The organism is Providencia sp. PROV269 (assembly GCF_028477785.1).
GTDB lineage: Bacteria > Pseudomonadota > Gammaproteobacteria > Enterobacterales > Enterobacteriaceae > Providencia > Providencia rettgeri.
In genome coordinates, this window is record NZ_JAMPLV010000003.1 from 57,672 (window position 1) to 173,014 (window position 115,343).

Below are 115,343 nucleotides of genomic sequence, written 5' to 3' on the forward strand. Positions count from 1 at the left end.
TTTTGATCTGAAGTGTTGTACAGTAAAGCAAATTTCAATGGGTTTTCTTTGTTATAACCGGCCTGTGAAAGCAAATCTTTTGCTCGTTGGTAACGTTGCTCCGCCGATAAATTTGCCCAATTAGGTAATGTAAAATTGCCATTATTAATAAAGGTTGGCGTAAAGCCATAAGCGACTTTTTGCCCTTGCGCAATAATTTTGTTAGTGATTGTTTCTCTATCTAACCCTAGTTTTATAGCTTCACGCACCCTCGGGTCATTAAACGGCGCTTTTTGATTATTAATTTCGTAATAGAACGTACACAAATAAGGCCGAACATATAACTCATTAGGCCTTTCTTGCTGCATTTTTTTATATAAAACAGGTGGGATTGCAGAATTAGATATGTCAATTTCACCACTACGATAACGATTAATATCGCTCACTTCGGAACTAATCGCTAAAAAGGTCGCTTGCTCAATACGGCTATTCTGGTTATCCCAGTAAAATGGATTTCGTTTGACAACAATACGTTCATTTACCACCCAGTTATCCAATACGTATGCCCCGTTCCCAATAAAATTTTGAGGCTGGGTCCATTTATCGCCATGTCGTTGAATTGCAGATTTATTCACGGGTTTCATAGATGTATGGGAAAGCATATCTACAAAATAAGGCACAGGGTGGCTAAGCGTTACTTGTAAATGTTGCGGGTCAAGCGCCTTCACTCCCAGCGCTGTTGCTGGCATTTTCCCTGCTAAAATTGCATCTGCATTTAAAATATATGCATTTTGTAAGTAACTAGAGTAAGGCGAGCCGGTATTTGGGTCAGACAAGCGTTGCCAGCTATACACAAAATCTTCAGCGGTTACTGGCGAACCATCACTCCACTTTGCATCATCTCGTAAAGTAAAAATCCACGTGGTGAAATTTTCATTACTCCAACTTTTAGCAACACCAGGAACCGATTTACCGTCTACATCGGTATACACTAGACCTTCTAATAAGTTTAATATCACATTGCTTTCTGGCACCCCTTCCACTTTGTGGGGGTCAAGTGAAGTCACTTCTGAGCCATTGTTAATTGTAATAACCTGTTTTACTTTTTCCGTGGCACTTGCCTGTAACGTAACAAATAATAAAGAGAGTACACCAAAACCAAGTGTTGATTTGAACATCCTATCCCTCATGATTCATTGATGGTGCTATAACCTCACTAGCAACCTTCTTTATGCTAATATTTAAGCCCTAGTACCGCTATTTCCTTATGGGCAATCCACTTAATGAACTCAAACAATTAAAACAATTAATTAACATTAGTTAGTTAAAAATTTTAAGTAAGTTTTAAAAAAATAGGTGGCATAATTATAATTCATTTATATTACAATGAGTTAATAAAATATTGGTTATATACTATAAGATAGCTCCCAAGCACATTTCCAAACATATCATTAACAAACGCCAATTAGAATAGTGAATAAATTTACATAGCTCACAATTCCTTACTTTTTATCCCTGTTTTAGCAATAAATGCCACATATAATTACAGGCATCATTTTTTTAGACGTGATTATTGATAGCTAAAATTTTAGCCAGCCAATTAAAGAAAAGGGAAATATGCTATCTGAATAGCAAAACTGATATGTGTAATACGAGGTAAATTAGCAGTGGGTATGGCTGCAATAGGGCCGATTTGCAGCCATAAAAAGAAATGAGATTACAATAGGCCTGGGAATATGGCCTTAACACCCGTCACAATAAACTCTATTCCCAGCGACATCAGTAATAACCCCATGATACGAGTCACTACGTTGATCCCTGTTTGACCTAAGTAACGAACCAATAAAGACGCTGAACGAAATAATAACCAACAACAAAAGGCAAAAGCGATACTCGTCAACGCTAAGCCTAAAAAGTTTTGCCAACCATGCCAACGAGATGACCATACAATACAAGAACTTATTGCACCAGGCCCCGCCATTAGAGGTAAAGCTAAAGGTACAACACCAATGCTATCCCTAACCGCAGTTTCCGTTTTTTCTTGCTTGTTCTGTTTGTCTTCACCAATTTTACCGCTAATCATTGACATCGCGATTGTGACGATCAAAATCCCCCCAGCAATACGGAAGGAATCAATTGAAATACCAAATAATTGCAGTATTGAGTCACCAATTAATAATGATGTACATAAAATGATCGCAACTGAGGTATTTGCAATGGTGTTAGTCTTATTTCGCCCAGCATTACTTTGATAGTTTGTCATACTAATAAACACAGGTAATATGCCAACTGGGTTTACAAGTGCAAATAAACCAATAAAAAATTTAATATAACCCGATAAATCAAGTAATGCGCTACTCACCCATTCATTTCCTTAAGCAATTCTCTTTAGAGATTCATTGATACCTTTCATAATTTTACCACCGATGTTATTAATTTCCTTGAGTAAAACAATATTTTCTTTAACTTGCTAAATTTATTTAATATTTAGTTAGATAGACATAGATTATCCGCACGAATTGTTTTGATAATATTAAATTAAGTAATAGATGAACAACATTTATTCAACTTGTGCATAAATACAGGTGCTGAAAGGAGTCAGCTTAGCATTTTCGTGATTTAGATCACTTTATTTAATTACCGTTTTGTTAATCTACTCTTAACTGATAGACAGAGCTAATTAGGATATTAACTCAATATTGAATAAGGTTTTTAAGCCAATAAGCGATGATGAGCAGCGTTATTATAGATTACATCTATACTTTCATCTTTAAGCATTTCTTCGTTCTATAGATGCATTGCTCATTGGCTTAAAAAGTTTAACATTTATCAGGAGTAATCTATATGTCCGTAACTAACGTTACCGAACTCAATGAACTCGTTGCTCGTGTCAAAAAAGCTCAACGTGAATTCGCAACTTTCTCCCAAGAAAAAGTTGATGAAATCTTTAGAGCCGCTGCCCTCGCTGCTGCTGACGCACGTATCCCCCTAGCAAAACTTGCTGTCGAAGAATCTGGAATGGGCATTGTTGAAGATAAAGTGATCAAAAACCACTTTGCTTCAGAGTATATCTACAATGCTTATAAAGACGAAAAAACCTGTGGTACGCTATCTGAAGACCCAACATTTGGGACAATTACGATAGCTGAGCCGATTGGTATTATCTGTGGTATTGTGCCAACAACTAACCCGACTTCAACCGCAATTTTTAAATCACTCATTAGCTTAAAAACACGTAACGCTATTATTTTTTCTCCGCACCCTCGCGCCAAAATTGCTACTAACCGTGCAGCACAAATCGTGCTGGATGCTGCTATTGCAGCGGGTGCACCAAAAGACATTATTGGCTGGATTGACTCCCCTTCTGTTGAGTTATCCAATGCCTTAATGCACCATCCTGATATTAACCTGATTTTAGCGACAGGTGGACCAGGCATGGTGAAAGCCGCTTATAGCTCAGGTAAACCCGCTATCGGAGTTGGTGCGGGTAACACCCCTGTGGTGATTGATGAAACGGCAGATATTAAACGTGCTGTCGCGTCTATTCTGATGTCAAAAACATTCGACAACGGGGTTATTTGTGCATCTGAACAATCCGTTGTAGTCGTGGATGAAATCTACAACCAAGTTCGCGAGCGTTTTTCCAGCCATGGTGGCTACCTGCTGCAAGGAAAAGAACTCAAAGCAGTTCAAGATATCATCTTAAAAAATGGCAACCTAAACGCCGCCATTGTTGGTCAACCTGCTTATAAAATTGCCGAAATGGCCGGTATTAGCGTGCCAAAAACAACTAAAATCTTAATTGGTGAAGTAAAAACTATTGATGAGTCAGAACCGTTCGCCCATGAAAAACTGTCTCCATTATTAGCCATGTATCGTGGTAAGAATTTTGAAGATGCCGTTGCAAAAGCAGAACAATTAGTTGAAATGGGGGGAATTGGCCATACCTCTTGCCTATATACTGACCAAGATAACCAACATGAGCGAGTTAACTATTTTGGCCAAAAAATGAAAACTGCGCGTATTTTAATCAATACGCCAGCGTCACAAGGCGGTATTGGTGACCTGTACAACTTTAAATTAGCGCCTTCTCTTACACTAGGTTGCGGTTCTTGGGGGGGTAACTCCATCTCTGAAAACGTCGGTCCAAAACACCTTATCAATACCAAAACTGTGGCGAAGAGAGCTGAAAATATGTTGTGGCATAAACTTCCGAACTCAATCTACTTCCGCCGTGGTTGTCTACCTATCGCCCTTGAAGAGATTGCAACTGACGGTGCAAAACGCGCCTTTATCGTAACCGATGGCTATCTATTCAATAATGGTTATGTTGATGAAGTCGTTAGCGTTCTCAAAAAACATCAGATTGAAACTGATGTTTTCTTTGAAGTTGAGGCAGACCCGACATTAACGGTTGTTCGTAAAGGTGCAGCACAAATGCAAGCATTCCAACCTGATGTCATTATTGCATTAGGTGGTGGTTCACCAATGGATGCGGCTAAAATTATGTGGGTTATGTATGAACACCCCGAAACTCATTTTGAGGAATTAGCATTACGTTTCATGGATATACGTAAACGTATCCACCGTTTCCCTAAAATGGGCGTTAAGGCTAAATTAGTTGCTATCACAACGACCTCCGGTACGGGTTCAGAAGTGACTCCATTTGCGGTAGTGACTGATGATAAAACAGGCCAAAAATATCCATTAGCGGATTATGCATTAACACCAAATATGGCAATTGTTGACGCGAACTTAGTCATGAATATGCCTAAATCGTTAACGGCTTTTGGTGGTTTAGATGCTGTCACCCATGCATTGGAAGCTTATGTTTCTGTTTTAGCTAATGAATTTACTGACGGACAAGCACTTAAAGCCCTGAGTTTGTTAAAAGATTATTTACCAGCCAGTTACCACGAAGGTGCTAAAAACCCTGTTGCAAGAGAACGTGTACATAACGGAGCAACACTTGCGGGTATTGCATTTGCAAACGCATTCTTAGGTGTCTGTCACTCAATGGCTCACAAACTTGGTTCAGAGTTCCATATTCCTCATGGCCTTGCGAACGCATTATTAATTTGTAATGTTATCCGTTTTAATGCTAATGATAACCCAACAAAACAAACTGCGTTTAGCCAATACGATCGACCTCATGCACGCCGCCAATATGCAGAAATTGCAGATCATTTAGGGCTCACTAAAGTTGGAGATCGGACTGCTGAGAAAATTGAAAAATTACTCGCATGGTTGGAGGAAATGAAAGCTGATTTAGGCATTCCTAAATCTATTCGTGAGACTGGTGTAACTGAAGCCGACTTCTTAGCCCGTGTAGATAAACTTTCTGAAGATGCATTTGATGACCAATGTACAGGAGCAAACCCCCGCTATCCTTTAATCTCTGAAATTAAACAGTTATTACTGGATTCTTATTATGGTCGTGAGTTTGTTGAGCATCAAGATACGCCTGTGATTGATAAAGAGGAAAAAAAAGCGCCTCAGAAAAAAACAGCCGTAAAAAAAGAAGTAGAAAAGAAAAACGCTAAGAAATAATGTGTTAAACATTATTTAAAATAAAGGCACTACAATTATTGTAGTGCCTTTTGTTTCACTATTTGAAATGGATGACAGCAAGAATACATAAAATCAATATCATATAAAATAATTTAACCCACTGAGTTGATTTCATTAACTGCCGTAATAATCCGATAACCGAAGCCTATTTTAGTCCCTACACCAAAATATTTCTGCTCATCGAAAATGAAGTGGCTGCTTAGGTATAACGCCCTCATTCATCAACTGAGCTTGTTTTATTGCTTCTGAATAGTGCTTACGACAAACAGAGATATACTTTTCATTACCACCTATATCAACTTGTAAGCCTTCATATACAGGCACCCCATCACTTCCTATACGTAATACCTTGCTCGCCTTACGCCCGCAATAGCAAACCGTTTTTAGCTCAACTAATTTATCAGCCCAAGCAAGCAAATATTGACTACCCTCAAATAATTGTCCTGCAAAGTCGGTACGCAATCCATAACATAAAACCGGAATATCCTCGTTATCGACTATGTCACATAATTCTTCAACTTGTTTTTTTGTTAGAAACTGACATTCATCAATAAGAACACAATGTACTTTTTGTACACTATTTTCTTTTTTGATTAACTCGGCCATATTTGTTGTTGTTGAGTATAGTAACGCTTCCGCAGATAAACCTATTCGCGATGAGACTTTTCCTTGTTCAAAACGGTTATCTATCTCTGCCGTAAAAATAACCGTACGCATTCCTCTTTCATTATAGTTATACGATGATTGCAATAATGACGTTGATTTTCCCGCGTTCATTGCTGAATAATAAAAGTAAAGCTGAGCCATTTGGCTGTTCCCTCAAAATTAATATACATAATAATTTTACCATAAAACATACTTGATGATTAACAATATTGGTGTAGATGCCCTTTACTTATTGAAAATTTAACTTTTTTTTGGGGCTCAACTTGTACCTTATTGCAAATATTACTTAGCACGTATGCAATAAAAATCAATTTGATATTAACTATAAACAGTTTCAACTAAAGCACATTCCGCTAAAAAGCATCATCAAAAAAAGAAAATTTAAGCCTGACCTTCCCTTCAATTCATTCCGAGTAAAAGTAAAATGAGACACGCCTCTTCTTTTTTGAATTATTTAATCACTAAGATTTTGGCTTATTCCTATTTTTCGTTTAGTTCAGTTATTGATAATAGCTATATATATATCTACGAAAAGTTTATTTTTCTTTTGTAAAAAAATTGCATTCGTTAAAGATTACTTTTAAACTAAGGAAGTAATTTAGCTATTGCAGAATTTAAAATAGCATTCTATTATTACTGTACACATGCCAACAAATAATTTGAGACCAGGAAAATGAGCGAATCATTAAAAGCGTTAAATAACATCCGTACTCTTCGTGCTCAAGCTCGCGAAGTAACTTTAGAATCTTTAGAAGAAATGCTGGAAAAATTAACCGTCGTTGTTGAAGAACGTCGTGATGAAGAGAGCCAAGCTCGCGCGGAATTAGAAGAACGTAACCGTAAATTGGAAAAAGTTCGTGAAATGATTCTTGAGCAAGGCGTCGATTTAAATGACCTTCTGCAAACAATGGACTCAGGTAAAAGCACTAGCACCCGTGCTAAACGTGCTGCACGTCCAGCTAAATATAAATATGTTGATGAAAATGGCGAAACTAAAACTTGGACAGGCCAAGGCCGTACTCCAGCAGTAATCAAAGTTGCCATTGAAGAACAAGGCAAATCTTTAGATGATTTCTTAATCTAATAGCCTATACATGTATTCTAAACACCCTTTTATAAGGGTGTTTTTGTTTCAACCTTTATATATTATTTTATATTAACCTCTACTAAGAAAAAGCGCTTAGCTATTATAGCTCCCTTTTTTAGCACTAAAGCCGCATAACTACTGCCCACTTCAATTAACTGTTCTGTTTAAGCCTTTGCGCTGTATTATACTACCAATCAAATAATCATGATAAATAAAACAGAGTAGTAAAGATATGTAAGCTTAATTAGATAAACTTAAATATTGTTCAGTGATTTTATTTATGTAATGGGGTTATATGTTAATTTTTGTACACCTCTCACTTATAATGAGTAGCAACTAAACAGTCTAAATCAGAGCGATACGCCTTAATACCTGACGTTTATTGTTAATAATTTATTTTTTCACGCATAAAAAAGGCTAACAAATTAAGTTAGCCTTTAATAAAAATTTATTGTGAAATTTTATTTTGCTGCATTCAATGACGCTGATAATTTCTTCAACCACTGAGTAAACTCTTCACCCAACGCATCATGCTGCATTCCATATTCAACAAATGCTTTCATATAACCTAATTTATTTCCACAGTCATGACTTTTACCACATAAGTGGTAGGCCTCTACAGGCTCATTATTTTCCATCATTAATGCAATAGCATCAGTTAATTGTATTTCATCACCAGCACCGGGAGCTGTTTTAGCTAATGCATCCCAAATCTTTTCAGATAAAACATAACGACCAACAATAGATAAATTAGATGGAGCTTCTTCACGTTTTGGTTTTTCAACCATACGAACAATTCTTTTGCTATCCCCAGGTGCTAGCGTTTCTCCACTGCAATCCACAATACCATAGCTAGATACATCTTCTTCAGGGACTGGCTCAACTAAAATTTGACTTGCACCTGTTGATTCATATTGTTCGAGCATTTCACGCAAGTTAAATTTAGTTAAATCTGTACTGTAACGGTCTAAAATGACATCAGGTAAAATAACCGCAAAAGGTTCTTCACCGACTAACGGTTTAGCACACAAAATTGCATGCCCTAATCCTTTTGCTATTCCTTGTCGCGTTTGCATAATCGTTACATGACTTGGACAAATAGATTGAACCTCATCCAATAACTGGCGCTTAACACGCGCTTCTAAAATAGCTTCTAACTCAAAGCTTGTGTCAAAGTGGTTCTCAATGGAATTTTTTGATGAATGTGTTACTAAAACAATTTCATTGATCCCCGCAGCAATACACTCATTAACAACATATTGAATAAGTGGCTTATCGACTATTGGCAACATTTCTTTTGGAATAGCTTTTGTTGCAGGAAGCATACGTGTACCTAAGCCTGCAACGGGGATTACCGCTTTACGCACCTTGCGCTGTGTCATTTTTATCACTCCAGATATCATCCTTGCCTCTCAAATTTCACTAAAGTATCAAGAGGCATTTTAAGTGCGCAAAAGTATATCAGGAAATATTTATGAATAAATAGCGACGAGTCTGAATAGAGTTATTTAGATGACACATGCATGCATTTTAGACATTAATTATGTCTCCGGGTTAAACATAAGTTTTATTTTCTGACTATTATTACGTATTAAACACTGCCAAGCATTTCCTTTTACCTCTAAATGGTTAGATTGATAAAATTTAAGCGTACCTAAAGGAAGACTTCTTGGTAACTTAACATGCGTATTTTCTGTCGTTATTTCCGCTTCTAAGCCCGCACTCGCCATTATAATTGCTTTATTCTGTGTATTAAAATACCCCAATAAGAGAGGAAATTGCCCACTAAACCCCGAATCCTCTAGTAAATAATTTATTTGATTAATAATCCTATCAATATTCGGTAATTTTTTTTCTGGGTAGCTTACCGCACTTTTTAATAGGTCATTGAACACCACACGAATCAAAAAAGCAGCCATAATACCTTCTTGGGGAGAGCGCTCAGTGTCAATGCAGTAAAATCCTATTTGGCTGTCTGAAATAGCAGCTAAGTCTAATAATAAACCAAAGCGGTTAGCTTCATTAAGTTGGCGATAGTTAATTCGGTAATTATTTATAATTTGGTTTACTGGCGGTTGTAACTGCTTCAACACCGTCAACATATCTTGAGTATGATCTTGCATTAATGTAGAAATCTGATGAATTTCCTCTCCCATTAGCTCTGTTAGGCTATTTTTCTCAGGATACAGTGCAGAAAGTAGGGTCACTTTAACTTCATCTAAATTTTTTATTGGCTTAAGCAAAGCATCTTTAGCCCCTAAACGAAACATTCTATCTAACTGAGTAAAATCAGTTGTTGCCGTAATCACAATGACTGGAATATCAATATTACGAGCAATAAGCTCTCGCATAAACGCTTCACCATTCATTATCGGCATATTAAGGTCACAGAGAATGATATCAGGGGTGATACCGTTTATTGTTAACATCTCTATTGCTAATTGACCATTATCTGCGGTATAGATCTCAATACCCAGCGTTTCGAGGTAATTTTTTAAAATTGTACAGAAGGTGATTTCGTCTTCTATTATGAGTACTTTTCTATTTTTCATAAGATACCTACTGCAAAAGCCTGGTTTAATTAACAATACAATTATTCATACGATAAAATCATTTATTCGCCATCATTTAAGTATAGTGACTTTTCAATCTTATACTTATTTTTATAGAGAGTGTTATGAAATCACAAGTAGAAGATAGGTGTTGCTGTGGCAACGAAGCACAATTTGAACAATGCTGCGCCCCTTTTTTACAAGGAAAATCTATTCCACAGACGCCTGTACAGCTTATGCGCTCCAGATATAGCGCTTATGTTCACCAAAATGCCGATTATCTGATTAAAACATGCCACCCGGATTGCCATGCTCAAGAATGGCACCACGAAATTGTAAATAGTTTTTCGAAGACACGCTGGTGTGGTCTTCGTGTTATTAGTTCTTCTTATGCTAAAAATCCCGATGAAGCTTATGTCGAATTTTCGGCTTGCTTTATTGATGAAAAAGCTGATCATAAGCAGCTTATTCATGAACGTTCGCGTTTTATTAAGATGGATTCGTGTTGGTATTATATAGACGGCATTACCCCAAAAATCGGTCGTAATGATTTATGTCCTTGTGGCTCTGGTCAAAAATATAAAAAGTGTGGGCACCCAGACTAATTACCCTTTATTTAATGCCTGTCTAATGAGACACATTTAATACACAATCTGTCGTTTTTTATATCGCTTTGTTAGTTAAGGATTAGGCTGTTTCATGCAACACAAAATTGTACAAAAGAAAATTCTCAGGACAATTTGCCCTGACGCGAAAGGATTAATCGCGAAAATCACCAATATTTGCTATAAACACCAACTCAATATCGTACAAAATAATGAATTTGTTGATCATCACACTGGCCGTTTCTTCATGAGAACTGAGTTAGAAGGCATTTTCAACGATGAAACATTATTAGCGGATCTCGACGATGCATTGCCTGTTGGGTCTCAACGTGAATTAAACACTGCAGGCCGGCGTCGTATTGTCGTCATGGTAACCAAAGAAGCACATTGTCTGGGCGACCTACTCATGAAAAGTGCTTATGATGGCTTGGATGTTGAAATTGCTGCTGTTATTGGAAACCACGATACGCTAAGAAACTTAGTCGAACAATTTGGCATCCCATTCCACCATATTAGTCATGAAGGCTTAACTCGCGAACAACATGACGAAAAAATGACAGCACAGATTGACCAGTATCAGCCTGACTACGTTGTGTTGGCTAAATATATGCGCGTATTAACGCCCGCATTTGTTCAGCATTATCCAAACCAGATTATCAATATTCACCATTCGTTTTTACCTGCCTTTATTGGTGCCCGTCCTTATCACCAAGCTTATGAGCGTGGCGTAAAAATTATTGGTGCTACAGCGCATTTTGTTAATGACAGCCTTGATGAAGGGCCAATCATTACACAGAACGTGATTAATGTAGACCATACATTCACAGCGGATGATATGATGCGTGCTGGACGTGACGTTGAAAAAAATGTACTAAGCCATGCCCTTTACTGGGTCTTAGCTCAACGTGTATTTGTATATGGTAATCGCACCATTATTTTATAAGCCAACACAGTGGCTTATTTAACAACACTTTGTAGATTTAACACGCATTAAGAATAAAAAAACAGCAAACGACCATTTTATTGAAAATTAATGCTTTACAGCGGCGCGTCATTTGATATGATGCCGCCCGCTGTCAATGATTACAGCAACTCAAAATCTGGTGGGATACCCAAGCGGCCAAAGGGAGCAGACTGTAAATCTGCCGTCACAGACTTCGAAGGTTCGAATCCTTCTCCCACCACCATTTAATTAACATCCCCCCCTAATTTATCAACAACACCCATAAAACGATTTAGTACACTAGAGTGTGATTTTGATTTATAAATGTAACAAACACTTTTCCCCAAAATCTTGTTTAATGGTATATAAATTAATGATTTATCAATTAATTCTTCTTCTGGATAGTGGTCTATAATACCTATAAAGTCACCATCTTGAATAAAACTTTGGCAACAGCCAATATTATCCATTTGTCTCACGCTCGTTTTATTATCAACCGTTTCAATTTTTGCTAATAAATCGCTCATTAAAGAACTTTTATAAAATGCGGGGTCACATAACCAGGTACTTTTTTGTAATAATGTAACAAGATCATAATGAAATTTTTCATACAGTTCTTTCCGACAATAAATACCTAATGGTGAATTTTCTATTATTTTTTGTAATGAAAACCGTTCGCTGACAACCTGCTCTGAACTAAGAATAAGTGTATTTCCATCATAATCGACAATTTCATCTACTTCATCATAATTAAACCTTAATATATTTACTTGTACATTATTTTGATGTGCTGATTGATATAAATTAATTAAATGATTTTCCTTTCCCCAGTCATAATAAATATTAGCCTCATTGATTATATAACCTGAAAAATGTTTTTTCGTTATTTCTTTCTCCTGTAAATAAAGATCTCTTAGATCGTTATAAAGCTCTTGGCCATCCTTAGTTAATGTCATTCCAAATTTTTCTCGTTTAAAAAGCCGTTTACCTAGGCTTGTCTCAAAGTCTTTGATTGACTTCGCGATGGGAGGTGTCGTACGGTTCATCACTCTTGCCGCTTTGCTTAACGAGCCATTCTCAACAACCGCCATAAACGCCTCTAATTTTCTTGAAAAGAACATATCTATGACCCCATTCCATTTATTAAAATGTTAATCAACATACTTAACTTTCTCATTAATAATTATATTGATTAGCCCATAAATTAATCCAAAAAATAAAAAGTCAAAGTTGATTTTTTATTGAATGATTAACAATATTTCATAAAAGTATTTTTATAATTTCCATCATTACAAAGCAATATATTATACTGTTTCGATTAATTATTTTTTATGCCTCCACTATTAAATCACATTAAAATATAAATAACCAATTGACTTTAAATGAAATTAAAACTAGTTAATATTGAAATTATTAATTTAATTTTAATCAGAAATTAAATTCTAGCACCCATAATAAATTTAATTAATTATAATATTTTTTGTTTAACTAAATTTATTATAACTTTTATATTAAACGCTAAATTTTGATATTGTACCAAGAATGAGTTATGTAATGACCATTTTTATCATAATCGTTATTGGCTATAAAACAACCTAATCGTTGAAACATGCTACTCGGGGTTACAGTATTGCTACCATCTGGTAGAATACGCATAATAATCATAAAACTAGGTGATAAAAAACCATGAAATTCATATCGTTCAATATCAATGGCCTCCGAGCTCGTCCTCACCAACTCGCTGCAATCATCGAAAAACATCAACCTGAGGTTATTGGCTTACAAGAAACAAAAGTCCATGATGATATGTTCCCTTATGAAGAGGTTAGTCAGCTCGGCTATCATGTTTTTTATCACGGCCAAAAAGCCCATTATGGTGTGGCTCTTTTAACAAAAAATGAACCTATTGCTGTCCGCAAAGGCTTTCCAACTGACGATGATGACGCACAGCGCCGTATTATCATGGCTGACATTCAAACAGAGCGTGGCCCATTGACTGTTGTTAATGGTTATTTTCCTCAAGGGGAAAGCCGCGACCACCCAACTAAATTTCCAGCAAAAGAAAAATTCTATCAAGATTTACAAAATTACATTACATCAACACAAACGGCTGAGTCTCAATTACTCATTATGGGTGATATGAATATTAGCCCAACCGATCTGGATATCGGTATTGGTGATGCAAACCGCAAACGTTGGTTAAAAACCGGAAAATGTTCTTTTTTACCTGAAGAACGTGAATGGTTAGCTAAATTGATAGGCTGGGGCTTGGTCGATACATACCGAGCTAAAAATCCTGATGTTGCTGATTGCTACTCTTGGTTTGACTACCGTTCTAAGGGCTTTGATGATAACCGCGGTTTACGTATTGATTTATTACTAGCCTCAAATAACCTTGCTGAACGTTGTATCGCAACGGGTATTGATTATGATATTCGCGGAATGGAAAAACCATCAGACCACGCACCGGTGTGGTCTGAGTTTGACCTAACAAAATAAATTTCCTCACTAGTTATCATGCAAAAAGGCGCTTAAAGCGCCTTTTATTGGTTTGCCAGACTCAACTAATCCTCTTTCTTTTTCGTTTTCTTCTTGCCTGTTTTTGCAGTTTTTTTCCCTGCTTTTACTGATGGGGCTGGTAACTCTCGAAATGCCCTCAAATTTGTAAATTGGCGTGCATGGTGAATTAATTGCATCAATGTTTGACCTAGCGGGTGCATAAAATCATCATAACGTGATTGTTTTTCACTAATTTGAGTCAGTACGGACTCCCAATGAGCAGTCATATCCGGTAATGTTGCCATATCGGGTAGAACATGAATTAGAGCCCTTCCTGCCGGAGAGGAATGAATGTAACGCCCTTTTTTGAAGAGAAATTGGCGCTTAAATAGTAAGTCAATGATGCCCGCCCTAGTCGCTTCCGTACCAAGCCCATCCGTTTCTCGCAATACTTTTTTTAATGCTTTATCTTGCACAAACCGAGCAATCCCAGTCATTGCTGATAATAGCGTTGCATCCGTAAAAGGGCGCGGAGGCTGCGTTTGCCGTTCGACAACTTCCCCTTTCTCACATAATAACTCATCACTTTTACTCACAACTGGTAAAGGCATACCATCATTTTCAGCATCGCGCTCTTTATTGCCTAATACAACTCGCCAGCCCGCTTCAGCAAGAAACCGAGCTTTTGCAATAAATTTACCCTTTTCAATTTCAAGATCAATAGTACACTTACGGTAAACCGCATCCGCCATGAACTGAATAATATATTGACGTGCAATCAGTTGGTAAATTTTACTTTCATTTTCCGTTAATTTTACTGCTGCCGTTTTTGCAGTTGGAATAATTGCATGGTGGGCGTCCACTTTTTTATCGTCCCAACAACGATTCTTTTTATCTAACTCTGGCAGTTCAAATTCAGTGAGATCAGGCTGATGCACAGCAATGGCATTCAATACACTGTGTCGCCCTGCAAAATGCTCATCCGGTAAATAGCGGCTATCCGAACGAGGATAAGTAATTAACTTATGTGTTTCATACAAGCGTTGGCATATATCCAATACTTCTTGTGCACTCAACGCATACTTTTTAGCGGCTTCAATCTGTAAAGACGACAAAGAGAAAGGCAATGGTGCAATTTCAGACTCGCGCTTGTCCTGATATTGCGTCACTATGGCAGGCTTCCCCTCAATACGCGATACCACATGGTCTGCAAGCGGCCGATGGAACAAACGCCCTTCTTCGTCTTGGTAATCAATACAGGAGTCACTTGGCTGCCATATTGCTACAAAACGCTCATCTTTTGGCGTAACAATATGGGCTTTCACCTCGAAATAATCTTTAGGGATAAAATTTTCTATTTCTTCATCGCGCCTAACAACTAGGCCCAAAACTGGCGTTTGTACCCGCCCAACAGAAAGAACACCTTGATATCCACCTCGTTGCCCTAATAGTGTATAAGCACGAGTCATATTGATGCCATATAGCCAATCTGCCCGTGCTCTCGCTAAGGCGGAGACACAAAGAGGGATAAACTCACGATTTTCTCTTAAGCGGTCAATTGCCCGCTCAACGGCTTGTGGGTTAAGGTCGTTGATCAAACAACGTTTTACGGCTTTGCGTTTCGCAGGATCGAGCTTTAAAAAATCAAGCACTTCGTCCACCAGCAGTTGACCTTCTCTATCGGGGTCTCCTGCATGGACGACTATTGAAGCTTGCTTCAGTAATGTTTCAATGGTTTTTAATTGTTTAGTTACTGCGGGACGGGGCTTCAATTGCCACTTATCCGGGATAATTGGCAAATCCTGAAGATTCCAACGTGCGTACCGAGGTTCATAAGCATCGGGTTCCGCCTGCTCTAAAAGGTGGCCAATGCACCATGTTACGGTTTGGCCATCACCACATTGAATAAAACCATCACCGCGTTTATGGGGTTTGGGTAATACATCTGCAATGGCCCTTGCAAGGCTCGGTTTTTCCGCAATAAACAAACGCATAAATTAATCTATCACTTCAACTAAAGGAACATTATCCTGATGGGGTAATAATTTACCGATAGACTGTAACAAAACACCTTGCTGCTGTGCAATCTCTTTAATTTTAGAGACTTCGGAAGGTTTTACTGCAATGAGTAAGCCACCAGAGGTTTGTGGGTCGCACAATAGCTGACGTTGCATATCACTCATTGGGCCAATAAGGTGACCATAGCTGTCGAAGTTACGGGTTGTTCCACCAGGAACGCAACCTGCTTCAATATATTTTTCGACGTTGGCTAATTTAGGGACTTTACTAAAGGAAATTTCAGCGCGAACTTTAGACCCTTCGCAAATCTCACTTAAATGACCCAATAAACCGAAACCAGTTACATCCGTCATAGCCGTCACTCCCTCTAAAGGCGCAACCACCGCTCCTAACTTATTCATTTGGCACATGGTTTCTGCCGCTAAGTGTTGATGTTCCGGCGCAAGTACCCCTTTTTTCTCTGCCGTTGTCAAAACGCCAATCCCAAGCGGTTTAGTCAAGAACAGTTCGCAATCTGCTGTTGCAGCACTATTTTTCTTCACATATTCCGTATTCACAACACCTGTAACTGCCAAACCAAAAATAGGCTCAGGTGCATCAATAGAGTGCCCTCCAGCCAATGATATGCCAGCATCCGCACAAGCAGCACGGCCCCCCTCAATCACTTCACGAGCCACTTCAGGCGGTAACTTAGCAATTGGCCAGCCTAAAATAGCGATTGCCATAATCGGTTTTCCACCCATAGCAAAAATATCGCTAATCGCGTTAGTTGCAGCAATACGGCCAAACTCAAACGGAGAGTCAACGATCGGCATAAAAAAATCTGTCGTGCTGATGATACCAATCCCGTTACCGAGATCATAAACCGCCGCATCATCTTTCGTTTCATTTCCAACTAACAAATGTGGGTCATGAAATTTTGCTTGTTCCGTGTGTAAAATTTGCTCTAATACTTTCGGTGCAATTTTACAGCCGCAGCCTGCACCATGACTATATTGCGTTAATCTAATTTTTTCAGTCATTATTATTCTCTTTATTAGAAATAAGATACAAAGCCTGTCATATCAGGTGTTTGCACTTTTGCTGGTGCTTTAAGCTCTGGCGTACCTAAATAAAGAAATCCAACAATACGGTCGTTATCTCCACAACCTAATCCCGCACGAACCACGGCATCTTCTGTCCATGCTCCTGAGCGCCATATACCGCCAAAGCCTTGAGCAACCGCAGCCATCTGCATTGCTTGTACAGTGCAACTCGCAGCAACTAATTGTTCCCATTGTGGTATTTTCGGATGGTCTTTTAATTTCGCAATTACAGTAATAATGAGTGGAGCGCGAAAAGGTGCGTTACGTGCTTTTTCTTCTACTTCAGCACCTAATTGCCCTTCAATTGCCGCTTTTTCTAATAGCTCACTGAAGCGGTTAATACCTTCATTTTGCATAACAACAAAATGCCATGGTTTCAAAGCTCCGTGATCAGGTGCTCTCATCCCCGCAGCAAGTATATTGTTAAGTTCTTCACCTTGGGGTGCTGGTGATGTGAGTCTTGAAGCTGAACGGCGGTTCAACAAAAGGGTTAAAGCATCCATATTTGTCTCCGTTTAAGAGTAAACTGATATGATAATCATTCAATTAGATAATGATACCCACGCTATCTATTGTTTCAGCTTAAAGGAAAATCGCTTACACTAATACAATAATAACGGTTATTCGCTAGGTAAAATTACGTTATAAATTCATTGAATTGTATCATTTGTCACACATGAAAAATATCATTGAAGCATTGTACCTTGCTGATCATAATTTTGTTATGCATAAAAATAGCCCGCAGTTGCAACTAATTGTATTGATACAACTAAGACATCAACAATTCGATGTGATGATCGGGTAACGGATTTGCTTTTGAGTATACTGTCGTAAATTCATGCTACAGGCGGAAATAGCCCAACTGTAGAAAGACATATTTATGTAATATCCAAAAATAGTTTGTGCCATAAGTCAACGGCAAACCAGTGAAGCTAACACCCGTGTGGTGCAAAATATACAGGATAGGAGAAAACATGCGTCAACTTTGGGACATCATCGCTACCATCTTTAGAATTAGCTGGCGAGCACTAAACTTTATTAGGGAATTCGTTTTTAACGCCATTTTCTTAGTATTATTCTTTGTCGTTATTGGGTCAATTGCGCTTTACCAAACAGAAACTCAACCCGAAAAAAATTATTTTGGTGCTTTGTATGTTGATTTGCAGGGCGTTATCGTAGACCAAGTTTCTGCTCCAGACCCATTTGGTCGTATGAGCCGTGAACTACTTGGTACTTCAAATAGCCGCATGCAAGAAAATTCATTATTCGACATCGTTGATACTATTCGTACCGCCGCAAATGATGACCGTATTACAGGAATGGTATTACGCCTAGATGATTTAGTTGGCGCCGACCAACCTTCTCTGGCTTATATCGGTAAAGCAATCAATGAATTTAAAAGTTCAGGGAAACAGGTTTACGCCATCGGTAGCAGTTATAGCCAATCACAATACTATCTCGCCAGTTACGCTGATGATATCTACCTCACACCACAAGGTGCTGTTGGGGTATATGGTTTCGCAACTAATGGCCTTTATTACAAGTCACTGTTAGAAAAACTTAAAGTCAGTAGCCATATTTTCCGTGTTGGTACCTATAAATCAGCAGTTGAGCCATTAATGCGTGATGAAATGTCCCCTGAAGCACGTTTGGCCAATAAACAATGGTTGGATGCCCTGTGGAACAATTACCTCGCAGATATCGCCAAAAACCGCAATACAACTAGCACGCAAATTTTCCCTGGAGCTGATGCTATTTTAGAACAATTACGTTCTGTCAAAGGCGATAGCGCGCAATATGCTTTAAAACAAAAATTGGTTGATAAACTTTATACAAACGAAGAAGTTGAAGATTTACTCAGTAAACACTTTGGCTGGAATAAAGAAGATAAACAATTCAATAATATTAGTATCTATGATTACTCCGCTAAAATAACAGATACCAATGCGAATCAAAGTGGCAATATCGCCGTGATTGTTGTTCAAGGTGCTATCATGGATGGCCCGCAAACGGCTGGGATTGCAGGAGGCGATACCATCGCAGCACAAATTCGTGATGCTCGCCTTGATGATAATATTAAAGCAATTGTGTTACGCGTTAATAGCCCGGGTGGAAGTGTAAGCGCTTCTGATTTGATCCGTAGTGAACTGGCTTCGGCCCATGCTGCCGGTAAACCCGTGGTGGTTTCTATGGGGGGAATGGCAGCATCTGGCGGGTATTGGGTATCGACTCCAGCTGACTATATTATTGCCAGTCCAAACACACTGACAGGTTCAATTGGTATATTTGGTGTGATCAATACCTTTGAAAAATCTTTAGATTCTATTGGGGTGTATACTGATGGAGTATCAACATCACCATTAGCCGATATTTCTCTGACTAAAGGGATTAGCCCACAATTTGCTGACATGATGCAAATTACTATTGAAAATGGTTATGAGACATTTATTGGCTTAGTCGCGAAAGCTCGCCATAAAACACCTGCAGAGATAGATAAAATCGCTCAAGGCCGTGTGTGGATCGGGCAAGACGCGCTTAAAAATGGCCTTGTAGACCAGCTAGGTGATTTTGATACTGCGATAGATAAAGCCGCAGAACTCGCTAAACTCACTGATGTTAAGCTAGATTGGATGAAGCCTGAGATGACTTTCATGGATCAATTGTTGCTTGAATTAACCACTAGCGTTCAAGCCGCGATGCCGGATGTACTACAGGTGTTTTTGCCCCCAGCAGTCGCAACGGATATCCGCCAGCAAGCTCAGTTTTTCTTAAAAATGAATGACCCTCAAAACCGCTACGCATTTTGCTTAAATTGCGCGGAAATTAACTGATCGCTAAATCCCCTTCAGCGCTAATGAAGGGGATTTCTCTCACAAACTCATCAATAACCCCATATCAATCTAATTATTCGCAAGTTAACGATAGTAATACGCTAACAAATGCGTCAAAATCCTGATAATCATTCTCCTTCGATAAGTTGGATAAATTAGGTAATAAGATGCAGAAGAAATCAATTTATGTAGTCTACACAGGCGGAACAATTGGCATGCGCCATTCACCACAGGGATATGTTCCTGTTTCTGGTCATTTGCAAACTCAGTTAGCTCAAATGCCCGAGTTTCACCGCCCTGAAATGCCTGAGTTTACCATCCGTGAGCATCAACCGTTGATTGATTCATCTGATATCACTCCTGAAGATTGGCAGCTCATCGCTGATGATATTCGGGAAAATTATCCACTTTATGATGGGTTTGTTATATTACATGGCACTGATACCATGGCTTTCACCGCCTCAGCCTTATCTTTCATGTTTGAAAACTTGAAAAAGCCGGTGATCGTGACAGGGTCACAAATACCATTAGAAGCATTACGTTCTGATGGGCAAACAAATCTATTAAATGCCTTATATTTAGCGGCCAATTACCCTGTTAATGAGGTCGGGCTGTTTTTTAATAACAAATTATATCGCGGTAACCGCACCGTTAAGGCTCATGCTGACGGCTTTGATGCTTTCAGCTCACCTAACTGCTCCCCCTTAATGGAGGCGGGTATCAATATTCGTACATTCAATACGTGCCCTGCACCTATTGGCATAGGTGAATTTAAAAGCCACCGAATTACACCTCAACCTATCGGTGTTGTTACACTTTATCCGGGACTCTCGGTTGAGATTGTTCGCAATATTCTCCAACAACCTGTCAAAGCGCTTATATTGCGCTCTTACGGTGTCGGTAATGCCCCTCAACAGCCTGAATTACTACGTATACTTCGCGAGGCAACGAACCGAGGCATTATTGTGGTGAACCTGACACAATGTATTTCTGGCCGTGTTAATATGGAAGGCTATGCCACAGGACACGCTCTTGCAGAAGCTGGTGTGATAAGTGGATACGACATGACTTTTGAAGCCGCCTTAAGTAAATTGCACTACTTACTAAGCCAAAATTATACCCCCGCTTTAATCCGAGAGTTAATGCAGAATAATTTACGCGGCGAGTTGAGCTATGCTGATGAATAACAGATAACATACTGAGGACACAATGAAAGCAGCATTACTGTTAGTCGATTTACAAAACGATTTTTGCACCGGTGGCACATTAGCAGTAAATGAAAGTGAACATGTTATTGATGTTGCTAATAAGACGATGGCTATTTGCCAACAAAAACAGATAGACATCATTGCAAGCCAAGATTGGCATCCCGCGACACATCTTAGTTTTGCGGCTAATTCAAATACTCAAATTGGCGAAGTCGGTGAGCTAAATGGCATTACACAAGTTTGGTGGCCTATTCATTGCGTACAAGGTGAGCACGGCGCTAAATTACACTCAGATTTAAACCAATCACTGATTAGTGCAACTTTCACCAAAGGGGAAAACCCACAGGTTGATAGCTATAGTGCCTTTTTCGATAACGATAAAATTAGCCAAACCCGCCTGCATGCATGGTTACAAGAACAACACATTTCACATTTAATTATTATGGGAATTGCGACGGATTACTGTGTCAAATTTACCGTGTTAGATGCCCTAAAATTAGGCTATAGCGTAGATGTTCTAGTGGATGGATGTAGAGGTGTTAATCTTGCAGCCAATGACAGCCAAGAAGCTTTAGACGAAATGAAAAAGCAAGGCGCGAGGTTAATCACGTTAACTGACCTGCATTAACCCAGACTTTGTAGACAAGTTTTCTCATATCAATTGAGAAAACTTGTTTTAGTGACGCTGTCACTGTACAACACCCTATTGAATAACCAAACTATTCTACAGATCTACAGAGTAACTGTTACTCATCATTATTTTGCGGTTTTAATGTTGCCAACATTTCACCTTGAAACAGCGTTTTTAGCTCTTGTTTGCTCTTCATCGTAATTTCGCCATTAGTCCCTACCGTCATATGCTCTGGGTCATGGTTATGCCGCGACTGCCACAATAATACCATTTGCAAGCTATGCTCTTTTTGTTCTGGCGTTAACATCACCCCATCCGGCCATTTACCTAGCTCAACTGCGGTTACTAGGCGCTGATAGATTTCAGGTGTCATCACTGCTAATAATTGTTCAAGTTGCTCTGGATTAACTTCAACGCTCACGGTAAGGCTCCTTCAAGTACGCAATTAACACGTTATTTTATTATTCTTAATTTTAGCTGATAGCTGAATCGTTTTTGTCATTCTAATATTAAAATTTCAGCACCCTTCAGCTCTTTATCCACGGGTCTTTTCACCATTATCATCATCGATAAAGCTTAATGATGCTGAATTAATACAGTAACGCTGCCCCGTGGGCTGCGGACCATCGGGAAATACATGCCCTAAATGCGCATTACAGTGTTGACAGCGAACCTCAATGCGATGCATCCCATGCGAGAAATCCTCAATGTATTTGATAGCCTCTTCATTGACGGGTTGATAAAAGCTTGGCCAACCACAACCTGCATCAAATTTGCTCTCAGACATAAATAAAGGTGAACCACAGCATAAACATTCGTACACACCATCTTTACGGTTATGCAATAATTGGCCACTGAATGGCGGCTCGGTACCTGCTTGCTGTGTAACGTAACGCTGCATTTCATTTAATTCTGAAATATCAATAGGTTGGTTATCTTTTTTTGACATGTCACACCTAAATATTTAAATAACTAAAATGTTCAATGGTTATCATACATCAATTTCAATCAACAAAAAATTAACAACATTTTCTGTAAAACTATTCTAAACTAAGAAGCATCTTACTTTCCGTTTTGATTTGTGAACCGTATCACATATATCACTGATAGATGGTTTCATTATGCTGCACAATCCCGATAATACGTGCGGCTGTATTTGCCGCTGAAGTGGCTGACAAATAAGCAATTGGTGGTATCAGAATTGATTTTTTTCAATAATTGACACGATTCCGCTTGACGGCTGGCAAGGTTTTGGTAACTTTAACTACAACTTAATTCACGAATAAATAGCTGGTGGAAATACTATGACTATCAAAGTAGGTATTAATGGTTTTGGTCGTATTGGCCGTATCGTTTTCCGTGCTGCACAAGAGCGTTCTGACATCGAAATCGTTGCTATCAACGACCTGCTCGATGCAGAATACATGGCGTACATGCTGAAATACGACTCAACTCATGGTCGTTTCAACGGTACTGTTGAAGTTAAAGATGGTCACCTAGTTGTAAACGGCAAAAAAATCCGTGTAACAGCAGAAAAAGATCCTGCAAACCTGAAATGGAACGAAGTCGGTGTTGACGTCGTTGCTGAAGCTACAGGTATCTTCTTAACTGATGAAACTGCACGTAAACACATCCAAGCAGGTGCTAAGAAAGTTGTTCTGACTGGCCCTTCTAAAGATGATACTCCTATGTTCGTTATGGGCGTTAACCACAAAGCTTACGCAGGTCAAGAAATCGTTTCTAACGCATCTTGTACAACTAACTGCTTAGCTCCACTGGCTAAAGTTATCAACGACAAATTCGGTATCGTTGAAGGCCTGATGACAACTGTTCACGCAACAACTGCAACACAAAAAACTGTTGATGGCCCTTCACATAAAGACTGGCGTGGTGGTCGTGGTGCTGCGCAAAACATCATCCCATCATCAACCGGTGCGGCTAAAGCAGTAGGTAAAGTTATTCCAGAACTGAATGGCAAACTGACTGGTATGTCTTTCCGTGTACCTACTCCTAACGTTTCTGTAGTTGACTTAACTGTTCGTTTAGAAAAACCAGCAACTTACACTCAAATCTGTGATGCAATCAAAGAAGCAGCAGCAGGCGAGCTGAAAGGTGTTCTGGGTTACACTGAAGATGACGTTGTATCAACTGACTTCAACGGTGAGAAACTGACTTCAGTATTTGATGCTAAAGCTGGTATCGCACTGAACGACAACTTTGTTAAATTAGTTTCTTGGTATGACAACGAAACTGGTTACTCTAACAAAGTATTAGACTTGATCGCTCACATCTCTAAATAAGAGCTATAACGAAATTTGTCTAACTGAGCCGCCGATTGGCGGCTCTTTTGTATCGTATCCAATAACAAATTAACACTTCATATTTTCTGCTATATCGCTTATGGTTGATCTCTTATTGGATACGCTATAAACATGACTTATTTTAGAATGAATACTATTCACCGCGTCACCGCGCCTTTAAATATACCGAATAGATACTCTAAATAATTCAAGTGAATGAACACAGTCAGCAATGCTGCAGTTTGAAAGATGACGAGTATTCACACTGTTCCATTAACACAGGCCTAATACCATGCACGACAAACTTTTTGCACTACCAGTCATTAAACAAGTCTCTGCTTACATCACTCAACGCCAACTCGGCGAGCTTCCACTCATTGTCATCTCGCACCCTAAGGTGCGTGGGGCCGTCAGTTTACAAGGTGCTCAACTTATTGATTGGCAACCTGCAGGGCAAAAACCTTGCTTATGGCTAAGTTCAGAAAGTGCTTTTAAAGAAGGTGTAGCTATCCGCGGTGGCATCCCTATTTGTTGGCCTTGGTTCGGCCCTGTTGCTAGCCCTAGCCATGGTTTTGCGCGAATTTTACCTTGGCAATTCACCGCACATAATGAGCATGAAGATGGCGTTATTTTAACCTTCACGTTAACGGATACCGACTATACCCGTAAATTATGGCCACATGAGTTCACTCTGATCCTCCGTATGAAACTCGGTGAAACATGTGAACTTGAACTAGAAAGTTATGGGGATTTCGAAACTACTGCCGCACTGCATAGTTATTTCAATATCAGTGATATTCAAAAAGCCACCGTCTATGGGTTAGGCGGTCACTATTTCGACAAAGTCGCAGATAAAGAAGTTTATGCCAATGAACCTCTCAAATTTAATAAACATACTGACCGTATTTATTCAGAACCGGATGAATATAGCTTATTACGTGATGATGGATGGGCTCGTACAATAGAAATTCATCATTACCATAATAGTGATGTTGTCTGTTGGAACCCTTGGGCAGAGTTATCATGCAGTATGGACGATATGCCAAATAATGGGTACAAACAAATGGCTTGTGTAGAAACGGCAAGGATTAATGTCCCAATGAAAAGTGAGGCACAGCACCCTGCTCGCCTTTCATTAGTGATGGTCAGTCGCGATAATAAACCGCAAGATTAATCATCCAGTCTAAGTGTATAAGATTTCTAAATAGATAAAATTGAGCCCCTGATAAACATAATGATATCAGGGGCTCAATAATTTAACTTTCGATAACAAACTTAGAATGTGTAAGTGACACCTGTCCACATAATGGCGGAAACATCTTTATTCACCATTGGGCTATCTTTCACTTCACTTGGTAGGCGGTCAACACGGCCCATTGCAAATACCGTCCAATTTTCATCAAAGCGATAATTTCCTGTCACTTCAACGTATGGTGTCCAACTTGAACCTGGGTTATAACGTTTTAAACCGCTATTACGTGATTCTTTTGAAGAAATACCATATTCATAACGGTTTTGGTTCTTGCTATCCCATTTAATACCAAGACCTGGGGTGATTGACCACTTATCACCTTCAAAACCATACAGATAGGCGAATTCACCACGAATACCATTACTGATACCTAGGATATCACCAGAAATATTCGTTCTCAGTGTACCCCAATCAGCGTTATGACGATAAGTCAGCCCCGTCATCACCGTATCACGGCGACGGTCTAATTCACGCATTGCTTTATCATCATTGTCTTTAGGTTTAAAAAATTGCGGGTAATAAAAAGCATCTAATGATAGTTGGTCTTGCGTATCATTCCATAGGTAATAACCAGCTGCTAATGTATGAAAATAGAAGTTCTCACTGTCATAATTAACAATAGGCACTGGCGTGACATAATCACGGCTCTTAATTCCTTTATAAGGTGTTGATTGCGCTAATACTGAACCCCCAACAGACCAAGTTCCAGCAAACGCGGCCCCAGATAACACACTCAAAGCCACAGCAAGTGTCGTTAATTTAATTGCTTTAGACATATATTTAACCTAAAAATAATGAGAAATAGATCACCGCTATATGTTATATCAATATAGCTATAATCCCAATATTCGTAATCAAAATCACATTTAAAGCTAAATTCTAACTGTTTTTAGCGTGATTGATTAATAATTATTCTACTTTATTTTTATAAGAAACAGGAACTCTTTTTGCAAGCGCACAGAGTAGCTCATAACCTATTGTCCCCGCGGCTTGCGCCACCTCATCAACCGGTAAATTTTGCCCCCACATCTCTACTCGCTCACCAAGCTTAACATCGTCACAATCACTGATGTCAATTGTCAGCATATCCATCGAAACCGCGCCCAATAGCGCACAACGTTTACCTTTACACCATACAGGCGTTCCATTTGCAGCATGCCGAGGGTAACCATCGGCATAACCACACGCCACTGTCGCAATACGCATCGGTTTAGTTGATGTAAACCGGCTACCATAACCAATTGATTGACCTGCTGGAATTTCATGGATAGCAATCACTTCTGATTGTAAAGTCATCGCTGCCTTCAAGCCCAACCCAGATATATCAGTAGCTTTTCCACTTGGAGACGCACCATACAGTAAAATACCCGTGCGGACCCAATCATATTGGGTGTGTTTATGCCACAGTGTTGCCCCTGAGTTTGCGATACAGGTTTCTAAAGATAAGTGTTCAAATTGCTGGATTTGTTGAAAAGGCTCAGCAACGCCGGTTTTGGTATCTGAATTAGCAAAGTGACTCATTAACGTTAAACTACGTACATTCGGCATTTTAGATAACCGTCGTACGACATTTTCGTAATCGTTCGGTGGAAAACCTAACCGATTCATTCCACTGTTTAGCTTAATATAGACTGAAATTGGTGATGAAAATTGGGCATTTTCAATGGCGAATAATTGCCACTCACTATGAACACTAGTTGTTAAATTATACTGGTCAATTAATTGTAAATCTTGAGGCTGGAAAAAACCCTCTAACAATAGAATTGGCCCTTTCCACCCTTCTTTTCGCAATAAAATGGCCTCATCAAAATCTAATACCCCAAAGCCATCCGTTTCTTTTAGCGCAGGCCAAATTTGCTTGATGCCGTGACCATAACCGTCTGCTTTCATAACTGACCAAATTTTTGATTTTCCAACATGTTGCCGTACGACAGACAAATTATGTTGTAAATTCTGTAGATGAATGACAGCACTTATTGGGCGCGGCATTTTAATTCCTTAGTACGTTTAATTAATTCTAAAATTACAATAGTATAAAATATCAAACACTTAACGTGCTGGTGTTAAATCACCATGAGTAGTCAGCTTGGTATTAAAACCATCAAGATACCTAAATACCGATAAATCATCAGACGCTATCTCCGGTGTATTCCCTGAAATTAAATCTGCCAGCAGTTTCCCTGCACCACAAGCCATTGTCCAACCCAGTGTCCCATGCCCAGTATTTAAATATAAATTACCGTATGCTGTCGGCCCAACTATTGGAGTACCATCTGGTGTCATTGGACGCAGGCCCGTCCAAAATTGTGCTTGTGCAATATCACCACCGCCTTGATACAAATCTTGTACCACCATTTTCAATGTTTCGCAGCGTTTTTTCAGGATATTCAAATTAAAACCAACAACTTCAGCCATTCCACCAACTCGAATGCGCTGATCAAACCGCGTTACTGCAATTTTGTATGTTTCATCCAAGATGGTGGACATTGGGGAACGCTGTTCATCGATAATTGGCATAGTCAATGAATAGCCTTTGAGTGGATAGACCGGAATTTGAACTAGGGTTTGTAGCATTGAAGTAGAATAAGAGCCCATTGCAACGACATATCTGTCCGCTTGCAAAATTTCACCATCAATTTTAATGCCACTAACTTTATTTCCTTCTGTTAAAATCTGTTCTACATGGCCACCAAATTTGAATTGAACTCCAGCATTTTGTGCCATCTTTGCCAATTTTTTGGTAAATTGCTGGCAATCCCCTGTTTCATCATTGGGTAATCGCAGCCCACCGGTGAGCTTGTGTTTGACAAATTCTAACGCAGGTTCCGCTTTAACTAATTCATTTGATGCTAATAGTTCGTACGGAACACCTTCTTGCTGTAAGACTGCAATGTCATTCGCTGCATTATCGAACTGCTCAGTAGTACGAAAAAGCTGTAAGGTACCACCCTGACGAGCTTCATATTCGATACCTGTATCTGCTCTTAATTGGCGAATACAATCGCGACTGTATTCGGCGATACGTACCATACGACTTTTATTCATTGCATAATGTTGAATATCGCAATTTTTTAACATCTGCCACATCCAGCGCAACTGAAATAACGTTCCATCTGGGCGTATCGCCAGAGGTGCATGTTTTTCAAACATCCATTTCACGGCTTTAAGGGGGATCCCGGGAGCTCCCCATGGGGTTGCATACCCAGGGGATACTTGCCCTGCATTTGCTGCACTTGTTTCTTCTGCGACATCATGTTGTCTATCCACCACCAGCACTTCGTGCCCTTCTTGTGCTAAATACCATGCTGTTGTTACACCGATCACTCCTGCACCTAACACTAGAATTTTCATAGCTTCCCCACAAAATAAAAGTATGCATCATTTATTTTAGGATAATATTCTAGGAATTATTTGCCAATATGGTGAATTAACACTTTTAACAATACAGATAATAAATCCATTTTGATTCACATCTCATTTACATTACAGATAAATATTCTCACTGAAGATTTTAAGGTTATTTAATATCCTATTGATTTTCAATGTGTTAACCCAATAAAATCAATTATTGATGATTTCTTTAACTAATAAATTCAGTATTTAATACTTTAATATTGAAACATTATGTCGCTAACCATTTTTAACAACATTTAACAAAACTAATGATGCTATTTTTTTATCTCTTTAAATTATGATTGTATAGATAATTTGACTGCTCCATCGAATTAGTCATCTTAATAATGAAATAAACTAACCAAATCATCTTATTAATCAATTAGAATTTAGGGTATCCCCATGATTAGAAAAAGAAAATTATTTACCTTATTTATTATTTTATTTTTATCTGCAGGGATGAGTCTTGCCGATGAACTTTGTAAATCATCTCTCGTCTTAAGAACACAAGTTTATGATAAAGGAGATATTATCTGTTTAAGCACTAAACCTATTTCTGTATGCCTCAGCCCTGCCATCGTCATAGACAGTTATCCAGCAAGGGTTGATTACCATTGTTTATTTAAAACTGACCATCCGCTTCCCGATGGTCAGGATTGGACTGATAGAGTGGATTTGGACCTATCACACAAGAAAGTGGATTATTCAGACACGACACTTGCTGCTAAGTCCTGTGCGTGCCCCAATAATTGACAACTAGCCTCAAGCCGTTTTAAAGCTTAAAAAACAAAAAAACCAGCTGCAAAAATTATCAGCTGGTTTAATTGGTGATAGAGTCATTCGAGTTTAGCGGATGTGTGCTAAGTCGCTAGGCATATTACCTTGCATACTATGCCAAATAGTGCCACTTTCCTTACCATAATTTCTGACACATTCCATAATACGGTCATAGGCTTGTTCACGACACAAATTAGCCAGTTGCTGATAAAAGTTCAGCGCTAAACGCCTCGCATCTGGGTTAGAAAAATAATAACGGCCTACCCTTGTGTAGAGCCCCTTGAGGCCATTAATGATCAATCCATAGATGGGATTACCTGATGCAAAAGCCAGCCCACGGAACACGTTATAATCCAAATCACTAAAGGCATCTGAATTATCTTCAACTTTTTCCCTACCCGCTAAAACCTCCAATGACTGCTCAGGGTTGTTACGAAATGCAGTACGAATAAAAATTGCAGCGATATTGGTACGTACAGCCAAGAGATTATCAATTAGCTGTGGCACTCTATCGTGATCTAACCGAGCCAATGTCTCCAAAATATTTAGGCCAGACGTTTCCCAATAGTTATTCACTTTAGTTGGCTTACCATGCTGAATGGTTAGCCAGCCGTCACGAGCCAAACGTTGTAACACTTCACGTAAGGTTGTTCGTGTCACACCGATTAATTCCGAGAGCTCGCGCTCCGCGGGTAAAATTGAACCTGGTGGAAAGCGGTTGTTCCATATGCTCTCAATAATATACTCTTCCGCGAAACCAGCCGGACTTTGAGCTTTAATAACCATATTTTTATTATTCCAAACATTTAGACGGATATTGGGCAAATCATACCAGATTGTCATCACCTGATATAGTTAGACTAAAAATAAAGAGTGAAGCAAATCATAGAATTTCCATATAATTCATACATTATCAATTAGCAAATAAGCTTAAAATCCGTAAAAGATAAGAGTAGTATGTATAGCACAATACACGACATCCGCATAAAAGAGGATAACGAACCATAATGGATTTTAGTTTAAAAACGGCTTTTTTGAAAAATTTTCTGGGAAACTCGCCTGATTGGTACAAATTAGCAATTATTATATTTTTAATAATTAACCCTATTATCTTCTATTTTATCAGTCCCTTCGTCGCAGGCTGGTTATTAGTTGTTGAATTTATATTCACATTAGCAATGGCTCTCAAATGTTACCCATTGCAACCCGGTGGCCTTCTCGCTATAGAAGCCGTAATTATCGGCATGACCACCCCTGCACAAATTTCACATGAAATTAGCAATAACCTTGAAGTTATCTTGTTACTGATTTTTATGGTAGCTGGTATCTATTTCATGAAACAATTGCTGCTGTTTGTATTCACCAAACTGTTGATAAACGTGCGTTCTAAACGCATTCTTTCCCTTGCTTTTTGTATGGCGAGTGCATTTTTATCTGCATTTTTAGATGCACTGACCGTTATTGCTGTCGTCATTAGTGTTTCAATTGGTTTTTATTCTATCTATCACCAATATGCCTCTAATCAACCTAGCAACACAGACTTGCAAAATGATGGTTTCATTAAAAGTGCAGAACAAAAACAAACCCTCGAACAATTTAGGGCTTTTTTACGTAGTTTAATGATGCATGCTGGTATTGGTACTGCGCTAGGTGGTGTCATGACTATGGTTGGTGAGCCACAAAATCTCATCATTGCTAAACATGTTGACTGGGATTTCATTACCTTTTATATCCGCATGGCGCCTGTCACTATACCTGTTTTTATTTGTGGCTTAGTCGTCTGTTTTGTTGTGGAAAAATTCAAGTTATTTGGCTACGGTGCTGAACTTCCAGACTCTGTGCGTCAGATTTTAACTGAGCACGATAAAAAACTGACGGCGAAACGCACCAAAAAAGATCTTGCGCAGTTGGTCATTCAGGGCTTAATTGGTATTTGGCTAATTGTCGCCCTTGCTTTCCATTTAGCGGAAGTTGGTCTTATTGGCCTATCCGTCATCGTACTGACAACCGCATTTTGTGGTATCACAGAGGAGCACGCGCTGGGTAAAGCCTTTGAGGAAGCGTTACCATTTACCGCATTACTAACCGTATTCTTTAGCATTGTTGCTGTAATCATTGACCAGCAATTATTCACTCCATTTATTCAGTTTGTGTTGCAATCCTCTGAATCGTCACAATTATCATTGTTCTATCTGTTTAATGGCCTACTTTCTGCCGTGTCAGATAACGTATTTGTAGGGACGGTTTATATTACTGAAGCCTTAAAAGCGGCAAATGAAGGTTTAGTATCAACGGAACAATACCAATTATTAGCTGTCGCAATAAATACAGGGACTAACCTCCCTTCTGTTGCAACACCTAATGGGCAAGCTGCCTTCTTGTTTTTATTAACGTCTGCGTTATCACCTCTGATCCGTTTATCTTACGGCCGCATGGTGTGGATGGCACTGCCATATACCTTCGTAATGACCATTGTTGGGCTATTAGGGGTTGAATTCTGGCTAGTTCCCATCACACATTGGATGGAAAGCATCGGGTTGATTACGTTCGCACAATAACTATACTTTAAACAATTAGCCGTGCACCAATACGGCTAATTGTAATGTTAGGTAAAACCCTCTCTAAAATTGCATTATTTCACTTTAATTGCTTTTTTTATCGGGCCGATAGGGGCAAAATGTGCGCATTACTCAATTAGGATACTAAGTATGTTCAGATTTTTTAACTACTGTTCGCAAGGAAGAGGCGCTTGGCTACTCATGGCATTTATTGCCTTTATGCTCGAGTGCGCGGCTTTATATTTTCAGCATGTTATGAAACTACAACCCTGTGTTATGTGTATCTATGAACGTGTTGCATTACTTGGCATTATGGTTGCTGGCTTAATTGGAGCGATAGCACCACGGAACATGGTCATACGCTGGGTTGCTATTTTTATTTGGGTTTATTCTGCTTGGCGCGGTTTAGACCTTGCATGGGAACATACCATGCTACAACTTTATCCTTCACCATTTGCATCATGTGATTTCTTCGTTAATTTCCCTGATTGGTTACCATTACAAGAGTGGGTACCAGCAGTATTCGAAGCTACGGGTGACTGTGCCGTTAGGCAGTGGGCATTCTTAGGGCTTGATATGCCACAATGGTTAATTGGTATCTTCGTGGCTTATCTCTTAGTTGCAATCATTGTTATCATCAGCCAGTTCTTCCCAGCCAAAAAATAGCCTTTAAACCCCAAATGTTATATTCAACATTTGGGGTTCCTAAGTAATAAAATTAACCTATTGAATGACTCGTTCTAATTTCACAGGGATATTTTTATACGCAGGAATACCACATTGCGGGTCGAAATTATCCAACGAAATTAAATTATTAGCTTCAGGGAAATAAGTGGCAACACTACGGTCTGCCATATCATAAATCACCACAGTGAGGTTATCTAAACGCCGTTTTGTTGGTTTCTGCTCGCGGTCTAATGCGATGAGATTCACTTTATCTCCCGCTTGTAACTTCTGTTTTTGGGCTTCTGCACCACTGATGAAAACAACATCTCGTTGCCCAAACACACCGCGATATCGGTCATTTAATCCATAAATTGTAGTATTATATTGGTCATGGCTACGTAATGTTGCCAAAATGAGTTCACTGTTAACTGCTGAGTTCGGGTCTTCAATAACACCTTCTGTCGGTACAAAGTTAGCTTTGCCTGATTGCGTTAACCAACGACGCTCAGAAGCCGCATTAGTCAGATGGAATCCTCCGGGTATTTTAATGCGTGCATTATAATCATCAAAACCAGGTAATACCGCTTCCATTGCGTCACGAATTAAATCGTAATTGCCGATAAAGTCATCCCATTCAACTTTACTCTGCGGTATTGTCGCTTTAGCTATCCCTGCAATAATCGCACACTCAGATTTAAGATAAGGGCTACACGGTTTAAGTAAACCTTTTGAAGCGTGAACCATCGACATTGAGTCTTCTACGGTCACACATTGCACACCACTGCTTTGCCTGTCTATTTCACTGCGACCTAATACAGGTAATAAAAATGTCTGCTTAGCGGTTAATAAATGGGAGCGATTTAGTTTAGTTGCTGTGTGCACCGCTAAATCAAGCTTTTTCATACCTGCAAAACAAGCGTCTTTATCTGGCATGGCAACTGCTAAGTTTCCGCCCATGCAGATTAAAGCCTTCGCTTTTCCTTCAGAAATGGCTTGCATGCTCGCGACGGCTGCATGACCAAATTCGCTTGGTGGTTTAAAACCAAATCGTTGTTCAATTTTGTCTAAAAAGCTTTTTGACGGTTTTTCCGTAATACCAACGGTTCTATCACCCTGAACATTCGAATGACCACGCAGAGGGCAAATTCCCGCACCTTCCCGACCAATATTACCTTTCAGTAGTAATAAATTAACGAGTTGCTGAACGTTTTGCGTACCATGCTCGTGCTGAGTGATCCCCATGCCATAACAAATAATGGTACTTTTTGCCTCAATATAAAGATCCGCAATCTCTTCGATAGACTCACGCGGTAAGCCAGAAACCCTTAAAATATCTTTCCAACTCGTTGTCAGTAAGTCATTTTTTAAAGCTTCATAACCCTGTGTATGAGTTGATATAAATTCAGTATCAAGAATAGGCTCTTTTCCTGCATCGACTGCAGCTTGGTGTTTTTCAATCAATAACTTCATCACACCTTTAAGTAACGCAGTGTCTCCACCAACACGAACTTTATAATAGTGTCCAGCTAAAGGAGTAGACTCTAACGTGAGCATTTCTACCACGTCTTGCGGGTAGGTAAAACGTTCAAGACCACGCTCTCTTAAAGGATTTATGGCAATGATTTTAGCACCACGTTTAGAAACTTCACGCAATGAGCTCAACATCCTCGGGTGGTTAGTCCCAGGGTTATGACCTATACATATAACTAAATCCGCTTTATCAAAATCGTCCAACAATACTGTCGCCTTGCCGACACCAATAGAGTCAGCAAGACCAACACTCGTTGGTTCATGGCACATATTTGAACAATCAGGGAAATTGTTTGTGCCATATTCACGAGCAAGTAGCTGATATAAGAATGCGGCTTCATTTGAAGTTCGACCTGATGTATAAAATTCAACAGTATTTGGGTCTGAATAACTTTGTAAACGCGTACCTATTTGTTGAAATGCATCTTCCCATTCGATAGGTTCATATTTATCTGTTTGTGAATTGTATTTCATGGGGTGAGTTAAACGCCCTTCATCCTCTAAATGAAAATCATCCCACTCAAGTAATTCTGTTACGGTATATTTAGAAAAAAATTCCGGCGTTGTTTTTTTAGATGTTGCTTCCCAAGCAATTGCTTTTGCACCATTCTCACAAATATCAAATGACGCCGTATGTACTGGGTCAGGCCACGCACAGCCAGGGCAATCAAAGCCGTCTACCTTATTCATTTCAAACATCGCAATTATGTCATGACCTACTTTCATTTGGCCACGTAATGCTTCTGCAACTGCTTTTACAGCCCCCCAACCGGCAGCGGGGCCATCATACTCTTCAATTTTCTTTTTCATTTGGCATTACTCTTTAATAAATGTAAATGTCTTTATATGTGCTTTTATAATTATCTAAAATATTCTTTGTTATTTAATATTAGTAATATCATCGTTAAATATCAATAATTAAAATAAGCACTTAAATAGATGCTCGTAATTAGACGACTTAAGAATAAGAAATGAAAATACAACTCAATAAATGAAAAGATAAATATTAAAACAAAACTAATTTAAATGAATACATATAGTTAATTAACCTCATATTAATGATTAATAAAAGGTTAATTAACTTCATAAAAAGAAGAGTTATATACAAGCACCCGATTGTATAATGTCAACAGCACAACGTTTACCATTCGCAAATTGGCATACAGCTGTTTGTGACCCATTTAATTCTAATGTGAGCGCTGGTAACCCACCCGCTGAAACACAGGCCTCTTGTGCCCCAGGGCCTAAATTGACCACTTGTTGGGCATATTGACTCGCAGAATGTTCCACAGAGTTATCTATGTTTGAGCTACCACACGCAGATAGCATGACAGATATAGCCCCAGTGAGTAACATTGTTAGTACTGGTTTAAAAAATTGATTAACCCTATGCCTCATTTTCCTGCTTCTCCAAAGATGCTGCCTGAACATTCTGCAATAACCGCTTAGTGCCCGCCGCTTTTTGAATATAGATTGATGACTAAGACACCAATAATAATTAATAGCATACCAATAATTGCAGGTAAATCGAGTTTTTGGTTGTAAATAAAAATTGCAGCGACAGAAACCAATACAATCCCTAAACCTGACCAAATTGCATAAGCAATACCCAATGGCATGATTTTTACTACCTGCGAAAGCCCCCAAAAAGAGACTGCATAACCGATAATAACAATCAACGATGGCCAAAAACGACTAAAACCATCAGACGCCTTCAGTGTTGTCGTTGCAATGACTTCGGCAATAATAGACATTAATAAAAAACCCAGCCCCTTCATTATATTTCCTTGTTATTAGAATTAGTTATGATAAAACTTATCACTTTTTTGATTATTTACTCAGATAACGATAAAAAGCTCTGTTTATCATTAAAATAACACAGAGCTTTCATCTCGACTTCATGATGAGAATGCGAGTTAGTGATTTGCGGCAACGTCTACTCTATCGTTAAGAGACTCACTATAGCGCTTGAATAAATAGACACACAAAATGAATGCTATGACACCAATCGCACCGCCAATATAACCAATCTGGGTCATTCCCATATGAACAATAACTTGATTGCCTAACAGTGCGCCAGCACCAATGCCAATGTTAAAAATTCCAGAGAAAATTGACATAGCCAAGTCGGTGGCATCTGGAGATAAATCAATGACCTTAACTTGCATTCCTAAACCAATACACATCATGGCCATTCCCCAGAACACTGATAACATAATCAACGACCAAACATCTCTACCTAATGGCATCAATAATAATAAGCAAATCGTCATAAATGCGATTGCTGCAGGTAAAAATGATAATGAAAATTTGCTGCTGTAGCGACTAAATATTACACTTCCAACAATACCCGCTCCACCAAAAATCAGTAGTAGTAAAGTGGCAAAGTTTTGGCTTTGTAAGGCAACTTCGCGAACAAAAGGTTCAATATAACTGTAAGCCGTAAAATGCGCAGTAACTGCCAAAACGGTTAACGCAAACATTCCAACGAGTGCTGGCCGGTGGAATAGCATCGGCACACTTTTTAACGAGCCTGAATGTTCACTTGGTAAGCGTGGTAAAAAGCGAATCAACACAACCATAGTGAACAATGCTATAACACCAATACCTAAAAATGTCGCTCGCCAACCTAAGAATTGCCCAACTACACGGCCAAGAGGAAGACCTAATACTGTTGCCAATGCCGTTCCCGTCGCTAATAACCCAAGTGCTTGAGCTTTTTTACCCGCAGGAGCAACCCGAATAGCTAAAGATGCCGTAATTGACCAAAAGACTGCGTGAGATAAAGCGACACCAATACGCCCTGCTATTAAAATATCAAAACTCCACGCAAACCCTGAAATGATGTGACTAACAATAAAGATAACAAATAAGAAAGCTAATAATTTGCGACGCTCTATTTTACTGGTTAATAGCATCAAAGGTAACGACATCAAAGCCACAACCCACGCGTAGATTGTTATCATTAATCCAGTATGTGCGACCGTCATGTCAAAGCTTTTTGCAATATCACTGAGTAATGCAACAGGCACAAACTCTGTTGTGTTAAAAACAAATGCAGCAACTGCTAATGCTATTACACGGATCCAAGCTGTTTTTCTAGAAACTTGCGTCATATTTCTCTTAGCCTTCACTTTCCCACAAATAATAGATGCCAACGGCTTAACCGTATGTAAAAAATGCTGCGAAAGGATATTGGTATTTAGTACAGGATTGAGTCGTTACTGAGCAATCTATATTGCTAACAACACTTTTTTGTGAATTGTATCACAATTTTTCATTACTCATAAAGGTTCCCTTGATCTATTGGCAAGAAAAATATCATGCCTACTTATTTTTATTTCCCCAACTATACCATTTAACTATTTGTTTAAATTTAAGCCACTTACCTGAATATTTATTACATTCAGTTATCTGAAAACACATCGCATTACTTTCTATGCTACAATCTCACTATTATTTTTTATGCTCAAAGGACCGCTTTAATGAAAAACCATTTTCCAACTGAACCTAACGTTAATACTTTAGCGGATGAAGTGACTTGTCTTAAAAATTTACTGACACATATGCTAAAAGCTATCGGCCAAGCGGATGCAGGTAAAATCTTAATTAAGATGCAGCGCGAAATTGCACAAATGGAAGACGAAAAGCAAGCAGAAACCTACAAAAATACGTTAGAACAGATAAAAACAGGGTATCGCCAATAGATTATTTAGCGATAAATGCTATTTTAAGGATATACCTACTGTTAAGTGGTTTAAACTGCACAAATAACTAAGTTTTAATCGTGAAAATCATCTATCTTTATTCATGAATTAAACCATTCTTTATTCATTTAGCTCCCCCTTCAGAACCCTATGAAGGGGGCTTTTTTTTCTACAGCTTATGTATTATTGCGTTTATAAATATCTTGGCAATGCTGAATGTATTCATCAACTGTTGTATCGTCGGTTTGCTTATCCCAACTTTTTTGCTCTTCAAAAGCCCACACTTGAAACGTTTGTCCAAAGTTAGCCCCTGACATACCAACTTGCTTATACACCCGATGGTAAAAACCTTGCTCAGAACGATAGATCTCAAATTTAAACGGAACTAACCTAGCGGGGTTTGTCGTTGTCAAAAAATCATTACCAAATAATAACGTTTTCTCAAGAATATCCATTCTATCCCCTTGTTTAATTTATAAAATACGTATGGTTTACACGATCTATTATAAGCATAGCGCATTTAAGGCAATTCCGTGATTTTACCTATAAAAATATATGATTTACATACTATCCATAGAGAAGATTGATGAATAACGGGAGATATTGACGAAATAATAAGCTTCACTATTAAAATGAAGCTTATTATCGCTGGTTTATGATTTGTTGTCGTAGAACTGTTTTGCCATATCAATGCTGTCTGCATTCACATCTTTTATATGGTCACGTGTTAACCGATAAACAACGGGGCTTAACAGCAACAAGGCAATCAAATTAGGGATCGCCATCATGGCATTTAATGTATCTGCCAATAACCAAACAAAATCAAGTGATTGTGTTGCACCGATAGGTAAAGCAATCAACCATAACACTCTATATGGCTTTATCGCACGCAACCCAAATAAATATTGCACACATTTTTCGCCATAAAAACTCCAACCCAGAATAGTGGTAAATGCAAATATGGCTAATGCGATAGCAACAATATAATTTCCACCTGGTATTGCCGTTTGGAATGATGATGCGGTTAATGTCGCTCCTGTTTCACTAGTCAACCACCCACCAGTTATAATGATAGTTAACCCCGTGACAGAACACACAATGATAGTATCAATAAATGTCCCTAACATCGCAATAAGTCCTTGGCGAATAGGGTTTTGTGTTTTTGCAGCGGCATGGGCGATAGGTGCACTACCCAAACCAGCTTCATTGGAAAATACGCCTCGTGCAACCCCAAAACGGATTGCAGCCCATACTGCCGCCCCCGCAAACCCACCTTGGGCAGCAACTGGGTTAAAGGCCGAAGTAACAACCAGTGAAAGTGCCGCAGGGATCTCAGTAAAATAAATGCCAAGTACAATGACACCCGCACCAAAATAGGCAACGGTCATAAATGGGACAAGTTTTCCTGCAACATCAGAGATACGTTGCAGCCCACCAATCAACACCGCACCAACTAATAAAACTAAAACCCCGGCGGTCAACCATTTATGCACACCAAAGTTACTTTCTAGTACATCTGCCACTGAGTTCGCTTGTACTGTATTTCCGATACCAAAACTGGCACATGCACCAAAAAAGGCAAACAATGTTCCCAACCAAATCCATTTAGGGCCTAAGCCATTTTTAATGTAGTACATTGGCCCACCAATATACTGGCCATATTTATCCACTTCACGAAAACGAACAGCTAACACAGCCTCAGAGTATTTTGTTGCCATTCCTACCAATGCCGTCATCCACATCCAAAATAATGCGCCAGGCCCGCCCATGACAACTGCCGTCGCAACCCCGGCAATATTCCCCGTACCGATAGTTGCTGATAACGCTGTCATTAATGCATTAAAAGGTGATATTTGCCCCTCACCGCGTGATTCGTTCTTTTGAAATAATAACTTAAAACCTGTTCCAATTTTTCTTATCGGTAAAAATGCGAGCCGGATTTGCATATATATACCAACGCCTAAGATCCCAATAAGCATTGGTACTCCCCATACCACCCCATTTAGTTCACTTAACCACGTAGTTATCAAATCCATCCTACCCCCAATTAACTCGTATTAATTAACAAAGCAATCAAATTAATAACAATTTCTTATCAATTTAATAAAGATTAAAAGTGGCATAAAAGCGAATTAAATTTCAATAATTCATCATTTAAAGTAGAAGATTGTGAGTAAGCTCACTTGTGGTTTATCGATTACAGTTATTAATACAATTAATTGCGAATCGAAATTAAGATTGAGTTTGTTAGATACGAATGAGTATTTTGAGGGAATATATTTTACATATTGTATCAATAAAAATGCCCAGTAATTAAACTATTACTGGGCAGATGCTAAAATTATTGTCTGTATAAAGCTAACTTAGACTCATTATCTCGGCTACTTTAAATATTCACCTGAGCGCAATGCTTCAATACGTTTGTCTAATGGCGGGTGTGATAAAAATAACTCACTAAATGCTTTACCACGACCATTAATACAAAACGCCATCAAACGGCCTTCTTCTTGTGGCTCATAGCTCGTTTTTAACCGTTGCAAAGCAGCTATCATCTTTTCACGACCAACTAATTTCGCCGAACCAGCATCCGCATGGAACTCACGATAACGAGAGAACCACATAGTGATGATGCTCGCCAAAATACCGAATACGATTTCAAGCACCATAGAAACCGCGAAATAAACCATTGGGTTACCATTGCTACTCTCACTTTCGTTATCACTGTTGGACATAAAACCTGCCGCAACCTGTGCAATTATACGCGAAATAAAGATAACGAACGTATTCACGACACCTTGTAATAAAGTCATCGTCACCATGTCGCCATTGGCAATATGGCTAATTTCATGAGCAATAACCGCTTCCGCTTCATCACGGCTCATATTTTCTAATAACCCAGTACTCACCGCGACAAGTGAAGCATCTCGACGGGCACCTGTTGCGAACGCGTTGATATCTGGCGCATGATAGATAGCCACTTGTGGCATTTGAATGCCAACTTGTTGTGCTTGGCGCTCAACGGTTGAGACTAACCATTGTTCCGTTTGGTTACGTGGAGTTTCGATAACTTCGCCACCGACTGATTTCAGCGCCATCCATTTAGACATTAATAGTGATATGAAAGCACCACCAAAGCCAAATAGACCAGCCATGATCATCAGACCTTGAACACTACTACCACGGATCCCAGTTAAGCTTAGGATTATCCCAAACACAAACATAACCGCTAAGTTCGTGAGTAAGAATAAAGCAATTCTCATCATTTTTTATGTATTCCTTGGTAAAAACAAATATACGTAGAATTTACTTTATAAATAAGGTTTTTTCACACTTTTTCAAGTGCATTAACGCGAAAACCCTAAAAAATAACATAACTTTACATAGCTATGCTAAAAACTCATTATCATAATCTAAATAAATTATAACTTCTTACGATAAAAATTTAACCATTTGTTTTTAAAGGTTCATTTAATAACCATTTAAATTTAAAGTTAATTTTAATTGAAACGATAAAGCTGTTTGGTCAATCACCAAAAGCAATTTAGTGTATTTATCTATCTTATCACTCATTTTGTTCACCAAATGAATGAATATTCATTTTTACTTTCATTCTATTAAAAAATAATGCCACATTAAGTGGCACTATTTTGTTCTATCTCGATCTGTTGTTTTGTTCTAAGGCTAATTAGTTTTTTCTTTAGTCGATTTTGTTACTTTATCTTTTGCTGTTTTAGCCGATTCTTTATCTTTGGCTTTAGACGCTTTTTCTTTTACTGCTTTGGCCGACTCTTTATCTGCGGCTTTAGGCGCTTTTTCTTTTACTGCTTTGGCCGACTCTTTATCTGCGGCTTTAGACGCTTTTTCTTTTACTGCTTTAGCTGACTCTTTATCTTTGGCTTTAGGCGCTTTTTCTTTCACCTCTTTAACTTCTTTATCCGCTGTTTTAGAGGCCTTTTCTTTTACTGTTTTAGCAGTACCAGATGCTTTGTCACTGGCCTTGTTGGCTTTATCAGAAGCTGTTTTGCCGGCTTTATCACTCGTACTTTTTATTGAATCAGATACAGACGGTTTACTTGGTTGCTTGGCAACACCTGCACCAATCACAGCACCAGCGGCTTTCGCTTTGCTGTTGATATCATTTTTTAGTTCAATAGTACACACTTGCTCTGAGCGACTCGTAGAACCATCATTACAAATAAATTTACCACCTTCACAACGATCAATTCCCCCTTTACTTCCAGAACAAGGGTAGTTTCTTGCATTCGCTGTGTTAATAGATGCAACCATCATTACACTCACTGCTATTAATCCTACAAATAATTTACGCATGGTATTGCCTCGTTGCTAAGGAATCTATACCAAAAGTTTAGGATAAATTAAGTAAAGGTAAAGAAACCTATAGTTAATTATTAATTTCAGTCAGTCATTTTAAAAAATAAAGTAAACACAGCATAAAACTGCATCTATCTAGGGGATACTTGCTAAAAAAATTCAAATTAACAATACGTTATTGTTCAGTTTCTGTTTTGCTGTATGTATTTAGATTGTATTGAAAAGACACAAAAATTAAGCCAGCTTAATGCTGGCTTAACCCGACAAATAATAAGAGGGATATTATTTATTATTTGATAATAGCTTAGTGTGCTGATTCGCTAAGTCGATCGCCATTTTCACCGTTTCATCAAGGTATGGGTCTGGTCCTTCATAATCTTTTGGCAGATCATCAATTGATTTCAATAGCGGCTTGCCTTCCCGAGTATTACGTTCGTTTATACGTTTCAGTTTTGTCGCTTCAATTTCAGAATCTTCTTTTTGACGTTCAGCATAGTTGAGTGAAATAAGATTCTTACTTTCTTTGTTTACTTTATAGCGTGCAATGTCTTCATCAATATAATTGAATTCAGGGTCTTTGCTAATACGCGCCAAATGCTGCGTTTTTATTAACGATAAATCAGAAGAAACATCACCAACAGGCGTGTATTTTGCCGGTGGAATGCTATCCCATGGCAATGCGTTGTCCTCGAAACTTTCACCCGTTTCTGCGGGATCTTGGCCTGTTGGCATGACTACATCAGGGGTGACCCCTTCACGCTGTGTACTACCACCATTAACCCGATAAAACTTCTGAATAGTATACTGAACAGAACCTAAGGAAGGCCATTCTGGCTTCAGCATTTGGTCGTAAACACGACTCAAACTACGGTGTTGCTGAACTGTTCCCTTACCAAATGTCGGCTCACCAACAATCATCGCCCTACCATAATCTTGCATTGCCGCAGCAAAAATCTCAGATGCAGATGCACTAAAACGGTCAACTAAAACAACGAGAGGACCTTTATAGTAAATAACGTCGTCGTCATCGATATCTTGGCGAACTTGGCCATTGTTATCACGAACTTGGACAATCGGCCCTTGTGGAATGAACAAACCAGATAAAGAGACTGCTTCAGTTAATGCTCCGCCACCATTACCACGTAAATCAATAATCAATGCGGAAACATTATCTTTTGCCATGTTTTGCAATTGAGTTTTAACATCATTCGTTAAACCAACATAAAAACCTGGAATATCCAAAACAGCAATTTTATCTTTACCTTGCTGTTTTATTGTCAGCTTGACAGCTCGGTCTTCTAGCCGGATCTGCTCCCGAACTATGGTGACTATATGAGGTTTCGCCCCTTTAGTATCAGAAACGACTTCCAACCGAACTTTACTTCCTTTCGGGCCTTTAATTAAAGCAACCACATCATCAAGCCGCCAGCCAACCACATCAACAATAGGTTTACCCGTTTGGCCTACACCGATAATTTTATCGCCGACTTTTAGCTCTTTGCTTTTAGCTGCTGGGCCCCCAGCAACCAATGAGTTGATAACCGTATTTTCATCATCTTGCTGTAAGACCGCACCAATTCCTTCTAATGATAAACTCATTTCTGAATTGAATTGTTCAGTATTACGAGGCGATAGATAACTTGTGTGTGGATCGATTTCACGAGCAAAAGAGTTAACTATCAATTGAAAAACATCTTCACTTTGCGCTTGCGTTAAACGTCGCAACGCAAAATTATAACGTTTCGTCAATTTTTCTTTGATTTCTTTATCATCTTTGCCTGATAGTTTTAAATTCAACCAGTCATAACGGACTTTTTGGTCCCATAGACGATCAAGTTCTTGCTTATCTTTAGGCCACGGTGCTTTAGAACGGTCAACTTCAATGGAGTCTGTCGCATTTAAATCGATAGGTTGCTCTAAACGAGCCAACGCATATTTAAAACGCTCGAAACGTCTTTCCTGAGACAGATTATACAGGTCATAGAACGTATCTAATTTGCCATCCTCAAGCCACTGACCTGCTTTGCCCTTATCTTTGGCATATTGGTCAATATCGGATTGAAGTAAAACATTATGGCCGAAATCTAACATATTAAGATAACGATCAAATATTTTCTCAGAAAACGCACTGTCTAAATCAAATTGGCGGTAATGTGAACGAGTGAACCGAGATGTCACTCTCTCACTCACCGTACCGTGCTGTGCACTCTGCTTTAAGACTGGTAACTGAGCCGCAGTGACCGGAGTCACTGCTTGAGTATTAGCTATTGCACTGCCAAAAGTCGCTAGGCTGACCACCAGTGCAATTTTAAGAAGTTTGTTCATGACCTGATTGACCTCCGTATCAGAACTTTAAATGTTCCGCGCGTACAATCATTGCCAGCCCTGTTGGCAATTGAACCCTAACACCATCTTTCGCAATTTCTAAAACAGAGGCGTCCATCACACTGGTACCGACTTTGACTTTCAAAGTTTGACCAATTTGGAGTGTGTTGATGTCAGTCACTGATTTCAGATTTTGCTCTGGTGCAGGTGTATTACGGCGAGGGGCTTTAGCTGATGTATTTTGCGAGCGTTCTTTATTGTCTGTTGGACGGCGGCGAGGCGCTTTTTGTTTAGTTGCGTCTTGTGTACGTGGTGTTTTATCACCCGTTTTTTGTGCAACTGGACGTTTTTGCGCTTTTTGTTCAGCACGCTGTGCTTGAACGCGAGCTTTCGCCTCGGCTAATTGTTGGCGCGCATGTGCAATATGTTCTGCATCTAATTCACCACAATCTTCACCGTTTAGGTCAACTCGTTTAGCGCCCTCTTTAACACCGTAGAGATAACGCCAGCTAGAAGTGTACATGCGTAATGCAGAACGCAATTGCGTTTTGCTAATACCATCTTCTTCTTTTAAGCACCCTACGATATCTTGAAAAATTCCGACTTTTAACGGACGTGCTTCGCCTTCAGCGATAAAACAGCGAGGAAAACGCTCTGCTAGAAATGCGATAACTTCTTTACTACTATTCAACTTAGGTTGATTTTCCATGAAATTTCCTGATAACAACGATTTTGCCAACCTCACGGGCATGAACAAGCCGACATTATAATCGTGTTGCTGACAATTGCCACGTTACTATTAATTTAACTGACCATTATTTAGTGATATTTAGGCATAGAACACATTGCCAGGTGTTGACACAACTGGTTTACAAGGTGCTGTAGCCCTTTTTCGTCTTCATGGTCGAATTGGCTAATATTTGGGCTATCTATATCTAAAACCCCGATAATTTGCCCATTAACTACCAAAGGAAAGACAATTTCAGCGTTACTTGCTGCATCACAGGCAATATGACCTGGGAATGCATGAACATCTTCGATACGCTGAACTTGGTTATTGCTAAACGCTGTTCCACACACGCCTTTACCAAAAGGGATCCGAACACACGCAACTTTACCTTGGAAAGGACCCAGTACTAATTCTTGCCCATTACTGAGATAAAAACCAGCCCAGTTAACCCCTTCTAAACAGTCATATAATAATGCACTGGTATTTGCTAAGGTTGCAATTAAATCATATTCCCCTGCAAGTAGCGCAGAGAGATTGTCTGAAAGTTCGTGATAATACTTCTTTTTATCCATAATTATTTCTTGTAATAATCAAGTAATTAATCAAATATTTGTAAGCGTAGCCCTAAGGTTACCAATTTGTCACTTTGAGGTAAATTTTTTTACACTAGATTACATCGAGGTAACCAACTAAAATGAGTCAATATGAACCACATTAATCACACTGATTTGCTTTTTCAACGTTGTAATCATTGCGATCAGAAGTTACTAACTCCTCGATTCAACATACGGCAAGTTGTTGTTTGCCCTCGCTGTTTTAGTCAACTTAATGATGGGCGTTCTTGGTCACTCAACCGTTTATCAATACTGGCTATCACTTTATTGATGCTTGCCCCTATTGCATTTTGGCAACCACTCATTTCTATTCACTTATTAGGAAGCCAAATCAATGCAAATGTCATTGAAGGTATTCGCTTAATTAATCAACAAGGGGATCCATTTACGGCCAGTATAGTGGCTTTTTGTGCTATTGCAGCCCCATTAATATTACCCATTTTGATTTTATTGTTATCTATTGGTCAGTATATCAATTTGAATCTCCGGCCTATTCTTTTAGTATTAAGTCACATTAAAGAATGGGTTATGTTAGATGTTTACCTTATCGCGCTAGGCATTGCTGCGATTAAAATGCAAGATTATGCGAGTGTTTTCATTGGACATGGTTTAATCGCTTTTATTACCATGTCTATTCTCAGTATATTAATCCTCATCCACATAAACTTAGATGAGCTATGGAACAAATTTTATCCCATTAATAATAAAAAAGTACAAGATAACTTACTGGTCTGTACAGCATGTCATTATTGCGGCCCTACAACTAGCAATGAAAAATGCCAACGCTGTCATCGCCCTCTTCACTATCGTGAACCGCATAGTTTACAAAAAACATGGGCCGCACTAATTGCTGCCATGGTGCTATTATTTCCTGCTAATTTAATGCCAATCTCTATTTTTTATCTCAATGGGCAACGTTTAGAGGACACTATTTATTCTGGAGTCGTTTCTTTAATTGATTCAGGTAATTGGCCAATTGCAATTATTGTATTCATCGCCAGTATATTGGTTCCCTTTATTAAGATTATTATTATGATATTGCTACTGTTTTCCATCCACTTCAAAAGCAATACTGACCCTATTTTACGTATGAAATTACTTAGGTTTGTTTCATGGATTGGTCGTTGGTCCATGCTAGATTTATTTGTCATTGCTTTGATGATGACACTCGTTAATCGCGATCAATTGATGTCTTTTACTATGGGGCCTGCCGCACTGTATTTTGGTACAGCCGTTATTTTAACAATTTTGGCTGTTGAGTGGTTAGATAGCCGTTTAATTTGGGATTCTTATGGAAAATCAAAACCCGCAAAGTGAACCCTCTGAAGAAATATCAGAAGCTCTATTACGTAAACGCAAACATATTTCGCCTTTCTGGTTTTTGCCTTTAGTCGCTATTTTCATTGCCGGTTGGCTTTTGTTTCAGCATTGGGTTGAACGAGGAACGGATATTACTATTGAGTTCACATCTGCACCCGGAGTAGTTGCCAACCGAACACCTATCCGCTACCAAGGTGTTGAAGTTGGTTTGGTGCAATCTGTTGCTATCAGTAAAAATATGAAAACCATTATTGTTACTGCTAGTGTGAATAAAGACATGCGTCCAGCCTTGAATTCAGGAACTAAATTTTGGTTAGTGACCCCCAAGGCATCATTAGCAGGCGTTTCTGGCCTTGATGCGTTAGTTGGTGGGAACTACATTGGTATGTTACCAAGCACGGGAACAGAGCAATTCTCTTTTGTTGCACAGGATACGCCACCGCAGCTAAACATAGATAAAGGTGAATTACTTATTCACCTTACTGCGCCAGATTTAGGTTCATTAAACGAAAACTCTCCGATTTATTACCGGAAAGTACCTGTTGGTTATATTTCAGACTATACCATTTTGCCAGATAACCAAGGTGTTTCCATTTCTGCTGTTATCAAAAAACCGTATGCTCACTTAGTACGTAAAGAGAGTCAGTTTTGGAATGTATCTGGGTTACAAGGTAGCTTCGACCTTAAATCTGGAGCCAGTGTAAAAATGGAAAGCCTTTCTGCTGTGATAAATGGCGCCATTGCTTTTGACTCACCACAAAGCAGTCCTCAAGCAGAAGAAGGACAACAATTTGTTCTGCAAGATAGTAAAAAAATAGCCAAAACTGCAGAACAAGACGGTAAAGACCCCCTCATGCTAACACTTTGGGCACATGACACTTATGGTGTCGATAAAGGCCAGCCCATTGTTTATAAAGGCATTCAAGTTGGTGAGGTGTTACAGCGTCACCTGGCAACTGAAAAAGTGAATTTTAGTATCTTAATCTATGATGAGTTCCAGCATCTTGTCCGTGAAGACAGTAAATTTGTTGCAAATAGCCGAGTGGATATCCAATTAGGCCTTAATGGATTACAATTCCAAGGCGCTACCCCCCAAGAATGGTTAGATGGCGGGATTCACCTGATAGCTGGACAAAGCCAAGATAAACTTCCCGAAACCTTTCCTTTATATCGTAGTGATGATAATGCAAAAGCGGGTATTTTAGGCGCTTTACCGCCTACAACTATCACCCTAAATACCACGACACTACCAGACATTCAGGCCGGTTCTATTGTTCTTTATCGCCAATTTGCAGTCGGCAAAATCATTGACATTAAACCAACTAAAGCTGGGTTTGCTATCAATGTAAATATTTCAAATGAATATCTTCATTTACTCACAGAAAATAGTGTATTTTGGGCTGAAGGCGGCGCCAAAGTTCAGCTTAATAGCAATGGTTTAACCGTTCAAGCTGCGCCTCTGAGCCGAGCGATTAGCGGTGCAATTAGCTTTGATAACCTAGATGGTGGCGTCGCCAATACTGCTCGACAACACACGCTTTACCCAAATGAAACATCTGCGAAGGCAATAGGAAGCATTATTACGCTAACCACGTTTGATGCATCAAAGCTTTCCGAAGGCATGCCAATCCGTTATTTAGGTATTAATATTGGTCAAATTGAATCATTAAAATTGTCATCTGACAAACGTGAAGTACAAGCAAAAGCAATTCTATACCCCGAATATGTCAGTACCTTTACCCGGTTAGGAAGTCGTTTCGCTGTGGTAACACCTGAATTATCCCCTGCGGGTTTAAATAATTTAGATAGCATATTGCAGCCTTATATCAGTGCTGAACCGGGACGTAACAGTAAAAGCCGTTATCAATTTGAATTACAAACTGCCAATATTACAGACTCGCGTTATCTAGACGGCTTAACTATTTACCTTGATGCTATTGATGTAGGCGCAATCCAAATTGGTACACCTATTTTGTTTAGGGGCCTAGAAGTCGGTGTTGTTACAGGTCTTTATTTGGGAGAGCTTTCCGATCGCGTATATGTTGCGACACGTATTGGCAAGGAATACCAATATCTTATTCGCAATAATACCGAGTTTTGGCAGTCTTCCGGTTTTAACTTTTCATTTGGTTTAACCGGTGGCGTTGCCAAAAGCGGGACTTTCAAGCAATTTGTACGTGGCGGTATTTCCCTTGCTACACCGCCGTCAGTGCCTCTAGCCCCACAAGCTAGGCCTGAACAGCATTTCATCCTAAAATTAGAGCCCCCTAAAGATTACGTGGACTGGGGAACATCTATCCCGAAAAAATAATCACTATTAGGGTGCATATTAACCATATATAGCACCCTTTCCTCACAAGCACCTTAAAAATTATTTTGGAAGTTAATTCCATTTATACTATGCTTAAATTCGTTGAGCTGATTATATATGGTTAAAATCGATGAATGAGGTGCTGTTATGTGTATTGTAAAATTGAAAATATCTTCCTATGAAATTAATGATGCGGTTATGGCTTCCCATAAAAGTGATACAGTAAGTATTCCATGTGATTCTGATACAGACTTTTGCATGCAACTTGATGGCTGGGACGAGCATACAAGTATTCCTGCCACTTTAGATGAAAAACCGGTTCTACTCTACCGTGATCGTTATGACAAAGAAAATCACCATTGGGTGATGAAACTTGCTTAATAGTTTTGTTAGTACTCTTAGGTTATTTACTAAGCATATAAATAGGTAGGAACCGATAAGCTGATATGAAATGAGAACTGACAAAATAATAGGCAAAAAAAGAGGCCTGGTAGATTCCGATTACCGGGCCTTGGGAAATGGCTCTGGCAGAGCCGTGCGCTAAAATTGCCATTGAGACGTTACAAAGTACACTCTAATACTAGCTTTCAATGCACGTTCTTACCATATTTATTATCAATATTTTTACATATTATTAACACAATTTATTTCTTAATTTTCTAAAATTGAACTATTTGTTTAATAGGTTATACCTATACATACAATCACTCAAACCTTTCAATTAATCAATGCATTGAATAATAACAATAATTTTTGTTTTCCATATCCCTTCTAGATTGAACATTTTAACTGAACGATAAATTTAATTGCTCGCACACAATTTTGCAGCAGCTTCTTTTATAGGTAATATTCTTTCCTCAACTGTTTTGGTGCTATCGGTAGGCTTAAGCAGCACATCAATAGGCTGTGCTTTAATTTCTTTTTTGATCATCAATTCAGTCGCTATGTCGTTTAATGGGTATTGCATTAGCGTGGCAGGGTTAATGACGACCAAAGCCCCATTATGACGGCACTCTAACATGACTTCCTCTCGAGTAAATGGCCAATCATCACCAAATTGTTTTTTACTCACGGATGTTAACGGTGCAGAAAAAGCAGTGCTCACGGTTCCACCCAATAACAGTGAGCAAATAATGAGTTTAAATTTCATGGTAGTGACCTTATTAAACATTGAAGATATCTTTACATATTATCAATTAAATATAAAAGTTTAGCTAGATTGGTTGGTAGCTTGCAAAAATTGCCACAGAAAGAATCGCCATCGTACCTAACAGTAACTCAACCCAACTGTTAATGATTAGGTAATTGACTCGCCCTTTTTGCTTAATAATAGGTACGATGTAATAACGATTGATAATCGCTAATAAAAGCATTCCTCCCACTAAAATGATCTTAAACCAAAGTAGTGATTGGTATTCTGACCCTGAATAATTTAATGGCCAGCCAGGTAAAAGTGTTATTGCACTAATGATCCCTGTAATGACCACCAGTACAACAGCGATATGGCCGAAGCGCGAAAAACGCATCATGGTATTCACAATTTGTTTGTCCATCCCTTCTGCCATTTCTTTTTTATTGCGCAAAAATTGGATGCAAATTAAAAATGGCCACAAACCGCCAAACCAATATGCAGAGCTAATGAGATGAATAAATTGATTAATACGATGGAATGTTCCGAGTAGGCCATCATGCATGGCCGCGTGCCCAATAAAGGCATGCAAACCAAGCAGGATCACTGAAAAAACTAATATTAGTTTCAATCGTAATTGAATTGATTTTATAAATAAGACCAATAGCAATAATACAGATGACAAAAGTTCCCAACGCCATACTTGGCCGAATGACGTCCCTAAAACCCCTTGCCATATCTGCCAATCAATACTATCTTCCCAACCATCACCCATCAGACCCGCTTGCGCAATCATCCAGCTGAAGGCTGTTAAGACAGTAACAATGGCACAAAAGAAAATGCCTTTATTCAAATAGCGGCTTAATAAATAATTAAATGAGCCGCGACTAAGTACCACTGCAAATATTGACATTCCACACATCAATATTACAGCGATAAAATGAATAAAGCGAATAAGGGTATAAAAAGCTTCTAGTGACATATTATTTCACTGTAAAGCTATACGTTCCTTTTGTTTTGTGTCCGTCGACAGAAACGACGCTCCAATTAACATCATATTTCCCAGCAATGAGCTTGTCTTCCACAGGAACGACCACTTTAGTGTCGTTACTCGGGTCTAACGTTGCTTTACCGGTTTTTACTATTTTATTTTCAGGCCCGATAATACTGACCTTAGTGAAATTAACTTCGATACCTTCAGAAAAGCTTAATGAGATTGACTCTGGCGCTTGCTCCACTGCCGTACCTTCAGCAGGAAGCTGGTCTTTTAAATGTGCATGGGCAAATGCTTGTTGGAAAGACATGCCTAAAAATAGAACGGCGACAGCGCTAAGTTTGCGCCATGAAGATTTAATAGGGTTAATTGGCATAGTAACCTCTTAATTTGCAGGTGAATTTAGAATAATTGCCAATCATTATACGGAAAACAAACCATTTTACCGCTTAAAAATGGGTTTTATCGGCCTATCCTGTGAGTTTTCACACAAAATGAAAAGAAAAAGACTTATGAACATTGAATTACAGAATTCATGCCCATAAGCCTAGAGAGGTCTTTATGCATCAAGTAGAGAGAAAAACTAGATTTCTATCTACTTACTGGTGTGTAGATTAGACATGCGTTGCCGCAGACAGGTTTTTCAAATCTTTATCTAACAAGAATAGTGCTTTACCAGACTCACCCACCATATCCAGTTTATCCAGTACTGATTTAAATAATTTCTCTTCTTCATGTTGCTCTGCAACATACCATTGTAAGAAATTAAATGTAGAATAATCTTGTGTTGTCATTGCTAAATGAGCCAATTTATTAATTTCACGAGTAATTAATTGCTCATGTTCATAAGTTTGGGTGAATACATCACTAATTGATTTGAAATCAACGGGCGGCGCAGCAATTTGCCCTAACAGTGGCAACGCCCCAGTGTCACTAAGATAATCAAATAAACGCTGCATATGTTCCATTTCTTCTTGTGAGTGTGCTTTTAAGAACGCTGCAGCGCCTTCATAGCCTTTATCACTACACCAAGCACTCATTTGCAAATAGAGATTTGCAGAATAAAACTCAAGATTTAATTGCTCGTTTAATTTTTTGACCATATCTGTAGTTAACATATTTAAGCCTTATCGGTTAATCATTCATGCGTATATTATGCACAGTATTACAATAATTAAAACCCTAAAACAATCTTAAAACAAAAAAATCCAATTTACTGATAATTAATAACTTTTGTTAAAAACAATAATAATCAATCTCATTATCTTTCCCTGTTTTTCTATTAATAGCTAAATATATAAATATATAAATAGATAAATTTAACTCTTATTTTTATTATTACAATTAATGTAATGAGATTTTTTCTCATTATCCAGTTACAATAATAAGGTATGAATTTAACCGTAGAGATCAAATATGAGTCACAACCTTGCTTTATTGCCTAAAGATGAAATGGATAAGGTCAATGTCGACCTTTTGGCTTCTGGTGTTGCATTTAAAGAACGCTATAACATTGCCATCATTGCTGAAGCTGTTGAGCGAGAACAACCTGAACACTTAAGGGAATACTTCAGAGAGCGATTAGTATACTACCGTCAGCTGTCACAAAATTTTGCTCGTATGCCTTATGAACCACGTAATCGCTAGGCTCACGGATACACAGAAAAAATGACACAAAAAAGGGATAACCTTAATGGTTATCCCTTGATATTCAATAAAAAATTTATTTAGTTGTATTATATGTCACGGTATTATTTTGGCAGTCTACCGCAACTGAATAATGCAAATCGGATTTTGCACCTCGAACAACCAGCGGTACGGTGTAACCTGTTTCAGTTTTAGTGACTTCACCATCATTGACCCAAGCAACCGCTTTTTTGCCTAAAGCCGCTTTTTCATCTGTCCAACGAGGCAAACGATTATGCATAAAGTCACTTTTCACCTGTGCTGCAATTTGCGGCTCAGTTAGCGTACCACAACTGACGAAAGGCGCAGCTTTACCTTCTTCATTATTTGCGCTTAACGCAAAAGAACTAAAAACCAGAGCACAAGCACCTAAAATTACAGCAATTTTTCGATTCGCTTCCATACCATCCTCCGATACCTATTACTAGGTAAAGATTTTTGATTAGTTTAGCGGCTTATTTCAGCCTACCAGATACCAGTTATCTTCTGGTTATTATCTAGTCTTCATTGATAAATAGAATGACTTAACTAATATTAATCTATCAGATTTATGCATGAATGTTAATAGTATGTTTATAGATTATTAATTTTCATCATCGAAACGAACGTGGATCTGTTCTTTACCTTGGTGCTTTTCTCTAATTTCATGAGCGACTATTGCAATCGCCTCACCACTACTCATACCTTCCGCCATCAATTGATGAATTTTTTCAACAGCTTCTTGCTGTTCTTCGTGATTAAGTGCTGGCATACCAGAAAACATGGTTTAAACCTCATGAATAAAAGACTAAAATCAATGATTAAGATTTTAACATTTCTTCGACTATTAAGATAAGAATATATGTTAACCTGTATTGATTCACTTGCGGAAATTTAAACTCATCATTATGGTTATCAAAAAAATCCAACTACCTTATAGCCCAAATGCAGCCATTGATTATTTTACCCCATTGGCACACCTGCCATGGGCGATGTTATTACATTCAGGTAATGCAAAACACTTACATAATCGCTTTGATATTATCGTTGCTGACCCGATTGCCACACTGACGACTTATCAGCTTAAAACAACTATTACAGAACAAAATCACGCCTCTCTCGTTTCTGAGTCAGACCCTTTTAAACTCCTTCAAGGATTGCTGGATAAATACCAACCAAAACGCCAGGAAGAGACCGAGTGTCCCTTCAACGGGGGGGCTCTCGGCCTTTGGAGTTACGATTTAGGGCGCCGCATTGAAAAATTACCTGAAATTTCGACCGCAGAACTACAATTTCCAGACATGGCAGTTGGCATCTACTTATGGGCTCTCATTGTTGATCATCATGATAAAACCACTACATTAATTAGTTATGATGATGCTGATGCCCGGTTAGCTTGGCTAAACAACCAAAAAAGGCCACGTAAAAATAAATTTCAATTAACCTCTGCATGGCAATCCAATATGTCAGAAGAGGCATATCATCATAATATTGCGCGCATCCATGAATATTTACGTAATGGTGATTGCTATCAAATCAATTTAGCGCAAAGATTTAAAGCCAAGTATAAAGGGGATGAATGGAATGCATTTTTAGCACTACTTGATCGCAATGGTGCTCCCTTCTCTTCTTTTATACGTCTTCCCGAAAATGCGGTTATCAGTATTTCACCTGAACGCTTTATCTTTTTGCAAGATGGAGATATTCAAACCCGCCCAATCAAAGGAACGCTTCCGCGCTTAGACAATGAACAAGATGACCTTGCTCAAGTAGCAAAATTGTCTAATTCAGTAAAAGATCGCGCAGAGAACTTAATGATTGTCGACTTGCTGCGTAATGATATTGGCCGCGTCGCCAAACCGGGTACGGTCAGTGTTCCTGAATTATTTGCTGTTGAAGCTTTCCCGGCAGTACATCATCTGGTTAGTACCGTCACGGCAAAGTTAGATAGCCAATACCGTGCAACTGATTTATTACGAGCGTGTTTTCCTGGTGGGTCAATAACCGGCGCACCGAAAGTCCGTGCAATGGAGATAATTGAAGAATTAGAACCCCATCGCCGACATGGCTATTGTGGAGCAATAGGCTATATTAGTTTCAATGGCAATATGGATAGCAATATTACTATTCGTACTTTACTGACATATAAAAAACAGGTTTATTGTTGGGCTGGCGGTGGTATTGTTGCCGATAGCCAAGCAGACAAAGAGTATCAAGAAACCTTTGATAAATTAAGCCTGATCTTACCTTTATTAGGAGCACTCAATAACGATGACTGAACTGAATAACTTTATCAATCGTTTTCAGTTTACTTTACCGGCTACCCGCCAATTTGAAGCTAAGGCGGGTAAATCGGCGGCTGTTCTTTTACCCATTATCAATAAACCAAACCCAACATTACTTCTCACCCAAAGGTCTCCTTTTTTACGCTCCCATGCAGGCCAAGTCGCCTTTCCTGGCGGGGCTAGTGACCCAGAGGATGGAACGCTTGTGAATACCGCTTTACGTGAAGCTTATGAAGAAGTCGCCATCCCACCGGAAAAAGTCACCGTACTGGGTCAGTTAAGCCCTTTACAAAGTTATGGTGGTTATGAAGTTACGCCAATCGTTGGGCTTGTACCAAATAATATTCAATATCAGGCTAACCCCAGTGAAGTCGCTGACATCTTTGAAGTTCCATTGTTTGATGCGCTTTCATTGCAACATCATAAATATGTCGATATTAAGCGTTCAGGACAGCATAACCGCATCTTTTTTTACTGGTATAAAGGCCATTTGGTTTGGGGATTAACCGCTTCGATTATTCACCAACTTGCCTTGCAGTTAGATTAACGGCTAACACAACTTTTCACCATACAATGCCACTATTGCAGTAAAATCTATTTAAGATGACAAGATATCGCGTCATATATGACAAAATTTACCTCTACCACATGTTGTTTTTTTAGCCACACCACAGACATTTTGTGCTATTTACAATCAATTACCCTTCAGCAACTACCTTATTTCAAAAAATACTTTAAACTTACTGGTTAACACTACTAAATAACAGTAAAGTAGCGTCTTTTAAAATAATGCACTACATTTTCATCTTTTTTTTAAGGAGTCCTGCGTGATAAGCGTTTTCGACATGTTTAAAGTGGGCATAGGCCCTTCAAGCTCTCATACCGTTGGTCCAATGAAAGCTGGGAAAGAATTTGTCGATGATTTAGTAAGCAAAAATTTATTACCTAACGTCACACGTATTTCAGTGGATGTTTATGGGTCATTATCGCTTACTGGAAAAGGGCACCATACTGATATCGCCATTATTATGGGGCTAGCAGGTAATTTGCCTGCCACTGTCGACATTGAATCCATCCCAACTTTTATCAAGAATGTAGAAGAAACAGAAAAGTTATCATTAGCAAATGGCCTTCAAGTCGTTGACTTCCCTAATGAGGGTGGCATGAATTTTCGTCAAGATAACCTGCCATTACATGAAAATGGCATGACCATTCATGCTTTTGCCGATAATGATGAAATTTACACCAAAACCTATTATTCCATTGGTGGTGGTTTCATTGTCGATGCAGAGCATTTTGGCGAATCAACGCTTGATAGCAAACCCGTCTCTTATCCATTTAATTCCGCGGAAGAGCTACTATTAAATTGCAAAAAATCCGGTCTTTCTATTTCTAGCTTAATGATGAAAAACGAGTTAGACCTTCATACCAAAGAAGAAATTGAAGCCTATTTTGCTGATGTATGGCATACCATGCAAGCCTGTATCGAGCGTGGTTTAAACACCGAAGGTGTTTTACCGGGCCCATTACGAGTACCTCGTCGTGCACCGGCACTTAACCGAATGGTGACCTCAACAAGTAAGCTATCTAATGACCCAATGAATGTGGTTGACCTGATCAATATGTATGCCTTAGCCGTGAATGAGGAAAATGCTGCAGGTGGTCGCGTTGTCACAGCCCCGACTAACGGTGCATGTGGTATCGTCCCTGCCGTATTAGCTTACTATAACCATTGTATAGAACCTGTAACGCCTGAGTTATATATGCGCTATTTCTTAGCTTCAGGCGCTATTGGTATTTTATACAAAATGAATGCGTCCATTTCAGGTGCTGAAGTTGGCTGCCAAGGTGAAGTCGGTGTGGCATGTTCGATGGCCGCGGCTGGCCTGGCCGAATTATTCGGTGGTAGCCCTGAGCAAGTGTGTATTGCTGCTGAAATCGGCATGGAGCACAATTTAGGTTTAACTTGTGACCCTGTCGCTGGCCAAGTTCAAGTTCCTTGCATTGAACGAAATGCAATCGCCTCTGTTAAAGCAGTGAATGCCACACGTATGGCTCTACGTCGAACAAGCGAACCACGAGTTTCACTTGATAAAGTCATTGAAACTATGTACGAAACAGGGAAAGACATGAATGCAAAATATCGTGAGACATCCCGAGGCGGGTTAGCCATCAAAGTACAATGTGACTAATTTTTAATCCTTAAGTACCCTTTTCTATTCTGTTATCACTTTAAACAGGATTTTGAGGGTGCTTTTTTAGCATGTATTAAAAAGTTTTTTCTATTTTTGCTATGCTTCTCTTCCCATATAGTCCAATTCAACTAATCAATTACCCACAGTTTTTTCATTGAATTAACTCAATTTTCTTATACTCAACAAACCACATCAAAACAAAATTCATACTATTTTGTGCTAAAGACTGTTTTGACATGACGGAGAGACAACCGTTCCCCATTGAAATTTGGTTGTTTTTCACTCTAAAAATCAATATTACACTATTTTTTTGGCTATTTTTGTTACCGATAACAAAATTATATACCAATAAATTATAAATATTTAGTATATTGATTTTTTCAAATAAAAATAAACAGCAACTAACTGCAATTTAATATCATTTTTTAGATGTATTCTTATTTTTCTGACGCGAAACAAGTTTTTAGGATAACACGAGATGATATGCTAATAATGTAATTGATACTAACAACACCATGAGTTAGCTCATGAATATTATGAGACGTTTGTAATTATTCAGCTAAAATTATCTTACAGGGGAAACTGATAAAAAGGAGTCTAACTTAAGTGTCCATTTTATCAACAGATGATATTTTGTTTTATCTATCTATGAGGGAAAAATAGTGAGTATAGCTATTATGATTGGTACACACGGAGTCGCTGCAGAGCAGCTTCTTCGAACAACCGAGATGTTAATAGGCGAACAAGAAAATGTGTCGTTTATTGATTTTATCCCTGGGGAAAACGCAGACACCCTATTTGATAAGTACACCCAAAAGCTAACTGATTTAGATACATCAAAGGGTGTCTTATTCCTTGTTGATACATGGGGAGGCAGTCCATTTAACGCCGCTAGTCGCATTGTTAATGAAAATAGTAATTATGACATTATCACAGGCGTGAATGTTCCAATGTTAGTTGAAACCTTTATGTGCCGTGATGATGATCCATCTATGAATGAGCTAATCACTGTCGCACTTGAAACAGGACGCGGGGGGGTTCGTTCATTTAAATTCAAAGAAGCTGAAGTAGAAGTAGAACCCGCTCCTGTAGCAGCCAGTACCCCTGCCCCAGCACCAGTGAAAGCTGGCCCTGGCGAACATATGGTGATCGCACTTGCCCGTGTGGATGACAGATTAATTCATGGACAAGTCGCAACACGCTGGACGAAAGAAACTCAAGTTAAACGCATTATTGTGGTCAGTGATGACGTGGCTAAAGACCAAGTTCGCTCAACATTGCTGAAACAAGTCGCACCACCAGGTGTCACCGCGCATGTTGTCGATGTGGCTAAATGTATTCGCGTTTATAACAACCCGAAATATGCCGGTGAGCGTGTTATGTTGCTTTTCACTAACCCAACTGATGTTAAACGTATCGTCGAAGAAGGCGTTGACGTGAAATCCGTGAATATTGGTGGCATGGCATACCATGATGGGAAAACCATGGTTACAAATGCCGTTTCTATCAACCAAGAAGACATTGATGCATTTAACTATTTGAACGACAAAAATATTGAACTTGAAGTCAGGAAAGTTTCATCAGATAGCAAAGTTTACATGATGGACTTGATTAATAAGCTCAAAAAATAATTTCTATCGCAATTTTTATATTGATTTTAATCCATTACTCAAAACAGATTTTAAAACTTTTGGTTACAGGAGATTAAACAATGGAACTTACCGTTGTTCAAATAGTAATGGTCTTTATCGTCGCGTGTATCGCGGGGATGGGATCAATCCTTGATGAATTCCAATTTCACCGTCCTCTCATTGCTTGTACACTTATAGGTATCGTTCTGGGAGATATGAAAACGGGTATCATCATCGGTGGTACATTAGAAATGATCGCACTTGGGTGGATGAATATCGGTGCTGCTGTTGCACCTGATGCCGCTTTAGCCTCGATTATTTCAACTATCCTCGTCATTGCCGGTGGTCAAAGTATTGGTGCAGGTATTGCCATTGCCATCCCACTTGCAGCAGCCGGTCAAGTATTAACCATTATCGTTCGTACTGTGACAGTTGCATTCCAACATGCTGCCGATAAAGCCGCCCTCAATGGCAATTTAACGGCTATTGGCTTTATTCATATATCTGCATTACTACTGCAAGCGATGCGTATCGCAATACCCGCGTTGATTGTTGCCATTTCGGTTGGTACATCAGAAGTACAACAAATGTTGGATTCTATCCCACAAGTTGTTACTGATGGTCTTAATATTGCGGGTGGTATGATTGTCGTTGTCGGTTATGCGATGGTCATCAATATGATGCGCGCAGGCTACTTAATGCCATTCTTCTACTTAGGTTTTGTTACCGCGGCATTTACTGACTTCAACCTAGTTGCACTTGGGGTAATCGGTACTGTGATGGCTATTTTATATATCCAACTCAGTCCAAAATACAATAAATCACAAACTGTTGTTACCCAAGGAAATAGTAGCAATAACAACCTTGATAATGAGCTAGACTAGGAGGAACGTATAATGGTAGATATCACAAAACCGACAGCTAAAAAGCTTACACAAAGCGATATTCGCGGCGTATTCTTACGGTCTAACCTATTGCAAGGTTCTTGGAACTTTGAACGTATGCAAGCCCTAGGCTTCTGCTATTCAATGGTTCCGGTTATTCGTCGTCTTTATCCAGAAAATAATGATGATAGGAAACAAGCAATTAAACGCCATCTTGAGTTCTTCAATACCCATCCATATGTTGCAGCGCCTGTTCTGGGTGTCACAATGGCAATGGAAGAGCAACGTGCCAATGGTGCAGACATTGATGACGGTGCAATAAATGGTATCAAAGTCGGTCTAATGGGGCCATTAGCCGGTGTTGGTGACCCCATTTTCTGGGGAACTGTTCGCCCTGTATTTGCGGCTCTCGGTGCCGGTATCGCAATGACAGGTAGCTTACTTGGCCCTCTACTGTTCTTTGTTTTGTTTAACCTTGTACGTTTATTAACCCTTTACTATGGTGTTTCATATGGCTACAAAAAAGGGATTGATATTGTTCAAGATATTGGTGGCGGTTTCCTACAAAAGCTCACCGAAGGAGCATCCATTCTCGGTTTGTTTGTCATGGGGGCATTAGTAAACAAATGGACACATGTCAATATCCCACTTGAAGTTTCACGGATCAAAAACCCAACAACGGGCACTGAAGATATTACCACGGTCCAAATGATCCTTGATCAACTCATGCCAGGCTTAGTCCCGCTATTGCTAACCTTCGCCTGCATGTGGCTGTTGCGTCGTAAAGTCAACGCGTTGTGGATTATTATCGGCTTCTTTGGCTTGGGTATCCTTGGTGCTTGGCTGAACTTCTTGGCGCCATAATTTTCCATCATTATTTGAATTGGGAGGTTGCAGCCTCCCTTTTTTAATTTTAAGCTCTGCATTATGTTTACTTATCCAAGGGCTCACAAATGACCTTCAATGATGCCATTCTTGCTATAATCATTTTGATCATGCTTGTTTATGCGATTTATGATGAATTCATTCAGCATTTGTTAAAGGGTAAAACCTTATTAAAAATTAATCTAAAAAGAAAACATCGAGCAGATGCTATTATTTTTATTGTTCTAATTTGTATCGTTATTTATACAAATATTGTACACCATGGTAATTTATTAACCACTTACTTATTATTGATTACTATTTTCATGTCAATTTATTTGGCATTTATAAGAACACCAAAGCTATTCTTTAAACAAACTGGTTTTTATTTTGCCAATGCCTTTATATTATATGACAGAATAAAAACAATGAACTTATCCGAAGACGGTGTATTAATAATAGGTTTAGAAAAAAAGAAAATTAACATCCAAGTTTCACATCTTGATGATTTACAACGAATTTATGAATTCCTTATTAATCATAAGTAAATAAATTTTATATTGTCACTAAAAACAAGGTTAATTATTAATTTAATTAACCTTGTTTTTACCAATAACCTTGTTGATAATAATTCTCACTACCGTTTAATATCCACAATTAATTAAGTGTTGCCTTTAATATAAATTATGGTATCTTTCTTTCCACGTCATTGGGGAGTAGCCTGTTCTGGTTTCATATATAATACCAGAAAGTCCGTATCAACATACTCGTTTGGTTTCAAACGTGGTGCGGACACCAAAATTCGGTTGGCAAGACCATAGACACATAAATAAGCCTTTTGGTTGGGGGTAATTTATGTGTATATGGAATCACCCAACCGAGGTTCTGTTATGAGTTTCTATGCTACCCTTATCTTAGCCCTTGCCCTGTCAATGGACGCCTTCGCTGTTGCTATTTGTAAAGGTGCAGTGCTTCATAAACCCCGCTTTAGAGAAATTCTCCGTACTGGTTTTATCTTTGGTTTTATTGAAGCCATTACCCCCATTATTGGTTGGGGCATCGGTATTTTAGCCAGCCAATATGTTATCCGCTGGGATCATTGGATTGCATTTGGTTTATTATTTGTTTTAGGTGCTAGGATGATCTGGCAGAGCATTAAAACAAAAGATGAAGAATGCTGTTCTAAACCTTCTAGTCATAGCTCAACAAGCCTGATTTTTTCTGCAATAGCCACCAGCCTTGATGCGATGGCCATCGGCTTAGGCTTAGCATTCTTACAAGTAGATATCGTTCATACTGCAATGACTATTGGCTTAATGACAATGATCATGGCCACTATCGGTATGATGATTGGCCGTTATGTAGGCCCATTACTCGGAAAAAAAGCAGAAATTATCGGTGGATTGGTACTAATAGGTATTGGTTTTAATATCTTATTTGAGCACCTTGAATTATTTATGTATGCCCATTAGTTTTTGTGCCCCCTATATGGGGGCAATAGCTCTACTCTGCATTAGATTGATAAACACGAATTAAAAAATCAGCCGTATATTCTTTCACCTCTGCTTTCTGTAAATCCTCTTTAACCTGTTCTGATGCACGCCAAGCAAATGGTGTCATCATCAATAATTCATAAGCTTCTTGCCCAGTCAGCGCCATCTTATAATTTAGTTGGCAACTATCTATTAACGAAAAATTTGGCAGATCTTCATCTTTCGCTGGGTGTAACTTAACCTCATCGTAGATTAACGCTTTTAATTCTTGCAGATGTTCCGCCGCAGGCGTAACGGTTATTAACATACCTTTAGAAACTAATACACGACTTAATTCTTGTGCCTTGCAGGGTGCGTAAATTCGTACAATTCCCCCCAAGCTGTTATCAGAAAATGGCAAGCGATGACTTGTACCAACGCAAAAACGAACGGATTTATAGCGTTTCGCCGCATAACGAATCGCAGCCTTCGAAACATCTAGGCCTAAAACTGTATATTTTTCAAAATGTTTTGCAAGTTCTCGTGAAAAATAGTCTGTGTAATACCCTTCTCCGCACCCAATATCCAGCAGGCTAGTACAAGATGATGGAATAAACTGAATAAGTTTTTCTGCCACCTTTCCACGCATAGGGTGGTAATGCCCTGCATCAAGAAATTGCCTACGCGCTTGCATCATTTCAGCATTATCACCGGGGTCTTTAGAACGTTTATGCTGTACAGGTAACAAGTTAACATAGCCTTCTTTTGCACAATCGAACTGATGATTTTCTGCACAACGATAACTGTTATTAGCAAGATTTAGTGGTGTAAAACAGAGAGGACATTGATAATTCATAGCAGTCACTGATTTAAAAATAAGGGGGAGTATACCATATTCAAATTAGTTTTCTTTCTGTTATATATCTTGCTTTTTAACTGTATTTTTTGTTCTCTAAAAGTAATAAAAAAACATTAGCGGGTGTCTCATGATAAAAATTAGGTTAGCAACCCCCGATGAAGCCGAACTTCTTTGGTCTATACGTAACCAAGCAATTCGCCATGGTTGCACAACGAGTTTTGATGCAAAAACGATCCGTGCCTGGACACCTGATGAAATGCCGGTAAGTTATATACACATTGTGAGGAATAACCCATTCTTTGTCGCGGTAAATAACAATGATGAGCCCGTTGCAACTGGTTATCTTAATTTAGAGGCTAACAGTGTTGATGCCATATTTACCTTACCACAATACACTGGCTGTGGAGCTGCTAGCTTAATATTAGATGCCATTAAAGCTGAAGCCAAAAAGCGAAATATTAAAAAATTGGTATTAGATTCATCACCAAATGCTGAACGCTTTTATCAGAAACATGGTTTCACTTCGATTAAACATGCTAGCTACTACTCTTGTCTCGCACAAGTCGAGTTAGATTGTGTTCAAATGGAAATTGAAATATAACTTTCAATTTAAATGGAGTTAAAAGCCACTAAGCTATTCTGTGGCTTTATTCTATTTAATATTGACTGTATTTTAGGCTAACTGTATTTGTGAATGCAGTTTTGAATAACAACTAAAAATCAGCAAATTCGGCAATAGGCTTACGCCCATGGGACTCTAAAAAGTCCAATACACGACGTGGAGAAACATTTAAAATTTGTGATTGTGGAAAACTAATTGATTCCAACATGTCAACTACGCGATCAAAACGGCCGAGATACCCGGCAAAATGTGAGTCTGAACCTAATGCAACCCACCCGCCAGTTTCTTTAACTGCCTTAGCTATTTCTAAGCAATTCTGTTGACTACCCGCTCTTGAATGTAGGAATGAAGAGTTATTCATTTCCAAAGCAACATTACACTCTTTCGCGGCTTGCGCTACTGCTTTGATATCAATAGGATATTTAGGGTTGCCTGGATGGGTAATTATTTGCACTTTACCACTACGGATCGTGGCAATCATAGCTTCTGTATTATCAGCTAAACTTTGGGGCTCAAGAACCGGTTCATGAAAACCAGCTAAAATAATATCTAAATGACGAGCGATCTTTTCATTGCAGTCTGTCTCACCCAACTTGTTCTTTATATTTGCTTCAATACCGTACAATAAACCAACACCATCAACAATTCTCGGCAAGATAGGCATATTACCAAAATGCCACTCATGTGGAGCATCTTGCATTTCAGGCCCGTGGTCGGTAATCGCAAATAGTTTGACACCACGGCTTGCGGCCTCAGCGAAATATTCATTAACTGTACTATAAGCATGGGTGCTGGCAATAGTATGCGCATGTAAATCAACTTGATACATAAATGATATCCTTCTATTTTTTCTACTTGCCTTCCGAGCCTACCTGCTCAGGAAAGATTCAACCAAGCTAACATATCAATTTAAAAGTTTCGATAGTCATTCACCTAAACAGCATTTTATCAACATATTGCAATATATTAGATAATATCCTAAGAAACTTTCAGGATAAAAAAACCCGCGATTATTGCGGGTTAAAATACACAGAATTAAAAATTAACTTAATCAACTAAGATACGTTTATTAGTCGCTCCCCACAAAATTGACATTTCGGTAAATAATGCACCACTGATATCCTCAACCTCTTCGGCAGTAATTTCAGCATTACCTTGTTTACCAAAAAATACAACTTCATCTCCTGGGCTAACGTTTTTTAAATCAGTAACATCAACCATGACTGTATTCATTGATGTTTTTCCTAAAACAGGAACTGTTTGGCCATTAATCAATGCATGTCCCGCATTGCTAAATACACGGCGATAGCCATCCGCATAACCTACAGGGATATTTGCTAATACAGAATCACGTTTCAAGGTATACGTTCTATCATAACCCACCGTATTTCCCTTTGGATAATGATTCACAGAGGCAATGCTCGATTTCAGTGTCATCACGCGTTTATAGTCATTTGTCGCAACGGTATCGCCGTAGAAAATGCCACCGACACGTACCATATCCAACCATGATTCAGGTACCGTAATAGTTGCATAAGTATTCGCGACATGTAATGTAATGTCTTCACGCTTTAGCCCTGTCGTATTCAATACTTGTTGAGATTCTTTCTTGAATTTTTTGAGGTCCTTACGGATCTGAGTTTCATCCTCTTCTGGATAATGAGACATAATACCGACGATTTTTAACTGAGGTAATTGTGAAATCAGCTTAGCTTCATTAAGGCCAGCAAGTGTACTCACCTCTAAACCGTTGCGCGACATCCCGGCTGAGTTCAGTGCCAGATGAATAGGAATCACTTTATTCTGCTTTTTCGCAATCGCATTTAAGCGCTGCGCCATTTCTAAATTACCGATTAACTCTTCCGTTTCATATTGTGTAGCCTGAGCCATTTCTTGCTCTGTCGCACTTCTCACTCGCATTAATCTGCCTTTAAAACCTAAATCTCTCACGGTCTTAAGCTCTTGATTATTTGTTACCCCAATGCATTGCACATTATTTTCAATCATTATTGGTGTAACTAAAGAAAGGTCATGCCCATATGCATCTCCTTTCAAAACGGCACACAGCGAAGATTTATCTCCTAGTAGGTTTTGTACTTTCTTAATATTAAAATCTAATGCGCTGCGAGATATTTCAATCCATGCGTTATTAACCACCACCGGTTGGTTTTGTGTCGCATATGTTTCTATCGGTGTTGTGATATTGTTTGGCTGTTGACAAGCTGTTGCAGCAACCAGTAAAGGGAGTAATGCCAGATACTTCAAACGAAAAGCCACGTGTTGTTCCTTATCTCTAGTGATTTTTACCAAGACATTATTTTTATAATTCTAGGTGGAAATAGACAAAATATGTATCGGTTTTAAATAATACCAACCTTCATACCCCGAACAAGTAATAATTCACTTTTTTTGCATAAAAAGACAAAATATCTTTTTCGAGTTAATTTTTCTTTTTTAGAAATAAAACATTTGGTTGAAATCATCGTAAATCAAATTATTTTTATTATTTAATAGGTTATGGCAATAATTTCACTAACATTTACTTTTGTTACACTTTTTATTTGGCGAATTAACATGCTTAAATGATAATAACTATCAATTAGGAATTTTTACTAAATATCACTCAATCCATAAGGCTATGTTATGAAGTACAAATTACTCACACTCATTATTCCAACACTACTTACTGCCAATGTTGCTAACTCCGCTGAAATGTACAATAAAGATGGTAATAAACTTGATGTATACGGACAAATTGATGTCCGCCATCATATTGCCAAAAGCCGTAGTGGCGAAGATGGTGACGACTCACGTGTCAGACTAGGGCTAAAAGGTGATTCGCAAATCACCGACCAGCTCATTGGCTTTGGGCGTTTTGAATGGGAAACGAAAACTAACCAATCGGAATCAACTGAAGAAAATAGCAATCGTTTAGCTTATGCAGGCTTAAAATTTGCAGATTACGGCTCCCTTGATTATGGCCGCAATTATGGTGTTATTTATGATACCAATGCTTGGACAGACGTATTACCACTCTGGGGAGCGGATACGATGGATCAAGAAGATAATTACATGCTAAGCCGTAACCGCAATTTACTCACTTATCGCAATAATAATGCTTTTGGTTACATTGACGGTTTAAGCTTCGCACTACAATATCAAGGTAAAAATGGTGAAAAAAACCTATCATCCGGAGATGAGTTAACCGATAACGGCGATGGTTTTGGCTTATCGACTGCTTATGAGTTAGGTTATGGTATTTCCCTTGGCGGTGGTTACTCCTCATCTTCCCGCACACCAAAACAAAAAGATGCCACAACCAGTAGTGCAACGGGTAAACGCGCCGAAGCATGGAACGTAGGAGGGAAATTTGAATACGAAGACCTCTATCTCGCCGTCATGTATGGCCAAACACTTAATATGAGCCGTTTTGGTAATGATGATATGGAGTCAATAGCAAATAAAACTCAGAATCTTGAAGTGGTTGCCTTATATTCTTTTGACTTCGGTCTAACCCCATCAATTGGCTATAACTATTCCAAAGGTAAAAACTTAGGCAACTTTGGGGATAAAGAATTAGTGAATTATATTGCCATCGGCTCAGCTTATGACTTTAATAAAAATTTGAGTGCTGTTATCGATTATAAAATCAACTTGTTAAACGATAATGATTTTACTGACCATTACAAAGTGAATACTGATAACGTGCTTGGCTTAGGGTTAGTGTATCAATTCTAAAATTATTATCCCTAGCGTAAAGTAAAAGCATCCGTTATAGACGGATTGCTTTTACTTTATAATCCTGTTGCTTAATCATGCATTAAATATCTAACTGAATTTAATATATCAGTAAGCCCTACTTTCCCCTCATTAAAATTATCTCTCATCATTTTATAAAAGTTTTAAAATTCGTAATCAGGTAAAAATTTATTATTGCTACAGCATGGCTTCAAAAATACCACTTTAGGTGATATTTATTATCCCTCATCGATAAGTATATATTGACCTAATATCCATTTTATTACCGTTACGATAGACGTCATTGAAGCACAGATATAGTATTTACGAGTACTCTATTGAAGTGCTTTTTAGGTTACCTAAAAATCTAAGAGCATCTATTATAACCATTGTTACTTTTTTCATTCCAGTTCCACCTATAAGCATATTAATCAATAAAGTGATCATCACTTAACCAAAGTAAAATGACCTACTCGTCACCAAAAAACAAAAAGGCACCAGTAACTAACTGATGCCTTTGGATTTATCGACAACTAAAAACTGTTATCAACAATAACTATATTATTCCCACTCAATTGTTGCAGGCGGTTTACCGCTGATATCATAAACAACACGGGAAATGCCATCGACCTCATTAATAATACGGTTTGAAACTCGGCCTAGGAAATCATATGGTAAGTGCGCCCAATGCGCGGTCATAAAGTCGATAGTTTCTACTGCACGTAATGAAACCACCCAGTCGTATTTACGGCCATCACCCATGACACCAACAGAGCGGACAGGTAAAAATACGGTAAACGCTTGGCTAACTTTATGATATAAATCAGCTTTGTGCAGTTCTTCAATAAAGATAGCATCTGCGCGACGTAATAAGTCACAGTACTCTTTCTTCACTTCACCTAATACGCGAACCCCTAAACCTGGGCCAGGGAATGGGTGACGATACAGCATGTCGTACGGGAGACCTAACTCGAGACCAATTTTACGGACTTCATCTTTAAACAATTCTTTTAATGGCTCAACTAAACCAAGTTTCATGTCATCCGGCAGACCACCGACGTTATGGTGAGACTTAATAACATGCGCTTTGCCAGTTGCTGATGCCGCTGACTCAATAACGTCTGGATAAATAGTCCCTTGAGCCAACCATTTGATATTAGGCAGCTTAGATGACTCTTCATCAAATACCTCGATAAATACATGACCAATTTTCTTACGTTTAGCTTCTGGATCGCTGATCCCAGCTAACGCATTTAAGAAACGATCTTCTGCTTTAGCATGGATAATGTTCAGGTCAAATTTACCTGCAAACATTTCCATCACTTGGTCTGCTTCGTTTAAACGTAATAAACCGTTATCAACAAATACACAGGTTAAACGTTTACCAATTGCGCGGTTTAATAGCAACGCAGTAACCGATGAGTCAACACCACCCGATAGCGCGAGCAGTACATGGTCATCACCAATTTGCTCTTTTAAACGGGCTACCGTGTCTTCAATAATTGCAGCTGGCGTCCACAGTGCCTCACATTGGCAAATATCTTTCACAAAGCGCGTTAAAATATTTAGGCCTTGGTGAGTGTGAGTCACTTCTGGGTGGAATTGAACACCATAGAATTTTTTCTCTTCATTTGCCATGATGGCATATGGGCAGCTTGGCGTGCTGGCAATAGTTTTAAAATCCGCAGGAATAGCGGTAACTTTATCACCATGGCTCATCCAGACATCAAGTACTGGCTTGCCAGCTTCGTTCAGAGAGTCATGAATATCACGGAATAATTCACATTGCTCAGTGATTTCAACATTGGCATAACCGAACTCACGTTCACCAGAGACCTCAACTGCGCCACCCAGTTGCATTGACATGGTTTGCATGCCATAACAAATACCTAATACAGGAACACCTGCATTAAATACGTAATCAGGAGCACGTGGACTATCTGATTCAGTCGTACTTTCTGGCCCACCAGAAAGAATGATACCGTTTGGATTAAATTCTCGAATTTGTTCTTCTGTAACGTCCCACGCCCAGAGTTCACAGTAAACGCCAATTTCACGGATACGACGGGCGATCAGCTGTGTATATTGCGAGCCGAAATCAAGAATAAGAATGCGATGTTTATGGATATTTGTTGTCATTTGAGGAGAATTCCAAAAATTCAAGTCAAAAATAAGAATCGGTGACGCAATCGAACGAATGCGCCACCCTGAGAAATTTTATCGATTATTGCCCCAAACGATAGTTTGGAGATTCTTTCGTGATAGTAACATCATGGACGTGGCTTTCTTGGATACCGGCTCCACTGATACGAACAAATTCTGCTTTTGTTCTCAATGCATCAATAGTACCACAACCTGTCAGCCCCATACAGGAGCGTAAGCCACCCATTTGTTGATGAATGATTTCTTTTAATCGGCCTTTATACGCTACGCGGCCTTCAATACCTTCTGGCACTAATTTGTCTGCCGCATTATCTGATTGGAAGTAACGGTCTGACGAGCCTTTAGACATTGCACCAAGTGAGCCCATACCACGGTATGCTTTGTAAGTACGGCCTTGGAATAAAATAGTTTCTCCTGGAGACTCTTCAGTTCCTGCGAACATTGAGCCGACCATCACACACGCAGCGCCTGCCGCGATAGCTTTAGAGATGTCACCTGAGAAACGAATCCCACCATCCGCAATAACAGGAATACCCGTACCTTCAAGTGCTTCCGCCGCTTCAGCAATAGCCGTGATTTGTGGTACACCCACGCCAGTGACGATACGCGTAGTACAGATTGAACCCGGACCAATTCCCACTTTAACCGCGCTAACACCTGCATCCGCTAAGGCTTTCGCCCCTTCCGCTGTTGCAACGTTACCACCAATAATTTGTAAGTCAGGGTATTTTTGGCGAGTTTCGCGGATACGTTGTAGTACGCCTTCTGAATGACCATGTGATGAGTCAATTAATAAAACATCAACGCCAGCAGCCACCAGCGCGTCAACACGTTCTTCATTCCCTGCGCCTGCACCAACCGCAGCACCAACACGTAAACGGCCTTGCTCGTCTTTACACGCGTTTGGCTTACGTTCTGCTTTTTGGAAGTCTTTAACCGTGATCATCCCTAACAAATGAAAGTTATCATCGATCACTAAGGCTTTTTCTACGCGCTTTTCGTGCATTTTTTGCAAAACGATTTCGCGTGCTTCGCCTTCTTTCACGGTGACTAAACGTTCTTTTGGCGTCATCACCGCAGTAACAGGTTGGTCTAAATCTGTCACGAAACGAACATCACGGCCTGTAATAATACCAACTAATGAGTTATCGTTTGCCACGACTGGATAACCAGCAAAACCATTGCGCTCAGCCATTTCTTGCACTTCACGAATAGTGGTATCCGGAGTTACTGTAACAGGGTCCGTTACGACACCACTTTCATGTTTTTTTACGCGGCGAACTTCTTCCGCTTGGCGCTCAATAGTCATATTTTTATGGATGAAACCAATGCCACCTTCTTGTGCTAAAGCAATAGCAAGGTCAGATTCTGTGACAGTATCCATGGCTGCAGAAAGCATAGGAATGTTCAGGCGGATGTTTGCAGTCAGTTGAGTTGATAAGTCTGCGGTATTCGGTAATACCGTTGAGTGTGCAGGAACGAGTAAAACGTCGTCGAAAGTTAGTGCTTCTTTTTTAATGCGTAACATAGGCAATATCCCACCAGGCAGCGTTATGGAAAGGTATAAAATATTGCCGCGGCATTATACACACCGAAAACGGTTGCTTCCAGCACTTTTTTGAAAAAAAACTTGATAACTCCTATAGCTGCGTTAGTATCTATCGATTAAGTCATTGTTTTAAAATTTGATCTGGCTCACATGTCGACTTCACAAAGTAGCGCAATTTACTCTGTTAGTAAGCTTAACCAATCGGTTCGGGAACTTCTCGATAGCCAAATGGGGCGTATTTGGTTAACAGCTGAAATTTCCAATTTTTCACAACCCAGTTCAGGTCATTGGTACTTAACCTTAAAAGATGACCGAGCGCAGGTGCGAGCGGCCATGTTCCGTGGGCAAAATGCACGAGTCACTTTCCGCCCACAAAATGGCCAGCAAGTTTTAGTTCGAGCGACAGTGACCTTATATGAACCTAGAGGTGACTATCAATTAATCCTTGAGAGCATGCAACCAGCCGGTGAAGGCTTACTGCAACAACGTTTTGAGCTATTAAAACAAACACTAAGTGCCCAAGGTTTGTTTGATATTATTCATAAAAAACCACTACCTAGCCCAGCTAAATCCGTCGGTATCATTACCTCGGCAACGGGTGCAGCCCTACATGATATTTTAAATATTTTACGTCGTCGCGACCCTTCCCTGCCTATCATTATCTACCCAACGGCCGTTCAAGGTGAGATGGCACCAGCACAAATTGCTCGGATGATTGAGCTAGCAAATTTGCGTCAAGAATGTGATGTGTTGATCGTCGGTCGCGGGGGCGGTTCACTTGAAGATTTATGGGCATTTAATGAAGAAATCGTTGCTAGAGCCATTTTTGCTAGTCAACTGCCTATAATTAGCGCTGTTGGTCATGAGACCGATGTGACGATTGCCGACTATGTGGCGGACGTAAGAGCACCCACCCCATCTGCAGCGGCTGAGCTTGTTAGCCGTAACCAGTTAGAAATGCTCCGTCAGCTAAAATCTGCGCAGCAACACCTTGAAATGGCAATGGATTATTATGTAGCAGGTCAACAACAAAGGTTTGCTCGTTTGCATCACCGTTTACAGCAACAACACCCACAATTACGTTTGGCACGGCAACATAATCAACTTAATTTATTGCAACAAAAACTTGCGCAGTCGATGACTCGACAACTACAAAATTCAACATCTAAGTTCGAAAGGCTCGACCGTCGTTTACTGCAAAATGATTTGCGCCCTCAATTGCAAAAACAGCAACGTCAGTTGCAGCAGACACAGTATCATTTGCAGAATATGGTCACGAGTTTGGTTAACAGTTACCGCCAACGTTTCGCTGTCGCTTGTTCAAAAATGGAAGCAGTTAGCCCATTAGCCACCTTAGCTCGCGGGTTTAGTATCAGTGAAACCGCTAAAGGCACCGTACTGAAAAAAACCAGCCAAGTGAAAGTTGGCCAACCACTGAAAACTCGCCTGAATGATGGCTGGGTTGAAAGCCAAGTTACTCATATTGAGAAGGTTAAAGTAAAAAGAATATCGAAATAATTATTTTAACCACTTATCTCGATAAAAATAACGGGATAAGTGGTGTTAAATTTATACGTTGATTAGAAACGCACCTGTCCACCAATCATATAAGTACGCCCTCTTGCTGTTGCATTATTTTTACCGCGTTCTTCCATAATAGCGGTAGAATTTGCACGATTTAATGCATCCGAATAATTTTTATTCGTGATATTATTAACCGTCATCATCAATTTAAAGTTTTTATTAACTTCATAGTCTGTATATAAATCAATGATTGTAGGTTGTTTTTCATACTTATCTTTTAGTGCATTTCCATCGTTATCAACGATAGACTCTACACCAATTCGTTTTGAAGGGCCGGTCCATGTAATAGTTGTACCTACGGTTAATTTTTCATCCAATAAACGCACACCTGAATCCAAGGTCACATAATAATCAGGAAGCTCAGTGAAATCTCCCGCACTAAAATCAGCAACCTTAGCTATGGAGTTAGGTTGATCCCCAGTTTCTTTGGTATAGGATAATGTTGAATAAACTATACCTGCATCATAATTAGCCTGTAATTCATAGCCACGAAGATTAACATCATGAGGCTCATTGACATACATATAGCTTTTACGCATAAATTCTGGGAATTCTTTGTCCCATACATCATCATTCATTAAACACCAAGCCAGTTCAGCATTTGATCTTGGGCGACAAAGTAAATAAGGCTTACTCGTAATATAGTCTTTAATTTTTGTATGGAACCATAATGCCTTCATATTAAATTGGTCACCTTCAAAAATTAAATCCGGTTTAAAGCTATTAAAACCAACTTGCCATGTCTGTGATTTCTCTTCTTTTAAGAATGGGTTCATTGAATTACCACCTTCTTGAGAATAAAAAACTTCTTGCGTATTCGGCGCTCTCATTGAATGCGCATAACTGACAAATGGCTGGAATTCAGGAATAATTTCTGCTGATAATAAAACTCCGGGGTTAAAACCATTACCCCGTAAATTTAAAGTTGCAGCTTCCTGTGGAAAACAAAAATCTTGATCACCACATGCAGGTTTAAAACCTTTTAAGTGATAATTCATATAATTCAAATCAAAAATTGCTGTATAGATCCCATACTTGGCTTCCAATTGTGTATATGCGCTCGCAAGATCTAACGACCCACTTGGCGAGAATGGATTATAGTTCAACGTATCTTGGTCAATAACAGAACTAACCTCTCGCTCATACTTCGTTTTAGATAACTTAGAACCTATTTTCCATTCAAAATCAATATCACCATAGGAAAACCGGCTTGTATTAGAAAGATTAAGACCATCGCCAATATTTTTGGATTTACCTTGCCTTAATGCCCAACCTAATGAGTCACCTTCAAATTGTTGGTCATTTTTTCCATGACTCGCTAAAACCTCAACATCAATTAATTCATTTAGCGGCGTATATTTATATTTAATATAATAATCTTCACTATTAATCTTTCTTCGTGTGAGCTTATTTTGTAAGAAACGACTACTGAATTCTAATTCATGGCTGTCATTAGGTTTATATTTCAATTTAGCTAATTGCGATTGTGGCTTTTGTTTGAAAGTGGAGTCGGTGGCAAATTCATCACTATCAAACCCATCACCATTTTTATAACTGCCAGGAATATTATGGCCGCTAACCGCAATTAAACCGCCAAAATAGCCATCATCTTGCAATAATGTCTTTCCTGCGACCGCTACCATGCCATTATAACCGAGACCATTATCTCCCCAGCTAGCTTTACTACGCAGCCCATATACATTATCTTTAAAAATCACATCATCAATACCGATAGTACGAAAATTTGCACTCCCTGCTAAAGCGTTAACACTATTGCCTCCATTTAATTGCCCTTTCTCTACTTCAACTTCAACAATAAAATTTGGGTCAATTAAAGCGCCAAAATCATTATTTGGCTGTTGTCCATGTGTATATTGACTTGGGGAAATTCCATAATAACTTTGCGTGACACCATCCACCATCATATTCACGCGACCAAAACCACTCAACCCGCGAATATTGACATTAACGGTACCTTGGCTGGCATCCATTTGAGTATAGGTTCCGGGCATGGTACGAATAATTTTATCCATCGACTGCAATTTATTTTCCGTACCCACCGCGCTATAAGCACCCGGATTTTCCAATGCTTTGACTAATGGCGTTTGTTTCTGCGCACCTGAGACTTTTAATTGGCTAAAATTAACCACACCTTCTTTCTGCTTATTCTGCTGCTGCGTATTTTCAGCCAAAGCGATCCCTTGGGAGCTAGTGGCAATAATGCTAGCAACCATAATTATTGTTTTATTATTCATTAAACCATTCCTGTAAACGTACTGTGTGTCATACGCTCACACTGCTAGCACAGACCAAATAAAGCCTGTGAAGAGACCCAGCAACAATGTCATTAATATTGTTGCTGGCCTGAAATCACCTAAATTTTATAGGTTAATTATTATTTTAAATATGGAAAATATTTATCTTTATTTTCAAGCATGAGAATAAAACTATATTCTTGGGCGATATCATCTAGTGCATTAAAACGCCCTGATTTACCACCATGCCCCGCATTCATATTAGTTTCTAATAATAATAATGAATTGCCTTGTTTAATATCTCGTAATTTAGCTACCCATTTTGCAGGTTCCCAATATTGAACTTGAGAGTCATGTAACCCTGTCGTCACTAAAATATGTGGGTAATGTTGTGCTTTGATATTGTCATAAGGGCTATACGCTTTAATTCTCCAGTAATCTTCTTCATTTTCAGGGTTACCCCACTCATCGTATTCCCCGGTGGTCAGAGGGATTGATGGGTCTAACATTGTGGTTACCACATCAACAAATGGAACAGCGGAAACAACCCCCTCGTATAAATCAGGCGCCATATTCACAACCGCTCCCATTAATAAGCCACCCGCACTGCCCCCCATGGCATACACATGTCCTGCTTTACCATAACCTTCTGATAATAACCCTTTGGTTGCATCAATAAAGTCAGTAAAGGTATTCATCTTGTGGATTGTTTTGCCTTGTATGTACCAATTTTTACCTAAATCACCACCACCACGAATATGTGCAATCGCGTAAACAAAGCCACGATCCAATAAAGACAAACGAGATGAACTAAATGAAGGATCAATGCCATACCCATAAGCGCCATAACCATAGACTAACAATGGATTTTGGCCATGTTTGAATAGATCTTTACGGTAAACTAAAGAAACCGGGACTTTTACCCCATCTTGTGCAGTAACCCAAATACGCTCACTTTGGTAGTTTTGCTTATTAAAGTCTTTAACTTCTTCTTGTTTTAACAGCTGCTTTTCTTGAGTCAGCATATTAATTTCATATACTGAAGACGGTGTGGTCATTGATGAGTAACCGTAGCGTAGTTTATCCGTATCTGGCTCAGGGTTATTTCCGATCCACGCCATGTATGTTGGGTCATCAAAGCTCACTTGGTTTTCTTTATTAGTTAACCAACTGATTTGGCGAATATTCACTAAACCATTTTGGCGTTCTTCCACAACTAACCAATTATTAAATAAAGCAAAACCTTCAAGATCAACCCCATCACGCGGTGCAATAAAGCTTACCCATGGTGCTGAAATATTGTCTGCAATATATAAACCAAATAATGGATGCTGGTGATTAGAACGAATATAGAATTTACCATTGAAATGGTCAGGATAGTACTCAACCCCCGTTTGACGTGGTTTTAAAATTTTAACGTCATTTTGTGGCTGATTGGCATCAATTAAACGGTACTCAGAGGTTTCAGTACTCGTGATCCCCATTAAAATAAAATCTTTTGAAGTCGATTTCGCTAAACTAACGTAAAAAGTATCATCCTTTTCTTCATACACCAGTTTATCTTGAGTTTGCTGTGTACCATATAGATGTTTAACCACTTGATAAGGTAGCAATGTTTGCTTGTCCTTATTCACATAGAATAGCGTTTGGTTGTCATTAGCCCAGACAATATTACCTGAAGTATTGGTTAATACATTTTCCTGCCACTTGCTCTCATCAATTTTGCGAAATGATACTGCAAATTCATTACGTCCTTGGCGATCTTCAGCAATCGCTAGCGTGGTATTATCCGGCGAAATCGCTAACGCTCCCATACGATAATATTCAGTGCCTTCGGCTCGTTCATTACCATCAACTAATACAACCCATTCATCTTGGCTATTTACAGGGCGTCTTTCAAAGATAGAATAATTTTTCCCCGCGACAACTCGTGAACGGTAGGTATAACCATTATAATCATAGGGAACTGACTCATCGTCCTGCTTCATACGTGAAAACAATTCATCGTAAATTTCTTTTTTTAACGATTCACCTTTTGCAAGTTGCTGCTGCGTATAATTATTCTCTTGCGTTAAATATTCAATGATTTCTGGAGACTCGCGTTGATCATCTCTTAACCAATAATAGTTATCTACACGGGCATCTCCGTGAGTGGTGATAGTATAAGGTTGTTTTTTGGCTATTGGTGCTGACATTCTATCCTCCGCAGCACTGGTTGCTGCATATAAACCAAGTAATGTAATAAAACAAAACTCAGTGAGTTTATTACGCATAATTTATCCAATCTATTTTTCATTAAGAGTAAAATCAATAGGTATCCTGACAGTTACCCGCCCATTGATTAAAATTTCAGCTGGGGGTTCAGGTAAAGGTGCTGCTCTCGATAGCACCTGCAATGCTTCTCTATCCAAAGATCGTGTTCCTGATGAACTTACTAGGTCGCTACCAAGCAAAAAACCTTGTGGGTCAACCGTAAATGTTACTGTTGATTGACCGACTCGCCCTCGCCTTACGGCGTCTTCAGGAAACCGCTTGTATTTATTTAGTTTCCCCAATACTTGTGCTTCCCATAGCCTTTTCGCGTTATCTACCGATTGTGACTGGCTATTAAATTCTGCGGCAATTTTTTGAGTTTGTAATGGCGCTGCAGCATCACTGGTGACAGGGGCATCATTGGCTTTTGAATCAGTCGCTTGCTTTTGTTCAACCGCCTGCTTTTCATGCTTTTGTTTTTTGACTTCAGCAGTTCGTTTTGTACTCACCGCTTTAGCGACTTGCACTTCAGCCTGCTCATTGATGGCTAATGATGGGATAATTTTCTCTTCCGATGGGGCTTCATGAGCCTGGCTCGCCACCGATAACTCTTGTAGTTGGCCAATGTTAGCTTCTGTCAATTGTTCGGCTTGCGATTCAATCGAAATCTCCATTACCACTGATGGCGGAGGCAATAACTCTTCCCATTGTTGATTGTGAGTTACCCATATATACAACCCAACAACCCCAATATGAAGAGCAATTGCCAATGCGAAGCCCCCACTTATCTTCGTTGTTCGCTTTAAATACTCATTTTCAAATGTTGTTATAATCATTTTTATCTTATGCACTGACGTATTTATGTATAAATGCAAATGATAATTAATAACAAATGAAAATGGAAATCATTTCTTACTGGAAATAAAGATTACTTCACAAAATTAACTTTTTTGAAATCATTAGCTTGCTATTACTTAGTCATCCTTTAGGCGTGTACCACACAAAATCAGCATGTAAATGGTCTATTTCTTCACCTCTTTCTGAAATAATTAATACTTTTACGGGTTCTTCGGGCGCTAGGTCTTGCACATGTAAAGGCACACCAATTGCTCTTGTTGCATGATAGCCACCTGCGAATAGAAGCGCGGGTGTAGGTGCATTTAATAACGACTCTGCCATACGGCGGTCACGCAACTGCTGTATAAAGGTCATTTTAGCCACTTGTTCCGCTGTCAGTTCCCCACCATGAGAACTTTCAATCGTTTTACTGATAAGTTCTTGAACAATGGGTTGAGCTGAATATTGCCCCGTTACTGATGACGGGTTAGCGTAGGCGGCAAGTACCTCTTTTTTATCTAGGTTTGCCGACAGTAGCGGATAAGGCGAGCTCAGCAAATGACGGATTAAAGCCCCATATTGCTCCCAAGGCCAACCACTATTCCAATTTAAGGCGGACTGTAGCTTTTCGTCACGAATATAAGGGTTATTTTGCATCTGCGCCTGTACACGGTTCACACTATTTTGCTGCGACGGTGTCAACATTTCGAGTAGAACCGCACCTTGAGGCCGTATTTTTGGCATTTCTTGTGCAAGCCATTGCTCAATTTGGTGGTGATAATGGTTATCATGCTTTTCTCCGACAATGACGCGTGGAGATTGAGCAAGCTGCTCGATTAATTGCTGAGGTGTTAAAGACTTACCTGTTGCTAAGTCAATAATTTGGTTGCTTACTGTTAGTTGGCTATCTAATTGTACGATTGTCGGTTCAATTTTTTGTGTACAACAGATAAGGAAAAATAACCCAACCATTAAAGTGGCTATTTGAGAGGTCAATCTTATTGAAATCATTATGCTTTCCATCTTATGTTGTCAAGCTAATAAGATACAGATAATGATAATCATTTTCAATAAAAAGGCTCCTATAAAATCATAGAAGCCTTTAATACGTATTAATTAATATTAACCGTTAGAGTGGATTGGTTTGCGCTTCAACCACTGCTAATGCCACCATATTCACGATACGGCGTACCGACGCAATTGGTGTCAAGATATGTACCGGCTTCGCAACCCCCATCAATACCGGGCCGACCGTCACGCCATCAGAGCTTGTCACGCGCAGTAAGTTATAACTAATACGTGCAGCTTCCATATTTGGCATAATTAATAAATTTGCTGAACCTTTTAATGGGCTATCAGGCATCACATCTTTACGGATCGATTCAACTAATGCGGCATCCGCATGCATTTCACCATCAATTTCAAGATGAGGGTCACGTGCTTTGATCATCGAGAGCGTATCACGCATTTTTTGTGCTGATGCGCAGTCTGAAGAACCAAAGCTAGAACGCGATAACAGAGCCACTTTTGGCTCAATACCGAAGCGTCTTACCGTATCCGCTGCCATTAACGTGATTTCTGTTAGCTCTTCCGGAGAAGGGTCTTCATTAACATAAGTGTCTGCGATAAACGTATTACCCGTTGGTAATAACAATGCATTCATTGCACCGGCAGCATGAACACCTTCGCGGAAACCAAATAAATCTTTAACAACTTCATAATGTTCACCATAGCTGCCCACGGTACCACAAATCATCCCGTCAGCTTCACCGCGTAACACCATGATCCCACCAATTAAGGTTGGGTTATTAATCACTGCACGACGTGCCATTTCTTGTGAAACACCACGACGTTTCATGATTTGGTAGTATTCTTGCCAGTATTCTTTATAACGCGGGTCGTTTTCGTTATTGACCACTTCAAAATCTTTACCTAACTCAATGTGTAGGCCAAGTTTTTGAATACGCATTTCAATCACACTTGGACGCCCAACTAAGATTGGGAAAGCCAAACCTAAAGAAACCAGCTCTTGTGTGGCATGTAATACACGCTCTTCTTCCCCTTCAGCTAAAACAATACGTTTTTTGGCAGTCTTAGCTTGAGAAAAGATAGGTTTCATGAATAAATTTGTCTTATAAACAAACTGATTTAATTTTTCGATATAGACATCGAAGTCTTCAATTGGACGCGTTGCTACCCCTGAGTCCATTGCTGCTTTTGCCACAGCAGGTGCAATTTTAACAATCAAACGTGGGTCAAATGGCTTCGGAATAATGTATTCAGGGCCAAAGAATAAATCTTGGTTACCATAGGCTGAAGCCACTTCTTCACTTTGCTCTGCCAATGCAAGGTCTGCAATGGCATACACACAAGCCAGTTTCATTTCTTCATTAATCGTTGTTGCACCGACATCTAACGCACCACGGAAAATGAATGGGAAACACAACACGTTATTAACCTGATTTGGGTAATCAGAGCGGCCAGTACAGATGATGGCATCAGGACGAACTTCTTTCGCCAATGGTGGCAAAATTTCAGGCTCAGGATTTGCTAGCGCTAGGATCAGTGGATCTTGCGCCATGGTTTTCACCATTTCCGGCGTTAAAAGACGTGGACCTGAACAACCTAAGAAAATATCCGCATTAGGAATAGCATCCGCCAAAGTACGTTGGCCGTTATCTTCAATGGCATACGCAGCTTTGGTGACATCCATGCGTTCATCACGCCCCTTATAAATCACCCCCTTAGAATCACAGACGGTGATATGTTCACGTTTCAGTCCCAACGCGACTAATAAATTCATACAAGCGATTGATGCTGCGCCAGCGCCAGAAACCACAAGGCGGACATCACCAATTTCTTTTTTTACAATTCGTAATCCATTGATAACAGCAGCTGTACAAATGATAGCGGTTCCGTGTTGGTCATCATGGAACACAGGGATTTTCATGCGCTCACGGAGCTTTTGTTCAATATAAAAGCATTCTGGTGCTTTGATATCTTCTAAGTTAATACCACCAAAAGTCGGCTCAAGAGACGCAATGATATCAACTAATTTGTCTGGATCTGTTTCATCAACTTCAATATCAAAGACATCAACACCAGAAAACTTTTTAAATAGTACACCTTTTCCTTCCATGACTGGTTTACCAGCCAAGGCACCAATATTACCTAACCCAAGGACGGCAGTACCATTAGAGACAACCCCGACAAGGTTACCTTTAGCAGTGTAACGATAAGCTTTAAGTGGGTCATCTGCAATTTCAAGACATGGAACTGCAACACCTGGTGAGTATGCTAATGCGAGATCTCTCTGGGTTGTTAGTGGTTTAGTTGGGGTAACCGTAATTTTCCCAGGATGTGGAAACTCATGAAAATCAAGAGCACTTTGTTTTAATTTGTCATCCATCGTCAAGTCCTTTCAAAATAAGTAAGGTAAGAGCGATAACAGTATAAACACATCTCACTAGCAAATCATGATCATACCGGCAATTTCCAGAAAAATCTTTCAATTACAATAGAGTTAGGTCACTGTCCGAGTAAAACATAGTCACCTTGGTTATATTGTTCATAGCGCAACCCTGCTTTAATTTTAAAAAGCACGACTAAAAATAATTTATTATTAATTTTATTAGGTTAATATATATAAATAATTAATTGCATAATAACACAATGAAATCCCACCTTAAATATGTTCATCTGTTTAACTTTAATTTAACTATTCGATATTATTTTTTCTATTTTAATGTATTATCAACAAGCACAATATTATTAGTATGGAACTATAAAATATTAAGCAAACGATTAATATCAATCTCACTTCTCCATACTGCTGATTATATAATTATTAAAACTCCAATTAAATATAATAAACGTACCGAAATTAAATTGTCTATTTTATAGGAAATACCTGAGTAGACGTTGGCATTTGAGACATAAAAAAGGAACCCTCTATGTCTAAATATACAGTAATGATTATTGACGATCACCCTATTATACGCTTGGGATTGCGGCAGCTCATAAATACCGACACACACTTTATTATCACAGCAGAGTGCGCTTGTTGTTATGAAGCTTTAAGCATGGCAAAGCAGTTAAAACCTAATTTAATTATTATAGATACCAATATTCAAGGTATTAAAACATTTGAAACTATACGATTACTTCGTAAACACTGCAATGATAGCTACTTATTAGTGTTATCTGCATCGACAATTAAAACAGATATATATGGTGCTATTGACGCAGGAGCACAAGGTTATTTATTAAAAAACAGTGAACTTGATATGCTATTCTACAGTATGAAGAAAGCCTCTAAAGGGCAATTGGTTTTTAGTGAAAAAATTTATCAACATCTTATTTCACGTCATCATTATAGTGACCCACTATCCGCATTGACAAAACGAGAGTCTGAAATTTTGCATGAAATGGCTGTGGGTTTAAAAAATCGTGAAATATCTAACTTACTTTTTATTTCAGAGGAAACCGTTAAAGTTCACATTCGAAATATTCTTAAAAAATTACGCGTTCGATCTCGCCTTGAGGCTAGCTTAATTTATATGCGTTCAAGATAATCTATTTTTAATATATTAATTATCGAGGCTAAATTACATTTAATGTAATTATAAGGTTATTATAGATTTCTCACATTTGGGCTAGATCCCAAGTGAGTTTTGCCGCATTATGTAAGGATTATCGCTAGTTTTTTGAGGAAAATCATATGCCCAATACACCTAACTCTCCTTATATTATGTACGGAATTAAAAACTGTGACACCATTAAAAAAGCACGCCGTTACTTAGAAGACAATGGAGTTAACTATCAATTTCATGATTATCGTGTTGATGGTATTAGCGATGAACTGCTTTCTATCTTTATGGAACATATTGATTGGGAAGTGTTAGTCAATAAACGAGGAACAACTTGGCGAAAATTGACTGATGATGAAAAAAATGCAGTTATTGACGCAGATAGTGCTAAAAAAGTGCTAATTGCAGAGCCTGCCATGATCAAAAGACCCGTACTTGTTTCTCCAGATAACCGATACTTAGTTGGGTTTAACGCTAATGACTACCAAAACTTCATTCGATAATCAGGTGGATTTAATGGATTGTCCCGTTATTCAGCTTGCCAAAGAACTAATTGCACGCCCTTCTATCAGCCCCGATGACCAAGGCTGCCAAGCGATCCTTACCAAGCGCTTAAACCAACTTGGTTTTACCATTGAACCAATGCATTTTGGTAGCACATTAAATTTTTGGGCTCATCGAGGCACTCAAGGACCAACCCTCGCATTTGCAGGTCATACCGATGTTGTACCAGCAGGCAATAGCGAAAATTGGCAGACTCCTCCGTTTAACCCAACAATTATTAATCAACATCTGTATGGCCGTGGTGCAGCTGATATGAAAGGTTCTGTCGCAGCAATGGTTGTCGCAGCAGAGCGCTTTGTCGAAAAACACCCTCACCATCAAGGGCGCTTGGCCTTTTTAATCACATCAGATGAAGAAGCTGATGCATTAGATGGCACGGTTAAAGTTGTTGAAACATTAATGGCTCGTAATGAGCGTGTTGATTATTGTTTAGTCGGTGAGCCATCAAGCCAATCTCATTTAGGTGACATCATAAAAAATGGGCGTAGAGGCTCTATTACAGCAAATTTGACTATTTTAGGAACGCAGGGGCATGTAGCTTATCCACATCTAGCTGACAACCCGGTGCACCGAGCAACCGCTTTTTTGCAAGAGCTCACTTCAACTATCTGGGATAACGGCAACGAATTCTTCCCTGCTACCACCATGCAAATTGCCAATATTCATGCGGGTACTGGGGCAAGTAATGTAATCCCCGGTGAGCTATTTGTTCAATTTAATTTTCGTTTCAGCACAGAATTAACCGACACACAAATACGTGACAGGGTCACAAGCATGTTAGACCGTCATGGCCTCGTATATAAAATAGAATGGTCATTATCTGGTCAGCCATTTTTGACTGAAAAACAAGAACTTGTCACTGCAACCTTGCAGGCAATCCATGAACTAACGGGTCTTAACGCAGAGCTATCTACCAGTGGTGGTACATCTGATGGTCGTTTTATCGCTCAAATGGGCACTCAAGTAATTGAGCTTGGCCCATTGAATGCCACTATACATAAAGTTGATGAATGCGTTAGTGTCAAAGACTTGCAACAACTGGCCTTAATTTATGAGCGAGTCATGGAGCTATTGTTATTATGATCACCATCGCAATGTTAACAGGCCGTTCAACGGACCATTTAGTGACACTTGGCGGCACTCATCGTCTACAATTTAATGCCACTAAGGCATTTTTAGCCATGCAACAAGCTGCAGTAAAAGCGGGCTTCAAGTTACAATCTGCAAGTGCATTTCGCGATTTTTCACGTCAACAGTTAATTTGGAATGAAAAATTCACTGGTCTCCGCCCTGTTCTTGATGCACAAAGCCAACCTTTAGATATTACAACGCTTTCAGAAGGTGAGCTGTGTGAAGCTATTTTACATTGGTCTGCATTACCCGGAGCAAGCCGTCATCATTGGGGAACCGAAATAGATGTTTATGACCCATTACGGATCCCAGCAGGGCAAACTTTGCAATTAGAGCCTTGGGAATATGAAACTGGCGGCTATTTTGCTGAATTAAACCACTGGCTCACGGATAACATGGCGACATTTGATTTTTACCGTCCCTTCACGGCAAAAAATGCAGGGGTTGCCTATGAACCTTGGCATATTAGTTACTGGCCGTTATCCCATGAAGCTGAACAGTTGTTAACGCCAGAAGTCATTACGCAAGTTCTTGAGCAAGAAGATATTCGTGGGAAAAATTGGTTAAGCACTAACTTAGATTATGTATTCGAACGCTATATTAGAGCTCCTGAATAATTTCTAAGCTAACAAAGCAATTTCTATAGCGCCAATGCCCCATAGATGATGCGACATCATTTATGGGGCTTCTTTATTTTGTTTGGAAATTTGTTCATCAACAACTGGAAGCCGATACATAAAAATAAGCAGCCAACACAACAGTGCCAATAAACCAATTTTTAACCATAAATAACTAACAACCCAGATTGATAGTGAAAAAGTGAGAACTATCAATATAATTGCTTTTGGTTTTGCCCCTTTCGGTAACCCTTTATGCTTTTGCCAGTGACGAATATACCCCCCAAACCAAGAGCGATATAATAACCAATGATGAAAACGTGGAGATGAACGAGAAAAGCACCATGCCGCCAATAATAAGAAAGGTGTGGTAGGCAAAACAGGAAGAACGACGCCAGCAAAAGCCAGCGCAACGGCTAACCATCCAATAACAATGAGGAACAATTTTTTCAAAATCACCCCTCCTCCCGAATAAATAAATTAAATGGTAAAAACCGCATAAAATCTGTGGTAACTCATAATAATATCAATGGTATACTCTAATGGTAAACAAGCTTAATGAAAAGTCGCTTTTGCCTGTTGATGCGATTATTATTCTCTTGTTCTACGACGAAAAGAGCGCTAATAGCCCCAGTCATTGACTTGCAAAGCCTGAGAAAATGACAGGAGCCTAAACTTAAGACTATTAGGAAGCCCCATGAATCATTACTCTTTTTTTATGAAGGACGGAAAGGTAATTGCTATCGTTACACCAAATGAGCAAGAGACCCAAAAGCTAATTGCTGCCGGATATGAAAAGCAATTTGAAGAGATTGAAGCCGTTTCAACAGAAAAAGCACTTGAACGCTTTGCTAATATTCGCGGTGAAGAGGTTAAAAATATCTACGCACTTACAGGCTCTGATATTTTGCTTGGCATTGTTGGTGCATTTGCCATGGTATTTAAATAAACAATAAGCTCTGTAGGTATATTTTCTGTAGCTATCTCTGAAAAAACACACAGTTTCATATAAAGTGTAAATGGTACTCTAATGGTATAAATTTTAAATAATTTAAAATCAACATTTAGCTTTTACCCAGTTTCATAGAGGTAATGTATGCAATGGTTAGCCGACTACTGGTGGATAATTTTACTCTTATTGGTAGGTATTATCTGGAATTCAGTCAAAGAAATGATGAAATTGGACCCCAAAAAGTTTTTAGATGACAAGCCAGAAATTCCCCCACATCAAGATAATAACCACCTTTGGGATGATGAAGACGATTGGCCTAAAGACAAGAAGAAATAACCTTTTGCTTTATTTCAGCTAAAAGCGCTGGTTGGTATTGTTTTACCTGTATACCAACCTCTTCTCTTACTCGTTGTAACCATTGCTTTTGCCCTGTCATACCAATATCCGCACAAATCTGTGCGATAGGCTCGCCTGACAGCAAGTGCCGTCTGAGCAGCGCAAGCCCGGCTGTTTCTTCCCTTAATAAACGCATAATCGCACTTTGGCTCGCAGAAATAGGCCGTTTAAACTCACTAAAACCGATCAGTTCTATCCAATCATCAGGGGTTAATTGCTGCTGCTCACTGGTTTCTAAAGCAAACTCAGACAGATCATTTCGCCAATAAATATCGCGTTTTAATTGCATTTCCCCTTGCTGGCAAAGTCGCCTTGCTCGATCTGATAGCGATAATATCGCCATTGCCGTGAAACAGCCACTACTCGCTTCTTTGTGCGAACCTATTCGCATTAACCGAAAGCCCGCTTTTTGCCAAAATGCGACTAAGTCTGGTGTTAATCCAAAACTAACAGACAAAAAATCTAACCCTTGCTCTGTAGCAATTGCTTTCTGTTTTTCTAAAAGCGTTAAACCAATTTGGCGCCTACGGTGGTTCGCATCAACGGCAATACGCATCACTCGGCGAGATAGCCATTGTGCCGCAATAGGGAAATAACTATGAGCTGCTAAAGATTGGACAACTAAATTTCCTCTTGGTCGACGAAGCCCAGCCCATATTTGCCAGCTCAATGATTCGGTCAACTGTCCTTCATCTACCATCCATAATGCACCTATATAAGCACAATTATGAGACTCGGTTTTTGCCACCATAAAATGTTGCTGTTGGGCATCCAATAGACGTCGTAAATCTAATGGTGACGTTCGATAATGTGCACTCATCAATAAGCCATAAAACGCTTTTAATTGCTCATTATTTTCCGCTAATGATGCCTGGGTTAACGCTTTATATTCAATATTTCCAGCAAAAACCGTTTGAGTGACGGGTTCTTGCAGCAATAAAGCCTCATTGACCCATAATTCTAAGGGGTCATTAGCCGCATAGCGCATTGGGTTATCAAGTTGCAGTAAAGTGAAATGGGCTAAACTTGCACAGAATTTTAGCGTAAATCCACGCCCTGTTCCTTCATAGCCATCGACTGTCGTGGTTAATAAAACTCGAGGGAAATACCCCACTAGTTCTCGTAAAATATAATTAGGGATTGCAGAAGCTTCATCGATGATCAGCCAATCTGTGGTTATATTTTCATTGCTACGGCAGTATGCGAGTAAGCTATCTGGAGACCAAAAATTAATCTTTTTACCTGCATGCCGGCTTAAGACTTCCGTTGCCACTTTTGCAGGAGCACAACACCAACACTCTCCTGCAAAATGCTGTATTAACATCCCTGCTATTGCCGATTTACCGCGCCCCCTCGGCGCTATCAAGCCCCAAACTCCATGTTCTGCGCTTAATAATCGGCTAATTATTTGCTGCTGCTGTTCTGTTGGCTGGCCTGTCGGTGCTTGCCATAATGGTTTGTTTTTTAGTAATGAAAAATCAGGCTCATTCCCTTGTTTATAAAATAAAATATCGGGAGATGTTTGGAAAGTTCGCTGCAAGTGATGTACAAAATTCGGTGTCGAAATGAGCCCCAATTGTTCATTCCAGCGCAAGCTGTCTAGATCGGTATTTGTCGCCCACTCTTTTTGAGGCGCCGTACATAAAACTAACAAGCTCCCTGCTTTTAATGTGCCAGCAAGCATGGCTAGTGCTTCACTATGAAACCCTTTACGTACATCAAAAATGCCATGTAAAAATTCACGGCCCAATAATAGATGCGCATTTTCAGGGGAAACCCCTTGCGGTAAGTTTGATGAAATCGTTAACCAATCGCCATCAATAGCAACTTGAAGTTGTTTTAGTTGTTGTTCTACCCATGCATCGTCGCCAGAAAGAACCATAAGACGACGCATACCAACTATATGCAGTTGTTCTATAATGACAGGAAGTAATTTCACCATCGTAATACTATGATTTACCAATTAATAGTGACAAAATCCCAGCAGCGATTAAGGGCCCTACCGGTACACCACGGAATAAAGCAACGCCAATGACGGTTCCAACCAGTAAGCCTGCAACCGTAGACGGTTGATGGGACATTAATGTGACGCCCCTACTACCCAACCAAGAAACTGCGATCCCAATAACAATTGCCAAAATCGATTTCCAATTCAAAAATGAGCTTAATACCTCATTAGCCGTTATTTTACCACTCGCAATTGGAGCCATAACACCGATTGTTAAGATAAGTATCCCAATGGTTAAGCCATATTTTTCAATCCATGGAAAATAATTATTTAATGGTGTTATTCTGACCACCAATAAAAATAGCATCGCAAGGGTGACTGTCATATTATGACTAATGATACCTAACCCGGCTAAGACCAGTAAAATGATTAATGTTGGATCAACATGACTCATAGATTTGTCCCTGTAAAACGCACAATTATAATTTATTAGCAGCAACTAGGCTGATTTAAAAACATGTTATTGGCTCATCATCAAAGAAGCAAATATTAACGCCAACTCTTTTTATTTTTACGGCGACGATATTTTTAATTAATAAAAAATCTCACTATCTCCACACAATTAATTAACTAAAATGCGACATTTTAGCTGTTCTTTATTATCTATTTAATACTTTTTAAAAGATGTATTCTCAGCATATTTCACGGTAACAAGCTTAATTGTACAAAAATTAGCATGGCAATACAGATAATCCCCACCACCAGTAAAACTTAAGCTAAATATTCGGAATATTCATCACTGTTTATTTTTTTATTTCTGCGTTTTTCTTATATTTATCATGATAAAAACTAACTTGTAGTGCCTTTTGCTGAAGATAGGTCTAAATATCTTTACAACCAGACAATCCATCTCAATTGCGTATAATAATCACAGATAATTAATACAGAAAAATCATAACTTAGCATTATTTATAATTTTAATGATTTAAATGGTTGTGCGACGCTCTGCATAAGCACAATTATTAGGATTAAGAATATGAACCAATCTTTATCGCCCTATTCAAACGCGCGTTTTATTGCTATTCGTTTAATCCCTGGCGAAGACGCACTTTTAACATTAAGACATAAAATTGAGCAACATGGCCTACAAGCTGCGTTCATTGCTAGCAGTGTCGGCAGCTTAACTGACGTTGCACTACGTTTTGCAGGCCAAGAAGAGACCTTTCAAACAACAGGTAAATTTGAAATTGTTTCATTAATTGGCACTTTAGATGCCAAAGGCGAACACCTGCATTTAGCTGTCTCTGATGAGCAAGGGCAAGTCCTCGGTGGTCATATGATGCCAGGTTGTACGGTCAGAACAACATTAGAGCTGATTATTGGGGAACTGGAAAAGGTAAATTTCATTCGTGAACCTTGCCCGTTATCAGGTTATGAAGAACTTATCATCACTTCTCGCTAATTTTATTATTCCATTACTGTAAGGAATGACTTTGTCATGGGTAAAACGTCGATTATTTCTAGTCGTACACTGACTTTAATTGTTTTTTCTATTGCCATTAATATGGTTATTGGCCAATTAAGTTCAATGCTAAAACTGCCTATTTTTCTGGATTCTATAGGAACGTTAATTTGTGCGTTATTAGCAGGCCCTTGGGTTGCGTTATTAAGTGGTTTATTAACTAATTTATTATGGGGTTTACTCAGTGGGCCAATTGCCGCTGCATTTGCACCTGTTGCGATGATGATTGGACTCAGCGCTGGGTTATTAGCTCGCGCAGGTGGTTTTCGCACCTTACCAAGAGTGGTTTTATCCGGTGTAGTGATTACTTTTGCATTAATGATAGTTGCTGTTCCTATACGTACATACTTATTTGCAGGAACAACCGGTAGCGGAGCAGACTTTTTTGTCGCGTATTTCCATGCTGTTGGCGATAACTTATTAGAATCAGTGGCAATTACGGTATTAGGCGCCAATATTGCGGACAAAGTTGCATCTGCCATTATTGCTTGGCTACTCGTTCGACAATTACCAGAACGTGTCCAACGTAATTATCCAAATATGGCGAAGGTCAGTTAAATGCATCCATTCACCTCGCTGACAATTTGGTTTTGGCTCAGTGTAAGTTCGCTTTTCTTACCTCTGAACTGGCTATTAATTGTGCTAGGTTGCAGTACTTTCGCTGCTTTATTATTTTGGCGACCTGCACGTCATCGTTGGCGCATTGTTGCATGGATTATGCTCCCCATGGCGGCAGGGCTTTGGTTAATTCACGGGGGTTGGCTAGCTCAACAATTAACCGGGGATGCCTTAAAAAATAGCCGTCCTGAATTTGCACTAGCATTGTGGTTTAAGTTATTAACGATTATTAGCGCTTCTCAGCTTTGGTTGCAATATGTACCGACTGAACGCTTTATTCGTGCGTTGTTTGCTAGCCGTTTACCTGCTAGTTTTGCATATCTACTCGCGGGTCCGTTATTGCTTGCAGAACAATTTCGTCAGCAATTAAACACCATCCGTGAGGCACAATTGGCAAGAGGCGTCCCTCTTGACGGGCGCTTTTGGCAACGTGTTACATCATTACCGGCCCTATTATTTCCACTTGCCAGTAATACTCTTAGTGATCTGAGTATTCGTGGAGCCGCATTAGATATGCGTGGTTTTCGCTATTGCGCTAAACGCACGACATTGAACCCACCTACGGATAGTTCATTCCAAGCCCTACTTAGGTATGGGCTAGTTTTGTTAATTTTTATTGAAGGTGGTCTCTCTCTATGGTGGTGAATCTACAACAAATGCGCTTCATTCCACAAAGCGCGGAGCTGTCCTTATTAGGACCGATAGATCTTCAGCTTAATGCAGGCCAATGGCTATGTGTATTTGGCGGTAATGGCAGCGGGAAAAGCACACTAGCGCAAATACTTGCAGGTTGGCATAGTGACCTTATTCAAGGGAAAATAGAAGGAACCGCTGAAGTATTACAAGTTCCCTTAGCTGACAGCTCTGTGGTTCAGGTATCAGTATCACGCCAACTTGTTCAGCAATCCCCCCAATTACAACTCTCGGGTTGCGCGTTTATCGTTGAACAAGAAATTGCGTTTGGGCCTGAAAACCTTGGCTTGTCACCCAGTGAAATTAGTCAACGAGTTGAACACGCGATTGCGCTCACGTTTTGTGAAGCTCTACGTACGCGCCATCCTGCGACATTATCGGGTGGTGAAGCACAACGCGTCGTGTTAGCAAGTGCATTAGCGATGCAACCTAAACTCCTCTTGCTCGATGAAGCCTTTAGTCGGCTAACACCCAGTGCAACACAACGTATTTTAGTGCAATTGCAACACTATACAGAACACACAAACTGCAGCATTATTTTTTTTGAACGCAATTTATTACCTGCCATCAGTTTCTGTGATTCATTCCTTTTGTTGAGTACTGGCAAAGCCTTTTTAGAATCTGGGAAAGTGGTTGCTATAGGCTGTTTGGATGATGTTTTTCTTGATGCTATTGAAACAATCAATATGCCAGAGGCTTGGCGTGCTATAGGTGAACTGGTCAAATTAGGGCATTGGCGAGACACAATTCCCCACAATGAAGCGCAATTGCTACAGATGTTTAAGGAGCGGCATGTTACAGCTTAAAAACCTGAGCTATCGTTGGCCAAGCTCTACTATTGATAATATACAATCTTTATCTCTATCTATTCACCCTGGTGAATGGGTCGCTTTAGTTGGGGATAATGGCGCAGGTAAATCAACATTATTACGCCTGCTCGCAGGGTTATTGCGCCCTACACAAGGTGATATTCAGCTTGATAACCAGCCGCTTAACCTTCTTTCCTCACCACAAAGAGCCAACCATATCGGTATTTTATTCCAAGAAGCTGAGAAACAAATTTTTCATAGTTGTGTGCGTGATGAGATTGCTTTTGGTTTAAAACGCCAAAGATATCATAAACGTGATATTCACGCGCGAGTACAGCAAGCACTTGAAATTTGTCACTTAGTCGATGTAGCAGATAAACACCCTTTAGATTTACATGCAGGCCAACGCAGGATGGTTGCTGTTGCCTGTTTAGAGGCCGTTTCACCTAAGTTATTGCTGCTTGATGAACCAAGCCGTGACTTCGACGCTTTTTGGCTGCGCAAATTTGAACATTGGCTAACCTTGCAACGCGAAAAAGGGGTAACCGTCGTTTCTATTAGCCACGACCTTGATTTTGTTGCCCGCCATTTTCAACGCGTATTGCATTTATCAAATGGCCAACTCATCGCTGACGGTCAGCCAACGGAAATATTAAGCCATCCAGAGTTACAAGTCGAAAGCCCATTGCCCGCTCCTACGTTGACGTCACTTAGTCAACAACTACAAATAAAGACTACTGATACCGCTCTCTCATCATGGATTACACATTTTATTAGCCAACAATCACCCTCGATTAGCGACTAAAAAAATAGCCTGCAATGCAGGCTAAAATCTCATTCAAATTATAGGAAATTGATTAATCTAGCTGTACGCCAATACGGCGTGCGACTTCTTCGTAAGCTTCGATTAAGCCACCAAGGCTCTGACGAAAACGGTCTTTATCCATTTTATTGAGCGTTTCTTTATCCCATAAACGGCTGCCGTCTGGTGAAAACTCATCGCCTAATACCACTTGGCCTTTATACAAGCCAAACTCCAGTTTAAAATCGACTAAGATTAACCCTGCATCCGCAAAAATCTTACTGAGTACTTCATTGGCTTTGTAGCTTAGCTCACGCATTTTTGCCAAGTTTTCTTTGCTCACCCAACCAAAGGTTTCACAGTACGATTCATTCACCATTGGGTCGTGTTTGGCATCGTCCTTTAAAAATAAGTCAAATAGTGGCGGATTTAACACCATGCCTTCTTCAACACCTAAGCGTTTTACTAGTGAACCTGCGGCACGGTTACGGATCACACACTCAACAGGCACCATATCTAACTTTTTCACCAGGGCTTCTGTGTCAGACAATAATGCTTCCATTTGTGTTGGAATACCGGCTGCTTCTAATTTGCTCATAATGAAATGGTTAAATTTGTTATTTACCATACCCTTACGGTCAAACTGCTCGATACGCTCACCATCGAGTGCTGATGTATCATTACGGAACTCCAGAACCAGTAGATCAGGATCCTCTGTGGTATAGACTGTTTTTGCCTTACCACGATACAACTCAGCTTTCTTTTGCATCTTACACACTCCAGGGATGTGATTAAACTAAACAAAAATCAACCTGCACAGCAGATTCAGATAAGTAACAGAAGAACAAAAACCAATCAAATGGCCTATTCATTGTTAATTTTCTGCTCTGTTTCAGTCAGTTACTGAAATTCACCATGTGAAACGCTAACTAGCTGATATTCAATATTTTATAATTCACTGTTAATCATGATAATAAAATTCCCGAGCAGACGCAAACGATTACTTAACCATAAACACTGATTTTTTGTCCATTTGTTTTAGGTGAAAACATGAAAGATAAAATTAGCCTACCAGAGAAGGAAAATTCAAATTGATGAAATGCTATTTAATAACTAACTAAGTATATAGATTACGAGTAGCATGAAATAAACAAAATACAGAGTTGATAACCACCAGCCTATGCGTATGAAGCTTAATATCTTTACCCCAATACAAACCCATCCAATTTAAATAAAAAAACCGCAGCTTGTATTTAAGCTACGGTTTAATTAGTCATCTCAAAATGTTGAATGATTACTTTTTGGCAGGTGCTTTACTAAATGCTGCTTTCAGCGCTGCAACCATTTCATCATTTTGTTTTTGTGTTAAAGGCACACCTTTGGTGGTGATAAATTGCAGTGTACTACGGTTATTTAAGTCACCAACCTGCACTTTATAATCTGCTTCTGGCACAGTTGGGTCATCAATACCCAAAGCCTGCCATTCTGAGCTGCTTAAACCTTTGTAAGTTACCATCACAGAACCACTTGAGCGCGTACGGTCACCCACTTTCATACCAACACTTTCTAAGGTGTGAGGTAAACGTTCCCATACTGCATCAAATGGCGCACGAACCACAACTAAAGGTAAGCCAGTATCATCACTACCGGTTTGAACATCAATGATACCGTAGGCATTTTGGATACTATTTTTGTTTGAAGTATCACGTAACGTATATAAGTTATCGGTTAATTCATTCAATAACAGCTTGTTATAACGTTGAGTTTCGACAACATCCGTAATTGTCTCTCCCCCTTGACGTAAGCCTAAGCTAGTTACCGTTAATGCCATCATACCGTTTTCTGGCCGCACTGTAACTTTATGGCGACTCTCAATCGGTACGTTTTCATCTGCGCGCTCCCATTTCACCCAATCGGTTTCAATTGAGCGAGAGCCATCGTCTTTAGATGAAACTGGAATCCCTCTTTGCTCTAAGATCATCGTAACTTGTGACCAAAGTGCGCTATTTTCAGGTGTATTTTCTAGCAACAAACGACTTGCTTGAGCGCTATCCTCTGTACGAGAACCCGCTAATTGCGAAATTGTCAGTACTGGTGGACGAATGTCTAACGCTTTTCCTATTGCCCCTGTTGATGTGGCTTTAGGGATATCATACTCACCATTTTGTTCTGGTAATGTAAGCCCCTGTGGCACATTCAACACTTTCAATGGCGCAGCATTGAGATATTCCTCATCACCACTGACCTGACGTTTATAGCGCTGATCGCTGGAGCAGGCTGCCAGTAACACAACAAGTGACAGGCCAGCAACCTTCATAACCTTCGATTTTTGCAATAATGTTGCCATTAAAATTCCCTAAATTTTACAGTAATCCAGCGAGTTTCAAGGCTTCCTCAACTTTTTGCTGGCCCGAGGTGGTTAACGGTGTCATTGGCAACCGTAATGTCCCATCTGCAATCAGACCTAAGCGATGACAGCCCCACTTCGCTGGAATTGGATTTGGTTCAACAAATAACTGAAGATGAAGCCCCATCAGTTTTTTATTTAATTCACGCGCCTCAGTATATTTGCCTGCAAGCGCTAAGTCACACATTTTTACCATCTGTGCGGCCGCAACGTTAGATGTGACCGAAATAACGCCTTTACCACCTAGTTGCATGAAATCAAGCGCCGTTGCGTCATCACCTGTTAACAGTACAAAATCATCATCAACCAGTTCTTTGATTTGATGAACCCTAGCTAAGTTCCCTGTTGCCTCTTTAATTGCAACAATATTCGCCAGTTTTGCTAAACGCCCCACAGTTTCAGGCAACATATCACAGCCAGTGCGTGATGGTACATTATAAAGAATCTGTGGCAAGCTGGTGTTTTCTGAAATTGCCTTAAAGTGTTGATATAGCCCTTCTTGAGAAGGCCTATTATAATAAGGTGTTACCGTCAGGCAAGCAACCACACCGCTGTTTTCAAACTCATTTGTCAAAGAAATAGCTTCAGCGGTAGCATTTGCACCGGCTCCTGCAATAATAGGAATACGACCATCTGCTAATTCAAGCGTCGCTTTCACGACATCCACATGTTCTTTGTGCGTTAAGGTTGCTGATTCGCCAGTTGTACCAACAGAAACAATCGCAGTTGTTCCACTTTCAACATGATAATCCACCAACTTTTTCAGGCTCGCTTTATCTAAACGCCCTGCCGAATCCATTGGTGTAATAACTGCAACAATGCTTCCCGTTAAAAAATCTTTATAATTTGCGTTTCCATTAGCCATAGCGATACCCCCTTAATAATTGAACTACCATGTTACTTTTTCATTTCAAAGAAGAAAACCACCCAATAGCAAGAATTTAATGAATTTTGTTAATGCCGAGGACATTAACTTAAATAGAAGTAATAATTCACTGATATTTCTCGCAAGAGTCTATTTACCCCCTTGGCAGATTGCCTTTTTTATGGTTTCCTTACCCTCATAGCCAGTCAGTTGTTAGCGCTAGAATTTTACTGCTATATTCTAATTAAATGTTTAACTGACATAATTAAAATACTAAGGAATAGACTTTGCCTAAGACTGAACAGCAATTTCTTGTCATTACTGCGCTGGGAACAGATCGTCCGGGCATTGTGAATACTATTACACGTCTCGTCAGCGAGTGTGATTGTAATATTGAAGATAGTCGCTTAGCGATGTTTGGCAAGGAATTCACCTTCATTATGATGCTCTCCGGCAGTTGGAATGCTATCACCCTTTTAGAAGCGACATTACCACCTAAAGGCGCCGAGCTCGACTTGCTTATCGTAATGAAAAGAACTCAGAGTGTGCAAACAACCTATTACCCATCGACAGTAACAGTGAATGTTGTTGTCGACGATGCACCTCGTATTGTCGAGCAATTCACAAATTTATTCACAACTTCGCAGTGTAATATCGCAGAGCTTGTTTCTAAAACACAACCAGCCAATAATGATATGCCCGCTCAACTGGAAATTCAGATTACTGCACACGATCCGTTGGACGATAATGGCATAATTATAAAAAATAAATTTCAACAACTATGTACAATGCTAAATGCTAAAGGCAACATAAGTATTGTTAACAACCCCAACATGCAAAGTTAACGGAGATATATTTAATGAACCCATTGAAAGCCGGTGATAAGGCGCCTCAATTTAGCCTTCCTGACCAAGATGGTGAGCTCATCAATCTTTCTGATTATCAGGGTCAGCGCGTATTAGTTTACTTTTATCCTAAAGCGATGACTCCTGGCTGTACTGTTCAAGCGTGTGGTCTACGTGATGAAATGGATACACTTAAAGCGAAAGGTGTCGAAGTATTAGGTATTAGCACAGACAAACCAGAGAAACTATCTCGTTTCGCTGAAAAAGAGATGTTGAACTTCACTTTGTTATCAGATGAAGACCACCAAGTATGTGAGCAATTTGGGGTTTGGGGTGAAAAACAATTCATGGGGAAAACCTATGATGGGATTCATCGCATTAGCTTCCTTATTGACCCTACTGGGAAAATAGAGCACGTCTTTGACAATTTTAAAACCAGTAACCACCACGAAATCGTGCTTGATTACATCAATACACACGCTTAATCGTTACTTCTTAGTGCTGTATGCCCCCATACAGCACTATTACTAACCTAGTTCGTTGACTCCGTTGGCTCTTCCGGCCAGACATGAATAACCGCTTTAATCAGTGTTGCTAAAGGTATTGCAAAAAACACGCCCCAAAAGCCCCATAACCCACCAAACACCACAACAGATAAAATAATCACTAGTGGATGTAAATTCACGGCTTCAGAAAACAATAAAGGCACCACAACGTTGCTATCCAAACCTTGAATAACTAAATAAAACAACATTAAGTACCAAAATTCACTACCAATACCGTACTGAAAGAGCGCAACAATAACCACGGGGATCGTGGCTGCGACCGCACCAATGTAAGGGATTAATACCGCTACCCCGACAAGAACCGACAGCAATACGGAATAGCGCAAGTCAAAGTAAGCAAAACATAAATATGTTGCCACCCCAACAATCACCATTTCAGTAACTTTTCCTCGCAAATAATTGGTGATTTGTTCATTCATTTCGACCCAAACTTTACCCACTAACAAACGATTTTTCGGTAACAGCTTGAGGAAGCTTTTGCTAATACGCTCTTTATCTTTTAAAAGAAAGAATGTCATCAACGGCACTAGAACTAAGTAAACTGCTAAAGTAAAAATACCTATTAATGAAGCAACTGACGCTTTAACCACAGAGTCTGCAATACCCGACATACGGCTACGCAGGTTATCTGCCATCATATCGATAATGCCTACATCCACTAGCGCTGGATATTGCTCTGGCAGTTTTTGTGCAAATTCATTGAAACGGTTAACCATATTTGGCAGATCGGCCATCAAATTAATCCCTTGCTGCCATGCGGTTGGTGCAATAATTAAAATAACCATGGCACTTATTCCGGCGAATAAGGTCAAAATAATACCGACAGCAACTGAACGGGATAACCCTATGCGTTGTAATAAATTGGTTGGCCATTCAAGCAAATAAGCTAAAGCAATTGCCGCCAGCAATGGAGCCAGTATACTGCTGAAAAAGAAGATGATCACAAACCCTGATACGAGTAATGTAAAAAGGGCTATGGCTTGTGGGTCAGCAAAACGCCGACGATACCACTGTAAAAACAATTCCAGCATTTATTGCTCCTAGGGAATAACACAAAGGACAGTTCCTAAAGTAACGAAAATTATACCGAAGAACAGATTTTACGATAGCTTTTGCTATCATGTGTTTTAAACTTTTCGTATTTTTAAGTGCCTTACTTAAAGCACACCCGAAATAAAGTCGGTACTTACCCTAAATTAAAATGTTGTATGGGATACTCACGTTTCATGAAGAAAAATTTAAAATATCCATTATTGGCTTTCATGATCGCTGCGCTAATGAACGGTGCAGTATTACCTGCTTATAGTGCAATTGAAGATACCTTACCCGATATAGGAACCACAGCAGGAGGCACACTTAGCATCAACCAAGAAATTATTATGGGAGATGCTATTACACGCCAAATACGTGCCAGCACCCCTCTTATTTATGACCCATTGTTAACCCAATATGTTAACAAACTTGGCATGCGGTTAGTGAAAAATGCCGACTCAGTTAAAACACCGTTTAAGTTCTATTTAGTCAACAACCCCAATATTAACGCATACGCCTATTTTGGGGGCAATGTAGTGCTACACTCAGCATTGTTCCGATACAGCCAAAATGAAAGTCAGCTAGCATCCGTCATGGCGCACGAAATATCTCACGTTACGCAAAGGCACCTTGCGCGAATGATGGAAGACCAAAAAAGCACCACTCCTCTCGCGATTGCAGGGACGATTGGTTCTTTGCTGTTAGTGATGGCGAATCCTCAAGCCGGTTTTGCCGCTTTAACAGGCACAATGGCTGGGGTTCAGCAAGGTATGATCAGCTTTACCCAAGCCAATGAACAAGAAGCTGACCGTATTGGTTTACAGACATTAAGGCGCTCAGGCTTTGACCCGCATGCGATGGCTGATTTTATGCAAACAATGTCAGACCAAACTCGCTATATGTCAAAGCCCCCTGAAATTCTATTAACGCACCCCTTGCCGGATAGCCGTTTAGCTGATGCCAGAAACCGATCGAACCAATACCCTAAAGTGAGTGTGCCATCATCACTGGACTTTATGTTAGCCCGAGTTCGTATTTTGGCTATGTATAGTACCGAGCAAAAACATGCTTTAGACCAAATCATTGAAAACTATGGTGAAGGTTCTGCACAAGAACAAATTGCAGCGCAATACGGTAAAGCGCTACTACTTTCTCAAGACAAAAAGTACGCAGAAGCAGGAAAAATCCTGACAGAGCTATTAGCGAAACAACCCGATAACCCTTGGTTTATCGATAGCATGACTGATGTCGACATTGAACAACATCAAGTCTCTAGAGCGGTCTCTCGTTTACAGAATGCTTTGAGAAAATCACCGAAAAATACCGTATTTATTGTCAACCTAGCTAACGCATTAATTAATAATCATCAATATAAAGAAGCAACAACCTTACTGAATAAATATACGTTTGATTACCCTGATGACCCGATTGGTTGGGATTTACTGGCAGAAGCGTCCGCAAAACAAGGTAAGCGTACCGAAGAACTTGCTGCTTACGCAGAAGGGATGGCGTTACGGGGTAACTATGACACTGCAATTAATTATCTCAGCGATGCTAGCCGTCAAAGCCGTTTAGGCAGTTACGAACAGCAGCGTTATGACGCTCGCATTGATGCGCTTAGAAAACTACAATTACGTGACAAAAATGCAAAACCGTAAGGAGTTATAATAATGACGGATTCGATTAAGATTTACCACAACCCACGCTGTTCTAAAAGCCGTGAAACCTTAGCCCTTTTAACTGATAAGGGTATCTCCCCCACGGTGGTCGAGTATTTAAAAACGCCCCCAACGGTCGCTGAAATCAAAAAACTCCTTAAAATGTTAGGCTTTAAAGATGCTCGTCAATTAATGCGCACCAAAGAAGAGTTGTATAAGGAATTGAATTTAAACGATGACACCTTAACTCAGGATCAACTCATTAAAGCAATGCATGAAAATCCTAAATTGATTGAACGCCCTATCGTTGTTAATGGTGATAAAGCACGTTTAGGTCGTCCGCCTGAGCAGGTTTGTGAAATCTTATAAACTCTATTTTGGCAGCTATATGGCTGCCAACTCATTTAATCAACTAGAGTTTTAAAATATCTTTTACGAAAGGAATCGTTAATTTTCGCTGAGCGACAATTGATGCGTGGTCAAGTTTGTTTAAGATATCAAACAACGTTCCCATTTTTCTATCTAGACGTTTTAATACGAAACGACAAACATCTTCCGGTAATTCAAAACCACGAATACGAGCGCGTAATTGCAGTGCCCAAATCTTATCTTCGTCACTCAGTGGGTGCAGTTTATAAATTTGCCCCCAATCAAGGCGAGAGGCTAAATCGGGTAATTTCAGTTCGATTTGCCGAGGAGGCCTGTCCCCAGTAATTAATAGACAAGTGCGACCAATTTCCAAAATACGGTTATACAAATTGAAAATCGCCATTTCCCACTCTTCATCACCCGCGATGCACTGAATATTATCAATACAAACGAGTGATAAATGTTCCATACCGTCGAGTACTTCAGGAACAAAATACGCACGTTTATCCAAAGGAACATAACCGACTGCAATGCCTTGTTCAGACAGCTCTGCACAAGCTGCGTGCAGTAAATGGCTTTTCCCGCCGCCTTCACGCGACCAATAATAGATATAACTGCCATGGGGTTGATTAATAGCAGACTGAATAGCAGACAGCAACGCCCCATTTTCCCCTGCATAAAAGCTCGCAAAGGTTTCATCATCTGGCAGATATAGTGGTAATGAAAGCTGTGATGGTGTGTTCAGAAGCGCCTCTGGCTGTACAAATCAATTTTCATCTAGCAGTTTACCATAAAAAACACGGATAGATGAATAAGAACGGTGACCAAATGCCGTTCAAACAATTGAACGGCAATATGGAAAATTGTGTGGCTTATTTTTTATTGCTATCAAGCTCTTGGACTTCAGATGTCACAAACTGCTTTTCAGGCCTAACAAACGTTATAAAACGGAATAATAATGCCATAAAGATCCCAACTATCGTTGCTAGCGCCATACCTTTGAGTTCAGCTTGACCAATATGGATAACGGCTCCGCTCACACCAATAATTAAAATCACTGAGGTTAAAATCAAATTTTGTGGCTTGTTATAATCGACTTTTGAATCAATCAACACTCGAATACCTGATGCACCAATTACCCCGTACAATAAGAGTGAAACCCCGCCCATCACAGGAACTGGTACTAATTGGATAGCAGCCGCTAATTTACCAACACAAGATAATAAAATAGCAATAATTGCGGCTCCGCCAATTACCCAAGTGCTGTATACCTTGGTAATTGCCATGACCCCAATGTTTTCACCATAAGTCGTATTTGGTGTCGAGCCAAAGAAACCGGAAATCACCGTAGAAAACCCATTAGCAAACATTGAACGATGTAAACCTGGTGATTTCATTAAGTCACGTTCAACAATATTCGCAGTGACGACCAAGTGCCCTACGTGCTCAGCGATAACCACTAATGCAGCGGGCAAAATGGTTAAAATAGCAAACCATTCGAAGCGTGGAGTATAAAATGTAGGAATAGCAAACCACGGCGCTTCAATAACCGGGGTAAAGTCCACAATGCCCATAAAATAGGACAATGCATAACCCGCTAAAAAGCCAATCAAAATTGGAATAATAGATAAAAACCCACGGAAAACGACCGCGCAGAGAATAGTGACTGACAACGTGGTCAGGGAAATAATTAACGTGTTCGAATCAACCACTGCGCCATCTTTAGGTAATAGCCCAGCCATACCTGCAGCCGTTTGAGCTAATTCTAAACCAATTACGGCTACGATTGCCCCCATTGCTGCTGGGGGGAACATGACGTTTATCCACCCTCTTCCTGCAACTTTAACAATCAGTGCAACAATACAGAACAGCACGCCACAGATAATGAAGCCGCCAAGTGCCAGCTCATAACCTAATGGTAATAAAATCAGCACTGGGGAAATAAATGCAAAACTTGAGCCTAAATAAGCAGGAATTTGCCCTTTACAAATAAACAGATACAGCAGCGTTCCGATCCCATTAAACAGCAAAATTGTAGCGGGGTTTACACCAAACAGAATCGGTACGATAACGGTTGCGCCAAACATAGCAAATAGGTGTTGAAGGCTCAGTGGTATAGTTTGTAATAATGGTGGTCTTTCTTCAACACTGATGGTGCGACGTGTCATGTGGCTTTATCCTCTTTTAGCGAAATGGCTAATCACTGAATAAGCAGTGAGTCTCTACAATTAATCAAAAAAAAGCCGACTTCTCAGTCGGCTTATCATTATTTAGTACCAAATATCTTGTCGCCCGCATCACCGAGACCCGGAACGATATATCCCTCTTCATTTAAATACTCATCAATTGAAGCGGTATATAATTCAACATCTGGATGCGCAGCTTCCAACGCTTTTAAACCTTCAGGCGCTGCAACAAGAACTAAGATTTTAATCGAGGTACAACCCGCATTTTTTAATAAATCAATGGTAGCAATCATTGAGCCACCCGTCGCTAACATTGGGTCGACCACTAATGCCATACGTTCTTCAATGTTAGAGGCGAGTTTTTGGAAATAAGGGACAGGCTGCAGTGTTTCTTCATCACGATAAACACCTACCACACTGATACGTGCACTTGGAATGCTATCTAATACACCGTTCATCATACCAATACCCGCACGAAGAATTGGTACTACAGTGATTTTCTTACCTTTAATTTGTTCTATTTCTACAGGACCACACCAACCATCGATAGTCACTTTTTCAGTTTCAAGGTCAGCAGTTGCTTCATAAGTCAGTAGGCTACCAACCTCTGAGGCCAGTTCACGAAAGCGCTTTGTGCTTATATCATGATCTCGCATCAGGCCGAGTTTATGTTTAACGAGAGGGTGTTTTACCTCAACGATCTTCATGGGTTTCTCCTACTATTTAAGACGGCGGCGGACAAAAAAATCGCCGGATTATACCTCTTTTAGCTTTGGTTGCCACTAGATAACGCTTGATTTTGGTCAAAACAACAACGATTAACGCCATTTTTTTAAAAATTATACCTCATCTCAGTTAAGTTGAAATTGGTAAAACCGCAAATTTGATTTAAATAAATACATTTCTTATTTTGCTATACAACTTCTATAACGTTCTACCATTCTTCGATTATGCGTACCCAAAAATTTCCAACACAAAGCTATCGCAAACGTTTGCCTAGCCTGTTAGAATAATGTCAATGATGTTATTTTTCTCAAAAATGTAATTGCCTTGGGGGCCGTAGTGACTGATAAAACCTCTCTCAGCTATAAAGATGCCGGTGTTGATATTGATGCGGGTAACGCCTTGGTTGAACGTATTAAAGGTGTCGTAAAAGAAACCCGCCGCCCAGAAGTCATGGGAGGTCTTGGGGGATTCGGTGCATTATGTTCCCTACCGCAGAAATACCGTGAGCCTGTTTTAGTTTCAGGCACTGACGGTGTCGGTACCAAATTACGCTTAGCAATGGATTTAAAACGTCATGACTCCATTGGGATTGACCTTGTGGCTATGTGTGTCAATGACTTGATTGTTCAAGGCGCAGAGCCCCTGTTCTTCCTTGATTATTACGCGACCGGTAAACTAGATGTCGATACCGCTGCGAGTGTGATTACGGGTATCGCAGAAGGTTGTAAACAGTCAGGTTGTGCGTTAGTGGGTGGTGAAACCGCGGAAATGCCGGGAATGTACCATGGTGAAGACTACGATGTGGCTGGTTTCTGTGTGGGTGTTGTTGAACGCTCAGAAATCATCGATGGTAGCAAAGTGAGTGCTGGTGACGCCTTAATTGCTTTAGCCTCTAGCGGCCCGCATTCAAATGGTTACTCGCTGGTTCGCAAGATCCTCGAAGTCAGCCAAACCAACCCAGAAGAAACTCAATTAGATGGGAAACCTTTAGCTGACCACTTATTAGAACCAACACGCATTTACGTTAAAAATGTATTAGAGCTGATCGCAAACAGCGATATCCATGCAATTGCCCACATTACTGGTGGTGGTTTCTGGGAAAATATTCCTCGCGTACTGCCTGACAACACACAAGCAATTATTGACGGTAGCAGCTGGCAATGGCCTGCTGTCTTTAACTGGCTGCAGCAAGCTGGTGATGTGAGCACTCATGAAATGTACCGTACCTTCAACTGTGGTGTGGGGATTATTATTGCTCTACCACAACAGGAAGTTGAAAATGCACTTGCTCTGTTGAACAAGCTTGGCGAAAACGCATGGCAAATCGGTACAATTGGCGCATTACCAGCGGGTGAAGAGCAGGTTGTGATCCGCTAATGAAAAAAATTGTTGTCCTCATTTCTGGCAGCGGTAGTAATTTGCAATCATTAATTGATAGCTGCCGCACTGGGGCAATTGGCGCTCACATTGTTGCTGTCATTAGCAACCAAGCCAATGCTTATGGGCTTGTTCGGGCACAACAGGCTGGAATACCAGCCTGTTTTTTAGATGCCAAACAGTATACTGACCGCCAAGCATATGATGCTGCATTACTCGCACAAGTCGACCAATATCAGCCTGATTTAGTCGTATTAGCGGGTTTTATGCGTATCTTATCAGCCCAATTCGTCAACCACTTTGCGGGTAAATTACTCAATATCCATCCTTCTTTGTTACCGAAATACCCCGGTTTACACACGCATCGTAAAGCGCTAGAAAATGGGGATAAAGAACATGGCACATCCGTTCATTTCGTTACCGAAGAACTGGATGGCGGGCCAGTTATTTTGCAAGCTAAAGTGCCTATCTTTGAACAGGATAACGAAGACGATATTATCGAGCGGGTAAAAGCCCAAGAACATACGATTTACCCATTAGTTGTTGAGTGGTTCATTAGTGGCCGATTAACAATGCAAAAAGGTAAAGCTGTGTTAGATAACCGAATTTTACCGCAACAAGGTTACGCTAACTAATAATATTCGTGATGAGCAAAACGTCATTTCAAGGGTGGGTATCCACCCTTTTTCTTCGCATTCACATAAAAACACGATCGCAAGCTATTACATAAAAACATTAGCGTTGGGTAAAATGAATTATTTTTCAACAAGGTGATAATCTCTCTGTGCTGTGTCATTATTTTATCGCAAATAAATGTTATCCTTATAGTCGAAGAACAAAACCATTTTCCTAACTAAATAGAGGTATTTTTATGACGACCGGGCAAGTTCATCCGTTTAGGTTGCGCCCACTTGAACGTGAAGATTTAGCATTTATTCACCAGCTTGATAACAATGCCAGTGTTATGCGTTATTGGTTTGAAGAACCTTATGAAGCTTTCGTTGAATTAAGCGATCTTTACGATAAACATATTCATGACCAGTCTGAACGCCGTTTTATCGTTGAAAATGACAGTGAGAAAGTTGGCTTAGTCGAATTGGTAGAAATTGATTATGTTCACCGACGCTCTGAGTTTCAAATTATCATTGCACCGAGCCATCAAGGCCATGGCTATGCGAGTCGCGCTGCGAAATTAGCAATGGACTACGCGTTTTCCGTACTAAACTTATATAAACTTTATCTTATTGTTGATAAAGAAAATGTTAAAGCTATCCATATTTATAATAAACTAGGCTTCCATACTGAAGGCGAACTGATCGACGAATTCTTTGTCAATGGTCGCTATCACACCGCTATCCGTATGTGTATTTTTCAGCAACAATATTTTACGATGAAGCAACAATCTGCTAATCCAGAAAGTGTTATTACCCAAGATAAAGCAATTAAACAACACATTTAGCTAACTGACTGGTATCATAGCCATAAAGTAACAAGAGTCTAATACGGAGTTAGAATGTCCCAAGAACGTCTCTATCATGAAAAAGAGTTAAGCTGGCTGTCTTTTAACGAGCGTGTTTTACAAGAAGCAGCCGACAAGCGTAACCCTCTTATTGAGCGAATGCGTTTTTTGGGAATTTATTCCAATAATCTAGACGAGTTTTATAAAGTCCGCTTCGCCGACGTTAAACGCCGTATTTTAATTAATGAAGAACGCGGCTCGGCAAGCGGTGCTCGCCACTTGTTAAAGAGAATTCAGTCAAGAGTTGCCAAACAAGAACAAGAATTCGACATTCTCTATAATGACTTATTATTGGAAATGGCGCGCAATCAAATATTCTTGATTAACGAACGTCAAATTTCGCCTCGCCAACAGATATGGTTACGTCAGTATTTCCGCCAGAATCTGCGGCAGCATATTACGCCAATATTAATTAATCCTGATACCAATCTCGTTGAATTTCTAAAAGATGACTACACTTATCTTGCAGTTGAAATCATCAATGGCAATCAGATTCAATATGCACTATTGGAAATTCCATCCGATAAAGTCCCGCGGTTTGTTAACCTGCCTCCAGAAATGCCAAAGCGTCGCAAGTCAATGATCCTAATTGATAATATCCTTCGCTATACGCTCGATGAAATTTTCAAAGGTTTTTTTGATTACGATAAGCTCAATGCCTATTCGATGAAAATGACGCGTGATGCAGAGTACGACATCGCAACAGAGATGGAATCGAGCTTGCTCGAAATAATGTCATCTACATTAAAACAACGTTTAACCGCAGAACCCGTCCGTTTTGTCTATCAGCGTGATATGCCTGACGAAATGGTTGCTCTTTTACGTGAAAAACTGGGGCTATCCAGCGATGACTCCGTGATTGCCGGTGGCCGCTACCACAATTTTAAAGACTTTATTAATTTCCCTAATGAAGGAAATAAAAACCTATTAAACAAGCCATTACCAAGGCTGCGTCACCGCTGGTTTGATAACTTCCGTAACGGTTTCGATGCCATTCGCGAACGCGATGTACTGTTATATTATCCCTACTATACCTTTGAACATACTTTAGAATTATTGCGCCAAGCGTCTTTTGACCCGAATGTATTATCGATTAAAATTAATATTTACCGTGTCGCGAAAGACTCACGCATTATCGATTCTGTCATTCATGCCGCTCATAATGGAAAAAAAGTCACAGTGGTCGTTGAGTTACAAGCACGATTTGATGAGGCCGCTAATATTCATTGGGCAAAACGATTAACTGAAGCGGGCGTGCATGTTATTTTCTCCGCGCCCGGGCTTAAAATCCATGCAAAATTATTTATTATTTCACGCATGGAAGAAGGCCAAATCGTGCGTTATGCCCATATCGGTACGGGCAATTTTAACGAAAAAACCGCTCGGCTTTATACGGATTACTCCCTACTCACTGCAAATGAACTGATCACCAACGAAGTTCGTCGGGTATTTAGTTTTATTGAAAATCCTTATCGCCCAGTGACTTTCGATAATCTAATGGTGTCACCACAAAATACACGTATTCGTTTGATGGCCTTAATTGACCAAGAAATCGAAAATGCGCTCGCTGAACGGCCCAGTGGCATTACATTAAAAATTAACAACTTAGTCGACAAAGAATTGACTGACAAACTGTACGATGCCTCCAATGCAGGTGTCAAAATTCGTTTATTAGTCAGAGGGATGTGCTCTTTAGTCGCCGGCCAAGTCGGCTACAGTGAAAATATTCAGGTAACCAGTATTGTTGACCGCTTTCTTGAACATGACCGTGTTTATGTTTTCACCAATGGGGGGGACGAAAAAGTCTTTATTTCTTCTGCTGACTGGATGACCCGCAACATTGATTACCGCATTGAAGTCGCCGTTAGCTTAGTCGACCCGCATTTAAAACAACGGGTATTGGATATTTTAGAGTTGCAATTTAGCGATACTGTTAAAGCACGTTATGTTGACAAAGATTTAAGTAATCATTATGTTCCCCGCGGAAATAAACGTAAAATTCAGGCCCAGCTTGCTGTGTATGATTATTTAAAATCAATCGAAACACCGGATACAAGAGCTTAAAAATATGCCAATAACCAACGCCTCAACACCGAGACCACAAGAAATTGCGGCTATAGATTTAGGCTCAAACAGTTTTCACATGGTCATTGCTCGCATCGTTAATGGTGCATTGCAAGTTCTTACACGGTTAAAAAAACGTGTTCACCTAGCTGATGGTCTAAGTGATACCAATGAATTAAGTGAAGAAGCCATGGAACGTGGGCTTGCCTGCCTCGCGTTGTTTGCCGAACGGTTACAAGGCTTTCCCCCTGAAAACGTATGCATTGTTGGCACTCATTCATTACGTGTAGCAACGAATGTAAAACTGTTTTTGCAGCGCGCTAAAGAAATCATGCCTTACCCTATTGAAATCATTTCAGGTCAAGAAGAAGCACGGTTAATTTTTATGGGCGTTGAGCACACTCAACCCGAAAAAGGCCGTAAATTAGTACTCGATATCGGTGGTGGTTCGACAGAGTTAGTTATTGGTGAAAAATTTGAGCCGCTTTTGATTGAAAGCCGCCGTATGGGCTGTGTTAGCTTTGCCCGTACTTACTTTCCAAATGAAGAAATTACCCCTGAATATTTCAATCGAGCCTACCTAGGGGCTTGCTTAAAATTAGAAAGCACCGCGATTTTATTTAAGAAACAAACTTGGGACGTTGCGATGGGCGCCTCGGGCACCATCAAAGCTGCCCATAGTGTGATACAAGAATTAGGCTATAAAGACGGTATTATTACACGGGAACGTCTTATCGAAATCAAGCAAATGGCGTTGAAATATAAGTCATTTAGCACCCTGAATATATTAGGCCTATCGAATGAACGTAAACACGTATTTGTTCCTGGCTTAGCGATTTTACTTGCCGTATTTGATTCATTAGAAATTAAAGAGTTACGTTTATCTGACGGTGCATTGCGTGAAGGTGTTTTATATGAAATGGAAGGCCGTTTCCGCCACCAAGATATCCGCCAGCGTACTGCTTTAAGCCTTGCTGAGCATTATAATATCGATAGAGAGCAAGCTAAACGCGTATTAAAAACCATGGAAGAACTCTATTTCCAGTGGGGACAACAAAACCCCAAGCAACTTAACCCACAACTGGAATCCATTTTAATATGGGCAGTTATGCTCCATGAGGTTGGGTTAAGTATTAATCATAGTGGTATGCACCGCCATTCTGCTTATATTTTGCAAAATACCAACTTACCGGGCTTCAACCAAGAACAGCAACTATTACTGGCAACATTAGTACGTAATCATCGTAGGGCTATTAAGTATGACGATATCCCTAAATTTAATTTATTTAAAAGAAAACAATTTATGCCGCTTATTCAAATTTTGCGGCTAGCCATTTTGTTAAATAATCAACGCCAATCTACCACAATCCCCTCTTCGTTACGGATAGAAACGGATGATGGGCACTGGACTCTCTATTTACCATCTGAATATCTCGTGCAAAATACATTGATGATATTGGATTTAGAAAAAGAAAGTGGCTATTGGGAAGATGTCCCCGGTTGGTCGTTAACTATTTGTGCAGAAAATGAGTGATTTGCGGCCATTATTGTAGTGATTTATGCTTATTCTTCATCACTGATGACTTTGAAATCACCGCTTATTTGACTCAACTATTTGATATATTATTTAAATAGGCGACAATAATGATAATAAATTTCGTCCGCTCGCAGACGAATTCATAAAAAGCGCTTTTGCGCTGCTATTGCTTTAAGGATTAAAATGTCACAACCTGCTTTTTCAATCGATGCGGTGCCAACAGTCAACCCGCACTCTCAAAAACTGGCACATATTCGCCAGCAAATCCTGACGCTATTTTTAGATGACGAAGAGTTCGTCCATGCGCTTGTTGAAAATGATCAACACGTCAGTATTGATGACAAAGCAATTAGTGAAAAAATTAGTCTTGTAAAAGAATTGCTACTTGATTTACACACTGCGGATATCGCCGATATCTTAGAAATGCTCCCTTATGATGAGCGTCTCGCGTTATGGCGTCTTGTTGATAATAACGAACGTGGTGAAGTCTTAGTTGAGGCCTCCGTATCTGTTTGGGATAGCCTAATTAAGGATATGTCTGACAGAGAACTGCTTCGCGCCGTTGCTAATTTGCATGTTGACGAACAAGCTTATATTGCTGAGCATTTACCTCGTGACACCATGCGCCGGCTCCTCACCTATTTAGAGCCTAGCCTACGTAGCCGCATTCGCGAAGTTTTACAATATGCGAAAGATAGCGTCGGGCAAATGATGGATTTTGAATTCGTCACTGTACGCCCGAATGTGACACTAAAAACGGTTCAACGTTATTTACGCCAACGAGGCAAGATCCCAGAAGCCACCGATAAAATTTTTGTTGTCGATAACAATAATTATCTGCAAGGTGAATTACCACTAACCACTATTTTGACGCAATCCCCTGAAAAAATAGTGGCCGATGTCATGAAAACTGACACTGTGACCTTCTTGCCCGATGAAAAAGGCGAAGATGCCGCTAGTGCGTTCGAACGTTATGACTTAATTTCTGCTGCTGTTGTTGATAATAGCGGCCTACTGATGGGCCGCCTGACGGTTGAAGATATCGTTGATAACATCAGTGAAGAAAACGATAACAGTATTCGTCGTATGGGGGGGTTAAGCCCTGAAGAAGACGTTTTCGCCCCGGTTGGCCAAGCCGTTAAAACCCGTTGGACATGGTTAGCCATTAACCTATGTACCGCTTTTGTTGCTTCTCGTGTTATTGGCGTCTTTGAAGATACCATTTCCCAATTAGTCGCGTTAGCCACATTAATGCCAATTGTGGCAGGAATTGGGGGAAATACGGGAAACCAAACCATCACCATGATTGTTCGTGCCATTGCCCTGCACCAGATACAAAATAATAGTTTCTCTTTCTTAATGTTAAGAGAGCTTGGCGTCGCCTTTATTAATGGCGTTGTTTGGGGCGGAATTATGGGAGTCGTTACCTATTTCCTATATGGTGATATCGCTATGGGCGCTGTCATGACATTAGCGATGATCTTGAACCTACTAATGGCAGCGATTATGGGGGTGCTTATTCCACTCATTATGCTGAAAATGGGCAAAGACCCTGCTATCGGCTCTAGCGTGATGATCACCGCTATCACCGATACAGGTGGGTTCTTTATTTTCCTTGGCTTAGCCACGCTATTCCTCGTTTAAATTTACTTTGCACGCGTCCTGTTTCTTGGTGGGCGCGTGCATTTTACAAAACACTCCCTGCGCTAACAAAACCTCGTCAAAATCCCAAGATTTCGCAAGTAAGCTTATTATTTATCTATTAATTAAATGCTTTTATAGTTATTTAGTTTATCGAGATTAATAAAGTTAATTATAACGAAAAATAATTAGGTAATATTTGTTTACTATATTTTCAGTAAGAATTTATTAAATTAAATATAATTAACACTGTAACTGACTAATTTAAATATACGATATTCTGCAAAATTCATATTATTAACATCATATAAGGTTATTTATCATCGCACTAAATCAATAATCCAGACAATCAAAACTAATTGGAATGTTATTCTTGTTTTTAGGGTTGAGGTTTACAGAATATAGAATTTCCTGCTATAAATATACACATGCAAAAAAGATACTGTGTATTAAACTAAGTTATACCCATCCAACGTTTTATACCTCTTATCTGCACCAATAAAAATGATTAGCTCATTATTATGAGCCAATGCTTATTATTTTGAATTTATGCAATTTAGTATTTCAGGTAGTTAGAAGGAAACTATAATGACACCGCAAACAGCCAGCCAGCCCTCTGCGAGGCCTTTGGGCAAAGAAGACTATAAAACATTAGGCTTATCCTCTTTAGGGGGTACCCTTGAGTTTTACGACTTCGTTATCTTTGTTTTTTACGCAAAAATTATTTCCCAACTATTTTTTCCAGGGGATAACGAATTTCTCGCACTAATGGCAACACTGGGCCTATTTGCAGCAGGTTATCTTGCTCGTCCTCTTGGTGGCATTATTATGGCTCACTTTGGAGATAAAATTGGCCGCAAGAAAATGTTTACCTTAAGTATTTTCTTAATGGCATTCCCAACATTTGTCATTGGTTTTTTACCGACTTTTGAAACCATTGGTGCTGCAGCCCCATTACTGCTGCTGTTAATGCGTATTATGCAAGGTGCCGCGATTGGTGGTGAAATGCCAGGAGCATGGGTATTTATTGCAGAGCATACACCAAAGCAACGCTATGGCTTAGGTGTTGGTACACTGACTTCTGGGATCACTGGCGGTATTTTATTAGGCTCTATCGTCGCTATTATTATTGAACGCTCTTATACCACAACTGAAATTCATGATTTCGCATGGCGTATTCCATTTATTCTTGGTGGTATTTTTGGGTTTATTTCTGTGTATTTACGCCGTTTTTTACAAGAAACTCCGATATTCAAAGAACTGGCCGCTAAAAAGGCTTTGTCACAAGAATTACCCGTCAAAACTGTGATTAAATCTCATAAGCAAGCCTGTATGATCACGGCGGCACTGACGTGGTCATTATCAACCGCTATCGTTGTCACTATTTTGATGACGCCAGATGTGGTGTTAAAAGGGATCTATAACATTGACCGAAATATTGCATTGCAAGCCAACTGTGCCGCAACATTAACCTTAACATTAGGCTGTATCTTCTGGGGTTGGTTAGGCGATAAAACAGGAACACGTACCTCAATGACTTTATCCTGGGGTGGATTGGCCGTAACGGCAATTTACTTCTATTCGTCATTATCCAGTGATATTGCGGCGAGTACGTTGATTTTTAACTATGGCTTGATGGGCTTCTTTGTTGGCGCGATTGCAACGACACCAATTATCAGTACACGCGCATTTCCACCTGAAATTCGCTATTCTGGTCTGTCATTCGCTTACAATGTGGCTTATGCAATTTTTGGTGGTTTAACACCAATATTAACTGGTGCTTGGTTGCAGCAGTCTCACATGGCACCTGCCTATTATGTTGCTGGCGTCTCATTATTAGCGGTTGCTGTAGCCTTTATTCCTCTATCTTGGAAGGGTTGGACAGTCAATTCTGAGTCCTCAAACGAAAAATCTGCGGTTCTAAACGCTTCTAGCTTATAACATTTCTTGCACCCTATTTATTAGGGTGCAATTCTCATTGAGAAAAGTTAATTTCCCCCCACGCCCTCCTTTACACTCACAGCAGCATACAAGTACAGAAATTGACACTTATTCATATTTCCTCCATTTTTCTTTGTACCTATCACGTTAAACTACTAATATGTCTAACTGACTCTTTTTTGTTAGTTTTTTAGTATACAGCCTGACGGATCTCATCCACTTTTTTGAGTTAAGCGAATTACCCAAAATGAATAAACAAAAACAACGTAAACCTTTTATTCGCTCTGCCATTTTTATTGCCATTATTGTGGCAGTTGGCGCTTCTTGGTATTTTTATCATCAAGAAAAACAATCAGATACACAATCTACTGACGCCGTAGCAAAACCAAACTCACAGCGAAGTGCAATGGGCCGCCCACCACGTGTTTTAGCCCCTGTACAATTTGCCGTCGCAGAACAAAAAGTCGTTCCGCGCTTTTTATCGGGTTTAGGCACAGTCCAAGCCGCGAATGTTGTCACTGTAACCAGCCGTGTTGAAGGCCAGTTAATGCAGCTGTATTTTACCGAAGGGCAATACGTCAATAAGGGAGATTTATTGGCACAGATTGACCCTCGCCCATTTGAAGTTCAGCTATCACAAGCAGAGGGGCAATTGGCAAAAGACAAAGCAACATTAGCAAATGCACAATTAGATTTAGCTCGTTATCAAAAGCTTGCTGGTACTAAAGTGATTTCGCAACAAGAGTTAGATAACCAAAAAGCGGCGGTATTACAGGCGCAAGGCAGTATTAAAGTCGACCAAGCGGCTGTTGATAATGCCAAACTGCAATTAACCTACAGTAAAATTACTGCGCCTATCTCAGGACGCGTGGGTTTAAAACAAGTGGATGTTGGAAACTTTATCTCTTCCGGAACCTCAACTCCTCTTGTCGTCATCACGCAAACTCAACCTGCAGATGTCCTTTTTGCGTTACCTGAGGGCGATATTCCCGCGATCCAGCAGGCACAATCCTCTGGTGAGAAAGTATTGATTGAAGCTTGGGACAGAAACAATATCGCGCTAATCGCAAGTGGTGAGCTACTCAGTACTGATAACCAAATTGATGCTGCGACCGGCACGCTGAAAATAAAAGCGCGCTTTACCAATGAAGAAGAAAAACTTTTTCCTAATCAATTTGTTAACGTAAAAATGCAAGTTGAAACGCTGCAAAATGCCGTGGTGATCCCAACCGCTGCACTGCAAATGGGCAATGAAGGCCATTATGTTTGGATACTGAGTGATGATAATAAAGTCAGTAAACACAATGTAACCGTGGGTATGCAAGATAGCCAACAAGTGGTTATTGAAAGTGGGCTCGCGGCAAATACCAAAGTCATCACGGATGGTGTTGATAAACTCACCGATGGCACAACGGTCGAAGTTGTTACCCCTGAAGGCATCGCTAAAAAAGAGCCCCGCAAAGGTAAACCTAATAGCGCGGAGAAAGCGTAATGCGGCC

General features: G+C 39.6%; 103 protein-coding genes, 1 tRNA gene, 2 pseudogenes and 1 riboswitch (2 of these 107 cut by a window edge). Of the genes and pseudogenes, 54 read left to right on the forward strand and 52 right to left on the reverse strand.

Going from position 1 to position 115,343, the window contains the following annotated elements:
• On the reverse strand, positions 1 to 1,169 hold the 5' portion of the coding sequence (locus PR683_RS04715) for an ABC transporter substrate-binding protein (protein ID WP_051128890.1). It extends 445 nt beyond the left edge of the window; only the first 1,169 of its 1,614 coding nucleotides appear in the window; the start codon lies at positions 1,167 to 1,169; the stop codon falls past the left edge of the window.
• A 527-nt stretch (positions 1,170 to 1,696) separates the two neighbouring features.
• The gene (locus PR683_RS04720) at positions 1,697 to 2,341 is read right to left on the reverse strand and encodes a YchE family NAAT transporter (protein ID WP_004254112.1); all 645 of its coding nucleotides are present in this window, start codon (positions 2,339 to 2,341) and stop codon (positions 1,697 to 1,699) included.
• Positions 2,342 to 2,823: 482 nt separating this feature from the next.
• On the opposite strand from PR683_RS04720, the gene adhE reads away from it, so the two are divergent.
• Entirely contained in the window at positions 2,824 to 5,529 is a 2,706-nt protein-coding gene (adhE, locus tag PR683_RS04725) for a bifunctional acetaldehyde-CoA/alcohol dehydrogenase (RefSeq protein WP_109913226.1), read from the forward strand.
• A 198-nt stretch (positions 5,530 to 5,727) separates the two neighbouring features.
• Here the strand turns inward: adhE and PR683_RS04730 are convergent, their stop codons facing one another.
• Positions 5,728 to 6,357 (reverse strand): thymidine kinase, encoded by a 630-nt coding sequence (locus PR683_RS04730; protein WP_109913227.1) that lies wholly within the window; start codon positions 6,355 to 6,357, stop codon positions 5,728 to 5,730.
• Between the two features lie 532 nt (positions 6,358 to 6,889).
• Between PR683_RS04730 and hns the strand changes: the two genes are divergently transcribed.
• On the forward strand, positions 6,890 to 7,300 hold the full coding sequence (hns, locus tag PR683_RS04735; protein ID WP_004254106.1) for a histone-like nucleoid-structuring protein H-NS: 411 nt from the start codon (positions 6,890 to 6,892) through the stop codon (positions 7,298 to 7,300).
• A gap of 464 nt (positions 7,301 to 7,764) precedes the next feature.
• Here the strand turns inward: hns and galU are convergent, their stop codons facing one another.
• Positions 7,765 to 8,685: a UTP--glucose-1-phosphate uridylyltransferase GalU gene (gene galU, locus PR683_RS04740; protein WP_004911149.1), complete on the reverse strand. Its 921-nt coding sequence runs from the start codon at positions 8,683 to 8,685 to the stop codon at positions 7,765 to 7,767.
• A gap of 159 nt (positions 8,686 to 8,844) precedes the next feature.
• A complete protein-coding gene (rssB, locus tag PR683_RS04745; protein WP_109913228.1) occupies positions 8,845 to 9,855 on the reverse strand; it encodes a two-component system response regulator RssB in 1,011 nt (336 codons plus the stop codon).
• A gap of 125 nt (positions 9,856 to 9,980) precedes the next feature.
• On the opposite strand from rssB, the gene PR683_RS04750 reads away from it, so the two are divergent.
• The 3 genes from PR683_RS04750 to PR683_RS04760 all read left to right on the forward strand — a co-directional run bounded on the left by PR683_RS04750 (position 9,981) and on the right by PR683_RS04760 (position 11,647).
• On the forward strand, positions 9,981 to 10,460 hold the full coding sequence (locus PR683_RS04750; protein ID WP_272581696.1) for a YchJ family metal-binding protein: 480 nt from the start codon (positions 9,981 to 9,983) through the stop codon (positions 10,458 to 10,460).
• A 94-nt stretch (positions 10,461 to 10,554) separates the two neighbouring features.
• Complete coding sequence (purU, locus tag PR683_RS04755) at positions 10,555 to 11,403, forward strand: formyltetrahydrofolate deformylase (RefSeq protein ID WP_110731961.1); 849 nt, start codon at positions 10,555 to 10,557, stop codon at positions 11,401 to 11,403.
• 159 nt (positions 11,404 to 11,562) lie between these two features.
• Positions 11,563 to 11,647: transfer RNA gene (locus tag PR683_RS04760), tRNA-Tyr, on the forward strand.
• Between the two features lies 1 nt (position 11,648).
• Here PR683_RS04760 and PR683_RS04765 read toward each other — a convergent pair.
• Positions 11,649 to 12,524, reverse strand: a complete 876-nt coding sequence (locus tag PR683_RS04765) for a LysR family transcriptional regulator (protein ID WP_004911163.1) — start codon at positions 12,522 to 12,524, stop codon at positions 11,649 to 11,651.
• Positions 12,525 to 13,089: 565 nt separating this feature from the next.
• Between PR683_RS04765 and xthA the strand changes: the two genes are divergently transcribed.
• The gene (gene xthA, locus PR683_RS04770) at positions 13,090 to 13,902 is read left to right on the forward strand and encodes an exodeoxyribonuclease III (RefSeq protein ID WP_196723560.1); all 813 of its coding nucleotides are present in this window, start codon (positions 13,090 to 13,092) and stop codon (positions 13,900 to 13,902) included.
• Positions 13,903 to 13,967: 65 nt separating this feature from the next.
• Here xthA and PR683_RS04775 read toward each other — a convergent pair whose 3' ends face one another.
• Genes PR683_RS04775 through PR683_RS04785 form a run of 3 tightly spaced genes read right to left on the reverse strand, consistent with a single transcriptional unit; the run spans position 13,968 to position 17,509 of the window.
• On the reverse strand, positions 13,968 to 15,896 hold the full coding sequence (locus PR683_RS04775; RefSeq protein WP_123381910.1) for a DNA topoisomerase III: 1,929 nt from the start codon (positions 15,894 to 15,896) through the stop codon (positions 13,968 to 13,970).
• A gap of 3 nt (positions 15,897 to 15,899) precedes the next feature.
• Positions 15,900 to 16,943: a selenide, water dikinase SelD gene (gene selD, locus PR683_RS04780; protein WP_004911178.1), complete on the reverse strand. Its 1,044-nt coding sequence runs from the start codon at positions 16,941 to 16,943 to the stop codon at positions 15,900 to 15,902.
• A 14-nt stretch (positions 16,944 to 16,957) separates the two neighbouring features.
• Positions 16,958 to 17,509 (reverse strand): NAD(P)H nitroreductase, encoded by a 552-nt coding sequence (locus PR683_RS04785; protein WP_109913254.1) that lies wholly within the window; start codon positions 17,507 to 17,509, stop codon positions 16,958 to 16,960.
• Between the two features lie 471 nt (positions 17,510 to 17,980).
• Between PR683_RS04785 and sppA the strand changes: the two genes are divergently transcribed.
• The 3 genes from sppA (at position 17,981) to pncA (ending at position 21,673) form a co-directional block, all read left to right on the forward strand.
• Positions 17,981 to 19,837, forward strand: a complete 1,857-nt coding sequence (gene sppA, locus PR683_RS04790; RefSeq protein ID WP_123381909.1) for a signal peptide peptidase SppA — start codon at positions 17,981 to 17,983, stop codon at positions 19,835 to 19,837.
• A 167-nt stretch (positions 19,838 to 20,004) separates the two neighbouring features.
• The gene (gene ansA, locus PR683_RS04795) at positions 20,005 to 21,024 is read left to right on the forward strand and encodes an asparaginase (protein WP_004911183.1); all 1,020 of its coding nucleotides are present in this window, start codon (positions 20,005 to 20,007) and stop codon (positions 21,022 to 21,024) included.
• A 22-nt stretch (positions 21,025 to 21,046) separates the two neighbouring features.
• Complete coding sequence (pncA, locus tag PR683_RS04800) at positions 21,047 to 21,673, forward strand: bifunctional nicotinamidase/pyrazinamidase (protein WP_272571558.1); 627 nt, start codon at positions 21,047 to 21,049, stop codon at positions 21,671 to 21,673.
• A 118-nt stretch (positions 21,674 to 21,791) separates the two neighbouring features.
• Here pncA and PR683_RS04805 read toward each other — a convergent pair whose 3' ends face one another.
• On the reverse strand, positions 21,792 to 22,097 hold the full coding sequence (locus PR683_RS04805) for a YeaC family protein (RefSeq protein WP_004911191.1): 306 nt from the start codon (positions 22,095 to 22,097) through the stop codon (positions 21,792 to 21,794).
• 114 nt (positions 22,098 to 22,211) lie between these two features.
• The gene (gene msrB / locus PR683_RS04810; protein ID WP_004911195.1) at positions 22,212 to 22,625 is read right to left on the reverse strand and encodes a peptide-methionine (R)-S-oxide reductase MsrB; all 414 of its coding nucleotides are present in this window, start codon (positions 22,623 to 22,625) and stop codon (positions 22,212 to 22,214) included.
• A 355-nt stretch (positions 22,626 to 22,980) separates the two neighbouring features.
• Between msrB and gapA the strand changes: the two genes are divergently transcribed.
• Positions 22,981 to 23,976, forward strand: a complete 996-nt coding sequence (gapA, locus tag PR683_RS04815) for a glyceraldehyde-3-phosphate dehydrogenase (protein ID WP_004911198.1) — start codon at positions 22,981 to 22,983, stop codon at positions 23,974 to 23,976.
• Positions 23,977 to 24,268: 292 nt separating this feature from the next.
• Positions 24,269 to 25,150 carry a D-hexose-6-phosphate mutarotase gene (locus tag PR683_RS04820; protein WP_004911200.1) on the forward strand — a complete coding sequence of 294 codons (882 nt, stop codon included), beginning with the start codon at positions 24,269 to 24,271 and terminating at the stop codon, positions 25,148 to 25,150.
• Between the two features lie 101 nt (positions 25,151 to 25,251).
• Here PR683_RS04820 and PR683_RS04825 read toward each other — a convergent pair whose 3' ends face one another.
• From PR683_RS04825 to PR683_RS04835, 3 genes are all read right to left on the reverse strand, one after another.
• Positions 25,252 to 26,004, reverse strand: a complete 753-nt coding sequence (locus PR683_RS04825; RefSeq protein ID WP_004911202.1) for a MipA/OmpV family protein — start codon at positions 26,002 to 26,004, stop codon at positions 25,252 to 25,254.
• 133 nt (positions 26,005 to 26,137) lie between these two features.
• Positions 26,138 to 27,217 (reverse strand): alanine racemase, encoded by a 1,080-nt coding sequence (alr, locus tag PR683_RS04830; RefSeq protein WP_004911204.1) that lies wholly within the window; start codon positions 27,215 to 27,217, stop codon positions 26,138 to 26,140.
• A gap of 60 nt (positions 27,218 to 27,277) precedes the next feature.
• Complete coding sequence (locus tag PR683_RS04835; protein ID WP_110731963.1) at positions 27,278 to 28,579, reverse strand: D-amino acid dehydrogenase; 1,302 nt, start codon at positions 28,577 to 28,579, stop codon at positions 27,278 to 27,280.
• A 444-nt stretch (positions 28,580 to 29,023) separates the two neighbouring features.
• Here PR683_RS04835 and PR683_RS04840 point away from each other — a divergent pair, with 444 nt between their 5' ends.
• On the forward strand, positions 29,024 to 29,374 hold the full coding sequence (locus PR683_RS04840) for a hypothetical protein (RefSeq protein ID WP_272513441.1): 351 nt from the start codon (positions 29,024 to 29,026) through the stop codon (positions 29,372 to 29,374).
• 93 nt (positions 29,375 to 29,467) lie between these two features.
• Here the strand turns inward: PR683_RS04840 and fadR are convergent, their stop codons facing one another.
• Positions 29,468 to 30,184: a fatty acid metabolism transcriptional regulator FadR gene (fadR, locus tag PR683_RS04845; protein ID WP_004911211.1), complete on the reverse strand. Its 717-nt coding sequence runs from the start codon at positions 30,182 to 30,184 to the stop codon at positions 29,468 to 29,470.
• A 221-nt stretch (positions 30,185 to 30,405) separates the two neighbouring features.
• Between fadR and nhaB the strand changes: the two genes are divergently transcribed.
• Both nhaB and dsbB read left to right on the forward strand, forming a co-directional pair.
• Entirely contained in the window at positions 30,406 to 31,956 is a 1,551-nt protein-coding gene (nhaB, locus tag PR683_RS04850; RefSeq protein WP_109913260.1) for a sodium/proton antiporter NhaB, read from the forward strand.
• Positions 31,957 to 32,106: 150 nt separating this feature from the next.
• Positions 32,107 to 32,622, forward strand: a complete 516-nt coding sequence (gene dsbB / locus PR683_RS04855) for a disulfide bond formation protein DsbB (RefSeq protein WP_164528804.1) — start codon at positions 32,107 to 32,109, stop codon at positions 32,620 to 32,622.
• A 57-nt stretch (positions 32,623 to 32,679) separates the two neighbouring features.
• Here dsbB and PR683_RS04860 read toward each other — a convergent pair whose 3' ends face one another.
• The 4 genes from PR683_RS04860 to PR683_RS04875 all read right to left on the reverse strand — a co-directional run bounded on the left by PR683_RS04860 (position 32,680) and on the right by PR683_RS04875 (position 37,268).
• Complete coding sequence (locus PR683_RS04860) at positions 32,680 to 34,962, reverse strand: FdhF/YdeP family oxidoreductase (RefSeq protein WP_004911217.1); 2,283 nt, start codon at positions 34,960 to 34,962, stop codon at positions 32,680 to 32,682.
• A gap of 288 nt (positions 34,963 to 35,250) precedes the next feature.
• Positions 35,251 to 35,550 (reverse strand): DUF333 domain-containing protein, encoded by a 300-nt coding sequence (locus PR683_RS04865; protein ID WP_004911219.1) that lies wholly within the window; start codon positions 35,548 to 35,550, stop codon positions 35,251 to 35,253.
• A 47-nt stretch (positions 35,551 to 35,597) separates the two neighbouring features.
• Entirely contained in the window at positions 35,598 to 35,930 is a 333-nt protein-coding gene (locus PR683_RS04870) for an SMR family transporter (protein ID WP_004911220.1), read from the reverse strand.
• A gap of 138 nt (positions 35,931 to 36,068) precedes the next feature.
• Complete coding sequence (locus tag PR683_RS04875) at positions 36,069 to 37,268, reverse strand: sugar transporter (RefSeq protein WP_109913261.1); 1,200 nt, start codon at positions 37,266 to 37,268, stop codon at positions 36,069 to 36,071.
• 369 nt (positions 37,269 to 37,637) lie between these two features.
• On the opposite strand from PR683_RS04875, the gene PR683_RS04880 reads away from it, so the two are divergent.
• Positions 37,638 to 37,859, forward strand: a complete 222-nt coding sequence (locus PR683_RS04880; protein WP_102138673.1) for a DUF2594 family protein — start codon at positions 37,638 to 37,640, stop codon at positions 37,857 to 37,859.
• Between the two features lie 176 nt (positions 37,860 to 38,035).
• On the opposite strand, the gene PR683_RS04885 is transcribed toward PR683_RS04880, so the two are convergent.
• The 7 genes from PR683_RS04885 to PR683_RS04915 all read right to left on the reverse strand — a co-directional run bounded on the left by PR683_RS04885 (position 38,036) and on the right by PR683_RS04915 (position 45,818).
• On the reverse strand, positions 38,036 to 38,314 hold the full coding sequence (locus PR683_RS04885; protein WP_004911225.1) for a hypothetical protein: 279 nt from the start codon (positions 38,312 to 38,314) through the stop codon (positions 38,036 to 38,038).
• Positions 38,315 to 38,512: 198 nt separating this feature from the next.
• The gene (locus PR683_RS04890) at positions 38,513 to 39,895 is read right to left on the reverse strand and encodes an alanine/glycine:cation symporter family protein (protein ID WP_272513442.1); all 1,383 of its coding nucleotides are present in this window, start codon (positions 39,893 to 39,895) and stop codon (positions 38,513 to 38,515) included.
• A gap of 345 nt (positions 39,896 to 40,240) precedes the next feature.
• A complete protein-coding gene (htpX, locus tag PR683_RS04895) occupies positions 40,241 to 41,122 on the reverse strand; it encodes a protease HtpX (RefSeq protein ID WP_004911228.1) in 882 nt (293 codons plus the stop codon).
• Positions 41,123 to 41,540: 418 nt separating this feature from the next.
• Positions 41,541 to 42,188, reverse strand: coding sequence for a cell envelope biogenesis protein TolA (locus tag PR683_RS04900; RefSeq protein WP_198634846.1), 648 nt, complete (start codon positions 42,186 to 42,188; stop codon positions 41,541 to 41,543).
• 285 nt (positions 42,189 to 42,473) lie between these two features.
• On the reverse strand, positions 42,474 to 44,516 hold the full coding sequence (prc, locus tag PR683_RS04905; protein ID WP_004911231.1) for a carboxy terminal-processing peptidase: 2,043 nt from the start codon (positions 44,514 to 44,516) through the stop codon (positions 42,474 to 42,476).
• A 19-nt stretch (positions 44,517 to 44,535) separates the two neighbouring features.
• Positions 44,536 to 45,225, reverse strand: coding sequence for an RNA chaperone ProQ (proQ, locus tag PR683_RS04910; protein ID WP_004911233.1), 690 nt, complete (start codon positions 45,223 to 45,225; stop codon positions 44,536 to 44,538).
• A gap of 110 nt (positions 45,226 to 45,335) precedes the next feature.
• Positions 45,336 to 45,818, reverse strand: a complete 483-nt coding sequence (locus tag PR683_RS04915; protein WP_004911236.1) for a GAF domain-containing protein — start codon at positions 45,816 to 45,818, stop codon at positions 45,336 to 45,338.
• A gap of 132 nt (positions 45,819 to 45,950) precedes the next feature.
• Between PR683_RS04915 and yebS the strand changes: the two genes are divergently transcribed.
• The 3 genes from yebS to PR683_RS04930 all read left to right on the forward strand — a co-directional run bounded on the left by yebS (position 45,951) and on the right by PR683_RS04930 (position 49,872).
• Positions 45,951 to 47,177: a membrane integrity lipid transport subunit YebS gene (gene yebS, locus PR683_RS04920; protein ID WP_110731968.1), complete on the forward strand. Its 1,227-nt coding sequence runs from the start codon at positions 45,951 to 45,953 to the stop codon at positions 47,175 to 47,177.
• Positions 47,152 to 49,491: a PqiB family protein gene (locus PR683_RS04925; RefSeq protein WP_110731969.1), complete on the forward strand. Its 2,340-nt coding sequence runs from the start codon at positions 47,152 to 47,154 to the stop codon at positions 49,489 to 49,491. Before yebS ends, PR683_RS04925 begins: the two co-directional genes overlap by 26 nt.
• Positions 49,492 to 49,638: 147 nt before the next feature.
• The gene (locus tag PR683_RS04930) at positions 49,639 to 49,872 is read left to right on the forward strand and encodes a DUF1480 family protein (RefSeq protein ID WP_004253902.1); all 234 of its coding nucleotides are present in this window, start codon (positions 49,639 to 49,641) and stop codon (positions 49,870 to 49,872) included.
• Between the two features lie 421 nt (positions 49,873 to 50,293).
• Here the strand turns inward: PR683_RS04930 and PR683_RS04935 are convergent, their stop codons facing one another.
• The 4 genes from PR683_RS04935 to ftnA all read right to left on the reverse strand — a co-directional run bounded on the left by PR683_RS04935 (position 50,294) and on the right by ftnA (position 52,732).
• Positions 50,294 to 50,641 (reverse strand): YebY family protein, encoded by a 348-nt coding sequence (locus PR683_RS04935; RefSeq protein WP_042851603.1) that lies wholly within the window; start codon positions 50,639 to 50,641, stop codon positions 50,294 to 50,296.
• A 64-nt stretch (positions 50,642 to 50,705) separates the two neighbouring features.
• On the reverse strand, positions 50,706 to 51,602 hold the full coding sequence (gene copD / locus PR683_RS04940; protein WP_123381904.1) for a copper homeostasis membrane protein CopD: 897 nt from the start codon (positions 51,600 to 51,602) through the stop codon (positions 50,706 to 50,708).
• Between the two features lies 1 nt (position 51,603).
• A complete protein-coding gene (gene copC, locus PR683_RS04945; protein WP_109912503.1) occupies positions 51,604 to 51,990 on the reverse strand; it encodes a copper homeostasis periplasmic binding protein CopC in 387 nt (128 codons plus the stop codon).
• 238 nt (positions 51,991 to 52,228) lie between these two features.
• Entirely contained in the window at positions 52,229 to 52,732 is a 504-nt protein-coding gene (ftnA, locus tag PR683_RS04950) for a non-heme ferritin (protein ID WP_004911254.1), read from the reverse strand.
• 298 nt (positions 52,733 to 53,030) lie between these two features.
• Here ftnA and PR683_RS04955 point away from each other — a divergent pair, with 298 nt between their 5' ends.
• Complete coding sequence (locus tag PR683_RS04955) at positions 53,031 to 53,261, forward strand: DNA polymerase III subunit theta (RefSeq protein ID WP_004253885.1); 231 nt, start codon at positions 53,031 to 53,033, stop codon at positions 53,259 to 53,261.
• 76 nt (positions 53,262 to 53,337) lie between these two features.
• Here PR683_RS04955 and yebF read toward each other — a convergent pair whose 3' ends face one another.
• Entirely contained in the window at positions 53,338 to 53,703 is a 366-nt protein-coding gene (yebF, locus tag PR683_RS04960) for a protein YebF (protein WP_115167167.1), read from the reverse strand.
• Positions 53,704 to 53,883: 180 nt separating this feature from the next.
• Positions 53,884 to 54,063, reverse strand: coding sequence for a YoaH family protein (locus PR683_RS04965; RefSeq protein ID WP_004911263.1), 180 nt, complete (start codon positions 54,061 to 54,063; stop codon positions 53,884 to 53,886).
• Between the two features lie 124 nt (positions 54,064 to 54,187).
• Between PR683_RS04965 and pabB the strand changes: the two genes are divergently transcribed.
• The 8 genes from pabB (at position 54,188) to mntP (ending at position 62,610) form a co-directional block, all read left to right on the forward strand.
• The gene (gene pabB, locus PR683_RS04970) at positions 54,188 to 55,558 is read left to right on the forward strand and encodes an aminodeoxychorismate synthase component 1 (protein WP_109912501.1); all 1,371 of its coding nucleotides are present in this window, start codon (positions 54,188 to 54,190) and stop codon (positions 55,556 to 55,558) included.
• Complete coding sequence (locus PR683_RS04975) at positions 55,551 to 56,111, forward strand: CoA pyrophosphatase (RefSeq protein ID WP_109912500.1); 561 nt, start codon at positions 55,551 to 55,553, stop codon at positions 56,109 to 56,111. The genes pabB and PR683_RS04975 overlap by 8 nt, the downstream gene beginning before the upstream one ends.
• A 280-nt stretch (positions 56,112 to 56,391) precedes the next feature.
• On the forward strand, positions 56,392 to 57,756 hold the full coding sequence (locus PR683_RS04980; protein ID WP_004911271.1) for an L-serine ammonia-lyase: 1,365 nt from the start codon (positions 56,392 to 56,394) through the stop codon (positions 57,754 to 57,756).
• A 665-nt stretch (positions 57,757 to 58,421) separates the two neighbouring features.
• The gene (gene manX, locus PR683_RS04985) at positions 58,422 to 59,390 is read left to right on the forward strand and encodes a PTS mannose transporter subunit IIAB (protein WP_204163271.1); all 969 of its coding nucleotides are present in this window, start codon (positions 58,422 to 58,424) and stop codon (positions 59,388 to 59,390) included.
• 80 nt (positions 59,391 to 59,470) lie between these two features.
• Positions 59,471 to 60,274, forward strand: coding sequence for a PTS mannose/fructose/sorbose transporter subunit IIC (locus PR683_RS04990; RefSeq protein WP_004253851.1), 804 nt, complete (start codon positions 59,471 to 59,473; stop codon positions 60,272 to 60,274).
• 12 nt (positions 60,275 to 60,286) lie between these two features.
• Positions 60,287 to 61,138 carry a PTS mannose transporter subunit IID gene (locus PR683_RS04995; protein ID WP_102138691.1) on the forward strand — a complete coding sequence of 284 codons (852 nt, stop codon included), beginning with the start codon at positions 60,287 to 60,289 and terminating at the stop codon, positions 61,136 to 61,138.
• A gap of 89 nt (positions 61,139 to 61,227) precedes the next feature.
• Positions 61,228 to 61,686, forward strand: a complete 459-nt coding sequence (locus PR683_RS05000; RefSeq protein ID WP_164528800.1) for a DUF986 family protein — start codon at positions 61,228 to 61,230, stop codon at positions 61,684 to 61,686.
• A 151-nt stretch (positions 61,687 to 61,837) separates the two neighbouring features.
• A riboswitch (yybP-ykoY riboswitch) is annotated at positions 61,838 to 61,982 on the forward strand.
• Between the two features lie 46 nt (positions 61,983 to 62,028).
• Positions 62,029 to 62,610 carry a manganese efflux pump MntP gene (gene mntP / locus PR683_RS05005; protein ID WP_004911288.1) on the forward strand — a complete coding sequence of 194 codons (582 nt, stop codon included), beginning with the start codon at positions 62,029 to 62,031 and terminating at the stop codon, positions 62,608 to 62,610.
• A 31-nt stretch (positions 62,611 to 62,641) separates the two neighbouring features.
• Here mntP and rlmA read toward each other — a convergent pair whose 3' ends face one another.
• Positions 62,642 to 63,466, reverse strand: a complete 825-nt coding sequence (gene rlmA / locus PR683_RS05010; protein ID WP_004911290.1) for a 23S rRNA (guanine(745)-N(1))-methyltransferase — start codon at positions 63,464 to 63,466, stop codon at positions 62,642 to 62,644.
• A gap of 133 nt (positions 63,467 to 63,599) precedes the next feature.
• Between rlmA and PR683_RS05015 the strand changes: the two genes are divergently transcribed.
• Positions 63,600 to 64,070 (forward strand): GNAT family N-acetyltransferase, encoded by a 471-nt coding sequence (locus tag PR683_RS05015; protein WP_042851840.1) that lies wholly within the window; start codon positions 63,600 to 63,602, stop codon positions 64,068 to 64,070.
• A gap of 112 nt (positions 64,071 to 64,182) precedes the next feature.
• Here the strand turns inward: PR683_RS05015 and PR683_RS05020 are convergent, their stop codons facing one another.
• Positions 64,183 to 64,920, reverse strand: coding sequence for a phosphatase (locus PR683_RS05020; RefSeq protein ID WP_004911298.1), 738 nt, complete (start codon positions 64,918 to 64,920; stop codon positions 64,183 to 64,185).
• Positions 64,921 to 65,138: 218 nt separating this feature from the next.
• A complete protein-coding gene (gene alr, locus PR683_RS05025; RefSeq protein WP_117162242.1) occupies positions 65,139 to 66,368 on the reverse strand; it encodes an alanine racemase in 1,230 nt (409 codons plus the stop codon).
• A 366-nt stretch (positions 66,369 to 66,734) separates the two neighbouring features.
• On the opposite strand from alr (PR683_RS05025), the gene PR683_RS05030 reads away from it, so the two are divergent.
• The gene (locus tag PR683_RS05030) at positions 66,735 to 67,829 is read left to right on the forward strand and encodes a porin (RefSeq protein ID WP_196719477.1); all 1,095 of its coding nucleotides are present in this window, start codon (positions 66,735 to 66,737) and stop codon (positions 67,827 to 67,829) included.
• A gap of 561 nt (positions 67,830 to 68,390) precedes the next feature.
• Here the strand turns inward: PR683_RS05030 and guaA are convergent.
• Positions 68,391 to 69,968, reverse strand: coding sequence for a glutamine-hydrolyzing GMP synthase (gene guaA, locus PR683_RS05035; protein ID WP_109912450.1), 1,578 nt, complete (start codon positions 69,966 to 69,968; stop codon positions 68,391 to 68,393).
• A gap of 85 nt (positions 69,969 to 70,053) precedes the next feature.
• Positions 70,054 to 71,520, reverse strand: a complete 1,467-nt coding sequence (gene guaB / locus PR683_RS05040; RefSeq protein ID WP_004253607.1) for an IMP dehydrogenase — start codon at positions 71,518 to 71,520, stop codon at positions 70,054 to 70,056.
• Positions 71,521 to 71,691: 171 nt separating this feature from the next.
• Here guaB and xseA point away from each other — a divergent pair, with 171 nt between their 5' ends.
• Entirely contained in the window at positions 71,692 to 73,059 is a 1,368-nt protein-coding gene (xseA, locus tag PR683_RS05045; protein WP_196719476.1) for an exodeoxyribonuclease VII large subunit, read from the forward strand.
• Positions 73,060 to 73,121: 62 nt separating this feature from the next.
• On the opposite strand, the gene PR683_RS05050 is transcribed toward xseA, so the two are convergent.
• The 5 genes from PR683_RS05050 to maeB all read right to left on the reverse strand — a co-directional run bounded on the left by PR683_RS05050 (position 73,122) and on the right by maeB (position 81,879).
• Positions 73,122 to 75,380, reverse strand: coding sequence for a TonB-dependent receptor domain-containing protein (locus PR683_RS05050; protein WP_272581697.1), 2,259 nt, complete (start codon positions 75,378 to 75,380; stop codon positions 73,122 to 73,124).
• Between the two features lie 140 nt (positions 75,381 to 75,520).
• On the reverse strand, positions 75,521 to 77,653 hold the full coding sequence (locus PR683_RS05055; RefSeq protein ID WP_110731975.1) for a S9 family peptidase: 2,133 nt from the start codon (positions 77,651 to 77,653) through the stop codon (positions 75,521 to 75,523).
• Positions 77,654 to 77,665: 12 nt separating this feature from the next.
• Positions 77,666 to 78,469: a cell envelope integrity protein TolA gene (locus PR683_RS05060; protein ID WP_272581698.1), complete on the reverse strand. Its 804-nt coding sequence runs from the start codon at positions 78,467 to 78,469 to the stop codon at positions 77,666 to 77,668.
• Positions 78,470 to 78,611: 142 nt separating this feature from the next.
• Entirely contained in the window at positions 78,612 to 79,481 is an 870-nt protein-coding gene (locus PR683_RS05065) for a ChaN family lipoprotein (protein WP_272581699.1), read from the reverse strand.
• A gap of 118 nt (positions 79,482 to 79,599) precedes the next feature.
• Positions 79,600 to 81,879: an NADP-dependent oxaloacetate-decarboxylating malate dehydrogenase gene (maeB, locus tag PR683_RS05070; RefSeq protein WP_109912445.1), complete on the reverse strand. Its 2,280-nt coding sequence runs from the start codon at positions 81,877 to 81,879 to the stop codon at positions 79,600 to 79,602.
• A 544-nt stretch (positions 81,880 to 82,423) separates the two neighbouring features.
• Between maeB and PR683_RS05075 the strand changes: the two genes are divergently transcribed.
• The 4 genes from PR683_RS05075 (at position 82,424) to PR683_RS05090 (ending at position 85,371) form a co-directional block, all read left to right on the forward strand.
• Positions 82,424 to 83,044: a LuxR C-terminal-related transcriptional regulator gene (locus PR683_RS05075; protein WP_004911325.1), complete on the forward strand. Its 621-nt coding sequence runs from the start codon at positions 82,424 to 82,426 to the stop codon at positions 83,042 to 83,044.
• Positions 83,045 to 83,190: 146 nt separating this feature from the next.
• Entirely contained in the window at positions 83,191 to 83,562 is a 372-nt protein-coding gene (locus tag PR683_RS05080) for an ArsC family reductase (RefSeq protein WP_164528763.1), read from the forward strand.
• Between the two features lie 13 nt (positions 83,563 to 83,575).
• The gene (gene dapE / locus PR683_RS05085; RefSeq protein WP_123381901.1) at positions 83,576 to 84,706 is read left to right on the forward strand and encodes a succinyl-diaminopimelate desuccinylase; all 1,131 of its coding nucleotides are present in this window, start codon (positions 83,576 to 83,578) and stop codon (positions 84,704 to 84,706) included.
• Positions 84,703 to 85,371, forward strand: a complete 669-nt coding sequence (locus tag PR683_RS05090; protein WP_109912444.1) for a M15 family metallopeptidase — start codon at positions 84,703 to 84,705, stop codon at positions 85,369 to 85,371. The genes dapE and PR683_RS05090 overlap by 4 nt, the downstream gene beginning before the upstream one ends.
• Before the next feature lie 60 nt (positions 85,372 to 85,431).
• Here PR683_RS05090 and PR683_RS05095 read toward each other — a convergent pair whose 3' ends face one another.
• Complete coding sequence (locus PR683_RS05095; RefSeq protein ID WP_004911334.1) at positions 85,432 to 85,824, reverse strand: DUF454 family protein; 393 nt, start codon at positions 85,822 to 85,824, stop codon at positions 85,432 to 85,434.
• Positions 85,825 to 86,068: 244 nt separating this feature from the next.
• Between PR683_RS05095 and PR683_RS05100 the strand changes: the two genes are divergently transcribed.
• Positions 86,069 to 86,320, forward strand: a complete 252-nt coding sequence (locus PR683_RS05100; protein WP_248445678.1) for a hypothetical protein — start codon at positions 86,069 to 86,071, stop codon at positions 86,318 to 86,320.
• Positions 86,321 to 86,467: 147 nt separating this feature from the next.
• A complete protein-coding gene (locus PR683_RS05105; RefSeq protein ID WP_109912443.1) occupies positions 86,468 to 86,659 on the forward strand; it encodes a YpfN family protein in 192 nt (63 codons plus the stop codon).
• Here the strand turns inward: PR683_RS05105 and PR683_RS05110 are convergent.
• Positions 86,640 to 88,661 carry a tRNA(Met) cytidine acetyltransferase TmcA gene (locus PR683_RS05110; protein ID WP_272581700.1) on the reverse strand — a complete coding sequence of 674 codons (2,022 nt, stop codon included), beginning with the start codon at positions 88,659 to 88,661 and terminating at the stop codon, positions 86,640 to 86,642. The two genes, PR683_RS05105 and PR683_RS05110, sit on opposite strands and share 20 nt — an antisense overlap.
• A gap of 7 nt (positions 88,662 to 88,668) precedes the next feature.
• On the reverse strand, positions 88,669 to 89,121 hold the full coding sequence (locus tag PR683_RS05115; RefSeq protein ID WP_004911348.1) for a DUF441 domain-containing protein: 453 nt from the start codon (positions 89,119 to 89,121) through the stop codon (positions 88,669 to 88,671).
• 582 nt (positions 89,122 to 89,703) lie between these two features.
• Between PR683_RS05115 and PR683_RS05120 the strand changes: the two genes are divergently transcribed.
• The 5 genes and pseudogenes from PR683_RS05120 to PR683_RS05140 all read left to right on the forward strand — a co-directional run.
• Entirely contained in the window at positions 89,704 to 90,129 is a 426-nt protein-coding gene (locus PR683_RS05120) for a PPC domain-containing DNA-binding protein (protein WP_109912441.1), read from the forward strand.
• Between the two features lie 36 nt (positions 90,130 to 90,165).
• Positions 90,166 to 90,747, forward strand: coding sequence for a hypothetical protein (locus tag PR683_RS05125; RefSeq protein WP_004911353.1), 582 nt, complete (start codon positions 90,166 to 90,168; stop codon positions 90,745 to 90,747).
• Positions 90,748 to 91,452, forward strand: a complete 705-nt coding sequence (locus PR683_RS05130) for an energy-coupling factor transporter transmembrane component T (RefSeq protein ID WP_164528761.1) — start codon at positions 90,748 to 90,750, stop codon at positions 91,450 to 91,452. It abuts the gene before it with no gap.
• Positions 91,443 to 92,306, forward strand: a complete 864-nt coding sequence (locus PR683_RS05135; protein ID WP_272581701.1) for an energy-coupling factor ABC transporter ATP-binding protein — start codon at positions 91,443 to 91,445, stop codon at positions 92,304 to 92,306. The genes PR683_RS05130 and PR683_RS05135 overlap by 10 nt, the downstream gene beginning before the upstream one ends.
• Positions 92,293 to 92,934, forward strand: a pseudogene (locus PR683_RS05140) (energy-coupling factor ABC transporter ATP-binding protein); the annotation flags it as partial. The gene PR683_RS05135 and the pseudogene PR683_RS05140, both read left to right, overlap by 14 nt.
• 232 nt (positions 92,935 to 93,166) lie before the next feature.
• On the opposite strand, the gene purC reads toward PR683_RS05140, so the two are convergent.
• The 3 genes from purC to dapA all read right to left on the reverse strand — a co-directional run bounded on the left by purC (position 93,167) and on the right by dapA (position 96,383).
• The gene (gene purC, locus PR683_RS05145; protein WP_004911363.1) at positions 93,167 to 93,880 is read right to left on the reverse strand and encodes a phosphoribosylaminoimidazolesuccinocarboxamide synthase; all 714 of its coding nucleotides are present in this window, start codon (positions 93,878 to 93,880) and stop codon (positions 93,167 to 93,169) included.
• 525 nt (positions 93,881 to 94,405) lie between these two features.
• Positions 94,406 to 95,458, reverse strand: coding sequence for an outer membrane protein assembly factor BamC (gene bamC, locus PR683_RS05150; protein ID WP_272581703.1), 1,053 nt, complete (start codon positions 95,456 to 95,458; stop codon positions 94,406 to 94,408).
• A 16-nt stretch (positions 95,459 to 95,474) separates the two neighbouring features.
• Complete coding sequence (gene dapA / locus PR683_RS05155; protein WP_004911368.1) at positions 95,475 to 96,383, reverse strand: 4-hydroxy-tetrahydrodipicolinate synthase; 909 nt, start codon at positions 96,381 to 96,383, stop codon at positions 95,475 to 95,477.
• Positions 96,384 to 96,670: 287 nt separating this feature from the next.
• Here dapA and PR683_RS05160 point away from each other — a divergent pair, with 287 nt between their 5' ends.
• Together PR683_RS05160 and bcp are read left to right on the forward strand one after the other, a co-directional pair.
• Positions 96,671 to 97,228, forward strand: coding sequence for a glycine cleavage system transcriptional repressor (locus PR683_RS05160; RefSeq protein WP_004253549.1), 558 nt, complete (start codon positions 96,671 to 96,673; stop codon positions 97,226 to 97,228).
• Between the two features lie 14 nt (positions 97,229 to 97,242).
• A complete protein-coding gene (bcp, locus tag PR683_RS05165; protein ID WP_004911370.1) occupies positions 97,243 to 97,713 on the forward strand; it encodes a thioredoxin-dependent thiol peroxidase in 471 nt (156 codons plus the stop codon).
• A 47-nt stretch (positions 97,714 to 97,760) separates the two neighbouring features.
• Here the strand turns inward: bcp and PR683_RS05170 are convergent, their stop codons facing one another.
• Positions 97,761 to 98,825, reverse strand: a complete 1,065-nt coding sequence (locus PR683_RS05170; RefSeq protein ID WP_004911372.1) for an AI-2E family transporter — start codon at positions 98,823 to 98,825, stop codon at positions 97,761 to 97,763.
• Positions 98,826 to 99,020: 195 nt separating this feature from the next.
• Between PR683_RS05170 and PR683_RS05175 the strand changes: the two genes are divergently transcribed.
• Positions 99,021 to 100,484 (forward strand): beta-barrel assembly-enhancing protease, encoded by a 1,464-nt coding sequence (locus tag PR683_RS05175; protein ID WP_272571570.1) that lies wholly within the window; start codon positions 99,021 to 99,023, stop codon positions 100,482 to 100,484.
• Between the two features lie 12 nt (positions 100,485 to 100,496).
• Positions 100,497 to 100,853: an arsenate reductase (glutaredoxin) gene (arsC, locus tag PR683_RS05180; RefSeq protein ID WP_123381896.1), complete on the forward strand. Its 357-nt coding sequence runs from the start codon at positions 100,497 to 100,499 to the stop codon at positions 100,851 to 100,853.
• 43 nt (positions 100,854 to 100,896) lie between these two features.
• Here the strand turns inward: arsC and hda are convergent, their stop codons facing one another.
• The 3 genes from hda to upp form a co-directional block, all read right to left on the reverse strand.
• Entirely contained in the window at positions 100,897 to 101,598 is a 702-nt protein-coding gene (gene hda, locus PR683_RS05185; RefSeq protein WP_036957653.1) for a DnaA inactivator Hda, read from the reverse strand.
• Between the two features lie 127 nt (positions 101,599 to 101,725).
• Positions 101,726 to 103,021 (reverse strand): uracil permease, encoded by a 1,296-nt coding sequence (uraA, locus tag PR683_RS05190; protein WP_004253542.1) that lies wholly within the window; start codon positions 103,019 to 103,021, stop codon positions 101,726 to 101,728.
• 98 nt (positions 103,022 to 103,119) lie between these two features.
• Positions 103,120 to 103,746, reverse strand: a complete 627-nt coding sequence (upp, locus tag PR683_RS05195; protein ID WP_004253541.1) for a uracil phosphoribosyltransferase — start codon at positions 103,744 to 103,746, stop codon at positions 103,120 to 103,122.
• Positions 103,747 to 104,101: 355 nt separating this feature from the next.
• On the opposite strand from upp, the gene purM reads away from it, so the two are divergent.
• The 9 genes and pseudogenes from purM to PR683_RS05240 all read left to right on the forward strand — a co-directional run.
• On the forward strand, positions 104,102 to 105,142 hold the full coding sequence (gene purM, locus PR683_RS05200) for a phosphoribosylformylglycinamidine cyclo-ligase (RefSeq protein WP_004911381.1): 1,041 nt from the start codon (positions 104,102 to 104,104) through the stop codon (positions 105,140 to 105,142).
• Entirely contained in the window at positions 105,142 to 105,777 is a 636-nt protein-coding gene (purN, locus tag PR683_RS05205; RefSeq protein ID WP_272571571.1) for a phosphoribosylglycinamide formyltransferase, read from the forward strand. Before purM ends, purN begins: the two co-directional genes overlap by 1 nt.
• A gap of 236 nt (positions 105,778 to 106,013) precedes the next feature.
• A complete protein-coding gene (gene speG, locus PR683_RS05210) occupies positions 106,014 to 106,601 on the forward strand; it encodes a spermidine N1-acetyltransferase (protein WP_004911388.1) in 588 nt (195 codons plus the stop codon).
• A 54-nt stretch (positions 106,602 to 106,655) separates the two neighbouring features.
• A complete protein-coding gene (gene ppk1 / locus PR683_RS05215) occupies positions 106,656 to 108,725 on the forward strand; it encodes a polyphosphate kinase 1 (RefSeq protein WP_109912434.1) in 2,070 nt (689 codons plus the stop codon).
• A gap of 4 nt (positions 108,726 to 108,729) precedes the next feature.
• Positions 108,730 to 110,259, forward strand: coding sequence for an exopolyphosphatase (locus PR683_RS05220; protein WP_109912433.1), 1,530 nt, complete (start codon positions 108,730 to 108,732; stop codon positions 110,257 to 110,259).
• Between the two features lie 360 nt (positions 110,260 to 110,619).
• Positions 110,620 to 111,906, forward strand: a pseudogene (mgtE, locus tag PR683_RS05225) (magnesium transporter); the annotation flags it as partial.
• Between the two features lie 585 nt (positions 111,907 to 112,491).
• Positions 112,492 to 113,844: an MFS transporter gene (locus tag PR683_RS05230; protein WP_004911396.1), complete on the forward strand. Its 1,353-nt coding sequence runs from the start codon at positions 112,492 to 112,494 to the stop codon at positions 113,842 to 113,844.
• 247 nt (positions 113,845 to 114,091) lie between these two features.
• The gene (locus tag PR683_RS05235) at positions 114,092 to 115,336 is read left to right on the forward strand and encodes an MdtA/MuxA family multidrug efflux RND transporter periplasmic adaptor subunit (RefSeq protein ID WP_272581704.1); all 1,245 of its coding nucleotides are present in this window, start codon (positions 114,092 to 114,094) and stop codon (positions 115,334 to 115,336) included.
• Positions 115,336 to 115,343, forward strand: partial view of an MdtB/MuxB family multidrug efflux RND transporter permease subunit gene (locus PR683_RS05240; protein WP_272581705.1) — the beginning only. Its footprint extends 3,115 nt past the window's final position; only the first 8 of its 3,123 coding nucleotides appear in the window; the start codon lies at positions 115,336 to 115,338; its stop codon lies beyond the right edge, outside the window. Before PR683_RS05235 ends, PR683_RS05240 begins: the two co-directional genes overlap by 1 nt.

Bases quoted from the DNA above. Each gene is read 5' to 3' on its own strand.
- speG (WP_004911388.1), top strand. From the start codon at position 106,014: ATGACGACCGGGCAAGTTCATCCGTTTAGGTTGCGCCCACTTGAACGT.
- PR683_RS05075 (WP_004911325.1), top strand. From the start codon at position 82,424: ATGTCTAAATATACAGTAATGATTATTGACGATCACCCTATTATACGC.
- PR683_RS04965 (WP_004911263.1), bottom strand. From the start codon at position 54,063: ATGTTTTCTGGTATGCCAGCACTTAATCACGAAGAACAGCAAGAAGCT.
- PR683_RS04935 (WP_042851603.1), bottom strand. From the start codon at position 50,641: ATGAAATTTAAACTCATTATTTGCTCACTGTTATTGGGTGGAACCGTG.
- yebF (WP_115167167.1), bottom strand. From the start codon at position 53,703: ATGGAAGCGAATCGAAAAATTGCTGTAATTTTAGGTGCTTGTGCTCTG.
- proQ (WP_004911233.1), bottom strand. From the start codon at position 45,225: ATGGAAAATCAACCTAAGTTGAATAGTAGTAAAGAAGTTATCGCATTT.
- alr (WP_004911204.1), bottom strand. From the start codon at position 27,217: ATGCCGCGCCCAATAAGTGCTGTCATTCATCTACAGAATTTACAACAT.
- PR683_RS04865 (WP_004911219.1), bottom strand. From the start codon at position 35,550: ATGAGGCATAGGGTTAATCAATTTTTTAAACCAGTACTAACAATGTTA.
- PR683_RS05115 (WP_004911348.1), bottom strand. From the start codon at position 89,121: ATGAGTCATGTTGATCCAACATTAATCATTTTACTGGTCTTAGCCGGG.
- fadR (WP_004911211.1), bottom strand. From the start codon at position 30,184: ATGGTTATTAAAGCTCAAAGTCCGGCTGGTTTCGCGGAAGAGTATATT.
- sppA (WP_123381909.1), top strand. From the start codon at position 17,981: ATGCGTCAACTTTGGGACATCATCGCTACCATCTTTAGAATTAGCTGG.
- ansA (WP_004911183.1), top strand. From the start codon at position 20,005: ATGCAGAAGAAATCAATTTATGTAGTCTACACAGGCGGAACAATTGGC.
- PR683_RS04825 (WP_004911202.1), bottom strand. From the start codon at position 26,004: ATGTCTAAAGCAATTAAATTAACGACACTTGCTGTGGCTTTGAGTGTG.
- PR683_RS05110 (WP_272581700.1), bottom strand. From the start codon at position 88,661: ATGGTGAAATTACTTCCTGTCATTATAGAACAACTGCATATAGTTGGT.
- PR683_RS04995 (WP_102138691.1), top strand. From the start codon at position 60,287: ATGGTAGATATCACAAAACCGACAGCTAAAAAGCTTACACAAAGCGAT.
- PR683_RS04765 (WP_004911163.1), bottom strand. From the start codon at position 12,524: ATGTTCTTTTCAAGAAAATTAGAGGCGTTTATGGCGGTTGTTGAGAAT.
- upp (WP_004253541.1), bottom strand. From the start codon at position 103,746: ATGAAGATCGTTGAGGTAAAACACCCTCTCGTTAAACATAAACTCGGC.
- msrB (WP_004911195.1), bottom strand. From the start codon at position 22,625: ATGTCAAAAAAAGATAACCAACCTATTGATATTTCAGAATTAAATGAA.
- bamC (WP_272581703.1), bottom strand. From the start codon at position 95,458: ATGGCAACATTATTGCAAAAATCGAAGGTTATGAAGGTTGCTGGCCTG.
- dsbB (WP_164528804.1), top strand. From the start codon at position 32,107: ATGTTCAGATTTTTTAACTACTGTTCGCAAGGAAGAGGCGCTTGGCTA.
- pncA (WP_272571558.1), top strand. From the start codon at position 21,047: ATGAAAGCAGCATTACTGTTAGTCGATTTACAAAACGATTTTTGCACC.
- maeB (WP_109912445.1), bottom strand. From the start codon at position 81,879: ATGGATGACAAATTAAAACAAAGTGCTCTTGATTTTCATGAGTTTCCA.
- PR683_RS05170 (WP_004911372.1), bottom strand. From the start codon at position 98,825: ATGCTGGAATTGTTTTTACAGTGGTATCGTCGGCGTTTTGCTGACCCA.
- hns (WP_004254106.1), top strand. From the start codon at position 6,890: ATGAGCGAATCATTAAAAGCGTTAAATAACATCCGTACTCTTCGTGCT.
- yebS (WP_110731968.1), top strand. From the start codon at position 45,951: ATGAACCACATTAATCACACTGATTTGCTTTTTCAACGTTGTAATCAT.
- PR683_RS05060 (WP_272581698.1), bottom strand. From the start codon at position 78,469: ATGATTATAACAACATTTGAAAATGAGTATTTAAAGCGAACAACGAAG.
- xthA (WP_196723560.1), top strand. From the start codon at position 13,090: ATGAAATTCATATCGTTCAATATCAATGGCCTCCGAGCTCGTCCTCAC.
- rlmA (WP_004911290.1), bottom strand. From the start codon at position 63,466: ATGAATTATCAATGTCCTCTCTGTTTTACACCACTAAATCTTGCTAAT.
- PR683_RS05065 (WP_272581699.1), bottom strand. From the start codon at position 79,481: ATGATTTCAATAAGATTGACCTCTCAAATAGCCACTTTAATGGTTGGG.
- PR683_RS05100 (WP_248445678.1), top strand. From the start codon at position 86,069: ATGAATCATTACTCTTTTTTTATGAAGGACGGAAAGGTAATTGCTATC.
- PR683_RS04900 (WP_198634846.1), bottom strand. From the start codon at position 42,188: ATGCGTAAATTATTTGTAGGATTAATAGCAGTGAGTGTAATGATGGTT.
- PR683_RS05125 (WP_004911353.1), top strand. From the start codon at position 90,166: ATGGGTAAAACGTCGATTATTTCTAGTCGTACACTGACTTTAATTGTT.
- PR683_RS05135 (WP_272581701.1), top strand. From the start codon at position 91,443: ATGGTGGTGAATCTACAACAAATGCGCTTCATTCCACAAAGCGCGGAG.
- PR683_RS04820 (WP_004911200.1), top strand. From the start codon at position 24,269: ATGCACGACAAACTTTTTGCACTACCAGTCATTAAACAAGTCTCTGCT.
- mntP (WP_004911288.1), top strand. From the start codon at position 62,029: ATGAGTTTCTATGCTACCCTTATCTTAGCCCTTGCCCTGTCAATGGAC.
- gapA (WP_004911198.1), top strand. From the start codon at position 22,981: ATGACTATCAAAGTAGGTATTAATGGTTTTGGTCGTATTGGCCGTATC.
- uraA (WP_004253542.1), bottom strand. From the start codon at position 103,021: ATGACACGTCGCACCATCAGTGTTGAAGAAAGACCACCATTATTACAA.
- dapA (WP_004911368.1), bottom strand. From the start codon at position 96,383: ATGGCTAATGGAAACGCAAATTATAAAGATTTTTTAACGGGAAGCATT.
- PR683_RS04775 (WP_123381910.1), bottom strand. From the start codon at position 15,896: ATGCGTTTGTTTATTGCGGAAAAACCGAGCCTTGCAAGGGCCATTGCA.
- arsC (WP_123381896.1), top strand. From the start codon at position 100,497: ATGACGGATTCGATTAAGATTTACCACAACCCACGCTGTTCTAAAAGC.
- copD (WP_123381904.1), bottom strand. From the start codon at position 51,602: ATGTCACTAGAAGCTTTTTATACCCTTATTCGCTTTATTCATTTTATC.
- PR683_RS05050 (WP_272581697.1), bottom strand. From the start codon at position 75,380: ATGAATAATAAAACAATAATTATGGTTGCTAGCATTATTGCCACTAGC.
- galU (WP_004911149.1), bottom strand. From the start codon at position 8,685: ATGACACAGCGCAAGGTGCGTAAAGCGGTAATCCCCGTTGCAGGCTTA.
- purN (WP_272571571.1), top strand. From the start codon at position 105,142: ATGAAAAAAATTGTTGTCCTCATTTCTGGCAGCGGTAGTAATTTGCAA.
- PR683_RS05175 (WP_272571570.1), top strand. From the start codon at position 99,021: ATGAAGAAAAATTTAAAATATCCATTATTGGCTTTCATGATCGCTGCG.
- PR683_RS05235 (WP_272581704.1), top strand. From the start codon at position 114,092: ATGAATAAACAAAAACAACGTAAACCTTTTATTCGCTCTGCCATTTTT.
- bcp (WP_004911370.1), top strand. From the start codon at position 97,243: ATGAACCCATTGAAAGCCGGTGATAAGGCGCCTCAATTTAGCCTTCCT.
- PR683_RS04870 (WP_004911220.1), bottom strand. From the start codon at position 35,930: ATGAAGGGGCTGGGTTTTTTATTAATGTCTATTATTGCCGAAGTCATT.
- guaB (WP_004253607.1), bottom strand. From the start codon at position 71,520: ATGTTACGCATTAAAAAAGAAGCACTAACTTTCGACGACGTTTTACTC.
- PR683_RS04930 (WP_004253902.1), top strand. From the start codon at position 49,639: ATGTGTATTGTAAAATTGAAAATATCTTCCTATGAAATTAATGATGCG.
- PR683_RS05230 (WP_004911396.1), top strand. From the start codon at position 112,492: ATGACACCGCAAACAGCCAGCCAGCCCTCTGCGAGGCCTTTGGGCAAA.
- PR683_RS04730 (WP_109913227.1), bottom strand. From the start codon at position 6,357: ATGGCTCAGCTTTACTTTTATTATTCAGCAATGAACGCGGGAAAATCA.
- PR683_RS05030 (WP_196719477.1), top strand. From the start codon at position 66,735: ATGAAGTACAAATTACTCACACTCATTATTCCAACACTACTTACTGCC.
- dapE (WP_123381901.1), top strand. From the start codon at position 83,576: ATGGATTGTCCCGTTATTCAGCTTGCCAAAGAACTAATTGCACGCCCT.
- prc (WP_004911231.1), bottom strand. From the start codon at position 44,516: ATGAACAAACTTCTTAAAATTGCACTGGTGGTCAGCCTAGCGACTTTT.
- ppk1 (WP_109912434.1), top strand. From the start codon at position 106,656: ATGTCCCAAGAACGTCTCTATCATGAAAAAGAGTTAAGCTGGCTGTCT.
- adhE (WP_109913226.1), top strand. From the start codon at position 2,824: ATGTCCGTAACTAACGTTACCGAACTCAATGAACTCGTTGCTCGTGTC.
- PR683_RS05055 (WP_110731975.1), bottom strand. From the start codon at position 77,653: ATGCGTAATAAACTCACTGAGTTTTGTTTTATTACATTACTTGGTTTA.
- rssB (WP_109913228.1), bottom strand. From the start codon at position 9,855: ATGAAAAATAGAAAAGTACTCATAATAGAAGACGAAATCACCTTCTGT.
- PR683_RS05120 (WP_109912441.1), top strand. From the start codon at position 89,704: ATGAACCAATCTTTATCGCCCTATTCAAACGCGCGTTTTATTGCTATT.
- PR683_RS04955 (WP_004253885.1), top strand. From the start codon at position 53,031: ATGAGTCACAACCTTGCTTTATTGCCTAAAGATGAAATGGATAAGGTC.
- purU (WP_110731961.1), top strand. From the start codon at position 10,555: ATGCAACACAAAATTGTACAAAAGAAAATTCTCAGGACAATTTGCCCT.
- PR683_RS04990 (WP_004253851.1), top strand. From the start codon at position 59,471: ATGGAACTTACCGTTGTTCAAATAGTAATGGTCTTTATCGTCGCGTGT.
- ftnA (WP_004911254.1), bottom strand. From the start codon at position 52,732: ATGTTAACTACAGATATGGTCAAAAAATTAAACGAGCAATTAAATCTT.
- PR683_RS04975 (WP_109912500.1), top strand. From the start codon at position 55,551: ATGACTGAACTGAATAACTTTATCAATCGTTTTCAGTTTACTTTACCG.
- xseA (WP_196719476.1), top strand. From the start codon at position 71,692: ATGTCGACTTCACAAAGTAGCGCAATTTACTCTGTTAGTAAGCTTAAC.
- PR683_RS05000 (WP_164528800.1), top strand. From the start codon at position 61,228: ATGACCTTCAATGATGCCATTCTTGCTATAATCATTTTGATCATGCTT.
- PR683_RS04890 (WP_272513442.1), bottom strand. From the start codon at position 39,895: ATGGATTTGATAACTACGTGGTTAAGTGAACTAAATGGGGTGGTATGG.
- PR683_RS05130 (WP_164528761.1), top strand. From the start codon at position 90,748: ATGCATCCATTCACCTCGCTGACAATTTGGTTTTGGCTCAGTGTAAGT.
- PR683_RS05080 (WP_164528763.1), top strand. From the start codon at position 83,191: ATGCCCAATACACCTAACTCTCCTTATATTATGTACGGAATTAAAAAC.
- purC (WP_004911363.1), bottom strand. From the start codon at position 93,880: ATGCAAAAGAAAGCTGAGTTGTATCGTGGTAAGGCAAAAACAGTCTAT.
- PR683_RS04875 (WP_109913261.1), bottom strand. From the start codon at position 37,268: ATGACGCAAGTTTCTAGAAAAACAGCTTGGATCCGTGTAATAGCATTA.
- PR683_RS04880 (WP_102138673.1), top strand. From the start codon at position 37,638: ATGAAAAACCATTTTCCAACTGAACCTAACGTTAATACTTTAGCGGAT.
- PR683_RS04915 (WP_004911236.1), bottom strand. From the start codon at position 45,818: ATGGATAAAAAGAAGTATTATCACGAACTTTCAGACAATCTCTCTGCG.
- PR683_RS04835 (WP_110731963.1), bottom strand. From the start codon at position 28,579: ATGAAAATTCTAGTGTTAGGTGCAGGAGTGATCGGTGTAACAACAGCA.
- PR683_RS04885 (WP_004911225.1), bottom strand. From the start codon at position 38,314: ATGGATATTCTTGAGAAAACGTTATTATTTGGTAATGATTTTTTGACA.
- PR683_RS04925 (WP_110731969.1), top strand. From the start codon at position 47,152: ATGGAAAATCAAAACCCGCAAAGTGAACCCTCTGAAGAAATATCAGAA.
- PR683_RS05090 (WP_109912444.1), top strand. From the start codon at position 84,703: ATGATCACCATCGCAATGTTAACAGGCCGTTCAACGGACCATTTAGTG.
- pabB (WP_109912501.1), top strand. From the start codon at position 54,188: ATGGTTATCAAAAAAATCCAACTACCTTATAGCCCAAATGCAGCCATT.
- PR683_RS04785 (WP_109913254.1), bottom strand. From the start codon at position 17,509: ATGGATGCTTTAACCCTTTTGTTGAACCGCCGTTCAGCTTCAAGACTC.
- PR683_RS05105 (WP_109912443.1), top strand. From the start codon at position 86,468: ATGCAATGGTTAGCCGACTACTGGTGGATAATTTTACTCTTATTGGTA.
- PR683_RS04860 (WP_004911217.1), bottom strand. From the start codon at position 34,962: ATGAAAAAGAAAATTGAAGAGTATGATGGCCCCGCTGCCGGTTGGGGG.
- nhaB (WP_109913260.1), top strand. From the start codon at position 30,406: ATGGATTTTAGTTTAAAAACGGCTTTTTTGAAAAATTTTCTGGGAAAC.
- htpX (WP_004911228.1), bottom strand. From the start codon at position 41,122: ATGATGAGAATTGCTTTATTCTTACTCACGAACTTAGCGGTTATGTTT.
- PR683_RS04750 (WP_272581696.1), top strand. From the start codon at position 9,981: ATGAAATCACAAGTAGAAGATAGGTGTTGCTGTGGCAACGAAGCACAA.
- selD (WP_004911178.1), bottom strand. From the start codon at position 16,943: ATGACTGAAAAAATTAGATTAACGCAATATAGTCATGGTGCAGGCTGC.
- copC (WP_109912503.1), bottom strand. From the start codon at position 51,990: ATGCCAATTAACCCTATTAAATCTTCATGGCGCAAACTTAGCGCTGTC.
- PR683_RS05020 (WP_004911298.1), bottom strand. From the start codon at position 64,920: ATGTATCAAGTTGATTTACATGCGCATACTATTGCCAGCACCCATGCT.
- guaA (WP_109912450.1), bottom strand. From the start codon at position 69,968: ATGACAACAAATATCCATAAACATCGCATTCTTATTCTTGATTTCGGC.
- PR683_RS04840 (WP_272513441.1), top strand. From the start codon at position 29,024: ATGATTAGAAAAAGAAAATTATTTACCTTATTTATTATTTTATTTTTA.
- PR683_RS05220 (WP_109912433.1), top strand. From the start codon at position 108,730: ATGCCAATAACCAACGCCTCAACACCGAGACCACAAGAAATTGCGGCT.